The sequence below is a fragment of the Pseudomonas sp. NPDC087346 genome, assembly GCF_044744235.1.
Taxonomy (GTDB): Bacteria; Pseudomonadota; Gammaproteobacteria; order Pseudomonadales; family Pseudomonadaceae; genus Aquipseudomonas.
The window spans coordinates 57,672-173,014 of sequence record NZ_JBIUXX010000004.1 but is presented as its reverse complement, the minus strand read 5'-3'; the positions used below and the strand labels follow the sequence as shown (position 1 = coordinate 173,014).

The window sequence follows — 115,343 nt, the reverse complement described above, 5'->3', positions numbered from 1 at the left end:
CGCGGTCCACCAGCTTCGCACCCACGATGCCTACTTCCGGACGCAAGGCATGATTGAGCAACGATTCAATCCAGTTCGGGTTGACCACCTCACTGTCCGCAGCCATCAGCACCAGGCATTCGCCTTTCGCCTCTTGGCTGGCAGCATTGAACAGCGCCGCGTCAGTCAGCGGTTTATCGGCATGCAGGACACGGACCCTGGTGTTCTGCAATGTACCCAGCCAGTCGTTGACGTCAGCCGACTGATTGGGATTTGCCGCGATCAATACTTCATAGCGGGTATACCGGGTTCTGAGCAGGACGCCTTCCAGGCAACGTTGCAGTGCCGGGAGATCGTCGCCAGCAGGCAAGACGATCGAGACCAGAGGTTGCTCGGCATGACGGTAGTCGACTTGATAGGTGCCAGGTACCGCTGAAGTGACCTTGGCCTTGTAGCCGCGATTACCCAGATGGCGTAACAACGCCTGACGCTCATGAGCGTTTTCCTCCAGCACCGGCGCCTGGGAAATCAGCAACGGTTCGTCGAGGTGCGCCAGACCGCCGAGCCCGCCACGCTCAATGATGCGCAGGAGCAAATCGAATTCCAGGGCTTTGCTGAAGTCCGCCTGATAACCACCGACCTCAAGCAGAACATCCCGACGGATCAGCCAGTGACGAGCCATCAGGGACGGAACGCTTTGCAGCAGATCAAGGTTGAAGCCCGGACGGAACATATCAACCAGTGCCCCCTTGTCGGTGCGCTGGATTTCATCGGTAGCAACCGCGCGAATGCCTTCGGCAGACATCAGCTCAAGGCTCGCCCGCAACAATCCGCCCGCAGTGAACTCATCACCTGCCTGAGCCAGCAGCAGCCAGTCGCACGGTGACTGGCTGGCGCTCTGATTCAATTTGTCGACGAGATTACCCGGCGTGACGCGAACAAAGTGCAACGTGTTCTGCGCAGTGGTCGCCGCTGGCGCTTCACCCGTGGTGAAAACCACAATCCTGAACGCTTTGCAGTGCCCCTCGAGCAAGCTGTCCAGAGTCACCTGCAACTTATCGATATCGTTGTCCAGATCCAGCAGGAAAACACCAAAGTGCGGACCGCCACCGTTGGCGGCCAGATGCCGGGCAATCGATTCGATGTGTTCAACCGCAGGCTCGCGTGTTGCCAGCCACTTGAGCAGGCGACCGGACTGCATCCTGTCGAACACTGCGTGGTGATCATCGGCGGTCAGTGTCGCGAGGCGTGCGATCCACTCGTGCATCGCTTGCGCCTCGTCCTCATCACCCAGCGACTCCAGTTGAGCCGCCAGACGATTGATAACCGTACGGTTGAAAGCATTCAGATCATGCGCCTGCCACAAACGGTCCAGCACGCTTTCCGGCGTGTCGTTGTTGCGCGCTTGCAGCAAGTGCGCCTGGCGAGTCCATATGCCTTCAAGTCCTTCCAGCTGAATGCGTCCGGCCGGCATGGCGTGCAGCATGAATTCAAACTGCTCGAGACGATCAAAGAATGGCTGGTTGTAAAACGGCATTTCAACGTATTGCAGCGGCCCGAAACGACGATCCGGGATTTTCAGCGACTGATTCCAGGTGGACTGGAAAATCAGCTCTGCGGTCAAGGCTCGCCCGGATTGCAGACTGTCGACCATCGCCTCGAAACTTTGCAGGGCAAACGCTTTGCCCTGCTCCGCATCAAGCCCTTCAATGCCAGTGGGCAATGATGCGAGGAATTCGGCAAAGCCTTCCCGCTCGGCGACCGACTTGGCGTCGATATAAGTCAGCGAGTGATACACCTCAGTGCTGTGCTCGGAGTCACCGTAGTTGATCTCGCGCACAACATAAGGCATCGGCAGGATGCGTGCCTTGGCGCTCGCCAGCAGGAAGTAGACGTGACCGATTTCCTGCCATTGAAAACTGGTCCCGGGCGGCAGCGACGAGTGCCACTTCTTGATCAGATCGGTACGGCATACCGCGTAGAACGGAGGAATGTACTGACTCATGTAATCGACAACTCGATCCTGAGCCCGCTCGGACGAATAATCCTCCTGAACCTTCTTGTCCCGGCGGTAGTAACTCACGCTGCCGGCAAGTGCCAGGTACATCAGGCAATAACCGTGACACATGCCGTAGTCCGGGTTCGCCTGCAGGAAGCCCACTGACTCGAACAGCGAGTCGTGCAGGATGAAGTCGTCGTCGGCAGCCAGCACCATATACGGCGTTGTCACCAGTTCCACACCATAGGCCAGCTTGGCCTGCATTCCCCAGTAAGCAAACTGCGGAACGTGATGGTAATCGACTGAAGAAAAATCGCCTTCAGCCCGCTCGGTAGTAGAGTCCAGCACCATGATCTTGCAGGGCAAACTGCTGTAATACTTTACCGCCCGGCGTAAAAACGCAGGCCGGTTATGAGTAAACAGCACCACGGTCAACAGCTCGTTGAGCGGCAGCGCTTGTTCAGAACTGTACTTGCCTTGCATAACTTCTCTCCACAACCGGCGACTGGCCGAGATAACGCTTTGATGATGTTGCGAATTAACGAACGCGACGCAGATAGCCGTCCGGCGCCACGGTGATCAGCAGCTTGTTCTGCAACTGCTGGTCGATCTCGAAATCCTGGTTCTCTTCGAGGTATTTCCACACCGCGGTTTTCGGGTTATCGCCCGGGCCCCATGGACGATCCGGGAAGAAATCCGCCGGCATGTCTTCGACCACGGTGTCCATCACCACGCAATAGCTGTCGACCGAAACCAGCGGCGCGTAAAGGCGCAGCTCTTCGAGGACGTGATCGTGGGTGTGGTTGGAGTCGAGTACCAGAATGACTTTCTTGCCTTTGGCCGCAGCCTGCACCTGCGCGGCGATGCCGGCGTCGATGCTCGAACCTTCGATCATCTTGATGCGTTTGGCCATCGGGTGGCTTTCGATCGCTTCACGGTTGTGCGGACGAATATCGAGGTCGATCCCCAGCACTTCGCCGTGGCCCTGCAGCTCCAGCAACGAGGCGTAATAGATGATCGAGCCGCCATGGGCGATGCCGCACTCGATGACCAGATCCGGCTTGACCTGCCAGATGATCTCCTGCATCGCCATCATGTCTTGTGGCAGCTGGATGATCGGACGGCCCATCCACGAGAAGTGGTAGCTGTATTTGTGCTTGGCCGATTCATTGAAGAAATCACGGGCCAGGCCGGTGAGTTTCTGGTCGTCACCTTGCTGGGCAATCTGTTCCCGGCACTCGGCTTCGAAAGCTTGGTTGATGCTGTTGTCGGTCATTTTCAAAATCTCAAGGGTCACTGGAACGAAGCGCTGTCGACGGCGTGATAGACATAACGTCCATCGGTCATCCGCTTGATCTCTTCGAGGTAATTGGAATTCATCACAAACAGGTTGGCGCCTTCGGGCAAGGCGTCCATCGCCTCTTGCGGCGAGGACACCCGCACGCCACTCAGCGGCAGATAACGCCCTTGCTTGGCCGGGTTGATGTCCACCACCCGATCCACCGCCACGCCTGCGCGTTGCAGGAACAGCGAATAGATCACGCCTTTGGACGAAGCGCCCCAGATCGCCGAACCCTGACCGGGTGCGGACTGAATGATCTGCACCGCCCGGTCGAGACTGGCAGTGAAATCGTCGGGCAGCGTCAGGCGTGGCACCGGCTGTTCCGGGGTCAGGCGCAATGTGGCCAGATCGGCAACGATGTACAGGTACTGGCCACCGAACAGGTGACCGGCCTCATGCACGGTGCCGAACATCCGGCGCAGGTCATCGAGGCGGAAATAATTGACGTGTTCGTAGAACAGGTCGAACCAGGCTTTGTGTTCGAGAATCCAGTCGAAGCACGGCACTTCGATGTAGATCTGCCCGCCCTGATTGGCTTCGGCGATTACCGCGAGGAAACTCACCGGGTCCTGAATATGTTCCAGCACATGGCGCAGGACGATGGCGTCCGCCGCCAGACCGAGGCCACGGGTGAACGGCGCCTTGATCACATCGGCGTTGTCACCTTCGTACGCCGGGTCGATGCCGGTGATCGAGTAGCCAAGGCCTTTGAGCAACTCAAGGAAGTAGCCCTTGCCGCAGCCGACTTCGATCAGCTCCTGGCCTTTGAAATGCCTGGCGATGATCCCTTCAACGTCGCTCAGATGCTTCTGGAACTGGCCGGAATGCGCCTGCTCGTTCTGATAGTCAGCGTCATAGCTGAGCTTGTCGGCGTCAAACGCGGCATTGAAGATAAGGCCGCTGCGCTCGTCCTGCACCAGCAGCATGTCGGCACTGGCCGAGGCCTGCGCCGATTGCGCGTCGGCAAAGGTCCGGTTCTGCAGCACCGGCAGGTCGGTGACCCGATACAACTCGTGCCTCATTGCGACTCTCCCAATAACTGTTGCAAGCGCTCGGTCACCGCCCAGAACGCCAGCGGTTCGTGGGTCGGATACGGGTAGTGGCCGAGGTTCAGATGCAGGCTCGCGCCGCGTTCGCGCAGACGCTGTTCGACCAGCGCACGCACCGACACCGGTTGGCCGCTGGCGCAGTTGATCACGCCAGCGAAATCACGCTGCTGAAGAATGCTGGCGAGATGACCGGCAGCGGTTTCAATCGCCAGAAAATCGCGCAACTGCTCACCGGCAGACATGTTGAACGACGGCTCGCCGGCATCGATTGCCCGGTCCAGCGCCGCCAGCAGGCTGCTGGGATTCTGCCCTTCGCCATGCAGGTAAAACAGCCGCGCCCATTGCAGGGTGAACGGCTGCTCTTGCGCAAGGTTCTGCAAAAACAGATGCAAGGTGTGCTTGGCCAGACCGTAAGGATTGCTCGGCCGTGGCTCAGTGCTTTCGCTGAGTGGGCCGCTCTGCATGCCATATTCGAAACAGGTGCCCGTGACCAGGACTTGCTTTACACCCGCCTCGACTGCGCTTTTGATAAAGCGGTAATCAGCCATCAGGTTGTGTTCGAAGTGGAACAGCGCCCGATAATTCGGCAACCCTGGCCAGGCCAGATGAGCCAACGCATCGCAACCGTCAGTCAACGCCGCCACGTCCAGATCGGCAGCGTGAATATCCGCCGAGATGAATTCGACGTCATTGATCCACGGCATGCTCGCCGCGGTTTCGACGTTGCGTGCCACCGCTCGCACCGCACAGCCGCGCGCCAGCAACGCCGCGACCAGATGCCGACCGACGAAGCCTGTGGCTCCGGTTACCAGAACCTTCACAGCACTTTCAACTCAGGCACGGCGATCACGAAGCGACCGTCCCACTGACGTACCTGCGCCAGTTGCTGACTGACTTCGTGCAGCAGGTTCCACGGCAACACCAGCACGTAATCCGGTTTTTCGATATCGATCTGCGCAGGCGCCACAATCGGAATGCGGCTGCCCGGCAGAAACTTGCCTTGCTTGTGCGGATTGGCATCGGCCACCCATGCCAGCAAGTCGGGTTTGACCCCGGCGTAGTTGAGCAAGGTGTTGCCCTTGGCCGCCGCGCCGTAACCGACCACACGTTTGCCGTCGGCCTTGGCCTGCAACAAAAAGCGCAGCAACTCATGTTTGATACGTTCGGCAGCAGGCGCGAGGCTCGCGTAATACTCGGGGGTTTTCACACCGGCATCGAGTTCAGCCTGCAACTGTTGCTGCACTGCCGGTTGAATGGCGCGGCGTTCACCGTCCTTGCGCTGCACGAACACCCGCAGCGAACCACCGTGGGTGCTCAACTGGCTGACGTCGAACACTTCCAGACCATTGCGCTCGCACAGGGTTTGCACAGCGGTCAGCGACAGATAGGAATAGTGCTCGTGATACAGCGTGTCGAACTGCGCGCCCGCGATCAGCGTCAGCAGTTGCGGGAATTCGAAGGTGGCTACGCCAGTCGGTTTGAGCAACGTCGCGAAACCGCCAAGGAAATCATTGATGTCCGGCACATGCGCGAGCACGTTATTGGCGGCCATCAAGTCCGCGCCCCAGCCTTCGCTTTTGAGCTGCGCGGCAGTCTCGCGACCGAAGAACAGCTCACGAATCTCCAGGCCTTTTTCCCGCGCCGCTTGTGCGGTGCTGCGGGTTGGCTCGACGCCCAGACAGGCAATGCCGCGCCCGGCGACGTACTGCAACAGGTAACCATCGTTGGCGGCGACTTCAACCACGCGGCTGTCGGCGGTCAGACCGAAGCGCTCGACCATCTCGGCGACGTAACGCTCGGCATGCGCCAGCCAGGTGCTGGAGAACGAACTGAAGTAGGCGTACTCCGCGTCGAACAGGCTGTCGGCACTGGTGTAATCCTCGGTCTGCACCAGCCAGCATTGCTGACACACGGCGACCTTCAGCGGCACCCATTGCTCGGCCTGCTCCAGACGATCGGCATGCACATAGGCGTTGGACGGCGGCGAAGTCCCGAGGTCAATCAGCGGCAGACTCAGCGGTGCGGCGCACCCACGGCAGTTCATAGACGCACTCCAGCAAAGTGTTGATCGAGCGCAGGATGGCTGGAATCACGCGCTGACAAATTATTGACAGGCAACGGCCAGGCAATCGCCAGCCGTGGATCGTTCACCGACAGGCCGGCTTCGTGCTCCGGCGCGTAATCGGCGCTGTGCAGATAGAGCAATTCGGCGTCTTCGGTCAGCGTCTGAAAACCGTGGGCGAACCCGGCCGGAATCAGCAGGCTGCGACCGTCGCCGGCCTTCAGGTGCTCGGCGTGCCAGTGCAGAAAGGTTGCAGAGTCCGGACGCAGATCCACCGCCACGTCCCACACCTCACCGCGCAGGCAGGTGATCAGTTTGGCTTCCGGTGCGTTGGCATTCTGATAATGCAGACCGCGCACGCTGCCCTTCTCGCGAGTGCAGGAGTGGTTGATCTGGCAAATATGAAACTCGCTGCCAAACGCACTCAGGCTGCCTTCGCAGAACAGCCGGGCGAAGTGCCCGCGCTGATCTTCGAAGCGCTTGTGCTGGACGCTGAACAGTCCGGCCAGCGGCAGCGCGTGCAAGGAAAACTCACTCACAGCGCGCCTCGATACAGGTTCAATTGGCCGAGGGTCACGGCGCGCATGTCATCGCCGTTCTGCCACGCCAGATGCCAGTCGAGGGTCTGGGTCAGACATTGTTCCAGCGACCAGCGCGCTTGCCAGCCGAGCAGTTGCCGGGCGCAGCTGCTGTCCAGACGCAGCAGGCCAGCCTCATGCAGTTCACTCGGTTCGATGCGCAAACCACGGGCCTGCGGCCAGCGATTGGCGAGCAGTTCGACCACTTCACCGACGCTGCACATGTCTGCCTCGCTCGGGCCGAAGTTCCACGCACCCGCATACTCCGGGCCTTGTTCGTAGAGACCGGCGGCCAGTTGCAGGTAACCGGCCAGCGGCTCCAGCGCGTGTTGCCACGGGCGCACGGCTTGCGGATAACGCAGCGTCACCGGTTCATCGGCGGACCAGGCTTTCAGCACATCGGGAATCAAGCGTTCCGGGGCGAAGTCACCGCCGCCCAGCACGTTGCCGGCGCGGGCGGTGGCCAGGGCCAGACCGTGTTCGGCGTACTTCTCCGCCGGGAAAAACGATGCCGCGTAAGACTGCGCCAATAGTTCGCAGCACGCCTTGCTGCTGCTGTAAGGATCGTGTCCGCCGAGGGCTTCGTCTTCGCGGTACGGCCACAGCCATTCCTTGTTGGCGTAAACCTTGTCAGTGGTGACCAATACGCAGGCGCGCACGCAGCCGACCTGACGAATCGCTTCAAGCAGATTCAGGGTGCCCATGACGTTGCTGGAGTAAGTGCCGAGCGGATCGCGATAGCCTTCCCGCACCAGCGGTTGAGCCGCCAGATGCAGGACGATCTCCGGCTCGGTGTCGGCGATGATCTCAAGCAAGGCGCCCAGATCACGCAAATCGCCGCGCTGATCGTTGATGCCTTCATGTACGCGCGCCAGTTCGAACAGGCTCGGCTCGGTCGAAGGATCGAGGGAAAAACCGCTGACTTGCGCGCCGAGGCTTTGCAGCCACAGGGTCAGCCAACTGCCTTTGAAACCGGTATGTCCGGTGACGAGGACGCGTTTGCCGCGCCAGAAATCCGCACTCAGGCCCATTGCTTCCATGGGGCCTCCCCGCTCAGCCACAGCGCTTCGAGATGATTCTTGTCGCGCAGGGTGTCCATCGGGTGCCAGAAGCCTTCGTGTTCGAAAGCTTTCAACTGTTCATCCTGGGCCAACTGCGCCAAGGGTTCAGCTTCCCAGGTGGTTTCATCGCCAGCGATGTACGGCAACACTTTCGGCGACAGCACAAAGAAGCCACCGTTGATCCAGCCGCCATCACCACGAGGCTTTTCGGTGAAACCGAGCACCTGATCGCCCTGACGTTCAAGGGCGCCATACCGACCCGGTGGCTGCACGGCGGTGACGGTCGCCAGACGGCCGTGAGCTTTGTGGTAATCCACCAGTTGCGCGATGTTGATATCGGAAACGCCGTCGCCGTAGGTGAAGCAGAACGCCTCTTCATCCTTGAGATAACGGCTGGCACGCAGCAGGCGGCCACCGGTCATGGTTTCCTCACCGGTGTCGATGAGGGTGACGCTCCACGGCTCGCTGTAGTTCTGGTGCACATCCATGCGGTTGTTGCGCATGTCGAACGTGACGTCGGAAGTGTGCAGGAAGTAGTTGGCGAAGAAGTCCTTGATCGCGTAGCCCTTGTAGCCCAGGCAGATCACGAAGTCGTGAATTCCGTGCGCGGAATACTGCTTCATGATGTGCCAGAGAATTGGCTTGCCGCCGATCTCGATCATCGGTTTGGGCTTGAGGTGCGACTCTTCACTGATGCGCGTGCCGAGGCCACCCGCCAAAATTACTGCCTTCATCGTCTCCCCTCTCGCTCGTCACAGGGCTGCGCAGGGCTTTCTTGAGCTGTGCGAGCCTTCTGGCTAAACCTTTTGCCGCTGCGGGCGCTGCTGAGCGCTCGTTTTATGGCGATTTGAGGGGTACTTGCAGGAAACGCGCCAGCTCGGCAAGCCCTGCGTCCGGGGCACAAAGGCACATGAAAAAAGGGATGAATCCCTCAGCGGATTCATCCCTTTCATTGAGCCATATCAATGGGTTGAACGATTACCCGAACATGGCGAACGCATCACCACTGGTTGGCAGATCATAGACCTGGCCGTCGGCGGTCTGGATATGCTCGATGGTGTTGAAGCCCGCGTACCAGTCCGCCAGTTTCACGCCGTTGTCCGGCACACCACTGCCGGTGTCATTGGCACTGTGCAGATAGGCGTCGTTACCGATGCGGGTCACGCTCAACTGACCGGCATTGGCGATGGTGTTGAGGATCAGAGTGTCGTTCATGTCCAGCCCTTCATCCTGAATCGTCACCAGCCCGGTGGTGTTCACCACGTAGGTATCATCGCCATATCCACCATAAGCACTGACGCCGGAAAGCGCCTGGCTGGAGAAATTGATGATCAACTGGTCATCGCCCTGCCCGCCAAAGGCAACCCCGCTTCCCAGCGTGATCGTGTCATTGCCGTCATCGCCACTGGCCCAAGTGAACAGGTCGTTGCTGGCAGCGACGATGACATCATTGCCCGCGCCGCCTGAAAGCGTATCCGACTGCCCTGCAGCATCCTGCCCGGACGCCAGACCGCCGTAGATATGGTCATTGCCATCGCCGCCCTGAATCTGGTCGTCGCCCGCACTGCCCTCCAGAATGTTGTCGTCCGAATTGCCTTCAAGGGAGTCATTGAACTGACTGCCGCGCAGGCCTTCGATATCAATGTAAACGTCATAAAGAGCAATGCCGCTCTGCGGGCCCCAGTTGAGCGAGGCGCTCAAACCTTCAGTGCTGTCGCCGTAGCTGACGATGTCGATACCGGCACCACCTTCGAAATGATCACCACCCGCACCACCGTACAACACATCATTGCCGGCGCCGGAGACGATGGTGTTGCTCTCGTCATTGCCGTAACCGGTGAAGTCGGCAGTCCCGGTATACGTCAGGTTTTCAATGAACGGATCAAGGTGCATCGCGGACAGACTGGTGTACAGATGATCGGTTCCGCCTCGGAAATCACCCTCCTCCTCAATAGTCACTCCGGCGCTATTGATGGTGTAGATATCGTCCCCGCCACCACCCGCGACAGTCACGCCAGCGACATTGACGGTGTAGTGGTCAGCGCCCGATGTACCGATGACTTTTTCCACGTTGCGCAGTGTGTCGCCCTCTGCGTTGACGCCATCACCGCCGATCAGCAGGTTGACGGAATCAAAGGCGGATCGATAATTGACGGTGTCGTAACCAGCGGCACCATCAACGATCATCGAACCTTGATGACGATAAATCACGTCATCGAAGTTCGAACCCTGAATCGCTTCAATGCCAGTGAAAGTGTCGCCATAAGCGATGGTCAGACCGTCGAAGTTGCTGAAGTCCTCGACCCGCACACCCTCAAGGCTGTCGCTGTAGCTGACCGTGTCGAAGCCATCGCCACCGACAAAGTGATCGGCACCCGCGCCGCCCCACAGCCAGTCATTACCGGCACCGCCAATGATTTCGTTGTCACTGGCATTGCCGTAACCGTTGAAATCGCCGGTACCGGTGAAAGTCAGCTTCTCGATGAACGGGTCCATCTTGATGGTATTGAGGCTGGTGCGCAGCTCATCGTAGCCAAGATGATCCTCCTCGATGATCGTCACGCCCTCGCCGTCGACGATGTAAACATCATCACCGGCGCCGCCCTCCAGCGTCACACCCGCCACCGAACTGGTGAACGTATCGTTATGAAAACTACCGAATACTTTCTCCACTCCAATCAGGGTATCGCTCTTGCCATCGGGGCCGGTGACCGTAGCCACACCGCCGCCAAACTCGACATTGATCCCCGAGGACATTGCGTAATAGTTCGCCGTGTCAAAACCTTCACCGCCATCCAGTACGTCTGATCCTGCGCTGCCCAGCAGTAAATCATCCGACTCCAGTCCATAGAGTTGGTCATTATCGTCGGTGCCCAACAGGACATCCGCTTCACTCGTTCCATTTACGACAGCCATTTGCGTCTTCCTTGTGTTGTTGTTGAAACCGGATCTTCCATGGGGGCGATGCAAACCGAGGCAGCACCGCCGCCCCGTCCATACACCCGCAGGCAAACAAACGAATAACGGGGTATCGACTGAAGAAATCCAAAGCTTGAGGCTGGCGGGAGAAATCTCTGCTGATCGATGTAAGTACGTATTTCAAAGTACAAAAAAAGGCGACCCGAAAAGGTCGCCTTTTTTGATTCGTCTGAAGCCGATCAGTCGGCCAGCCAGCCATATTCCCAGTAGCGCAGGTTATCGCCGCGCAGCACGTAATCGCGCAGCACCACCTCCCGCAAATCATCCCCCATGCGATAGCTGGCATCCGGGTCAGACAGGTGCATGCGAATTGCCTGCAACCATTCATCCGTGGTGTTGGTCTTGACGCGAGTGCACGGCAGGTAGCCGCGATACGCCTCAGTGTCGGTACAAACCACCGGAAAACCACAAGCACCGTACTCAAGCAGGCGCAGGTTGCTCTTGCAGTCGTTGAATATGTGGAACTCAAGCGGTGCCAGCGCCAGGTCAAGGTTGAGGCTTGCCAGTTTCGCCGGATACACGTCGAGCGGGATCACCCCGTGGAACTCGTGCATGTATGGCCGCAGATCATCCGGGCACATGCCAAAAAATACCCAGTCGACCTCATTGGCCAGTTCGCGGACGACATCAGCGATTACCGCCAGGTCACCGTGATGACTGGTGCCTCCACCCCAGCCAACTCGCGGCTTTTTCGAGGTACGACGCTGACTGCGCAAGTTGCTCCACAAATCCTTGGCCAACATGTTCGGCACGACACGAATGTCGTGATGCATGTCCGACAGGACGTTGGCCAGCGGCTGAGTGGAAACGACCACGCGATCACACAGCCCGATTGCGCGACGCACCATGCGCTCCATGTCCTGCTTGCTCGGCATGTTGCGGATGTGCGCATTGCGATGCGGGACGTCGATGACATAGTCATCGAGTTCGTAGATTCGCCGCGCGCTGAAGTATTTTTTCAGCGGTGGAATTTCATCGATGGCGAGTTCCGAATAACGGCCTTGCAGAACAATCACATCGGGGGACTGGCGCTCGATATCAATGATCGATGGCAAACCGTAGCAAATGCGCCCTTCAATTCTGTTTGCCGCCTCCAGCTCGATCATCGGCTGGCTCATGCGGTAATGACCAATGGCCGAGGCATTGATTGGCACGACCAGTACATTGGGCAGCCGCGCCTTGGAAAACGGACTCCAACCGGTACGCAGACCCGGCTCAATACTGAAGCAGGTTGCACCAACACCCTGTAATGCCAGGTTGACGTTATAGGCTGGATCACGCGCTATAAGTGGCAGCCAGCGCTGGTAAAACGTGTCCAGTTCCTCGACGTGCACTTGCTCATCTTCCTGCGTCGCCGCCGAGCTAGGCCGCGCGCCTACTGCAAGCGTGGCATAGGGATTCCATACCACCAGATAACCTTCCTGGCCGACTCGCAGACATAGATCCGCGATATTGAGCGATTGTTTGAGGTGCTGCTCGTCGAGTTTCCCGACAGCCTCGAAGACCGTCTTGCGGACCATCAGGCAGTCACCGCCCACTGCGCTCAGATCATGTACCGCCTGCAGGCGGAACATGTAGCCGTCAGACTGCATCGGCTGACCATAAAATGGCAGCCCCACCGGCCCTTGCAATCCAAGAATCAGACCGGCGTGCAGCACACATCCATCCGGGTTGAACAACCTCGCACCCACCACACCGACCTCAGGGCGCTGCGCATGATTGAGCAGTTCGTCCAGCCAGTCCGCCTGGGTGATCACCGCAAAAGAATTAAGCATCACCACATATTCGCCGCGTGCCTGGCCTACCGCAAAATTGTACAAGGCCGCCGCATTACCTTTTTGCGGGAAGCTCAAAACGCGAATCCGGTCGCCGCCCAACTGCGCCATGCCATCCAGCCACGCCAACGCTTCAGCGCTTTCACTGCCATTGTCGACCAACACCAATTCATATTCGGTGTAGGCCGTCTTCTCCAACAGGGTTTCGACACAGCGCTGCAAGGCGGCGGTCTGATCCCGGGCGGTAATAATGACCGAGACCAGCGGCCGCAGGGCATGATGATAGTCGACACGATTGAGCAGCTCAGTGCTACCGCGACGAATCTCGTGGGCAATGCCCAGACGCTGCAAATGCGCTTCGAGCACGCGTGGGTTTTGCGCCACCACACCGGGTTCGGCCAGCCACGCGGACAGATCGAATTTCGATTCCAGCAACACTTCGGCGATGTGACCGATGACCTGTATGCCCTCGCTCTCGACCATGCGCAACAACACATCATGGGGGGCCAGCTCGGCGAACGCAGGATCAAACCCGCCGAGCGCCAGAAACTGCTCGCGCTTGAACGCCAAGGCACGTCCGACATAAGGATAACTGCGCATCAGATCCAGATTGAAATCCGGCTTGAATGCAGGCTCTACCGATTCGCCGCCACGCAGGCTGCCTTCATCGCTGTACAGACACGTCAGCGATGAGAAACGGGCAATTCGCTCGGCCATGACCAACAATGCCGGCACTACCGGGCGATCGCCGGCCTGCAACAGGTAGAACCAGTCCGCGCCCTCCAACTGCGGCAACAGTGCGTTGATCTGCTCCAGGCCGTCATCCTGCAACGGCATGCGGAACACTCGCCCATCCAGTTGCGCCTCAGTACAGGAAGCGGACAACACCAGAATCAGCTCAGGCAAATAATCCTGGGCAGCCAGCGCTTCCAGCGTGCGTTCGAGACCATCCTGTCTGCCCAACCCATCAATGATGATCGGTACGATTCGGGGTTGGTGCGACCAACCGGCAAGGGTTTCCGGCAGCAACTTGCGCTGCCCTTCGGTGAGCACCCGACACTCCAGCCACTGCGCATAAAGTTCAGCAAAACTGAAGCTGTCGACACCGACCGCCCATTCCTGACGACTTTGCTTGGAACCCAGAGTGCGGCTCAGGGGAAGTTCTTCCCAAACCCTCGGTAATTCATCAGCCTTGGTCAAGGGAATGTAGCGAACCCATCCCTGTGCAGGCGCGGACTCACCGCTTCGAACCTTGAGCATTTGCGAGATCCACTCTCGCTCGACCTCAACCGCATCCTTCATCCGCTGTTGCGCGCTCAGTCGCTCTGGATAGAGTCGCTCGGCGCTCAGCACATTGTTGGACACCGCCAGATTGCCGCGCCGTAACAGACAGACATACAGGGCAAAATCCAGGGTCGCCACGAAGCAGCAACCCTCTTCAGTCAATGCCGGCAGCAGCTCGACGATATCGGCACGCCGGAACAAGGCGTTGCTGAATCCGCCGAGAACGTTGACCGGGAATTTTTCAAATATACCCAGCAGATCGTCACCCTTGAGCAAGCCGCTGTAAGGTGACAAAGAGGTGTTTTCCAGACGCCCGGGCAAGATGATGTCGTTGGCATCCCAGAGCAGTCGCTGGGCCGTCACCAGACTGACCTCCTCGCGCAACATTTCATGGGCCTGCTGCTCGATACAATTCGAATAGAGCAGGTCATCGTCACACAGAAACTTGATGAATTCGCCCTGCGCCTGACTCAGGCAGACCTTCAAATTGCCGACCATTCCCAGCGTCTGCGGGTTGCGCACATAGCGCACAACCACACCCGTCTGCTCGACTACCGCGGCAACGATTTCCTCGATTGTGCTGCCGCGACTGTCATCGCACACAATGATTTCAAGATTGCCATAGCCTTGCCCGACGGCACTGCGCAGGGCCTTCTCGAAATATCGTGGATTGAAGGCAGGAATGACCAGACTGACAAGGGGAAGTGAATTCACGGCAGACTCGCAAGCGGCGGGAGCCCGCCCGGAACAGCGAGCCCTCTGGATACCGCAAAAAAAGACATTAGATACTCAAGAGCCAAAACAAACGGGCGCTTGCGCGCCCGGTTACCGTCAGATCTTGTTGAACAGGCCCAACTGGCTGATCTTGCTGAATGCCAGTTGCGCCGCTTGCAGCATGGTTTGTTGCAGAGTCAGACGCGTCATGACTTCTGCCGGGTCCGAATCACGGATCGAGCCTTGAGTCGTGGTATTGGCGGTGCTCAGGCTCTGATTGGTGATGGTTTGCATATCCAGCGATTGGCCACGAGCACCGATTGAAGTGACAGCGGCGCCGACCTGATTGGAAGCGCTATCGATGTTACCAAGCCCCGCTTCCATGATGCCCTGGAATTTTTGCTTGGCGACGTCATTGCCATCGATCGGCGCATTCAGCGCGGTCACCATCTGACCCAGCGTATCGAGGATATTCTGCGTCTGATGGTTGTTCGACTGGATCGAAAACTGATCACCGGCTGCAGGAGTGTTGCCCAATGCAAAGGTCACGCCCGCAGCGGTTGCGTTACCGCCAGCGACAGTACCCGAGGACACTGGTTTGCTGTCGGCAGTGACAGGCGCCGCATACAAATCAAAAGCAGTGGCGCTGGTGAACTTGAGGACTGCACCGCCCTGCGGGAAGGCGTTGTTGTAAGCCACAGGATCAGTGATGTTCGAACCGGTGATAACGGCGGTCGACGGGTTGCCCGGGCTACGCGCGGTAGTGAACGAGTCAGGCGTGGCCGACAATTGGAAGCTGTGCCCGGCGATAACCGCGTCGGGGTTGGTGTCACCCGCCTTGAGGTTGATGTTCAACTTCATGTCGACACCACGGAAGCTGACCGTCTGGTTGGCACCGCTGCTGTTGCTGATCAAACCATTCTGGGTTGCTTCAGCCGTAACATCATTACCCAGCGCATCGGTGATTTTCAGCTGCGTACTGCTGAGGAAGCTGACGGTGTAAGGCTCGCCGCCGGCAAATTTGGCGTTGTAGGTGGCAGCCGTTCCGACCGTACCGTTGGACAGCACGACACGACCGTCGTCAACCGGTGGAGCGGTCATGGTGGTGTTGGTGCGAGCGGTGTTGATGGTCTGCTGGAACGCGTCCCAGCCGGTAGTGTTGGTACCAACCGACGTACCGTCGCCAATGCCCAGATTGATGGTGGTCTGGTCACCGTTGTAGCTGTAAGTGCCGTCGTTGTTTTGCGAGTACGGCGCGGTATCGGTTTTCGAACCGGAAAACAGGTAGTTGCCGTCGGCATCCTTGGAGTTCATCAGGCCCAGGACTTGTTGCTGGATCTGCGACAGTTGCGCAGCGTAAGCCTGGCGGTCCTTGTCGGTAAGGTTGCCGTTGTTGGCGGCCAGGGAGATTTCCTTGGCACTCTGCAACGCCGTGGTGATGGAATCCAGCGTGGTTTCCTGCACCGTCAGCGCACTCTTGGTGCTGCTGATGTTGGTGGTGTACTGATCGAGCATTGCCGCCTGCTGACCCAGCTGCAGCAAACGCCCGGCGCCGATAGGATCATCCGCTGCGGTATTGATGCGCGTCAGGCTGCTCGCCTCGCTCGCGGTGGCGACAGCCTTGTTGAAGTTACGCTGATAGTCCGAAGCTTGCGTTCCGTAATACTGGGCGGTGGAAATGCGCATGAATTACGACTCCTTAAAGGCTGTTGATCAGCGTGGCGAAAGTTTCCTGCGCAGCTTTGATGATCTGCGAAGACGCTGTGTAGTACTGCTGATACTTGACCAGGTTGCCGGTTTCTTCATCCAGGTTGACCCCGGACAACGAATCACGCGCGCCCTGTGCCTGTGCCAGGATTGCCGTGGTGGCGGCGCTGTCGGACTTGCCTTGAGCAGCCTTGGTACCGACGTTGGTCACCAGTTTGTTATAGGCGTCGGTCAGGCTGATGCCTTTGCTCGCCGAACCGGTATCCACGGTTTGTTTGGTTTGCAGGCCGACCAGCGCTTGGGCGTTGCGGTTGTCCGAAGACGCCGCACCGGTCAGGTTCATGGTGAAGGTTTCGCCGGTTTTTGGTGTGCCGCCGACCGTGGTCTGCACGGTGAAGGTCTTCTGCACATTCGGCGTAACAGTCGTGTCCATGACCGGGTTGCCGCTGGCATCGACCATACCGACTTTCAGATTCAGGGTGTTGGCCTGGCCCGGAACGATGACGCCGGAGCCAATGGTGAACCCCTTGGCATCAACCATGTTGTAGGTCTGACTGCCACCGCTCGCCGCACCGAACACCAGTTTGACCGGCGTCGAATTCTTCAGCGCCGCCTGCATCTCGGCCTGAGAAGCCGGGTCGTAGATATTGATCGTGTCGCTGAGCGTCGGCTGGGTGTAAGTGCCAGAGTTGCTGGCGCTGGCCACACCGGTCAGCGGACCTGCCGCAGCAATTTTCTTCGGGTCGGTGAGTACAGTCTGAATGCTCGCTGCCGCATTGCGGGTCGGGGTCACCTTGAAGCTGTCGCCCGCACTCAACGCGCCGCCATTGAGTGAGAGGCTGAAGCCGTCGATCACTGGAGGTGGCGTGGTCGTGGTGCTGAAGGAGCCCATGTCGGTGCCGTCGGAGCGCTTGACGCTGTAGTCGGTCGCGCTGGTGAACGTCACCTGATAGTCGCTGCTGGTCAGCTTGCCGGTGTCCTTGATGGTCACATCAAGATTGCCCGAACCGGTGCTGTTGCCTGACTGCGCGATGCTGCGCTGGCTGACCAGAGCGGCACTATTGATATTGTTGAAAATCGCTGCGCCAAAGTCACCGTTCTTGTCGATGCCCTGGGCTTGCTGGCTGTTGATCTGATCCGCAATGACCAGCGCGACACGACCCAATTCGTTAAGCGAAGGATCAAGCACATCGCTGCGATAAGTCAGCAGGCCACCGATTTCACCACCGCTCATCGCCGAAGTGATATCGATGGTGCTCGAACCGCGATCCATCTGGATGCCCACGCGCGACGGGTCGCCCTTGAGAGCCACGGTGCTCAGCGTGTTAGTGGTGTTGCCGATCACCAGCGGCTGGCCGCTGCCGATGTAGACGTCGAAACTGGTGCCGCGCTCGACGACTTGAGTGCCGGTCAGTTCGGACAACTGGCGCACGGCTTCGTTACGACTGTCGAGCAGGTCGTTCGGCTGGCCGCCGCTGGTGGAGATCTCACCGATTTTCTGGTTCAGCGTAGCAATCGAGGTGGCCAGCTTATTCACCTGGGCCGCCATGTCGCCAAGGCTGCCGTTGATCGTGGTGTTCTGGTCATTCAACTGCTTGGAAATGGTATTGAAGCGGTTGGTGAGCGCCTGCGCGCCCGTCAGCACCGATTGACGGGAAGTGTCGTCGGTCGCCGAGGTCGATACGCCCTGCATCGAGGTGAAGAACTTCTGCAACACGCCGGTCAGACCGGTGTTGGTGTCGGACAGCGTGGCATCCAGTGGCGTGGTCTGAGCCAGATACGCGGCCGATTCGCTGTCGAGCGAAGTCGCCGTATGCAACTGGGTTTCCAGGTAGGAGTTGTACACCCGACGCACGTCGGCCAGGGTGGTGCCCGTGCCGATGAAAACGGTGCCGAACTGCTGCGAGGACTTGGTGCCCTGCACGGTTTGCTGGCGTGAATAACCGGCGGTGTCGACGTTGGCAATGTTGTTGCCTGTCGTTGCCAGAGAGGACTGGCTAGCCGCCAGACCCGACATTCCGATATTGAGCAAACTCATGGTTCAGACCTTATACCTTGTGCCTTATAAAGGCGTGGTGGATACACCCGCCGCAGCGTAGTTTTGGAAACTGTTCATCTGCTTGGCTATCTGCGAAATCTTTGTCGCGTAGTTCGGGTCGGTCGCGTAACCGGCCTTTTGCAACTCGCGTACAAACTGTTCTGGGTTATCGGCCGACTTCACAACATCTTGATAGCGATTGTTGGTCTGCAGCAAAGTCACCAGATCGTGGAAACTGTCCTTGTACGAGGCGTAGGAACGGAACTCGGCCGTCTCCTTGACCATCTGCCCATCGCGGAATTCGCTGGTGATCGCCCGGGCCGAATCGCCCTTCCAGTTGCTGCTCGCCTTGATGCCGAACAGGTTGTGGCTGCTGCTGCCATCCTGAGCGCGCATGACCGATTTGCCCCAGCCGGTTTCCAGTGCGGCTTGCGCCACCAGGTAACGCGGATCGACACCGATACGCGCGGCGGCTTCTTTGGCCATCGGCAGCATGGTGTTGACGAACTGGTCGGCAGAACTGAACGCACGTTTCGCCGGCGCCAGCGGAATCTGCGCCATGGCACGACCGTAAATCTGCATCTGGCCGTCGGAGGATTTGTCCGCCTCGGCCCGCGCCAGCCAGTCGCCGTTGTACAGCGGGCCGGAACCGGTGACGGTGGTACCGCGCGTGGGCAATTGGGTGGAAGCTGCCGGCGTAGCCGAAGGCACCAGACCCGCAAGCAAGCGATCAGCCAGTTTCGGCGGCAACGCCAGGCGACGCTTATTGATCATTTCCATGTCGTTGCTGTGCGCAAGCTGGGTGTTCGGCGCATGCAGCGCGCGCGATGCCCACAACGGACGCTCGCCATTGAGGCGCGACAACGGCCCGGTGCCCACCGTGCCAGCGGCAATCGGCGTCGGTACCGCTGCGGCTTTCGCCGCTTCCTGCTTGGCGGCGGATGCGGCCGCAGCCTCGCCCGGCGCCAGCGGTTTGTTCTTCGACATCTGCTTGAGCAACACGTCGGCCAGACCGATACCACCGCCTTCGCGGGACATCGAGACCGCCAGTTGCTGGTCGTACATTTCCTGATACTGCTTGGCAGCCGGGGTGTTCATCGGGTTGTCTTTGCCCAATGCCTCGGTGGCCGAACGCATCGACTTGAGCATTTCACCAAGGAACAGCGATTCGAATTCCTGCGCAACCTTGCGCATGTTCGCATCGCTGTTCTTGTCGCCGACCTTGAGCTGGTTCAGACGATTAAGGTCGGAATAGGAACCCGAATCGCCGGTATCGACCAGACTGCCTTTGCGCATATCCATGTTCGCCGTCCTCAGATCACGATCAGGTCGGCTTGCAACGCGCCGGCCTGCTTCAGTGCTTCGAGAATGGCCATCAAGTCACCCGGTGCCGCGCCGACCTGGTTCACCGCACGCACGATCTCGTCGAGGGTAGTGCCCGGGCCGAACTTGAACATCGGTTTGGCTTCCTGCTGGGCATTCACTCGTGAACGCGGCACCACGGCAGTCTGACCATTGGACAGCGGGCCCGGCTGGCTGACGATAGGATCTTCGGTGATGGTCACGGTCAGGCTGCCGTGGGTCACGGCGGCTGGCGAGACTTTCACGTTCTGGCCGATAACGATGGTGCCGGTGCGCGAGTTGATGATGACTTTCGCCACCGCCTGACCCGGATCGACTTCAAGGTTTTCGAGGATCGACAGATAGTCGACACGCTGGCTCGGATCGAGCGGCGCGCTGACCCGGATCGAGCCGCCGTCGATGGCCTGAGCCACGCCAGGGCCGAGCATGTCGTTGATCTTGTCGACGATGCGCTTGGCCGTGGTGAAGTCGGAACGGTTGAGGTTCAGCGTCAGGCTGTTGCCCTGGTTGAAACCACTCGGCACCGAACGCTCCACCGACGCACCGCCAGGGATGCGACCGGCCGACGGAACGTTGACGGTGATCTTCGAACCGTCACGACCTTCAGCATCAAAACCGCCGACCACCAAATTGCCCTGAGCGATGGCGTAGACGTTGCCGTCGATACCCTTGAGCGGGGTCAGCAACAATGTGCCGCCACGCAGGCTCTTGGAGTTACCGATCGAGGACACGGTGATGTCGACTTGCTGACCCGGTTTGGCGAACGCCGGCAGATCGGCACTCACCGATACCGCTGCGACGTTTTTCAACTGCACGTTGCCCGAACCCGGCGGCACTTTGATGCCGAACTGCGAGAGCATGTTGTTGAAGGTCTGCAGGGTGAACGGGGTTTGCGTCGTCTGGTCACCGGTGCCGTTAAGCCCGACCACCAGGCCGTAACCGATCAACTGGTTGGAACGCACGCCGGAAATACTGGCGATGTCTTTCAACCGCTCGGCGTGGGCGCCAAAGGCTGCGGACATCAATGCCGCAGCCAGCATGAGGCTCTTGAACTTCAAAGTAGCCACCTAGAAAGGGAACAGCGGGCTGAGGAAGAAACGGTCGAACCAGCCTGGCTGACTCGCATCGGCAAACGAACCGGTACCCGAATAGGTAATGCGCGCATCGGCGACCCGGGTCGACGAAACGGTGTTGTCGGTGGCGATGTCATCGGCACGTACCAGACCGGCAATCCGCACCAGCTCGTCGCCAGTGTTGAGGGTCATCCACTTCTCGCCACGCACGGCGATGATGCCGTTGGGCAAGACGTCGGCGACGGTCACGGTGACCGAGCCGGTCAGGGTGTTGCCCTGCGCAGCCTTGCTGTCACCCTTGGTCGCACGGTCGCCGCTGTAGCCGACATCCAGACTCAGGTCATTACCGCCCAACGGATTGTTGGTGGTGCCACTGCCGCCGAACAGCGAAGTCAGGCCGATGCCGGTCTTGCTGTTCTTGGCCACTTGCGAGTTGGCGTTTTTGCTGGCCTGGGTTTTCTCGTTCAGGGTGATGGTGATGATGTCACCGACCCGGAATGCCTTGCGGTCGCTGTACAGGTTCTGCTCGAAACCGGCCTGATAGATCGAGCCGTTATTGGCGGCTGCCGGCAACGGCGTGCGCGGCAACACCGGAGCGTAGTAAGGGTCATTGGGCTTGGGCGTCGGTGCGACGCAGCCCGCGAGCGAGACGACCCCACCCAATGCCAGAACAGATACGAAGCGTTTCATGACCCTACCTCACGGTGTTGCAGGCAGCCTCATGGCCGCCTCATAGACTGATTACAGATTCTGCGTTACGAACGAGAGCATCTGGTCGGCGGTGGAGATCACCTTGGAGTTCATCTCGTAAGCGCGCTGAGTGGTGATCATGTTGACCATCTCTTCAACGGTGCTGACGTTGGAACCTTCCAGAGTGTTCTGCAACGTGGTGCCGAAACCGTTCAGGCCCGGGGTACCGATTTGCGGTGCGCCCGAAGCAGCAGTTTCCAGGAACAGGTTGTTGCCCACGGCTTGCAGACCGGCCGGGTTGATGAAGTCGGCGGTTTGCAGGTTGCCGATCACCTGAGCGGCCGGGTTACCTGGAACAGTGATGGACACTGTGCCGTCGGTACCGACGGTGAAGCTCTGGGCGTTGTTCGGGATGACGATGGCTGGTTCCAGAGCGAAACCACTGGCGTTGACGATCTGGCCATTGGAATCGAGGTGGAAAGTACCGTCACGGGTGTAGGACGTGGTGCCGTCCGGTTGCAGGATCTGGAAGAAACCGCGACCGTCGACGGCCAGGTCCAACGGCTGCTCGGTGGTTTGCAGGCTGCCGGCGGTGAAGTTTTTCTGCGTGCCGACAATGCGCACACCGGTACCCAGTTGCAGACCGGACGGCAGTTCGCTGTCCTGAGTCGACTGGGCGCCAGGCTGACGCTTGATTTGATACAGCAAGTCCTGGAACTCGGCGCGATCACGTTTGAAACCCGTGGTCGACACGTTCGCCAGGTTGTTGGAGATGGTGGTCAGGTTGGTGTCCTGGGCGGACAGACCTGTTTTGGCAACCCATAGAGCCGGAAGCATTCGATTCTCCTCGTGCGCCTGTTTTACGGCGCGACGTTCTGATAATTAGCTGATCTGCAAGACCCGAGCCATGGCCTGGTCGTCGTCTTTGGCGGTGTTCATCATCTTGATGTGCAATTCGAACTGCTTGGACAGAGCCAGTACCGATGTCATTTCTTCCACGGCATTGACGTTGCTCGACTCCAGGAAACCCGACACCAGTTTGACGTTGGCATCGGCCGGCGCAGGCTGGCCGTCCTTGGTGTAGATCGAGCCGTCGAGGCCCTTGTTCATGTTCTTGATGTCCGGGTTGACCAGTTTGATCCGGTCGACTTCCGCCATGACGCGCGGGCCTTCGCCCATCGCACGAATACTGATGGTGCCGTCTTCACCGACTTCGACCTGCTGCTCTGGCGGCACGGCAATCGGCCCGCCATTGCCCATCACGGCCATGCCGTTGCCGGCGCGCAATACGCCGAGGGCGTCGATGTTGAGGCTGCCGGTGCGCACGTAGCTTTCACCGCCGTTCGGGTTCTGCACGGCGATAAAACCGTTGCCGGTCACGGCGACGTCGAGGTCACGTCCGGTCTGCACCAGCGAGCCCGGCGAGAAGTCGGTGGCCGGGCGTTCGCTCATGGCAAACGCACGCGCCGGAAAGCTGTCACCAAACACCGGCATCGAACGCGCCTGCTCCAGGTCTTTCTGGAAACCGTTGGTGGAGATGTTCGCCAGGTTGTTCGCATGAGCCTTCTGCGCCAGTGCATTCTGGCTGGCGCCGGTCATTGCCACATAAAGGTACTTGTCCACACTCTTTCCTCTGCATGCCGGACGTTTGCCGCCCACCGCTGTACTGCTGAGCCATAAGCAATTTGCAGACCAACTTTTATTTGGCGGCCGAGAGCCCGGTAAACAAAGGACTTGAGGGAAAGCGAGGGGAAATCTGAAATGTATCGAAGTCGAAAAACCGGCGGTGGAATGCCGCTTGGCGGCAACAGATCAAAAGATCGCAGCGTGCCGCAGCTCCTACCTTGAAATACATTCCCCTGTAGGAGCTGCGGCACGCTGCGATCTTTTGATCTTAAGCTTCAGTGTCTTTACCCACCTCATACTCGCGCAGTTTATTGGCGATTGTTGTATGTGAAACCCCGAGTCGCTTGCCCAGTTGTCGACTGCTCGGATGCTCTGAGTACAAACGCTCCAGCACCGCTTTCTCGAAGCGCCCGACAATCTCGTCCAACCCGCCCTCCAGCGAAAAATCGCCAAGCGGCTGACGCACGCCATAATCCGGCAGGCGAATATGTTCAGCTTTGACCGTCCCGCCCTCACACAGCGAAACCGCCTGAAACAGCACGTTCTCCAATTGCCGCACGTTGCCCGGCCAGTGGTAATGACTGAGCCGGTCCATCGCTGCCGGCGCCAGTTTCGGCAGCGGGCAACCGATCTGTCGACTGGCCTGATCGAGGAAGTGCTCGACCAGTGGTGCCAAACCATCGAGGCATTCACGCAGCGGCGGAATATGCAGCGAAAGCACGTTCAAGCGATGGTACAAATCCTGACGAAATTCACCCCGGGAGCACAGTTCCGACAGATCAACCTGAGTCGCGCAGATCACCCGCACATCCAGATAGACCTCCTCGTCACTGCCCACACGCCGGAAGCAGCCATCCTGCAAAAAGCGCAGCAACTTCACCTGCAAGCGCGGGCTCATCTCACCGACGCCATCGAGAAACAAGGTGCCGCCCGCCGTCAACTCCAGCAGGCCGAGCTTGCCTTCGGCCCGCGCCCCTTCAAAAGCACCCGGCCCGTAACCGAACAACTCGGTCTCGGCCATCGACTCTGGCAGCCCCGCGCAGTTGAGCGCCATCAACGGCGACTGCCCACGCGGACTGGCGAGGTGGCAGGCACGCGCCAGCAGTTCTTTGCCGGTGCCGGTTTCACCTTCTATCAATAGCGGCGCATCCAGCGGCGCCATGCGTCGCGCTTCGCGCACCACTGCGGCCATGACTTTCGAACTCTGGAAGATGCTGTCGAAGCCGCGCAGCTCCTGTTTGCGCACGTTGTAGATGCGCTCACCGACCCGGTCCGCTCGATGCAGCGTCAGCACCGCACCGGCCATGGCTTCGCTGTCGTCGTGTTCCGATTGCAGCGGCGCGATGTCAGCCAGAAAGACGTCACCCTTGACCTTCACGCGCATGCCGTTGATTCGCGATTTATTGGCGCGCACCAGCTCCGGCAGATCGAAATCTTCGGCGTATCGAGACAGCGGAATCCCCGGCACCTCATCAACCCGCACCCCGAGCAACTGCGCCGCCGCACGGTTGGCCGCCACAATGGAGCCGCCCATGTCGATCGACAGCACCGGAAACTCCAGGGCGCCAAGCAACGCATTCAGCTCCATGTGTCGCCGCTCGCTCGGCATCAAGCCGACCCGTTTGACGCCAAACACCCCGGCAATCGCCTCGAACTTGGGACGCAGCGCCTGGAACTGGATGTTGATCAGGTTCGGGCAGTGCAGATAGATCGCATTGCCATGCTCGCCGCCGACCTCACCGCGCGCGACGTTGATCCCGTACTCGACCAACAGATTGAGGATGTCGCGCAGGATGCCGATGCGGTTCTGACAATGGACTTTGATGCGCATATATAAGACCCGAGAAACAAAGAGAGACCTGAAGACAGTGAATTACCTGTGGGAGCCAGCCTGCTGGCGATAGCAGTGTGTCAGGCAAATTGATGTGAACTGACACACTGCTATCGCGAGCAGGCTCACTCCTACAGGGGAACGTGCCGTACTTTTCTGCTGAGGCACGCAGATAACCGTCAAGATTATGTGACACCTACAGCCCTTTTCAAACCCGAAAATCACCGCAATCCCGAGTTAAGGGCAAATCCGTAACGATTACTTTACGAATATCAATGATTCTTCCTACATCCCCCTCGCAATCACCTGCTGCAACCGGCAACGTCCTGCGTTATTTCTAGGTCCATCGCTGGACATAACAAGAACGAATTCCCCTTAGCAGGAGAGCAGCATGAAGCAGACGCAATACGTGGCCCGCGAGCCCGATGCGCAAGGTTTTATCGATTACCCCGCCGAAGAACACGCGGTGTGGAACACGCTGATCACTCGCCAGTTGAAAGTGATCGAGGGTCGGGCGTGCCAGGAATACCTGGACGGTATCGAAAAACTCGGTCTGCCCCACGACCGCATCCCGCAACTTGGCGAAATCAACAAGGTGCTCGGCGAAACCACCGGTTGGCAGGTCGCTCGCGTCCCGGCGCTGATTCCGTTTCAAACCTTCTTTGAGTTGCTCGCCAGCAAACGCTTCCCGGTGGCCACGTTCATTCGTACCCGCGAAGAGCTGGACTATCTGCAAGAGCCGGACATTTTCCACGAGATTTTTGGCCACTGCCCGCTGCTGACCAACCCTTGGTTTGCCGAATTCACCCACACCTACGGCAAGCTCGGCCTGCAAGCCACCAAGGAAGAACGCGTGTATCTGGCGCGGCTGTACTGGATGACCATCGAGTTTGGTCTGGTCGACACCCCGCAAGGCAAGCGCATCTACGGTGGCGGCATTCTGTCTTCGCCGAAAGAATCCGTTTACTCGCTGTCGGACGAGCCCGAGCATCAGCTCTTCGATCCGCTGGAAGCCATGCGCACGCCGTACCGCATCGACATCCTCCAGCCGCTGTACTTTGTTCTGCCGAACCTCAAGCGCCTGTTCGATGTGGCCCATGAAGACATCATGGCCATGGTCAGACAAGGCATGCAGTTGGGTCTGCATGCGCCGAAATTTCCGCCCAAGCCGAAAGCGGCCTGAGCAGAACCCGCTCGCGACTTGCGCGCAAAGATAGTAATTTCCAACAAGAATCGAATTCAGGAATACACCATGTCCACATTGAACCAAGCCCACTGCGAAGCCTGCCGCGCCGATGCCCCGCAAGTCAGCGACGAAGAACTGCCGATCCTGATCAAGCAGATCCCTGACTGGAACATCGAAGTTCGCGACAGCATCATGCAGCTGGAAAAAGTCTTCCTGTTCAAGAATTTCAAGCACGCACTGGCGTTCACCAACGCCGTTGGCGAGATCTCCGAAGCCGAAGGTCACCACCCGGGTCTGCTGACCGAGTGGGGCAAAGTCACCGTGACCTGGTGGAGCCACTCGATCAAAGGCCTGCACCGCAACGACTTCATCATGGCCGCGCGCACTGACGAAGTGGCCAAGACCGCAGAAGGACGCAAGTAATGCACTTCGACGCCATCGGCCGGGTACCCGGCGACCCGATCCTCGGCTTGATGGAGGCTTATGCGCAGGACACTAACCCGCGCAAATTCGACCTGGGCGTTGGCGTCTACAAGGACGCACAGGGCCTGACGTCGATCCCCGAGGCGGTAAAAATCGCCGAGGCGCGACTGGTTGAAAGCCAGGACACCAAGACCTACATCGGTGGCCACGGCAATCCGCTGTTCGGCAAGGTCATCAACGAACTGGTGCTGGGCGCCGACTCGAAACTGATCGCCGAACAACGCGCCGGCGCTACCCAGACGCCGGGCGGCACTGGCGCCCTGCGTCTGGCGGCCGACTTCATTGCCCAATGCCTGCCGGGCAAAGGCGTGTGGCTGAGCAATCCGACCTGGCCGATCCACGAAACCATTTTCGCCACGGCCGGGATCAAGGTCAGTCACTACCCGTACGTGGGCAGCGACAATCGCCTCGACGTCGAAGCGATGCTCGCCGTGCTCAACCAAGCGCCGAAAGGTGATGTGGTGCTGCTGCACGCCTGCTGCCACAACCCGACCGGTTTTGATCTGAGCCACGACGACTGGCAGCGCGTGCTGGATGTTGTCCGCCAGCGTGATCTGCTGCCGCTGATCGACTTTGCCTACCAGGGTTTTGGCGACGGTCTGGAGCAGGATGCGTGGTCGACCCGACTGTTCGCGGCTGAACTGCCGGAACTGCTGATCACTAGCTCTTGCTCGAAAAACTTCGGCCTGTATCGCGACCGTACCGGTGCGCTGATTGTCTGCGCGAAAACCGCTGACAAGCTGATCGACATCCGCAGCCAACTGGCCAACATCGCCCGCAACCTGTGGTCAACGCCACCGGATCACGGCGCCGCTGTTGTCGCCACCATCCTCGCCGACCCGGAGCTGAAACGCCGCTGGGCCGACGAAGTGGAAGCCATGCGTCAGCGCATCGCTCAGTTGCGCAGTGGTCTGGTTGAAGCGCTGGAGCCGCACGGTTTGCGTGAACGTTTTGCGCACATTGGTGAGCAACGCGGGATGTTCTCCTACACCGGCCTGTCGCCGGAACAACTGAAAAACCTGCGCGATCATCACGGCGTGTACATGGTCAGCTCGGGCCGGGCAAACGTCGCCGGCATCGATGCAACGCGCCTGGCGCTGCTGGCCGAAGCCATCGCCAACGTCTGCAAGTAACACCACAAAACCCTGTAGGAGCTGCCGAAGGCTGCGATCTTTTGATCTTGTTTTTAAAACAGAATCAAAAGATCGCAGCCTCCGGCAGCTCCTACATTTGCTTTGCGGTGATCTTTAGCTTTTTGCGCTCCCTGCGGCCTTTTGTCGCAATAATTCGAATTAAAAGTCTGATTGTCATTTTTCCTGCTGTATCCTGCGCAAGCTTTGTAAAAGCGCGGATCTACCAGATCTATCAACAGACTTAGCGAGGAGCGCAACCATGCACGAGATTCCTAATCTCCCCTTCCCAAGCCTGCACGAACCTGAGCAGACGACCACGCAACAAGCCGGCGCCCAACAGCCCGAGCCGAAAGAAGCCGCTGACAGCCGCCAGGCCGACCGCGACGAGTAACCTGCAACACCCCGCCGTACAGACCGTGTGGAAAGCGCTAAGATGCGCTTTCCACACTGCCTGAAACCGAGCCCGCCATGACCGACGAATTCTCCGAAAGCCAAGCTGCCGTACTGATCGGCGCCACCGAGAAAATGATCGAGATCTGGAACCGCCTCTCCCCCGAGAAACAGGCCGCCCTGCTCGCCCGCTTCGGCAGCGAAGAAAACGCCCTCGCCGCATTGGTCACCACCCAACTGGTCGCGCCGGCCAAGCCCTGAATTCGCCATCCAGCAAATAGTTTTACTTTTAACCTCCCCTGATTCACCCGCGCCGGTATCATAAGCAGCCTATCTAATCCTGCTTTTCCGTGGACCGTTGCCCATGTCGCCCTCTATGCCAGAATCCCAGCGCCCCCTGGCGGTCACGCTGCAAGTCGTTTCCATCGTCCTTTTCACCTTTATCGGTTACCTGAACATCGGCATTCCGCTCGCGGTGCTGCCGGGCTATGTCCACAGTGACCTCGGTTTCGGTGCGGTGATCGCCGGGCTAGTGATCAGCGTGCAATACCTCGCCACCCTGCTCAGCCGTCCGTATGCCGGCAAGATCATCGACAACAAGGGCAGCAAACTGGCGGTGATGTATGGCCTGGCCGGTTGCGGTTTGAGTGGCGTGTTCATGCTGATTTCGGCGTTCACCCAGAGCCTGCCGATGCTCAGCCTGATCAGCCTGTTGGTTGGCCGACTGGTGCTGGGCAGCGCAGAAAGTCTGGTCGGTTCCGGCTCGATCGGCTGGGGCATCGGCCGGGTCGGCGCGGCGAACACCGCCAAAGTGATTTCCTGGAACGGTATCGCCAGCTACGGCGCACTGGCCGTTGGCGCGCCATTGGGTGTGTTGCTGGTCAACCATCTGGGCTGTGGAGCATGGGCGTCAGCATTGTTCTGCTGGCGGTGCTGGGCCTGCTGCTGGCGTGGCCGAAAACCGCCGCGCCGATTGTGGTCGGTGAGCGCCTGCCATTCATGCACGTCCTCGGACGGGTATTCCCGCACGGCTGCGGGCTGGCGCTGGGCTCGATTGGTTTCGGCACCATCGCGACCTTCATCACTCTGTATTACGCCACGCAGCACTGGGAAAACGCCGTGCTCTGTCTGAGCCTGTTCGGTGCCAGCTTCATTGGTGCGCGGCTGTTGTTCGGCAATCTGATCAACCGACTCGGCGGCTTCCGTGTGGCGATTGCCTGCCTGTCGGTGGAAACCCTTGGCCTGTTGCTGTTGTGGCTGGCGCCGGATGCGCATTGGGCATTGGCCGGTGCGGCGCTCAGCGGTTTCGGTTTCTCGCTGGTGTTCCCGGCGCTGGGTGTCGAGGCAGTCAATCTGGTGCCAGCCTCCAGCCGTGGCGCGGCGGTCGGCGCCTATTCGCTGTTCATCGACTTGTCGCTGGGGATCACCGGGCCATTGGCCGGGGCGATTGCTGCCGGATTCGGTTTTGCCTCGATCTTTTTGTTTGCCGCCCTCGCCTCGTTGAGCGGTCTGGCGTTGAGCGTGTACCTCTACAAGCACACGGCGAAATACCGCGAAGCCTAGAAATCGACCTTGCCGCGCCCGGCCTTGATGCTGCCGCGCTTGGTCTTCGATTCGAGCCGACGCTTCTTTGAACCGAGGGTCGGTTTGGTCGGGCGACGTTTCTTTTCGACTTTGGTGGCGCTGAGAATCAGCTCGGTGAGGCGCTCCAGCGCATCGGCGCGATTGGCTTCCTGCGTGCGGTATTGCTGGGCCTTGATGATCAACACGCCATCGCTGGTGATCCGACTGTCTCGCAGCGCCAGCAGTCGCTCCTTGTAGAACTCGGGCAAGGACGAATTAGGAATGTCGAAGCGCAAATGCATCGCGCTCGACACCTTGTTGACGTTCTGCCCACCGGCGCCTTGCGCACGAATGGCCGTCAACTCGATCTCGGCATCCGGCAGATGCACGTTGTTGGAAATCACCAGCATGGAAAAGCGTCCGTATTCAAGTGCGCTCAGGATACCGCGATTAGCTGGAAAACAATCGCCTACCCCTGTACGCAACTTCTGGCGCCCGGCATTTCGAGTTACCATTCGCACCGAAAATTACCAGTTCAATGCAGGAAGCATAACCATGACCAATAAAGCAGTTATCGTTTTTAGTGGCGGCCAGGACTCAACAACCTGCTTGATCCATGCACTGACCCACTATGATGAAATACACTGCATCACGTTTGACTATGGTCAGCGTCATCGTGCAGAAATCGAAATTGCGCAGCAGCTTTCAAAAAAGCTTGGGGTGACAATCCACAAGGTACTCGACGTATCCTTGTTGAATGAACTGGCCATCAGCAGCCTGACACGCGACAACATCCCCGTCCCCACCGTTAACAGTTCCGGCGAAAGTCTGCCCAGTACTTTTGTGCCGGGTAGAAACATTCTGTTTTTGACCCTGGCGTCTATTTACGCGTATCAGGTGCAAGCGAAAACCGTCATTACCGGCGTTTGTGAAACAGACTTCTCCGGCTATCCGGATTGCCGTGATGAGTTCGTCAAGGCATTGAACAAAGCCCTCGAATTGGGCATGGACTACACACTACAGCTTGATACCCCGCTGATGTGGCTTAACAAGGCCGAGACCTGGGCCTTGGCCGACTACCACCATCAACTGGATTTGATTCGTCATCACACGTTGACCTGCTACAACGGCGTAACGGGCAGCGGATGCTCAAATTGCGACGCTTGTAATCTTCGTGCGAAAGGTCTCAATGACTTCCTGGAAAACAAGGAAAAAGTGATGACCAGTTTGAAAACCAAGCTGAACCTAAAGTAAACACCCGACAAAAACGCGCTCACTTGAACAGCTCAAGTGAGCGCTGGCGTCACCCCATCAAGCCTGATGACCCGTCAGATACTTCTTGAACAATGATCTTGCACCGTAGGCAGGCATGATATTAAAGAAGGCGAAGCCAACCTTTATCGCTATCTGGACGTAAATCATGCTGAGTATCGCGCTATTCTCCATCGTCCCATAGAAGGCGATGTAGCAAAAAAGAAAGCTGTCGATGATAACCGCAAACAATGTACTCAGAAATACTCGCAAGAAGAGAAACCTTGAGTTTGTAAGCTCTTTGATCTTGCACAACAAGTACGAGTTTATATTTTCGGACACCAGAAACGAAACCGAAGACGCCACCAGAACCGAAGACAGTTGGCTGATGACATCATTGTAAGGCCCATCGAGTTTCCAGCCGGGCAGCCCCGGAAGGTGCGTGGTAATAGCCAGAAGAATGATGATGGCCGCATTGCTTATGAAAGCGAAGAGTATCGCTCTTCGTGCCAGCCTGAGGCCGAAGGTCTCGTTCAGCAAGTCAACGATTAAAAAGGTCAGCGGATAAAGAAAGGTCCCCGGCGTTACAACGATATCCAGGTATTCCAGGTAGATCGGTTTTGTGGCAGCAATACTGGTGAAGATATAAAGCGTAAACAGCATCAGGTTCAGAATGATATAAATCATCCAGGAATTTTCATGGCGGTCGTTTATTTCGTAGGCCGTGAGCGCGCCACCCTGGGAGTAAAACTTCTTGTACAGGCTTTTCACTTCTATTTTATTCAGATTATCCATAATCTCGCTACTCAACACTTCACTTAACTTTATTTTAATTATTTTACCGGTAGCTATGACCATGATGATAGCCAGGCTTTTACCGTTTTCAAAACCCAACAACTTGTACTTGCTGTTTTCCATTTCAACGCTGCAATCCATTGAATCGTTCCTCGATTATATCCCCGACCACACAAAAACGATCTGCATCGACACCACCTTCACGGCTTATCGATAACTGTTTTGTGACCTTGTCGTACAGCAATTTTTCCCTGTCGTTGCTCGACGAACCTTTCTGCACGATCAATAGATCGCCTGGCTCATTCATACCACTGATTTCGCGCTCCAGAAGTACGCCGATCAGGTTAAAGGATGTGCCGAAATAGTAAGTCAATGGATAAAGCGTGGCCAACTCGCCAATTCTCTTGTCGAGATTCTGCACAAGCAGGCTTTCCTTAATGACGGGAACTGCCGCCGGGTTCATATTGCCCTGCGGAGAAACACTGCTCTCTATTATTTCCTTCTCTTCAAAATCGATGGTTTCTATTTCTTCATACGACACCCCGAAGAAGTCAGATATCTTGCGGACCGTAGAGTGCTGTACGTTGACCACCTTCCCTTCGAGAATGTTATAGATGGTCGTTCGGGTCAAACCACTGGAATTGCACAAAGACAGCTGGGTTTCCCCACGGCTCTTTATCAAGTATTTGATATTATTTTTCAGATTCTCCGATCTTTCTTTTCTGTGCATAAAATACTTACCATCCATTTTTAACTGCAATCAATGCCACGCCCCGAATGATCATTCCGGGCATATACAAGTGAGGTAGGTAATTGCAGTTCTATCCATATCAGTGCCGCGCGAGATCATAGCATCCTCCCTCCCTGGGATCGGTACAAAAGTCAGGAAACAAACAACGTTGAGTCCAGACCTGCAGGATCGCCTCACCCGTCTGTACTGACTCGTTAGTTTCTATCGCTCGCCTCTGTTGCGCCTGGAAAGCCATGCTGAGCGCTGTGCAGTTTTACACCCTTACCCGCCAAAAAAAGAATCAATTTATTTGAATAATGTTCATTTTTTTGATTAATTCTGTAGCGTTCCTCAGTGAAAAATCTATGATGCGTCGAGTAACCCCCCACCGCATTCCGGTTAACGGAGTAGCAGAACAGGGGTTGCCTGCACAGGCGTTGGTTTTGCGCGTACGGCCGCCAGAACACGGATTCGCCTGTATGGATTTGACAGATATGGACGTATGCACCTTCGCAAAACCAAGGAAGGCGCGCTGTTGTTCGCAGCGCGCAACAAAACAGGGAAGGAACACAAGCAATGGCAGTCATTACCGAACAGCTCAAGAACCAGACTGACTTGATACGACGTGGCATGACGGATCTTCGTATGCAAGACGCGGAGCTTGCAGCGATCCTGGACGCGGAGCTGACGCGCCAACACCGAACCTTGTCGCTGGTTTCCTCCTCCTGCGCCGCCCAGCCCCGAACCCTGGCGGCATCCGCTTCGATACTGGTCAACGTGACGGCTGAGGGGATGCCCGGCAGGCGCAACGCCGCGGGGTGCGAGAACGTCGACCTGGTCGAGTCGCTGGCCATCCGCAGAGCCAGGGAATTGTTCGGCGCCCAATACGCAAACGTGCAATCCCACTCGGCGTCGAACGCCATTTACCAGGTACTCACTGCCTTGCTTGAGCCTGGCGATACCCTCCTTGGAATGGCGGTCGAACACGGCGGTCATCTCACACATGGCAGCGCCGCTGCGTTCTCGGGCGCCTACTACAAGGCGATCCAGTACGGTACGACATCAGACGGCCTCATCGATTACGACAACGTGCGCAGACTGGCGCTCGCTCATCGCCCGCGCATCATCCTCTGCGGTGCGACGGCCTATTCGCGCGTCGTGGATTTCGAGCGCTTTCGCGAGATTGCCGATGAGGCCGGGGCCATCCTGCTGGCCGACATTTCCCATATCGCCGGACTTGTTGCCACGGGGCGACATCCAAGTCCCATCGACGCCGCACACGTGACGACGACCTGCACGCACAAGCAACTCACCGGACCGCGCGGAGGTTTGATCCTCTCGGGCCGTGACGCAAAAACCAAGGTGCCCGGACTGAGGACGACCTTCAATCGCGTCCTTGATCAAGCCGCTTTTCCTCGAATGCAAGGCGCACCCGCCGCCAACATGATCGCAGCAAAGGCCGCAGCGCTGGGCTACGCAATGTCCGCAGAGTTCGACGCCTGTATGGAACGGACTCGCAATGCGGCCGATGAAATGGCCAGCGCCTTTCAGGCATATGACTATGAGGTCGTGGGCGGGCGCAGTGAAAACCATACGGTTCTGGTCCGGTTACGTGGGGGCATCACCGGTCCCATCGCCGAGTCGGCGCTTGAGCAGTGCGGGATCATCGTGAACAGACATCGCGTCCCCGGCGAGACCCGATCCTCACTCATTGCCCATGGGCTGCGGATCGGCACGACCTCCATCGCGCAACGCCATGTAGATGCTGCGGGATGTCGCCTGGTCGTGGATTTGATATGCCGGATTCTCGAAAAAGTGACGCCGCTTGGCGAGCAGGATTACACCCTAGAACCGGCACTAAAAGAGCGGTTCCGCTTACAGGTCGAAGCGTTGTGCACCACTTACCCCATGGTCGACTACGCGTAGCGCCCCGGACTACAGAGTTTTCGCACACAAAAAACCCGGCACTCAGGCCGGGTTTGTTGTTTCTGCAGTAGCGCTTACTTCGTAGGCGCTGCCTGCAACGCGTGCTGGGCACTGCGCTTGTTCTTGATCACGTAGCAGACCCACATGAACACGACCCACACCGGAATCGCGTAAACGGAAATCTTGATGCCCGGGATCAGCAGCATCACGCCGAGAATGAACGCGACGAACGCCAGGCAGATGTAGTTGCCGTACGGGTACCACAGCGCCTTGAACAGCGGCGTTTGGTTAGTCTTGTTCATGTGCTGGCGGAACTTGAAGTGCGAGAAGCTGATCATCGCCCAGTTGATCACCAGCGTGGCAACCACCAGCGACATCAGCAGTTCCAGCGCGCTGTGCGGGATCAGGTAGTTCAGCAGCACGGCAATCAGCGTCACCGCTGCCGAGGCCAGAATCGAACGCACCGGCACACCGCGCTTGTCGATCTTCGCCAGACCTTTCGGCGCATCGCCCTGTTCGGCCATACCCAGCAGCATACGGCTGTTGCAGTAGGTGCCGCTGTTGTACACCGAGAGTGCCGCGGTCAGGACCACGAAGTTCAGAATGTGCGCAGCGGTGTTGCTGCCGAGCATCGAGAACACTTGCACGAACGGGCTACCGCTGTACGAATCGCCGGAGGCGTTCAGGGTTTCCAGCAAGCTGTCCCATGGGGTCAGCGACAGCAGGATCACCAGAGCACCGATGTAGAAAATCAGAATCCGGTAGATCACCTGGTTGATCGCTTTCGGGATCACGGTTTTCGGTTTGTCGGCTTCAGCGGCGGTGAAACCGAGCATTTCCAGACCGCCGAAGGAAAACATGATGATCGCCATGGCCATCACCAGTCCGCTGACGCCATTCGGGAAGAACCCGCCGTGCGCCCAAAGGTTGCTGACCGAGGCCTGCGGGCCACCGTTGCCGCTGACCAGCAGATAACTGCCGAGCGCGATCATGCCGACAATCGCCACGACCTTGATGATCGCGAACCAGAATTCGGCTTCACCGAAGACTTTGACGTTGGCCAGGTTGATCGCGTTGATCAGCACAAAGAAAGCGGCGGCCGAGACCCAGGTCGGAATATCCGGCGCCCAGTAGTGAATGTACTTGCCGACCGCAGTCAGCTCCGACATACCTACCAGAATGTACAGAATCCAGCAGTTCCAGCCCGACAGGAAGCCGGCAAAGCCGCCCCAGTACTTGTGCGCGAAATGGCTGAAGGAACCGGCCACCGGCTCTTCGACGATCATCTCGCCGAGCTGGCGCATGATCATGAAGGCGATGAAGCCGCAGATGGCGTAGCCGAGGATCATCGACGGGCCGGCGGATTTCAGGACCCCGGCCGAGCCGAGGAACAAACCGGTACCGATCGCGCCACCGAGGGCGATCAGTTGAATATGGCGATTTTTCAGGCCGCGATTCAGCTCGCCTGATTGCGAGTTTTGTCCACTCATGAAAAAGGTCTCACGCAAGGTTTGATGATGTTCAGTAGACGTTGCTGCAAGGTTGCGATTTCAGGCAGCCCCGATCAAACCCCAGCGCAGGCACCAGGAGTTCAGCTCAATTACAACGGTCATGCGTCACCTGTTTGTTTTTATCTGTGACGAAATCGAACCCGGCACGCTTATGACGCGACGGAGTGAACAAGGCGGATAGCCTTGAGGTTTGCGCGATTACGCAGAGGGTCACAGTTAAAACGCGGCGCATTGTACACCGCTAACCCCCTGCTGCCAGACATCACTGGATCAGCGTTGTCGGTGGCCGGGATTGCGTGTGTCCGCCACGAGATGCTCGGGCGGCTGCAAAAATTGAGTCAGGCCTTTGCAGGCCATCGACGGGGACGATGGAAAAACCGCCCCACGGAGAGAGATGGAGATCAGTCACGGCGTTCATTGCGCCTCCTTCTTGTTATGCACCTGCACGACAGGCATGAGGCGCATCTCACCCTTCAAACGTGTCTGAAACAAGCGCGCCAGAGCCTTGCGCAGGGCCCGGCCGGCCTGGCCTCGGCAGCTTTTCCTTACACCGCCGAAACCGAGGGCAATTCACTAGGCTTTACCCGGCTTTTCGTAAACCTTTCTTTACGATGCGTAACGTAAATTTTCCACTTCAGAAAATTCCGTAGGACGTCTGCAAATTGACGGTAGCAAGCTTGCTATCGAAAACTCACCGGTAGTTTTTTGTTTTTAAATAAGAAAATTCAAACGCTAAAACAGAATAAAAAGTGCATTTAAAAATTAAATAAATAATTTTTTGCAATACAAAACTCTCTGAACTAGGTTCTTCACGTCTCGCCGGCCGCCTCGACCGGCAAGTCATAACCGTGAAAGTCATCTAGGAGATCGACCCATGCAAGCACTGGAAAAAGACTTGGATAGCGAACTGCAACTGGACGAATGGTTTGAAGCACCGACTCATGAGGCAGCAGTGGAAATGATGCAAGCCGACGCGGTCGTTCCGTTCGGCACGGCGATGTGGCCTCTGTAAGACATCCCCGGGCGGGCACGATCCGGCCGGTCGTGCCCGCCGCTTTTTTCTCGGTCAGTCAGGGAGGACTCATGGATAAGCCCCGCGCGATCTCGCATTTCCTTTACTACCTCGAACATCACCCAGCCCTGGCCGGTATCGAATCAGCCAAGGTTTTGCTCGGCCACACCGCCGACTATGAGGCACTGACCGGCGCCATCGCCGAGCAGGCCGGCGACCATCCGCGTTTTCAGTTCAGCAGCCGACGCCTGGATCTGGAAAGCACCGCAACGCTGACCTCGGCGATTACCGACAGCGACCTGTACATTTTCTTCTACGACTCTTCCACCCTGCCCAACCCGCGCCCCGACGGGCCGGAGTTCGTCCGTGCCTTGCAAGGCGTGATGGCGGAAAACTGGAAGAAGTCGCTACTGTTCAAGGATTACGGCGATTATTTCTACGACACCTTCAGCGTAACGCCGCAGCGGATTGCCGGGCTCAACGCGCATCTGATCCAGCGCATGTCCCAGGCCACCACGTTGAGCTTCACCGATGATCACGGCTCGCGGTTTGAAACGCCGATGAGCAGCATCAAGAAGTGGACTGACATCAACGGTGTCGGCAACTTCGACCTGGCGCCCGGCGAAATCGCCACCCACAGCGAAGCCATCAATGGTCATGTGAAATTCAAGGGCACGTTCCTCAGCACCATTCCGTTTGCGCGCAAGTACGGCGTGCTGGAGTCACCACTGGAACTGTGGATCGAGAACTCGACCATCAGTCGCATCGCCACCGATGTACCGGGGCTGGAGCACGACTTCAACAAGTACCTGGAGGCGAACCCGTCGAATCGGCGGATTGAAGAACTGGGGATTGGCACCAACGAAGGCGTGAAGGACCTGTATGCGCGCAATGCCGGGTTCGAAGAGCGCCATTGCGGCCTGCACCTGGGGCTCGGCGGTGGGGCCAAGGGCAGTCATCATCTGGATTTGATCTTCTCTGGCGGGGTGTTGGCGCTGGATGACAAGCCAGTGTTTGATGGGCGGTTTGTGCTCTGAGCCACTGGCCCCATCGCGAGCAGGCTCACTCCTACAATTTGAAATGCGATCCCTTGTAGGAGTGAGCCTGCTCGCGATAGCAGTCTCTCAGGCACCAAAAATTTTTTACCAGACGAAAAAAAACGCCAACCCTGAGGTTGGCGTTTTTCATTCAGACGCTAAAGCCGATCACTCAGGCTTGCGACGCCCGAAGCCCGGACGCTGGCCGGAGCCCGACGGTGCGCCACGGCGATTGCCCGATGGCTTGTCGCCGTCGACCAGTTTGATCCCCGGACGCTTCGGCGCAGGTTTCGCTGGACGCTTGCCGTTAGTGTCAGCAGGACGATCCGCAACCGGCGTACCGCGACCGGCTGGAGCACCACGGCCTTCGCCGCGCTCGGTGCGACCGTTGGCCGGACGTGGAGTGCGTGGACCGCGCTCGCCATCCGGACGTGCCGATGGCTTACGACCTGGACGCTCGCCTTCGATCTGCGGCTCACGGCTTGGACGCGGGCCGGCGGATGGACCACCCGCGGCTGGACGCAGGGTACGCACGCGCTCGGTCTTGGCCATTGGCCGCGACGATTTACGCTGCATGCGCTCAAGCTTGTCTTTGCTCTTGGCGTTCAGTTGCGGCATGGCCACTGGGGTCAGGCCAACTTCAGCACTGAGGATGTCGACTTCGTACTGGCTCATTTCGCGCCAGCGGCCCATCGGCAGGTCGGAGTTGAGGAACACCGGACCGAAACGCACGCGCTTCAGACGGCTGACCACCAGACCTTGCGATTCCCACAGACGACGAACCTCACGGTTACGACCTTCCATCACCACGCAGTGATACCAGTGGTTGAAGCCTTCGCCACCCGGAGCCTGCTTGATGTCGGTGAACTTGGCCGGGCCGTCTTCCAGCACCACGCCGGCCTTCAGACGTTCGATCATCTCGTCATCGACTTCACCGCGTACACGCACGGCGTACTCACGGTCCATCTCGTAGGACGGGTGCATCAGACGGTTGGCCAGTTCACCGTCGGTGGTGAACATCAGCAAACCGGTGGTGTTGATGTCGAGACGACCGATGTTGATCCAGCGGCCTTCTTTCGGACGCGGCAGCTTGTCGAACACGGTCGGACGGCCTTCAGGGTCGTCACGGGTGCAGATCTCGCCATCGGGCTTGTTGTACATGATCACGCGGCGAACCGACTCGGCAGCTTCTTCGCGCTTGATGACCTTGCCATCAATGGTGATTGCGTCGTGCATGTCGACACGCAGGCCGAGGGTGGCGTCTTTGCCATTGACCTTGATGCGGCCCTGGCTGATCCAGGATTCCACGTCACGGCGCGAGCCGACGCCGATGCGGGCGAGGACTTTCTGCAGCTTTTCGCCTGCTGGGCCGATTTCCTGGTCGTCTTTCTGAATGATGTCGCTCATCTGGGCACCTCCCGGTGTGGTCTGTTCAGGCGGCGCCTGAAGCTATAAAAACTGTGTTTTCGGGCGAAGGATCGCCGAAGGGTCGCGAATCATACGCTCATGTGCACGTTCGCGCATCAGAGACTAGCTGATGGGGGCAAGCTTATTTTTTCCGCCGACCAGTGGCGCCGAGCTTGATCAGGCGCATCGCTGCCTCCGCCAGCACGGTGCGCTTGTCGTCCTTGTCGAGTTTCTTCCAGGCGCGGATCTCGCGTTTGCTGCGGCCACAGCCGATGCAGATGTCATCGCTGAACTTGCAGAGGCTGATGCAGGGGTCTTTTGTGGAACTCATCTAATACTCCAGAAACCCAAATCGTCCTTGTGGGAGCTAGCCTGCTAGCGATGGCGGAGGTTCAGTCATCCTGATGCTGAATATCTGACCGCTATCGCCAGCAGGCTGGCTCCCACAGGGGGTCATCTGTGTTCATGAGACCGTACTCAGTCGTCGAACTCGCGGCGTTCGGCTTCGATGGCTTCGGCCAGTGCGCGGGCCTCGGCTTCTTCTTCGGTTTCTTCGGTTTCAGGTGCGGACTGTTCGAGGGCCGCGACGGCGGCCAGGAGTTTTTCCCGAGCTTCGGCGACACCGAGCACGTCATCTTCTAATTCAGGTTCGGGCTCAGGCTCAGGCGCAATTTCAGGCAGCGGCGCTTCGATTGCCGGCGACTCACCGTCCGCCACATCACGCAGCAGATCGTCGAAGTCGGTCTTGATCCCCTCCTCCATGCTGTCCAGTTCCAGCAACAGCGTATGGAAACTGGTCTCGTCCTTGGGCTCTTCCGGCTCGGCGCTGGCGTCGGCCAGTTCTTGCAGGCTGGCCGGCACCGGGGCGTCGTCGAAGTCGAGCACCGGGTCGGTTTCCATCTCGCGCAGTTCGGCGAGCGGCGGCAGGTCGTCGAGGTTTTTCAGGTTGAAGTGGTCGAGAAACGCCTTGGTGGTGGCGAACATCGCCGGTTTGCCCGGCACGTCGCGGTAACCGACGATGCGAATCCACTCACGCTCGATCAGGGTTTTGACGATGTTGCTGTTGACCGCCACGCCCCGCACGTCTTCGATCTCGCCACGAGTGATCGGCTGGCGATAGGCGATCAGCGCGATGGTTTCCAGCAATGCCCGGGAATAACGCTGCGGACGTTCTTCCCACAGTCGGCCAACCCACGGCGAAAACTTTTCGCGGATCTGCAAGCGATAGCCCGAGGCGACTTCCTTGAGCTCGAACGCCCGGCCGTCGCAGGACTTGGCCAGCAACGTCAAAGCCTTCTTGAAAACCGGCGGCTCCGGCCGTTCGCCTTCTTCGAACAGTTCAAACAGGCGCTCAAGGGATTGCGGTTTTCCCGAGGCCAACAGAAAGGCTTCAAGCAGGGGCGCCAGCTCGCGGGGTTCAGTCAGGTTCATGTTTCGACTCGTTATTCGGCTCGGGCTCGCACGTGGATCGCAGCGAACGGCTCATTCTGCACCAGCTCGACCAAGGATTCCTTGACCAGCTCAAGGATTGCCATAAAGGTCACCACCACGCCGAGCCTGCCTTCCTCGGCGGTGAACAGCTCGACGAACGGCACAAAACCGCCGCCCTTGAGCCGCTCCAGCACATCACTCATGCGCTCGCGGGTCGACAGTGCCTCGCGGCTGACCTGATGGCTTTCGAACATATCGCCACGGCGCAACACCTCGGCCATGGACATCAAAATCTCTTCCAGCGCGACATCGGGCAACAGCTTGCGCGCCCGCGCTTCCGGGGCATCTAGCTTGGGCACCACAACGTCGCGGCCAACCCGCGTCAGGCCATCGATGCCTTCGGCGGCAGCCTTGAAGCGCTCGTATTCCTGCAAGCGGCGGATCAGCTCGGCACGCGGGTCGTCTTCTTCGTCTTCGACGGTTTCGGCCCGAGGCAGGAGCATCCGCGACTTGATCTCGGCCAGCATCGCGGCCATCACCAGATACTCGGCGGCCAGCTCGAGGCGCACCGATTGCATCAACTCGACATACCCCATGTACTGGCGAGTGATTTCCGCCACCGGGATGTCGAGGATGTTGATGTTCTGTTTGCGGATCAGGTACAGCAGCAGGTCGAGCGGGCCTTCAAAGGCTTCAAGGAAGACCTCCAGCGCATCCGGCGGGATGTACAGGTCGAGCGGCATTTCCATGACTGCCTGGCCATAGACCATGGCAAACGGCAGTTCCTGCTGGGCGCCAGCCTGGGGATCGACAACGGTTTCCACTGCCGACATTCAGGCCTCGACCATGAACGGGGTCGGATCGCCGCAACCGACGCGGACTACTTCCGGGTCTTCGCCGGTCAGATCAATCACGGTGGAGGCTTTGATGCCGCCGAAACCGCCGTCGATGATCAAGTCCACTTGATGCTCAAGCAACTGCCGCATTTCGTACGGATCGCTGAGCGGGTCTTCATCGCCGGGCATGATCAGGGTCACGCTCATCAGCGGCTCGCCCAGTTCGGCCAGCAACGCCAGCGCAATCGGATGGCTGGGCACGCGCAGCCCGATGGTGCGCTTCTTCGGATGCAGCAACAGCCGTGGCACTTCACGGGTGGCGTTGAGAATGAAGGTGTAAGGCCCCGGCAGATGCGCCTTGAGAATACGGAACGTGCCGGTGTCGATCTTGGCGTAGTTACCCAGTTGCGACAGGTCGCTGCAGATCAACGCGAAGTTGTGCTTTTCATCGAGCTGACGCAGGCGCCGAACGCGCTCGATGGCGGTCTTGTCGCCGATCTGGCAACCAATCGCGTAGGAGGAGTCCGTGGGATAAATCACCACCCCGCCCTTGCGGATGATCTCGACCGCCTGTTTGATCAGGCGCGCTTGCGGGTTTTCCGGATGTATCTGGAAAAATTGACTCACATTTTCTACCTGTTCAGACGGCGGCAATATCTGTGTCATGTTTGAACCGACACCACAGGGGCGGCAGGTCCTCAGGGAGCGGCCGGTACTGGCCAATCTCCGACCAGCCTCCAGGGCCATGAAAATCACTGCCGGCGCTGACCAGCAGACCGAACTCACGGGCAAGGATTGCCAGGCTGCCCACCTGTTCCGCAGGCTGAAAGCCATTGACCACTTCGATCGCATGCCCGCCCGCTTGAATATAGTCGCCAATCAGCTTTCGGCGCTTGCTGCGGGTGAAATCGTAGTGCCATGGATGCGCCAGACTGACCCAGGCTCCAGCGGCGCGCAGTGTGCCGACGGTGTCTTCGAGGGTCGGCCAATGCTGCTTGACGTCACCCAGCTTGCCGGCGCCGAGCCATTTGCGGAAGGCCTCGGCGCGATCCTTTACAAAACCTTCACGCACCATCCAGTCGGCGAAGTGCGGACGGGCCGGCGCATTGCCGCTGTCGCCCAGCTCTTGCTGGATCTGCCGGGCACCTTCGAGGGCGCCGGGCATGCCTTTGAGCGCAAGCTTGCGGCTTATTTCTTCCGACCGCAGCCATCGGCCATCGTGCAATCTGGCGATGGCCTCGACCAACGGTGCGGCGTTGACGTCGAAACCGTAGCCCAGTACATGAATGGTCGCCCCGCCCCAGGTGCAGGACAATTCGACGCCGTTGACCAGTTGCATCCCCAGTTCGATGGCGGTTGCTCGCGCTTCGGCGAGGCCTTCGAGGGTGTCGTGGTCGGTCAGGGCCAAGACTCGCACGCCGTTCTCGAACGCACGCGCAACCAGTACCGCAGGCGCAAGAGCGCCATCGGAGGCCGTGCTATGGCAGTGCAAATCAACATTCACGGAGATATGTAACCTCAAATCAGCTGGCGCTATCGCGCGCCCGTATGTTTGTTATTATGCCGCCACATCCAGCTTCTGGCTCTCACTGTGAAACAATTCATCGATTTCATTCCGCTTCTGCTGTTTTTCATTGTTTACAAACTTGATCCACGGGTCGTCGACATTGCCGGCCATGAAGTGACTGTAGGCGGTATTTACAGCGCCACTGCCATGCTGATCATCAGCTCGCTGGTGGTGTACGGCGCACTGTTCATCAAGCAGCGCAGGCTGGAAAAGAGCCAATGGCTGACTTTGGTCGCCTGCCTTGTGTTCGGCAGCCTGACTCTGGCCTTCCACAGCGAGACCTTTCTGAAATGGAAAGCCCCGGTGGTCAACTGGCTGTTCGCACTGGCCTTCATCGGCAGCCACTTCATCGGTGATCGCCTGCTGATCAAACGCATCATGGGCCACGCACTGACTCTGCCGGACCCGGTCTGGACGCGTCTGAACATCGCCTGGATCGGCTTTTTCCTGTTCTGCGGTGCCGCCAACCTGTTCGTTGCCTTTACCTTCCAGAGCATCTGGGTGGACTTCAAGGTGTTCGGCAGCCTGGGCATGACCGTGCTGTTCCTAGTCGCACAGGGCATTTACCTGTCCCGTCACCTGCATGACACCGATACCACAACACCAAAAACCGAGGACTGACATGCTCTACGCAATCATTGCCACCGACGTCGCCAACTCTCTGGACGCCCGCCTGGCCGCCCGGCCTGCCCACCTTGAGCGCCTGCAAGCACTCAAGGGCGAAGGCCGCATCGTATTGGCCGGCCCACACCCGGCCGTCGACAGCAATGATCCGGGCGCTGCGGGTTTCACCGGCAGCCTGATCGTCGCCGAGTTCGACTCGCTGAGCGCAGCGCAAGCCTGGGCCGATGCCGATCCGTATATCGCCGCGGGTGTGTACGCCAATGTACTCGTGAAGCCGTTCAAGCAAGTCCTGCCGTAAGCCTGAAACTCGGGCCGTACGGGATTTCTGACAAAGAGCTTTTCTGTGGCAGGCAGATTATGTGGTGAGGGGATTTATCCCCGTTGGGTTGCGCAGCAGCCCCAGAATCATTGAACGCGGTGTGCATGACACACCGCGCTTGAAGATTTACGACTGCTGCGCAGCCGAACGGGGATAAATCCCCTCGCCACAAAGTCATCTACACCACAGAATCATCTGCGCCACAAACAAGTCTGCTCCCCTGCACTGAACCTTCCTGGTTCTTGCTGCTCTCAATCGCTCATTATTCTCGTTTGCCTGCCGACAACCTGCCCAATATCCATTTGGAAGCAGGTGTCGCGATGCGCAAGGGTCCGTTGTGTCTGATGTTGGTCACGTTGTCGATCATGGCGCCCGCCCATGGTGAAGAAAGCACCGAAGGCGGCAATTCCACGCCATTGTCCTTGAGTGCCGGCAGCCAGATCACCGAGTTGCAGCAACGCCTGAAGGCCAGCGAGCAGCAACGGGAAGAATTGAACAAACAACTGCAAAATGCCGACAACGAACGCGAAAGCGCTCAGCTCGCCCGGCTGCGCCAGGAGAACCAGCGTCTGAAGCTGCAACTCAAGGAAGCCCAGGCCAGCCCGCTCCCGCGTTTGCTGACCGATCAGCAGCAATGGTTCGTCACTGGCGCCGGAGTTGCGCTATTGGCCCTGCTCTGCGGTATCTTTGCCAGTGGAGCAAGTCGAAAACGTCGACAATGGCTAAATTGAGTGAGTCATGAGCGAGCTGTTACTGATTGATGATGATGTGGAGCTCTGCGAGCTCCTGAGCAGTTGGCTGAGCCAGGAAGGCTTCCAGGTGCGCGCTTGCCACGACGGCCAGAGCGCCCGCAAGGCATTGGCTGAAGCGGCGCCCGCGGCCGTGGTGCTCGATGTGATGCTGCCCGACGGCAGCGGTCTGGAACTGCTCAAGCAATTGCGCAACGACCACCCTGACCTGCCGGTGCTGATGCTCTCGGCCCGGGGCGAGCCGCTGGATCGCATCCTCGGTCTGGAACTCGGCGCTGACGATTATCTGGCCAAACCCTGCGACCCGCGTGAACTCACCGCCCGCCTGCGCGCGGTATTGCGCCGTAGTCATCCGGCAGCGGCATCGACGCAGCTTGAACTGGGCGATCTGATTTTCAGCCCGGTGCGCGGCGTAGTCAGCATCGACGAAAAAGAATTGACCCTCACCGTCTCCGAAAGCCGCCTGCTCGAAGCGTTGCTCAAGCAACCGGGCGAGCCGCTCGACAAACAGGAACTGGCGCAGATCGCCCTCGGGCGCAAGCTGACCCTGTACGACCGAAGCCTCGACATGCACGTCAGCAACCTGCGCAAGAAGATCGGCCCCCACCCCGACGGCCGCCCACGCATCGTCGCCCTGCGCAGCCGCGGCTACTACTACAGCCTCTGAAACGCCCACGTCCCCTGTAGGAGCTGCGGCACGCTGCGATCTTTTGATCTTGCTTTAATAAACAAAATCAAAAGATCGCAGCGTGCCGCAGCTTTTACACAGGGCGAGTGTCAGGTTGGGCGCAAAACGTCTTTACCCAAGCTTTACGTACCGCTGACCGCCGCTGACCTTGATCTCCGTAATCTGAACTCATCCGGAACGTACCGGGAACGAGACAAGGAGATTCACCATGCGCAAGACTCTTATCGCTCTGATGTTCGCTGCCGCTCTGCCAACCGTCGCAATGGCCATGCCGCAAGATGGCGGCCCTATGGGTGGCCCGATGGACGGAGCGCGCCACGGCGGTCAGATGCAGGGCATGCACGGCAAAGGCCCGTACAGCCAGCTCGACCTGTCCCGCGAACAGCGCGAGCAGATCCGCAAGATCATGGGCGAGCAGATGCATGAGCGTCGCCAACTGGTCGACAAGTACCTGGAAAAACTCTCGCCGGCTGACCAGAAAGCCATGAAGGACGAGATGACCGCCAAGCACCAGAAAGCCCAGGCAGATGTGCGCGCAGTGCTGAAACCGGATCAACAGAAGAAATTCGACGAGATCCAGAAAAAACAGGCTGAGCGTCGCGCCGAATGGGCAGAGTTCAAAGCCTGGAAAGCGCAACAGCCGCAAAAAGCGCAATAATGCAGTAACCCCGAACCCGACGGCTAAACAGCGTCGGGTTTGCCTTTGTGGCGAGGGGATTTATCCCCGTTGGGTCGCGCAGCGGCCCCAAAACCTGCGATTGCGGAACATCAGAAATATCGCGTGCAATGGTTTTGCGGCTGCTTCGCAGTCGAGCGGGGATAAATCCCCTCGCCACAGGAGCCCATTCCTACATGGGGCTTTTGTGTTTGATTGAGGATTTTCTGTGCGTTCATTGTTCTGGCGTATTCTCGCGAGCTTCTGGCTGGCTATCGCTCTGGTGGCGGGATTATCGATTCTGCTCGGGCACATGCTCAATCAGGACGCGTGGATACTCAGCCGCCATCCGGGCCTCAACACCCTGGCCGCTGAATGGACGCAAACCTACGAAAGCCAGGGCGAAGATGCCGCCCAGGACATCCTCCAGCAACGTAAACGCCAATATCACATCGACGTCCAAGTGCTCAACGAAAGCGGCGACCCGGTGGTACGCGGCACATTCCCGCGCCGCGCAGCAGCGTTCGAAGCCCGCCAGAACAACGATGACCGCCGCCTGCCATGGCGACGCCTGACCGATGAGTTCACCAGCGATAAAACCGGTGACACCTATCTGTTCATCTTCCGCATCCCGCACCCGGAGCTCGACGCCTGGCACCGCGACAGCCTGCTTTGGCCGTTGAGTGCACTGGGTATCGCGTTGGTGGTGCTGACCTTGTTCAGCCTGCTGGTGACATTCTCCATCACCCGCCCACTCAGCCGTTTACGTGGCGCGGTGCATGATCTCGGGCAAACCACCTATCAGCAGAATAGCCTGGCGAAACTCGCTAACCGCCGCGACGAATTCGGTGTACTGGCCACCGACTTCAACCGTATGGGTGCGCGCCTGCAAAGCCTGATCGGCAGCCAGCGCCAATTATTGCGCGACGTGTCGCATGAACTGCGCTCGCCGCTGGCCCGTCTGCGCATCGCCCTCGCATTGGCAGAGCGCGCCAACCCCGAAGAACGGGAAAAACTCTGGCCACGCCTGACCCGCGAATGTGATCGGCTAGAAGCGTTGATCAGTGAAATTCTGGTGTTGGCGCGGGTCGACGCCGACAATGCCAGCGCCGAAGACGTGGACTTGAATGCACTGCTCGGCACGCTGCAAAAGGATGCGCAGCTTGGCTCGCCGGAGCAGACCGTGCGTCTCGACGTCGAACAACATCTGAACCTGACCGGCTGGCCGACGATGATCGAGCGCGCCGTCGATAACCTGCTGCGCAATGCGCAACGCTTCAACCCGGTCGGACAAGCGATCGAAATGCAGGCGGCACGTCAAGGTGAGCGCGTGGTGGTGAGCGTGCGCGACCATGGGCCGGGGGTTCAGGCCGAGCATTTGAGTCAGTTGGGCGAGCCGTTCTATCGGGCGCCGGGGCAGACGGCTGCGGGGCATGGTCTGGGGCTGGCGATTGCCCGGCGGGCGGCGGAGCGGCATGGCGGGACGCTGGTGCTGGCGAATCATCCCGAGGGTGGGTTTATTGCCAGTCTGGAATTGCCGCTTGTACCCGGCGCCGTCGTCCAGCCCTGAACCCCCTGAAGGAGTGAGCCTGCTCGCGATAGCGTCAGCACATTCAACATCAATGTGGCTGCACGAACGCAATCGCGAGCAGGCTCGCTCCTACAGTTGATTGGTGAGATCAGGCCTTCGCGGGCCAGGCGCTGACGAACTCGGTCAGATCAACCTTCTCCGCCACACGCGGTTCTTTCTGCGGCGTGCCGAGGTACAGGAACGCAATCACTTCCTCGCCCTCTGCCAGCCCCAAGCCCTTGGCCACAGTCGGCGAATAAGCCAGATCACCGGTGCGCCACACCGCGCCAATCCCCTGCGCATACGCCGCCAGCAAAATCCCGTGCGCCGCACAGCCAGCCGCCAGCAGTTGCTCGGCCTTCGGATATTTGAGGTGTTCCTGAAGTTTGGCGATCACCACAACCACCAACGGTGCTCGCAACGGGCCGTTACGCGCCTTGTCGATCATCGCTTCGGTGACTTCGCCGTCCTGCAGCTTCGCCGCTTCAGCGAGCAACTCACCCATCTGCTCACGCGCCGCGCCTTCGACGGTCAGAAAGCGATACGGCTGCAAATGCCCGTGATCCGGTGCACGCGTGGCCGCTGCAAACAGGACTTCGCGCTGTTCGGCGCTAGGGGCCGGGTCGATCAGTCGCGGAACGGAAACACGGTTGAGCAAAGCGTCGAGAGCCTGCATCGGCCACCTCCTGAAAAATTTGTGCGGCTATTCTAGCTGTATCTGCCATCAGCCTGCCGGTTTACATGCCCGGCCTCACGGGTAGAATGGCGCCCTTCCACATCAGCCCGAGCGGACTTCATGGCGTTGCCGACCTTACGGATTATTGGTTTCATCATCGGCATCTTCCTGATCACCCTGGCTATCGCCATGGTCGTGCCCATGGCCACCCTGGTGATTTTCGACCGCACCGGCGACATGCCGTCGTTCCTCTGGGCGAGCATGATCACCTTCGTCGCCGGCCTCGCGCTGGTGATTCCCGGCAGACCCGAACACATTCACCTGCGCCCGCGCGACATGTATCTGCTGACGGTCAGCAGTTGGCTGGTGGTATGTATTTTCGCCGCGCTGCCGTTTCTGCTGACCCAGCACATCAGCTACACCGACTCGTTTTTCGAAAGCATGTCCGGCATCACCGCCACCGGCTCGACTGTATTGAGCGGGCTCGACACCATGTCGCCGGGCATCCTGATCTGGCGCTCGCTGCTTCACTGGCTCGGCGGCATCGGCTTCATCGGCATGGCGGTAGCGATTCTGCCGCTGCTGCGAATCGGTGGCATGCGCCTGTTCCAGACCGAATCCTCGGACCGCTCCGAGAAAGTCATGCCACGCTCGCACATGGTGGCGCGGCTGATTGTGGCAGCGTATGTCGGCATCACCATTCTCGGCAGTCTGGCGTTCTGGTGGGCGGGGATGAGCCCGTTCGATGCGATCAACCACGCGATGTCGGCGATCTCTACCGGCGGTTTCTCGACCTCTGACCAATCGCTGGCCAAGTGGACACAACCGGCGGTGCATTGGGTCGCGGTCGTTGTGATGATCCTCGGCAGCCTGCCGTTCACCCTGTACGTGGCGACGATGCGCGGCAATCGCAAAGCGCTGCTCAAGGATCAGCAGGTGCAAGGTTTGCTCGGCATGTTGCTGGTGACCTGGCTGGTACTCGGCACCTGGTATTGGTGGACGACCAATCTGCATTGGCTCGACGCCCTGCGCCATGTGGCGCTGAACGTGACCTCAGTGGTGACCACCACCGGTTTTGCCCTCGGCGACTACAGCCTGTGGGGCAACTTCTCGCTGATGCTGTTCTTTTATCTGGGTTTCGTCGGCGGCTGTTCCGGCTCGACGGCGGGCGGGATCAAGATCTTCCGTTTCCAGGTCGCCTACATCTTGCTCAAGGCCAACCTTAATCAGTTGATTCACCCGCGTGCGGTGATCAAGCAGAAGTACAACGGTCATCGTCTCGACGAAGAGATTGTCCGTTCGATTCTGACCTTTTCGTTCTTCTTCGCCATCACCATCTGCGTGATCGCCCTGCTGCTGTCGTTGCTGGGCGTGGACTGGATGACTGCGCTGACCGGCGCCGCCAGCACCGTGTCCGGTGTCGGTCCGGGACTGGGCGAGACCATTGGCCCGGCAGGCAATTTCGCCACCCTGCCGGATGCGGCGAAATGGATTCTGTCGTTCGGCATGCTGCTCGGCCGACTGGAGATCATTACCGTGTTTGTGCTGTGTATTCCGGCATTTTGGCGTCATTGACAGCAGCCGGCGCCTGCAACAGCCGCGCCCGGTAATCGCCGGGCGTGGTGTCAAACCAGCGACGGAACGCGCGGAAGAAGTTACTCGGGTCGGCGAACCCCAATAGATAGGCGATTTCCAGCAAGGTCATGCTCGGTTGCGCCAGATATTGCTCGGCCAGTTCACGGCGCGTGTCATCAAGCAGTTGCTGAAAACTGGTGCCCTCCTCCTGCAAACGCCGTTGCAAAGTGCGCTGCGACAAGTGCAGGGTCTGCGCCACGGTGTCGCGCTTCGGTTCGCCCTGCGGCAGCAAGCGACAGAGCACCTGCCGCGCCTTGTGGGTCACGCGACTCTCGGAAAACCGCGCCAGATACTCCCCGGCAAACCGGTCATGCAATAGCGCCATCGCCTCGTTGGCGGTCGGCAACGGCGCCTCCATGTCTTCGCGCTCGAAAATCAGCGCATCGTAAGGCGCGTTGAACACCAGCGGCGCATGAAAGGCTTGCTTGTAAGGTTCAAGATTCTCCGGTTCATCACCCTGCACCAGCACTTTGCGCGGGTGCAGCGTGCGCCCGGTCAGCCAGCCGCACAGGCCCAAGGCACACGCCAGCGACGCTTCAGCACTTTGCCGGGTCGGTGGCAGATGATCGCCGTGCACGGTCAGGATCAGCGCATAACCTTCGTCGAGCAGCCGAAAACTCAGGTCGGCGCTCTCGGCGATGATTCGCTGATAACGCACCAGCCGCTGAAAACCTTCGGCCAGCGTATTGCTCGACATCAGCGCATAGCCGGCGACATGGAACGAGGCCGGTCGCACCACTTTGCCCATGTTCAGGCCAATCGCCGGATTGCCGGACAGCTCGACCGCCCGCTGCCAGAGCCGGGTCATGGAATCTTGCGGGAAGCGCGCATCCGGATCGGTGAGGGCTGCGTAATCGAGCCCCAACTGTTTGAACAGAACCCGGCAATCCAGGCCGTCCATCTCCAGTGCTTTGACAATCCCCATCGCCCAGCTTGCAGAAGTCGTTCGTTCGCTCATGGCGTTTTTCTTTTACATGATGGGTCGCATGCCACGGCCCTGTTTGCGAAGGATACTAAAGTGGCGCCCATTGTCACTGGCTGATGCCAGTCTTCACTCTAGACTCAAATAAGCTACCCGCAGAACAACTTGTCACCAGAACAATAACCACAGAGAACGCGGTCGTGGAAAACATCAGACATTTCAACAGCTTCGCTGAGTTCTACCCGTATTACCTCAGCGAACACAGCAACAGTACTTGCCGACGATTGCACTTCATCGGCACCTCATTGGTGATTTTCATTCTGGTGATGACCATCGCCAACGGCGCCTGGTTGCTGTTGCTGGCCTTGCCGCTGGCCGGTTACAGCTTTGCATGGGTCGGGCACTTCTTCTTTGAAAAGAACCGCCCGGCGACTTTCCAGCATCCGTTGTACAGCCTGCTGGGTGACTTCGTCATGTACCGCGACATGATCCTCGGTCGTGTGGGGTTCTGAAAAACAAGAAACAACGAGGATGGCCGATGAATGCCAATGCCCGCTTCACGCATATGAAGGATGGCACGCAGGAAGACTGGGCGATCATCGCCGCGGACTTCAGCGCTTACGCCAAGCAACTGTCATCACGAATCGTCACGCATCTGAAATTGCTCGAAGGTGATTTTGGCGGTTTCCCGGTGGATCGGCTCACCCATTCCCTGCAAACCGCGAGCCGCGCCTTTCGTGATGGCCGTGATGAGGAATACGTAGTCTGCGCGCTGTTGCACGATATCGGTGACACCTTGGGTTCGTATAATCACCCGGACATCGCGGCGGCGATTCTCAAGCCATTCGTCAATGCTGAAAATTTGTGGATGGTCGAGAAACACGGGATTTTTCAGGGTTATTACTTCTTTCATCATCTGGGCATGGATCGTCACCTGCGCGAACAATTCAGTGACCATCCGCAGTATCAGGCGACCATCGAGTTCTGTGCCAAATACGATGCCGCAGCGTTTGATCCGTCCTACGACACCCTGCCGCTGAGCTTTTTCGAGCCGATGATGGAGCGCTTGTTCGCCCAGCCGAAGAACTCGATCTACAAGGCGGCGATGGAAGAACACGCCCCGGCTTGATGTTGTTTGAACTGGCCTCATCGCGGGCAAGCCCGCTCCCACAGTGATTGTGGTGTTCACAAAACCTGTGGGAGCGGGCTTGCCCGCGATGAGGCCCTCTCTAACACCCGAGAAATCAGGCGAGTTCGGCGACTTTCGCGGCCTTTAGCTCAGCCTCCCGCGCCTGCGCATCCGCCAGCCGATACAGCTCGATCGTGCCATCCCAGTGCTCGATCAACGCCGTGCACGACTCCACCCAGTCTCCGCAGTTGAGGTAATCCACCTCGCCGACCTTGCGGATCTCGGCATGGTGAATGTGCCCACAGACCACGCCATGCAGTTCGCGCTTGACGCATTCATGGGCGATGGCTTCTTCAAAATCGCTGATGAAACTCACCGCAGTCTTGACCTTGTGTTTCAGGTACGCCGACAGCGACCAGTAGCCATAACCGTAGCGAGCGCGCCAATGGTTGAGCCAGCGGTTGAGGGTCAAAGTGAACTCGTAAGCCGAGTCGCCGAGAAAGGCCAGCCAGCGGTGATAACGGGTAATCACATCAAACTGGTCGCCGTGAATCACCAGCAGATGCCGGCCATCGGCGGTGACATGCACCGCCTCGTCGACCAACTGGATGTTGCCCAGAATCAGTTTCGAATAGCGCCGCAAAAACTCGTCGTGGTTGCCGGTGACATAGATCACCTCGGTGCCGCGCTTGCTCATGGTCAGCAAGCGGCGGATCACGTTGGTGTGCGCCTGCGGCCAGTACATGCCGCCGCGCAGCTTCCAGCCGTCGATGATATCGCCGACCAGATAGATCTTGTCGGTGTGATAGCCCTTGAGAAACTGCGACAGATGTTCGGCCTGGCAATCCCGGGTGCCCAGATGCACATCGGAAATCCACAAGGTCCGTACCCGTTGTTTGCGGCTGGGTTTGGCGAGCTCGGCGCTGGTCATGGGCAACCCTCTGCGATGTTTTCGCCAGCATGCTCGCGGCCGGTTAATCGACCATGACAAGCGCAAGTCAGTCCTGTGACAGCGCATCCCGAGTGCGCCGGTGTAGACTGACGCTCTGCCCGGAGACCCGCCATGCGACCGATCCTCACCCTGCGCCAATACACTCGCGACCTGATCGCCCACAGCCACGACCACCCGCAACTGGTGTTCGGCTTGTCCGGCGCGCTGGATTTCGAGGTCGAAGGCGTGGGCAGTCAGGTTCGCCAACAGAGCTTCGTGGTGATTCCGGGCGGCGCGCATCACGCGTGTGGCAGTGCCGACGGCAGTCGTTGTCTGGTACTCGACGTACCGGATGAACAATGGATTTCCCGCTCGCTCGGTGAGCATGCCGATGCCAGCCTGCGATTGCTCGACACCCCATCGCGTCTGGCGCTGGATGCCGGGCAAAGCCAACTGGTCAGTTGGCTGGCGAACAGCCCGGTCAACGATCCGCTGATTGCCCAGCAAGGCGCGGTGTTGTTGCTCGCCAGCCTGAATCACGCCCGCCCTGCCGAACTCGGCGCCCGTCGCCTGCCCTATGCGGCGCTGGATGCGCACATCGAGCAACACGCCGCGTATCCGCTGCAAGTGGCCGATCTGGCGCGGATCGCCGGGCTGTCCACGGCGCGACTGCATGCACGGTTTGTCGCCGAATGCGGGCAGACACCGATGGACTATATCCGCAGCCGGCGCCTGCATCTGGCGCTGCAAATGCTGGGCGAAACCGCGTTGCCCATCGGTGAAGTGGCGGATCGGGTCGGCTACAGTTCGCAGAGTGCGTTTTCGGCTGCGGTGCTGCGCGAATTCGGTGTCTCGCCCGGGCAACTGCGCCGCGAGCTGCGCGACAAAACACGATAGCCTGCCGACAGATTTGTATGGCCTTGCACGATTAAATGCAGGAGTTGCCGAAGGCTGCGATCTTTGCTTTTAAAGATCAAAAGATCGCAGCCTTCGGCAGCTCCTACATTTGAGATTGTGTCTGGATTAAGGATTGTGATGACTCCGCGTACCGCCCTTGGCGCCTTGCATATTGGCGCGTTGATGTTCGGCCTGACCGGTGTGTTCGGCAAACTCGCTGCCGCGTCGCCGGCGGTGATTGTCTTTGGCCGAGCCGCTTTCGCGGTGCTGGCACTGGCGTTTTTCGCTCGTTTCGCCAGTCAGAGCGGCTGGCAGAAACTGCAAGCGGTCGATTGGCGGCGGCTGGCCCTCAGTGGCGTGCTGTTGGCCGGGCACTGGGTGAGTTTTTTCATTGCGGTGAAAGTCGCCGGGGTGGCCATCGCGACACTGGGCTTTGCCAGTTTCCCGGCGTTCACGGTGATTCTCGAAGGGCTGATCTTCCGCGAACGCATCCGCGCCAACGAAATTCTGCTGGTGGTGCTGGTCAGCGTCGGTCTGGTGCTGGTGACCCCGGCCTTCGATCTGGCCAGCGGCGCTACCACCGGTTTGCTCTGGGCGGTGCTGTCCGGCCTGCTGTTTGCGCTGCTGTCGCTGACCAACCGTGCCAGCTCCGGGCGCATCCCGGCGGTGCAAGCGGCGCTGTGCCAAAACGTGGTGGTCGCGTTGTGTCTGCTGCCGGTGGCGGCGCCGCAACTGAGTGAAGTGCGCGCACTGGACTGGCTGTGGATCGGCCTGCTCGGGGTGTTCTGCACTGGCGTCGCGCACAGCCTGTTCGTCGCCAGCCTGGCGGTGATCAAGGCGCGCACCGCCGCCGTGGTGTTTGCGATGGAACCGGTTTACGGCATTACCATGGCGTGGCTGCTGTTCGATGAAAACCCGACGTTGCGCATGCTGATCGGCGGCGCCTTGATCATCGTCGCCATCGTGGTATCGAGCCGGATGTCAGGCAACGCCAGCAAAAAAGCAGTCGCAGCCGAAGCCGCCTCTCACTGAGTGCGGTCGTTGTGGCCGAGGTCGCGAGCAGGATCGATCTGATCGCGCACCCGCTGCTTGAGCACTTTGGCCTCGGGAAAACCGCCGTCAGCCTTACGCTCCCAGATCGGCACCGCGTCGCAGGTGATGTGAAACACCCCGCCGGTGCCGGGCACCAGAGACACTTTTCCCAAGTCATCGCCAAAGGTGCTGAGCAACTCCTGCGCCAGCCACGCGGCGCGCAGCAACCACTGACATTGGGTGCAATAAGTGATGACGATTTCCGGTTTTGTTACGGTCATGATCGCTGAAACTCCTGAGGCAGAGGGGCGCCGCTATAATAGCCGGCTTTATCGCTTGCCCCGAGACTCACCATGCACCGTTTGTTGTTCTGCCTGCTGCTAGGTCTGCTGCCATTTTTTGCTCATGCCGAGGAAACCTCGCGACCGAAAGTCGGCCTCGTGCTGTCCGGCGGTGCCGCTCGTGGGCTGGCGCATATCGGCGTGCTCAAGGCACTCGAAGAGCAAGGCATCAAGATCGACGCGATTGCCGGCACCAGCATGGGTGCAGTGGTCGGCGGCCTGTATGCCTCGGGCTATAAGATCGATGAGCTGGAAAAACTCGCGCTGAGCATCGACTGGCAGCAGGCACTGTCGGATGCGCCGCCCCGCGAAGACGTGCCTTTTCGCCGAAAACAGGATGACCGTGATTTTCTGGTGAAACAGAAACTCAGCTTTCGCGACGACGGCAGCCTCGGCCTGCCCATCGGGGTGATTCAGGGCCAGAACCTCTCGCTGCTGCTGGAAAGCCTGCTGGCCCACACCAGCGACACCCGCGACTTCGACAAGCTGCCGATTCCCTTCCGCGCCGTGGCCACCGACATCGCCAGTGGCGAAAAAGTGGTGTTCCGCAAAGGTCACCTGCCGCAGGTGATCCGCGCCAGCATGTCGATCCCGGCAGTGTTTGCGCCGGTCGAACTCGATGGCCGGTTGCTGGTGGACGGCGGCATGACCGACAACATCCCGCTCGATGTGGCCCGGGAAATGGGGGTCGATATCGCCATCGTGGTCGACATCGGTACGCCGCTGCGCAATCGCAAGCAACTGACCACCGTGGTCGATGTGCTGAACCAGTCGATCACCCTGATGACCCGGCGCAACTCCGAAGAACAACTGGCAGCCCTGCACCCCGATGACGTGCTGATCCAGCCGGCGCTGGCGAGTTTCGGTGTCACCGATTTCGGTAAAGCGCAGGAGATGATCGATGCCGGTTACCGCGCCACGCGGATTCTCGATGCACGCCTCGCCCGGCTCAAACCTGCCGAGTTTCAGGACGCCGAACTCAACGCCGCCCGGGCACCGGGGCAACGCACGCCGATCATCACCGCAATCAAGGTCGAGAACGACTCGAAAGTGGGTGACGATGTCATCCGCTACTACATCCGCCAACACATCGGCGAGCCGCTGGACCTGGGCCGTTTGCACTCGGACATGGGCACCCTGTACGGTCTCGATTACTTCGAACAAGTGCAATACCGCGTGGTGCACAAGGGCCAGGATCACACCTTGGTGATCAGCGCTCGCGGCAAGCGCAGCGGCACAGATTATCTGCGAGTCGGGTTGAATCTGTCGGACGACATGCGCGGCGACAGCGCCTTCAACCTCGGTGCCAGTTATCGGGTCAATGGCATCAACCGCCTCGGCGCCGAATGGCTGACGCGGGCGCAGATCGGCGATAAACAGGAACTCTACACCGAGTTCTATCAGCCACTGGACGTCGGTTCGCGCTACTTCATCGCGCCGTATGCGGCGTTCGAAGCACAGAACGTCGAATCAATACTGGATAACGATCCGATCGCGCAGTACCGCGTCGAACGCTACGGTTTCGGCCTCAACGTCGGCCGGCAGATCGGCAACAGCGGCGAAGTGCGCTTCGGTGTCGGCGAAGCCTGGGGCAAGGCGGATGTACGGATCGGAGATCAGGATCTGCCGAGCGAAAACTTCAACGAAGGTTTCTACACGCTGAAGTATTCGTTCGATTCGCTGGACAACGTTTACTTCCCCCACGAAGGCAAGGACATCAGCCTGACGTTTCTGCAATTCGAGCCAAGCCTCGGGTCGGACACGCGTTATCGCCAATGGGAGTTCAAGGCAGACAAAGCCATGAGCAGTGGCCCGGACACGCTGATTCTTGGCGGGCGCTACGGGCGCACGCTGGACGACGCCAATGTGGTGACATCGAGCTTCCTGCTCGGCGGCGCACGGCAGTTGTCAGGCTTTCGCGAAGATGCGATCTCCGGACAAAACGTCAGCCTGATGCGCGCCGTGTATTACCGCCGACTGACACCGCGCGCCTACCTGCCGCTGGACTTCCCGCTGTACGCCGGCGCTTCGCTGGAGCGTGGCCGGGCGTGGAACAACGACAATGAGTTCGACAGCGGCTACATCAATGCGGCGAGCGTGTTTATCGGCTTCGACACGCCGCTGGGGCCGTTGAACTTCACCTACGGTTTGAATGATGCGAATGAGCAGGCGGTTTATCTGAATCTTGGGCAGACGTTCTGAATGGAGTGAAACGTCAAGGATGATGGTGGCTGAAAGTCAGTCTTCGCGGGCAAGCCCGCTCCCACAGGTTTTGTGTACACCGCAAACCACTGTGGGAGTGAGCCTGCTCGCGATGGCGGTTTTAGCTACGCCGCCAAGAAAGGACTTCAGCGAATCCCGGCCAGCAACGTCCGCGCCGTCTGCCGCAACGGTTCATCACCGTCCTTGAGCAGCTCATTGAGCAAGGCAATCGCGCTGTCGATGTCACCGTCGTCAATGCAGGTTTGCGCCTGTTCAAGCTTGCCGGCGTTCGCCTCATCTACTGGATCAGATGCCAGCGGCGCCAACTCCAGCGTCTGCCCGAGGTCACCGAACTCATTGAGAAAGTCATCATCCAGCAGTGGTGTCTCGGCGTCGGCGATCCACTCCAGCTCGGATTCTTGCGCCGATTCGGCAGTCGGGGTTTCAGGCAGTTCGAAATCCACCGGCAACACTTCCAGACTGGAGCCCAGAGCCGACACGTCAGCCGCCGACTCGGCGCTGGCAGGCTTGCTGTCCTCCAGATCCCAGCTGGAATCCATCGACAGCTGATCCAGATTCAACTCGAAATCCGTGTCCGCTGCAGGTTGCACCGCAGTGACGGCGGCAGCAGGTGCGATCGGCAGCACCGGCACGGCTGTGACGAGTTTCGGATGTCGGGCACGAATGTCCCGCAATTGCTGCTCATCAACACCCAGATTGCGCAGATGACTTTCCTGCTCGTCAAAAGCGCCACTGGCGCCTTGGCGCCCGAGAACCTCCAGCAGTTGCAGACCGAGATCAATGCGTTCGGGCTCTTTGTGCAACGCGTCGCGCAACAGGCCGAGTGCTTCGCCAAGTCGCCCATACGCCAGATAAATCCCTACCGCTTCGAGCACGTCGCCGTTTGTCGGTTCATCACGATGCATAGCGACTGCGCTTGAACTGGTGGCATCAGCCGTTTGGGGCTCATCAGTCGTCGACTCATTGGCCAGCGGCAGAACCGGCAGCGTTTCGTCCTGCGCTTGCTGGCGCTGGCGACGGAGCCAAAACCCCGTTGCAAGTAAGCCCATCAGCACCAGAAAACCGCCGAGCAGGGGCCAGTTCGGGCCTTCATCGGAGGCCTCGACCGGCGCCGCACCCGGGGTCGGCACTGGCGGGCTGATGGCTGGCGGCGCTTTTTGCAATTCCATCAAGCGCTCTTGCAGATCACTCGCCTGCTTTTTGCCGTCGGCGATCAGCGTTTGCTGCTCCCGCACTTTCGCATTCAGTTCATCGATGGTTTTCTGCATCTGCTGGTTTGCCAGCACACTCGCCGCCAATTGCTCGGCCAGAGCATCGTTGACGGACGTGGCGACAGGCGATGGTTTCGGCGCGGCAGGCGCAGAGTCGCGTTTGCCTTGAGCGGCCGTTACCGGCGCGGCGGGCTCGACAGACGGGAAGCCAGAGGATTGTGGGCGCGGATCAGGCTCGACCGTGGAGGGGACGATACCCGGAGAGCCCGGAGGATCGATCAGCACCGTGTATTCGCGCAGTAAGCGGCCATTGGGCTGATTGAGCTGCACCAGAAAATTCAGGAAAGGTTCGTTGACCGGTTTGCTGGAGGTCACGCGGATCAGTTGACTACTGCCACGCAGGATCGGGGTGAACTTGAGGTCGTTGAGAAAGAACACCCGCTCGACCCCGGCCCGCCCGAACTCGTCCGGCGTGGCCAGGCTGACCGACAGTTCGCTTTCGCTGAGGCCGCCGACATCCACCAGCGCGATATCGGCCTTGAGCGGCTGATTGAGCGCTGAATGAATGGTGATATCACCCAGCCCCAATGCCAGCGACCAGCTCGAATAACTGAGTACACCTGCGACCAGCAGCCATTTGGCGCAACCGCGCAGTACCACGTGCCGACTTGCGAGCATGAGCATCCCTTAAATAAGCAAAACCGGTTTCTATGCGTTCGCACATCCGGTACGAACACGATATTGCCCAGTAGTTCTTATAGTCTGCTCTGCGCGATCCCTCAAAAAACCGGCGTGTGGTTATGCCTCAAGATTTTTCGAGATTGGCCAGAATGTGCCCGTGAACCCGCATGCACACCTTCATATCCGCCTCGTCGACGCCTTCGAACAGCTCAAGGCGCAATTGCGCGGCAATGGTTTCAATTTGTTCGATCAACGGCAGGGCTGGCGCACAGAGGACGATTTTTTTCGCTCGACGGTCTTCCATCACGGACTGGCGTTGCACCAGACCCTGGCCTTCCAGACTATCGAGCAAGCGTGCGAGGGTCGGCCCTTCGACGCCGACGCTTTGCGCCAGCTCACGTTGGGTCGGGGCTTCTTCGAAGCGCGCCAGATGCAGCAGCACCAGCCAGCGCGCCTGGGACAACCCCAGCCCGGCGAGGCGGCGATCCAGTTCGGCACGCCAGCCACGAGACATCTGGGCCAACTGCATGCCAAAGCGGTGTTGATCGGTTAACGGCATAAAACACTCATGATTAGGCTAAAAATAGAGAAATCTAATTATTAGTCAGCTAAGCATGGCCCACAGCTATAGGCAAGAGTTGCTCTGTACTGAATCGTTACATCCGTACAACGATTCAGCGAACACCATTCACATTTCAAATTCCGATTGCAGCGCAGCCCGTACGCAATACAGCACGCCTTCCGGAACCCGGCCGGCAAACAGCGCGGCAATTTCCGCGACCGGCGGTAGTTCACCCTCGCCGTCGAGGAATGCGTCCTGCACTTCGCCCATCAGTTCTTCCGGCAGATCCAGTGCCTGTTCCAGCGACAACTGCTGCTTGCCGATGGCCTCGGCGAGCATCGTGTAAACGTTCTTTTCCGAGCACAGCAATTGACCGGCGATCTGTAGCGGGGTCATGCCGGCGCGGGCCAGCGTGATCAGTTCATGGCGCACGTCAGCCACGACTTTCGGCACTTCAGCCTGCCCGCCGAGCACTTCGAGGAAGGCGTCGCCATAGCGCTCCAGCTTGCGTGCACCGACGCCGCTGACTGTGGCCATTTCCGCCAGCGAACTCGGTTGGCTGCGGAGCATTTCCAGCAACGTCGAGTCGGGGAAAATGACGTATGGCGGCACGCCGTGTTCTTCGGCGAGTTTGCGTCGCAGCGCACGCAGGGCTTCCCACTGTTCGCGCTCTTCGCCACGCACCAGCTGACTGGCCGGGCTCTTGCTGCCGCTCTTGGCGGTGATTTGCGGTTTCAGATCGCGGCGCAGTTCCAGGCTCACTTCGCCCTTGAGCAAAGGCCGGCAAGTGTCGCTCAGGCGTAAGCCGCCGTAGCCTTCATGGTCGACATCGGCCAGACCCCGCGCCACCAACTGACGGAACAGCGAGCGCCATTCGCTTTCGCCCAGTGCCTTGCCTACGCCCCACACCGACAAATGCTGGTGACCGAAGCTGCGAATTTTTTCGTTGTCCTTGCCCAGCAGCACATCCACCAGATGGCCGACGCCATAACGCTGGCCCGTACGGAAGATCGCCGACAGCGCCTGACGCGCAGGCTCGGTGGCGTCCCAGGTCTGCACGCCGTCGGTGCAGTTGTCGCAGTGGCCGCAAGGCTCGGGCATATCTTCGTCGAAGTAGGCCAGCAGCGTCTGGCGACGGCAGCGGGTTTCTTCGCACAGCGAGAGCATGGCGTCGAGCTTGTGCTGCTCCAGACGCTTGTGCCGCTCGTCGCCTTCGGAGTTTTGCAGCATCTGCTTGAGCATCACCACGTCTTGCAGACCGTAGGCCATCCACGCGTCCGCCGGCAGACCGTCACGGCCGCCACGTCCGGTTTCCTGGTAATAGGCCTCAAGGGATTTCGGCAGATCGAGGTGGGCAACAAAGCGCACGTTGGGCTTGTCGATGCCCATGCCGAACGCCACGGTAGCGACCATGATCAGGCCTTCCTCGTTGAGGAAGCGCTTCTGGTGATAGGCACGCAGATCGTTGGGTAGCCCGGCGTGATACGGCAGCGCCGGGAAACCTTGCTCGGACAGAAACGTCGCGACTTCTTCGACTTTCTTGCGTGACAGGCAATAGACGATGCCGGCATCGCTGCGCCGCTCGGCAAGGAACGCCAGCAACTGCTTGCGTGGCTGCTCCTTGGGGACGATACGATAGAAGATGTTCGGACGGTCGAAACTCGACAGAAAACGCTCGGCATTCTGCAAATGCAGACGTTCGACGATTTCTTCGCGGGTACGTTTGTCGGCGGTGGCGGTCAGGGCGATGCGCGGGACGTTGGGGAAGAGTTCCGCCAACTGGCCGAGTTGCAGGTATTCGCGGCGGAAATCGTGACCCCATTGCGATACGCAGTGCGCTTCGTCGATGGCGAACAGCGAAATCTCAAGACTCTGCAGGAACGCCAGCATACGCGGCTGTACCAGACGCTCCGGCGCCAGATAGAGCATTTTGACTTCGCCGCGCTTGATCCGCGTTGCCAGATCACGCTGCTGTTCGGCGCTCAGTGTGGAGTTCAATGCGGCAGCGGCCACGCCAAGCTCTTCAAGGGTGGCGACCTGATCGTCCATCAGTGCGATCAGCGGCGACACCACCACTGCCAGGCCTTCACGCAACAGCGCAGGCACCTGGAAGCACAGGGACTTGCCGCCACCGGTAGGCATCAGCACCAGCGCATCACCGCCGCTGGCCACGCGCTCAATGATTGCACCCTGACGGCCACGGAAACTGTCGTAGCCGAAGATGTCCTTGAGGACGCGTTGAGCCTGTTCGAGCATAAAAACTCCAAAAATCTACTGATACATCCCTGCCAGGCTGGTTCAGAACAGCCGTGGCTGCTTAAACAAAACGTAAGAGCGCATTGCATGACAGCCGCAATACGGGCAGGGATCGCAAAACGCGGCAGTATACCCGAGCCCTCCCCTGCACAGGGTGCCGCTGATAAGACTCTGATGAACCTGATGCACACTAAACCATGTGGGAGCGAGCCTGCTCGCGAATACGGTGGATCAGTCAATACTTAAAGTGCCTGAGAGACCGCCTTCGCGAGCAGGCTCGCTCCCACAGGGTCAAGATGCAGTCCTGCAATTGTGGCAAATCTGCCGTGCGGCTGGCTTGAGCGCGCAAGAAGGCCTAGAATTCCCGCATTGTTTATTCCCCCAAGGTAGCCCCGTAATGTCCTTCGCTGAGCAACTCACCCGCCTGCAAGTCTTCCTCGACGCCGACGAACTGCATGACGAGGCGCTGGATTACGTGGCCGCCCACGGCTACCTCACCGCGCTGTCGATCTGCGCCGAAGACGTCCCGGAGCGTGAATGGATCGACGCCCTGTTCGCCGAAGAGCCGCACTACACCGATGACGCGCAGCGCGCAGAGATCGAAGCCACACTGATCGGCCTCAAGGCGCACATCGCCCGTCAACTGGCGTCCGACGAAGAATTCGAGCTGCCGTGCGAACTGGATCTGGGCGAAGAGCCGGACGATTCCGAACTGCGCGGCTGGTGCATCGGCTTCATGGAAGGCGTGTTCCTGCGTGAAGCCGCCTGGTTCGAAACCGCCGAAGAAGAAGTCAGCGAAATGCTGCTGCCGATCATGGTGGGCTCGGGCCTGTTCGACGAACAACCAGAGTTCGAAGACATCGCCAAAGACGCCAACCTGATGGACGACATGATCGTGCAGATCCCGGAAGCCCTGACCGCGCTGTACCTGCTGTGCCAGGCACCGGACGAAAAACCGGCGATCCTCAAGCCACGTCACCACTAAGATCCGGCCTATGGACAACCCCATAGGCAACCGGTCCCTGATGTTGCGCTACTTGCTGCTGGCCATTGGCTGGCTGAGCGTGGCATTGGGGGTAATCGGGATTTTCCTGCCTGTTCTCCCCACCACCCCTTTCCTCCTGCTGGCGGCCGCCTGTTTCGCCCGCAGCTCTCCGCGTTTCTATCAATGGCTGGTCGAGCATCCAAGGCTCGGGCCGTGGATTCGTGATTACCTCGATGGCAACGGCATTCCGCTCAAGGGCAAGGTCTACGCGATCAGCCTGATGTGGGCGAGCATTCTGTTCTCGTGTTACCTGGTGCCACTGCCGTGGGCGCGGGGTTTCATGCTGACGAGTGCGGTGCTGGTGACGGTTTATATCCTCAGACAGAAAACCTTGCGCAATCCCTGATTTCACCCTGCTCTCGCCCCCGTCAATACGACCAACCGTTCATCGGATATACCCGGCCACCTGTTATTTCTGACAGTAGCCAACCCCTCCCCTTCAGGCCTTAAATTACTCCTGCCCCTGATCCGCAGCTCGAAATTCCAGAGCCAGAAACCCTTGAGTTCACGGTCGCACCTACTGGATGGAGTTGATCATGTTCACTTTCCGTCGGTCCCTGTTCCCCAGTCGCAATGAACTGCCCGCCCCGGCATCGGGATTGTTCCCTGCCTACTTCGCCGACATGGTTATCCCTGTGCCGGGCGCCGACGGAGGGATCAACAAAAACGCATACGAAGCGTTCGTTGAAGGGTTGTTTGCCCTTATCGACCCTTATCAGAAAATGGCGATCGATGATCTGCTGGAAGTTTTCCTGAATGACCAAAAGGTCGGCGAACTCAAGGTCAGGGGTGAACACCTCAATCAGCGATGGTTCTTCTTCATACCCAAGGACGGGCTTGTACCGGGTCTCTTCACCTGCCACTACCTATTGACCCGGGCAGGCGAAACCATACCTGACGATCCATCGGCCAAATTGACGCTGTTGCTGGAAATCGACGACCCGGCCGGTGACGACAAGCGCCCCTTCGAGCCTTGGCATTCGGAGCTGAAGAAGATCGGATTACCGCAGGATGTCATCGATAACGGTGTGACCAGGCGGTGGCTCGACACGGGCGTGCCTATGACCATCACCCGTTATCCGAATATCGCGGTGGGCGACATCATTCTCGCAATGTGGGGTAGCGTTTTTCTTCTGCCACATGTGCTGACACAGGCAGAAGTGGATGGCACCGTCGAAATTGTCGTCATGGCCCGACCCGAAGATATCCTCACTGCCGGTGACAGTGATGAAATGAAGATCCACTACGACGTTTGCGATCTGGTTTACAACTGGAGCGTGAAGTGGTCAGAAGCCGCCTTCGTACAAGTTGATGCCGGGGTATCACGCCTCGATGAGCTCATCATCAAGCAAGCGGATGACGGGAAAATCATTCTTGCAGACCTGGATGCCAACCCTGTCACCCTGCAGATCCTGATCGAAACCGACGACATCTTCACTGCCGGTGACACTCTCCTGATCACCGTGATCGGCACGCCGGTTCCCGGCAGACCACCTCAGACATTCAGCGTTGAAGCCATCGTCCGCACCCCGCCGTATATTCATGAAATCCCGGTTGCCTATGAGTTCGTGAAACTCTTCGCCCAAGGCACTCTCGATGCCTCCTATGCGTTGCGCAAGCAGGATGGCAGCCCGACGCTTTATTCCAGGCGCACTTTTGCCACAGTGATCGGCAATCCGTCGTTACTGCCGGCTCCGACAATCAGTGAGGTGGTCGGGAACATTTTGCCCCTCACGGTAATGGCGGCATCCGTGGTGATCAGATATTCAGGTATCCGCGATGGAGATCACATCACGTTGATCTGGCTGGGCAAAAAATCTAACGATGATGCCTACCTGCACGAAGAAGAATACACCGTCTCAGGTGAGGAGCAGAAAGCTGGCGAGGTGACGATTTACGTCAGCAGCGAGCACGTTATAGCTCTGGCGAACGGCAGCCTCAAACTGCAATACCGGGTATTCAACGATGCTACCGGCCAGTATGGGACCAGTGAGTCCGAGTTTCTGCGGGTCACCGTGGGAACATGGCAGGCAACGCTTCCAGCGCCCAAGGTTGAAGAAGCACCGGATGACATCCTGGATCCGTCTCAAACAGACAAACTGGTTCATGTGCTGGTCAAACCGGTGAACTGGGTCAAGGGCGATACGCTGACTTACCACTGGATCGGGATCACCCTGTACGGCAGCACAACCGCAAGCGTGCCGATCACACTGGCAACGGTCGGCCAACCAGTAAGGTTCCGCGTAGACAAACAATATGTCTCGGCCAATATCGGCTATTACGTGACCGTTATCTACACGTTGCTGCACGCGGCCACCGGGAATTACAGCTATTCCGCCCCTCTGGAGGTGCTGGTCGGCATTCCTCTGGGCAAATTACCGCCACCTACGGTTGTCCAGGCACCCAGCGGTATGCTGAACCCAATGGACGCACGTAATGGCGTGGACATTGATTGCAGCTACGCGACCATGGACGCCTTGCTCGACACACTCGGGTTGAAATGGCGGGGGACGCCAGGCGCCGGGAGTTCGGAAGACCTGGAGAAACCTGCCGAGGTTGTGGGCACCGTGAGGTTCCACCTTCCGCCCTCATTTGTCGGAGCCAATATCGCCCGTGAGGTAGCGGTCAATTACGACGTTCAGCGCTATGGCTTGTGGACCCTTTCGGAAGTGCTTTCGCTAAAGGTTCTCAGCTTTCAGAACCCTGAAACGGAACTGCCAAGACCCGAAGTTCCACAATCGACCGCAGGTGAATTGCTGGTAATGGAGCTCACCGGGAACGCGAACGTTCTGGTCAAGGCTTGGCCGTTTATTGCACTAAAACAATTGGTCTGGCTGTACATCGAGGGCCTGGGCAGCACGGGCGCCTATCGAATCGACCTGCTCACCGCGCATGAAGTGAACGCGACGCAACTCACTCAAGGCCTGAATGAAACCCTGCTCAAAACGGAATTGCTGAAATTGCTTCACGGCTCCAACGCCACCGTGGTTTGCAAAGTCATTTTCGATAACGGCACGAATGAAGATGCCGCCGCCATCGTTTTCCCGAGATTGCCGCTGGTTATTCGCCAGCACTACGAGTACGTCACACCCGTCATCACCGCTGTGATGTCGGCACAAGGGACGGTCATTCCCGAAGCGGGCCAGACCTACGACAAGCGTTTGACGATCGAGGGTACAGCGACACGAGCGGAAAAAGTCGATGTGCAAATCGACGGGGTCTCAAAGGGTATGCCTACCGTCGATGCCAATAGCCAATTCACTGTCACCGTGGACTTGATCGCAGGCCTGCATCGCGCCATTGCGATCGCCCAATATGAAGCCGACGACAGGATCAGTGATCCGAGATCGTTCACCATCACAGAAGCTACGTTACCCAGTATCACCGGCGTCAGGGACAGCAAGGGAGTCGTCGGCAACAACGGCACAACTTACGACTACCAGGTGACGGCGAGTGTAAATGCCGATCCCGACCAAAAAATCCAGCTGTACGACGGCGCATTGCCAATCGGACAGCCGATTAATCTGGACGGCGACGGCGATGGCAGCAACGTATTATCAGGTCTTCACCAGAAGCTTTACTTGCTCAAGGCCAAAGCACTTTATGGAAGTCAGCTTGAGTCACCCGTCCACTCATTTACAGTCAGGGCCCACCACACCACCACGCTGACTTCGGTCCGTCATTCAGGCGGAGAACTGGGCAACGGCGGGACAACCACAGACACCTCGGTGGTGGTGACTGGAGCGGCAACGCCGCTGTACAGCGTGCAGGTTTTTCTCAACAACGTGGGAGGGCAAATCGTGTCTGCCAACGGGAGCGGTGTCTGGTCGCTCAGCCTCGGCATTCATCTGGGCTCGAACACGGTGTACGCGAGGTCGGTAGCCAACGATCAACAGACCGTGTCGCGCAGCTTCACCAGGGAGATTCCGTTAGCACCGTTGATCTTCAATACCAGCCCGGTCACGTTGGGTGGCAAGACTTACATCATTCCCGGCAACCCCGACGTTCGTCCTGCTTCCAACGCAGGTAACTCGGTGCGACATCAAGCCTCCGGTGGCCGGCCAGGTTATACCTATGGATCCAGCAACACGGGAGTTGCGGTAGTCGATGGAACCGGGTTGGTAACCGTACGCGGCAGGGGGGAAACGACCATCACCGCCCGAGATGCCGCCAACCAGTCCAAGAGCTACAACGTGAGAGTGACGAATGTGATCCACTGTATCGGCTACGGGAATGGTAATTGGTCGGAAGCCAGCTCAAGGGTCACCTCGGGAGGTGCCCGGATTCCCAGCATGGCGGAGCTAAACGAAATATATGCGGCTTATGGGAGTCGGTGGCCAATGGGAAATCATCATTACTGGTCAACCGATGCCAGTAACTATTGGTGGATATTTCCGGCAAAAAAAACCAAGTATCTGGTTTCGGGAGGTGAAGGATCATCCAAACTATTTGGTCACTATTCGAATGTTGTAGGCATTCGCTGATGAAGAGGCAAGTCCATTCGCTGGCCGTTGTCTTTACGGGCAAGAAAAACCGAAGAGTGAATTTAAGGGGGCGACCGCTGGTCGAAAAACCGCCTTGACCTGTCAGATCTGACAGTAGCCAAATCACTCGTTTGATCGCTCAATCACTCCATCGCCCACACCATTCGGCAGGAGTGCCCGTCATGCTCGTCCAACCCCAAAAAGCCATCGGCACACTCGCCTTGCTCGACCCCGAAATCCCCGGCGCCAAGCTGCTACCGAGCGGCGAGTGGGCCATCAACCGCGCTGCCGCACTGCTCAATTTCCCCACTCAAGGCCTGAAGGTGCAGATCCCTGTCTGGTCGAACAAAAGTCTGGCCGACAAGCTCGAGTTGCTGCTCAACAACTTCGTGGTCGACCATCAAACCGTTACCCAGACCGCCGAACTGACCCAGCGCGCGACCTTGTTCGTCGCGCCGGGCCGTTTTCAGACCGGCTCCTCGGAACTGGCCTATCGGGTTACACGATTCGCTCAACAGCCGGAGCTTTTTGCTCCACCGCTCAAACTTACGGTCAAACTGGAAATTCCCGCCGGCCAGGACACCGATCCCGGGCAGGGTCACTCAAACCTGCACATGGAGTTCAGGCCGGCGGAAATTGTCCAGGACGGTGTCGACAAAGACACCGCCGAAAACGGCGTGGACATTTGGGTGACGGCCAAACCCGGCAGTGGCTCCAACCTGCCTTACCCGGGCATCACCGTGGGCGACGTGATCATCGCCAGTTGGGGCGGCAAGCTGGTGGAGTCGGATCCGGTCATCCAGGTGCAAATCGACGACCCGCTGAATAACCCTATCGTCATTCATATCAGCAAAACCATCATCCTTGCGGCGGGTGACTCCGGCAACGAAGGGCTGGCGGTATCATTCTTTGTCAGGGACTTTGCAGACAACGACTCCGAAGACTGGTGCAAGGAAACGCGCATCGTCGTCGACACCGGCAACTCGCGGCTGGATGCGCCGATTCTTCAACAGGCTGACGGCAACGAACTCGACCTCGACCAGTTGAATAACGAGCAATTGTTGCTCCAGGTCTTTGCAGCATCGCCTGTCGATTTCAAACTTGGCGATATCGTCATCATGCACTTGCAGGGCACTACCCTCGACGGCGAAACCGTGCAGGTCGATGCTCGCCAGAGCATCAACAAAAATCCACCTCTTGTCGTCGAGGTGCCGATGGACAACGACGGTGCCCGGGCACTGGCAAAAACCCAGGGGGTGTTTTTCTTCGACCTCGAACGTGGCGGCAGCATCATTCAACGTTCCAGAGGCCGCTTCATCAACATCATCGGCGAGCCCCAACGCATGGCAGCTCCCATTGTCGAAAGTGCCGTGAGCGGTGCGCTGGATCCAGACTTGTCGAACGTGATCGTACGCATCCCACACGATCCGAAGATCACCCCGGACACCGCTATCGAAATCATCTGGAGCATTACCCTCGCGGACGGCACCATTTTCGAACCCGAACTGGACTGGATCTTTCCAACCCCGCAGGAGGCCGATGACCCCGACGGCTTCATCGTCAGCATTTCGGGCCCCGAGTATCTGAAGCCCGGCGAAGGCGGCACGCTGCAGGTATCGTATAACCTGCTCAGCGAAGACGAGAACGGCGAGATCGTTCGCAGGCCTTCCCTGCCAGCCTCGCCGTTGAACATCGGCGAGCCCAGGCTTGAGCTGGTTCCGCCAATCCTGCTCGGTGAACAGGACGGCAGGTTTGAACCCAAGGATCTGCCCAATGGCATCAGCGAAGTCACCTGCCCCAACCCCGTGAACAATCCGACCCTGCCCAGGGATGTGGTGCACTGGCAACTGCATGATGCCCAGGGTGCGCTGCTTTTTACGGACAACAAGCCCCTCAACTCACTGAGCGCCGGCAAACCCGTAAAGTTTCCGCTGAACGCCGCGTTTGTTCAGCAGTACTTTGAAGCCCATCGCGGTGAACAGTTGATTGTGCGCTACCACATCGTTCGGGATGCGACAGGGAATACCAGTTATTCGAATCCGTTGGTGTCCACTGTTGGTGAGCCTCAATCATCGAAGTTACCGTTCGCCACTATCAAGGAAGCAAAAGGCGACCAGTTGAATCCGGGCGACGTTACAGACGGTGCAACGGTTGAAATCGGCGCTTCGGCTCAATTCAAAACAGATGACGAAGTGATGGTAACCGTGGAAGTGGAAGGCGCCGATCCCACTCCTCTTCCCGCTTATCTGGTGAAGTCTGAGGAGGAAGATAACGAACTGTCGTCGATCAAGGTACCTCACAGTCTGATCGATGGCGCAGAAGGCAAGAGCATCGCGTTGACTTACACCGTCAAGCGAAAAGCCGGAGGTATCGATGGGCCGGCGGAGATTACCGTTTACAACGTGCTTAATAAGTTGTTTCCACCGTCCGTGGTGAGCCCGGCGGCAGATCCGATTGACTCGTTGCAATACCCAGACGTGACGATACGAATTCAAGACCTCAACGCGCTGGATGGCGACCGGGCGCGGCTGGTTGAAGTCGACGCGCCGGTCGGGGCACCGCAATTTCCTTTGGTGGCGTTCAACAGCAACAAGCGGGTGAACACGTTGTTGAGTGCGGCGTTTTGGGCGGCTCGGCATGGGCAAGTGGTTAGGTTTCTCTGGAATCTGAATCGCGGTGGTGGTCAGGTTGGGAAATCGCCAGTGCTGACGGTGAATGTATTGAAAATTGAGGATGGGGATTCTCGACTACCGGTGCCAGCAGTCGACGGCAGGACTGAAAGTGAACTCGACGTAAAATTACTACAAGCGGCCGCACTATTAACCGTTACGCCATGGACGCATGTAGACGGTGAAAGGCTTTGGCTTCGATTTGAAGGTACTGACACCAAAGGAAACAGCGTCTTCTACGACGACTTGAAAGGCGAGGTGCTCAGTACGGCACAGGGACTAAGCAGACCTGTGCCCATTGCATGGTTGAGAGACTTGAAGAACGGAACGGATTTACGTATTACGGTTAAAGTTAACTTTGCTGGAGTAATGGATGAGGCGGCGGCGGCAAAGTTTCCAGCGCGCATTTATCTTGTTAAATCTGCCCCTCCTCTACTGTCTGAAAATTTTGACAACCAAGTAACGCAATATGCACGCCAAGGAGAAAGCATGGATTTACCGTCTATGCTTATCACGTACGTTTCCGGTGAGGGACGTATCGGTATCTTCGGTGAAATAAATGGGCACCCAACAATACCTGGGCGACGATCAGGGAAGTTCCTCAACACAGGGGAAGATCGCGGATTCACAACCGACCAACACATTCGAATTGACTTAAAGTCCACTTACAGCCGAATAAGCTTCTGGCATTCGTATATAAATACTACATACATAACACTAAAATTTCATGGAAAAGACGACACCCCTATCGGTTCGCAAATCATACTTGGACAAAGTACCTCTACGACCCCTTTTTTCTTCCAATACGAGGCGAGTGGAATCACTCGAATTGACTTTATTCATCCATGGGATTGGTACGCATTGGACTTCTTCGAGTTTCGAGTATGAATTCATTCAAAGAATACGGTGACGGATTTATTTTATCCGCCAAACTCTGTTGGTGATTGCCAGAATTGATCATGCTCGGGGAGCTGGTGGTAAATCAGATACTGGATAATCTTGAATTGCCCGCGTAGTGCTCGGATGGAAATCAGCTTTTGTGGCGAGGGAGCTTGCTCCCGCTCGGCTGCGCAGCAGTCGTAAACCTGTGCACGCGGTGAAACTGATACACCGCGTGCACAGATTTTGGGGTTGCTTCGCAACCCAACGGGGATAAATCCCCTCACCACAGTCGAGTTACTTCCGTTGATTGAGTGTGGGCAGTTTTTTGGGGCTGCTGCGCAACCCAGCGGGAGCAAGCTCCCTCGCCACAGATCGCAATGAGGCCGTAACTGTTGCGCCTATTCCTTTGGCACGACGTTATCCAGCGCCTGATTCACCGCCAACTCCCCCAACATCACAACCTGGGCAATGCCTAACGCCGTATTGCGACCCGGCCCGTCCAGTGTTCCGGCGAAATCACCTAGCATCACCGTGGCCGAGGCCAGGGATTCGCAGGCGTTGGCCAGCAGGGATTCGGTGTCGGTTTGCGGGTTGACCATGAACATGCTGCTGGGGGTGTAGGGGGTTGCCATGATTTGTGCGGGAGCGAGGTAGTGGTCGAGGGCGCGTTCGGCGGCTTCGTGGAGTTTTCTTGAGTTGAGTGATTCGTACGGCGATACCGAATCAGTGATCGGCGGGTTGGGTGTAGTTTCGGGCATCAGTTGGAACTCCGATCGAGGCACTTTGAAAGAATGAGTCTGTGTAGGAGCTGCCGAAGGCTGCGATCTTTTGATCTTGTTTTTAAAAACAAGATCAAAAGATCGCAGCCTTCGGCAGCTCCTACACAGACTCATTCTTTCAAAGTGCCTCGATCGGAGTTCCAACTGATGCCCGAAACTACACCCAACCCGCCGATCACTGATTCGGTATCGCCGTACGAATCACTCAACTCAAGAAAACTCCACGAAGCCGCCGAACGCGCCCTCGACCACTACCTCGCTCCCGCACAAATCATGGCAACCCCCTACACCCCCAGCAGCATGTTCATGGTCAACCCGCAAACCGACACCGAATCCCTGCTGGCCAACGCCTGCGAATCCCTGGCCTCGGCCACGGTGATGCTAGGTGATTTCGCCGGAACACTGGACGGGCCGGGTCGCAATACGGCGTTAGGCATTGCCCAGGTTGTGATGTTGGGGGAGTTGGCGGTGAATCAGGCGCTGGATAACGTCGTGCCAAAGGAATAGGCGCAACAGTTACGGCCTCATTGCGATCTGTGGCGAGGGAGCTTGCTCCCGCTGGGTTGCGCAGCAGCCCCAAAAAACTGCCCACACTCAATCAACGGAAGTAACTCGACTGTGGTGAGGGGATTTATCCCCGTTGGGTTGCGAAGCAACCCCAAAATCTGTGCACGCGGTGTATCAGTTTCACCGCGTGCACAGGTTTACGACTGCTGCGCAGCCGAGCGGGAGCAAGCTCCCTCGCCACAAAAGCTGATTTCCATCCGAGCACTACGCGGGCAATTCAAGATTATCCAGTATCTGATTTACCACCAGCTCCCCGAGCATGATCAATTCTGGCAATCACCAACAGAGTTTGGCGGATAAAATAAATCCGTCACCGTATTCTTTGAATGAATTCATACTCGAAACTCGAAGAAGTCCAATGCGTACCAATCCCATGGATGAATAAAGTCAATTCGAGTGATTCCACTCGCCTCGTATTGGAAGAAAAAAGGGGTCGTAGAGGTACTTTGTCCAAGTATGATTTGCGAACCGATAGGGGTGTCGTCTTTTCCATGAAATTTTAGTGTTATGTATGTAGTATTTATATACGAATGCCAGAAGCTTATTCGGCTGTAAGTGGACTTTAAGTCAATTCGAATGTGTTGGTCGGTTGTGAATCCGCGATCTTCCCCTGTGTTGAGGAACTTCCCTGATCGTCGCCCAGGTATTGTTGGGTGCCCATTTATTTCACCGAAGATACCGATACGTCCCTCACCGGAAACGTACGTGATAAGCATAGACGGTAAATCCATGCTTTCTCCTTGGCGTGCATATTGCGTTACTTGGTTGTCAAAATTTTCAGACAGTAGAGGAGGGGCAGATTTAACAAGATAAATGCGCGCTGGAAACTTTGCCGCCGCCGCCTCATCCATTACTCCAGCAAAGTTAACTTTAACCGTAATACGTAAATCCGTTCCGTTCTTCAAGTCTCTCAACCATGCAATGGGCACAGGTCTGCTTAGTCCCTGTGCCGTACTGAGCACCTCGCCTTTCAAGTCGTCGTAGAAGACGCTGTTTCCTTTGGTGTCAGTACCTTCAAATCGAAGCCAAAGCCTTTCACCGTCTACATGCGTCCATGGCGTAACGGTTAATAGTGCGGCCGCTTGTAGTAATTTTACGTCGAGTTCACTTTCAGTCCTGCCGTCGACTGCTGGCACCGGTAGTCGAGAATCCCCATCCTCAATTTTCAATACATTCACCGTCAGCACTGGCGATTTCCCAACCTGACCACCACCGCGATTCAGATTCCAGAGAAACCTAACCACTTGCCCATGCCGAGCCGCCCAAAACGCCGCACTCAACAACGTGTTCACCCGCTTGTTGCTGTTGAACGCCACCAAAGGAAATTGCGGTGCCCCGACCGGCGCGTCGACTTCAACCAGCCGCGCCCGGTCGCCATCCAGCGCGTTGAGGTCTTGAATTCGTATCGTCACGTCTGGGTATTGCAACGAGTCAATCGGATCTGCCGCCGGGCTCACCACGGACGGTGGAAACAACTTATTAAGCACGTTGTAAACGGTAATCTCCGCCGGCCCATCGATACCTCCGGCTTTTCGCTTGACGGTGTAAGTCAACGCGATGCTCTTGCCTTCTGCGCCATCGATCAGACTGTGAGGTACCTTGATCGACGACAGTTCGTTATCTTCCTCCTCAGACTTCACCAGATAAGCGGGAAGAGGAGTGGGATCGGCGCCTTCCACTTCCACGGTTACCATCACTTCGTCATCTGTTTTGAATTGAGCCGAAGCGCCGATTTCAACCGTTGCACCGTCTGTAACGTCGCCCGGATTCAACTGGTCGCCTTTTGCTTCCTTGATAGTGGCGAACGGTAACTTCGATGATTGAGGCTCACCAACAGTGGACACCAACGGATTCGAATAACTGGTATTCCCTGTCGCATCCCGAACGATGTGGTAGCGCACAATCAACTGTTCACCGCGATGGGCTTCAAAGTACTGCTGAACAAACGCGGCGTTCAGCGGAAACTTTACGGGTTTGCCGGCGCTCAGTGAGTTGAGGGGCTTGTTGTCCGTAAAAAGCAGCGCACCCTGGGCATCATGCAGTTGCCAGTGCACCACATCCCTGGGCAGGGTCGGATTGTTCACGGGGTTGGGGCAGGTGACTTCGCTGATGCCATTGGGCAGATCCTTGGGTTCAAACCTGCCGTCCTGTTCACCGAGCAGGATTGGCGGAACCAGCTCAAGCCTGGGCTCGCCGATGTTCAACGGCGAGGCTGGCAGGGAAGGCCTGCGAACGATCTCGCCGTTCTCGTCTTCGCTGAGCAGGTTATACGATACCTGCAGCGTGCCGCCTTCGCCGGGCTTCAGATACTCGGGGCCCGAAATGCTGACGATGAAGCCGTCGGGGTCATCGGCCTCCTGCGGGGTTGGAAAGATCCAGTCCAGTTCGGGTTCGAAAATGGTGCCGTCCGCGAGGGTAATGCTCCAGATGATTTCGATAGCGGTGTCCGGGGTGATCTTCGGATCGTGTGGGATGCGTACGATCACGTTCGACAAGTCTGGATCCAGCGCACCGCTCACGGCACTTTCGACAATGGGAGCTGCCATGCGTTGGGGCTCGCCGATGATGTTGATGAAGCGGCCTCTGGAACGTTGAATGATGCTGCCGCCACGTTCGAGGTCGAAGAAAAACACCCCCTGGGTTTTTGCCAGTGCCCGGGCACCGTCGTTGTCCATCGGCACCTCGACGACAAGAGGTGGATTTTTGTTGATGCTCTGGCGAGCATCGACCTGCACGGTTTCGCCGTCGAGGGTAGTGCCCTGCAAGTGCATGATGACGATATCGCCAAGTTTGAAATCGACAGGCGATGCTGCAAAGACCTGGAGCAACAATTGCTCGTTATTCAACTGGTCGAGGTCGAGTTCGTTGCCGTCAGCCTGTTGAAGAATCGGCGCATCCAGCCGCGAGTTGCCGGTGTCGACGACGATGCGCGTTTCCTTGCACCAGTCTTCGGAGTCGTTGTCTGCAAAGTCCCTGACAAAGAATGATACCGCCAGCCCTTCGTTGCCGGAGTCACCCGCCGCAAGGATGATGGTTTTGCTGATATGAATGACGATAGGGTTATTCAGCGGGTCGTCGATTTGCACCTGGATGACCGGATCCGACTCCACCAGCTTGCCGCCCCAACTGGCGATGATCACGTCGCCCACGGTGATGCCCGGGTAAGGCAGGTTGGAGCCACTGCCGGGTTTGGCCGTCACCCAAATGTCCACGCCGTTTTCGGCGGTGTCTTTGTCGACACCGTCCTGGACAATTTCCGCCGGCCTGAACTCCATGTGCAGGTTTGAGTGACCCTGCCCGGGATCGGTGTCCTGGCCGGCGGGAATTTCCAGTTTGACCGTAAGTTTGAGCGGTGGAGCAAAAAGCTCCGGCTGTTGAGCGAATCGTGTAACCCGATAGGCCAGTTCCGAGGAGCCGGTCTGAAAACGGCCCGGCGCGACGAACAAGGTCGCGCGCTGGGTCAGTTCGGCGGTCTGGGTAACGGTTTGATGGTCGACCACGAAGTTGTTGAGCAGCAACTCGAGCTTGTCGGCCAGACTTTTGTTCGACCAGACAGGGATCTGCACCTTCAGGCCTTGAGTGGGGAAATTGAGCAGTGCGGCAGCGCGGTTGATGGCCCACTCGCCGCTCGGTAGCAGCTTGGCGCCGGGGATTTCGGGGTCGAGCAAGGCGAGTGTGCCGATGGCTTTTTGGGGTTGGACGAGCATGACGGGCACTCCTGCCGAATGGTGTGGGCGATGGAGTGATTGAGCGATCAAACGAGTGATTTGGCTACTGTCAGATCTGACAGGTCAAGGCGGTTTTTCGACCAGCGGTCGCCCCCTTAAATTCACTCTTCGGTTTTTCTTGCCCGTAAAGACAACGGCCAGCGAATGGACTTGCCTCTTCATCAGCGAATGCCTACAACATTCGAATAGTGACCAAATAGTTTGGATGATCCTTCACCTCCCGAAACCAGATACTTGGTTTTTTTTGCCGGAAATATCCACCAATAGTTACTGGCATCGGTTGACCAGTAATGATGATTTCCCATTGGCCACCGACTCCCATAAGCCGCATATATTTCGTTTAGCTCCGCCATGCTGGGAATCCGGGCACCTCCCGAGGTGACCCTTGAGCTGGCTTCCGACCAATTACCATTCCCGTAGCCGATACAGTGGATCACATTCGTCACTCTCACGTTGTAGCTCTTGGACTGGTTGGCGGCATCTCGGGCGGTGATGGTCGTTTCCCCCCTGCCGCGTACGGTTACCAACCCGGTTCCATCGACTACCGCAACTCCCGTGTTGCTGGATCCATAGGTATAACCTGGCCGGCCACCGGAGGCTTGATGTCGCACCGAGTTACCTGCGTTGGAAGCAGGACGAACGTCGGGGTTGCCGGGAATGATGTAAGTCTTGCCACCCAACGTGACCGGGCTGGTATTGAAGATCAACGGTGCTAACGGAATCTCCCTGGTGAAGCTGCGCGACACGGTCTGTTGATCGTTGGCTACCGACCTCGCGTACACCGTGTTCGAGCCCAGATGAATGCCGAGGCTGAGCGACCAGACACCGCTCCCGTTGGCAGACACGATTTGCCCTCCCACGTTGTTGAGAAAAACCTGCACGCTGTACAGCGGCGTTGCCGCTCCAGTCACCACCACCGAGGTGTCTGTGGTTGTCCCGCCGTTGCCCAGTTCTCCGCCTGAATGACGGACCGAAGTCAGCGTGGTGGTGTGGTGGGCCCTGACTGTAAATGAGTGGACGGGTGACTCAAGCTGACTTCCATAAAGTGCTTTGGCCTTGAGCAAGTAAAGCTTCTGGTGAAGACCTGATAATACGTTGCTGCCATCGCCGTCGCCGTCCAGATTAATCGGCTGTCCGATTGGCAATGCGCCGTCGTACAGCTGGATTTTTTGGTCGGGATCGGCATTTACACTCGCCGTCACCTGGTAGTCGTAAGTTGTGCCGTTGTTGCCGACGACTCCCTTGCTGTCCCTGACGCCGGTGATACTGGGTAACGTAGCTTCTGTGATGGTGAACGATCTCGGATCACTGATCCTGTCGTCGGCTTCATATTGGGCGATCGCAATGGCGCGATGCAGGCCTGCGATCAAGTCCACGGTGACAGTGAATTGGCTATTGGCATCGACGGTAGGCATACCCTTTGAGACCCCGTCGATTTGCACATCGACTTTTTCCGCTCGTGTCGCTGTACCCTCGATCGTCAAACGCTTGTCGTAGGTCTGGCCCGCTTCGGGAATGACCGTCCCTTGTGCCGACATCACAGCGGTGATGACGGGTGTGACGTACTCGTAGTGCTGGCGAATAACCAGCGGCAATCTCGGGAAAACGATGGCGGCGGCATCTTCATTCGTGCCGTTATCGAAAATGACTTTGCAAACCACGGTGGCGTTGGAGCCGTGAAGCAATTTCAGCAATTCCGTTTTGAGCAGGGTTTCATTCAGGCCTTGAGTGAGTTGCGTCGCGTTCACTTCATGCGCGGTGAGCAGGTCGATTCGATAGGCGCCCGTGCTGCCCAGGCCCTCGATGTACAGCCAGACCAATTGTTTTAGTGCAATAAACGGCCAAGCCTTGACCAGAACGTTCGCGTTCCCGGTGAGCTCCATTACCAGCAATTCACCTGCGGTCGATTGTGGAACTTCGGGTCTTGGCAGTTCCGTTTCAGGGTTCTGAAAGCTGAGAACCTTTAGCGAAAGCACTTCCGAAAGGGTCCACAAGCCATAGCGCTGAACGTCGTAATTGACCGCTACCTCACGGGCGATATTGGCTCCGACAAATGAGGGCGGAAGGTGGAACCTCACGGTGCCCACAACCTCGGCAGGTTTCTCCAGGTCTTCCGAACTCCCGGCGCCTGGCGTCCCCCGCCATTTCAACCCGAGTGTGTCGAGCAAGGCGTCCATGGTCGCGTAGCTGCAATCAATGTCCACGCCATTACGTGCGTCCATTGGGTTCAGCATACCGCTGGGTGCCTGGACAACCGTAGGTGGCGGTAATTTGCCCAGAGGAATGCCGACCAGCACCTCCAGAGGGGCGGAATAGCTGTAATTCCCGGTGGCCGCGTGCAGCAACGTGTAGATAACGGTCACGTAATAGCCGATATTGGCCGAGACATATTGTTTGTCTACGCGGAACCTTACTGGTTGGCCGACCGTTGCCAGTGTGATCGGCACGCTTGCGGTTGTGCTGCCGTACAGGGTGATCCCGATCCAGTGGTAAGTCAGCGTATCGCCCTTGACCCAGTTCACCGGTTTGACCAGCACATGAACCAGTTTGTCTGTTTGAGACGGATCCAGGATGTCATCCGGTGCTTCTTCAACCTTGGGCGCTGGAAGCGTTGCCTGCCATGTTCCCACGGTGACCCGCAGAAACTCGGACTCACTGGTCCCATACTGGCCGGTAGCATCGTTGAATACCCGGTATTGCAGTTTGAGGCTGCCGTTCGCCAGAGCTATAACGTGCTCGCTGCTGACGTAAATCGTCACCTCGCCAGCTTTCTGCTCCTCACCTGAGACGGTGTATTCTTCTTCGTGCAGGTAGGCATCATCGTTAGATTTTTTGCCCAGCCAGATCAACGTGATGTGATCTCCATCGCGGATACCTGAATATCTGATCACCACGGATGCCGCCATTACCGTGAGGGGCAAAATGTTCCCGACCACCTCACTGATTGTCGGAGCCGGCAGTAACGACGGATTGCCGATCACTGTGGCAAAAGTGCGCCTGGAATAAAGCGTCGGGCTGCCATCCTGCTTGCGCAACGCATAGGAGGCATCGAGAGTGCCTTGGGCGAAGAGTTTCACGAACTCATAGGCAACCGGGATTTCATGAATATACGGCGGGGTGCGGACGATGGCTTCAACGCTGAATGTCTGAGGTGGTCTGCCGGGAACCGGCGTGCCGATCACGGTGATCAGGAGAGTGTCACCGGCAGTGAAGATGTCGTCGGTTTCGATCAGGATCTGCAGGGTGACAGGGTTGGCATCCAGGTCTGCAAGAATGATTTTCCCGTCATCCGCTTGCTTGATGATGAGCTCATCGAGGCGTGATACCCCGGCATCAACTTGTACGAAGGCGGCTTCTGACCACTTCACGCTCCAGTTGTAAACCAGATCGCAAACGTCGTAGTGGATCTTCATTTCATCACTGTCACCGGCAGTGAGGATATCTTCGGGTCGGGCCATGACGACAATTTCGACGGTGCCATCCACTTCTGCCTGTGTCAGCACATGTGGCAGAAGAAAAACGCTACCCCACATTGCGAGAATGATGTCGCCCACCGCGATATTCGGATAACGGGTGATGGTCATAGGCACGCCCGTGTCGAGCCACCGCCTGGTCACACCGTTATCGATGACATCCTGCGGTAATCCGATCTTCTTCAGCTCCGAATGCCAAGGCTCGAAGGGGCGCTTGTCGTCACCGGCCGGGTCGTCGATTTCCAGCAACAGCGTCAATTTGGCCGATGGATCGTCAGGTATGGTTTCGCCTGCCCGGGTCAATAGGTAGTGGCAGGTGAAGAGACCCGGTACAAGCCCGTCCTTGGGTATGAAGAAGAACCATCGCTGATTGAGGTGTTCACCCCTGACCTTGAGTTCGCCGACCTTTTGGTCATTCAGGAAAACTTCCAGCAGATCATCGATCGCCATTTTCTGATAAGGGTCGATAAGGGCAAACAACCCTTCAACGAACGCTTCGTATGCGTTTTTGTTGATCCCTCCGTCGGCGCCCGGCACAGGGATAACCATGTCGGCGAAGTAGGCAGGGAACAATCCCGATGCCGGGGCGGGCAGTTCATTGCGACTGGGGAACAGGGACCGACGGAAAGTGAACATGATCAACTCCATCCAGTAGGTGCGACCGTGAACTCAAGGGTTTCTGGCTCTGGAATTTCGAGCTGCGGATCAGGGGCAGGAGTAATTTAAGGCCTGAAGGGGAGGGGTTGGCTACTGTCAGAAATAACAGGTGGCCGGGTATATCCGATGAACGGTTGGTCGTATTGACGGGGGCGAGAGCAGGGTGAAATCAGGGATTGCGCAAGGTTTTCTGTCTGAGGATATAAACCGTCACCAGCACCGCACTCGTCAGCATGAAACCCCGCGCCCACGGCAGTGGCACCAGGTAACACGAGAACAGAATGCTCGCCCACATCAGGCTGATCGCGTAGACCTTGCCCTTGAGCGGAATGCCGTTGCCATCGAGGTAATCACGAATCCACGGCCCGAGCCTTGGATGCTCGACCAGCCATTGATAGAAACGCGGAGAGCTGCGGGCGAAACAGGCGGCCGCCAGCAGGAGGAAAGGGGTGGTGGGGAGAACAGGCAGGAAAATCCCGATTACCCCCAATGCCACGCTCAGCCAGCCAATGGCCAGCAGCAAGTAGCGCAACATCAGGGACCGGTTGCCTATGGGGTTGTCCATAGGCCGGATCTTAGTGGTGACGTGGCTTGAGGATCGCCGGTTTTTCGTCCGGTGCCTGGCACAGCAGGTACAGCGCGGTCAGGGCTTCCGGGATCTGCACGATCATGTCGTCCATCAGGTTGGCGTCTTTGGCGATGTCTTCGAACTCTGGTTGTTCGTCGAACAGGCCCGAGCCCACCATGATCGGCAGCAGCATTTCGCTGACTTCTTCTTCGGCGGTTTCGAACCAGGCGGCTTCACGCAGGAACACGCCTTCCATGAAGCCGATGCACCAGCCGCGCAGTTCGGAATCGTCCGGCTCTTCGCCCAGATCCAGTTCGCACGGCAGCTCGAATTCTTCGTCGGACGCCAGTTGACGGGCGATGTGCGCCTTGAGGCCGATCAGTGTGGCTTCGATCTCTGCGCGCTGCGCGTCATCGGTGTAGTGCGGCTCTTCGGCGAACAGGGCGTCGATCCATTCACGCTCCGGGACGTCTTCGGCGCAGATCGACAGCGCGGTGAGGTAGCCGTGGGCGGCCACGTAATCCAGCGCCTCGTCATGCAGTTCGTCGGCGTCGAGGAAGACTTGCAGGCGGGTGAGTTGCTCAGCGAAGGACATTACGGGGCTACCTTGGGGGAATAAACAATGCGGGAATTCTAGGCCTTCTTGCGCGCTCAAGCCAGCCGCACGGCAGATTTGCCACAATTGCAGGACTGCATCTTGACCCTGTGGGAGCGAGCCTGCTCGCGAAGGCGGTCTCTCAGGCACTTTAAGTATTGACTGATCCACCGTATTCGCGAGCAGGCTCGCTCCCACATGGTTTAGTGTGCATCAGGTTCATCAGAGTCTTATCAGCGGCACCCTGTGCAGGGGAGGGCTCGGGTATACTGCCGCGTTTTGCGATCCCTGCCCGTATTGCGGCTGTCATGCAATGCGCTCTTACGTTTTGTTTAAGCAGCCACGGCTGTTCTGAACCAGCCTGGCAGGGATGTATCAGTAGATTTTTGGAGTTTTTATGCTCGAACAGGCTCAACGCGTCCTCAAGGACATCTTCGGCTACGACAGTTTCCGTGGCCGTCAGGGTGCAATCATTGAGCGCGTGGCCAGCGGCGGTGATGCGCTGGTGCTGATGCCTACCGGTGGCGGCAAGTCCCTGTGCTTCCAGGTGCCTGCGCTGTTGCGTGAAGGCCTGGCAGTGGTGGTGTCGCCGCTGATCGCACTGATGGACGATCAGGTCGCCACCCTTGAAGAGCTTGGCGTGGCCGCTGCCGCATTGAACTCCACACTGAGCGCCGAACAGCAGCGTGATCTGGCAACGCGGATCAAGCGCGGCGAAGTCAAAATGCTCTATCTGGCGCCGGAGCGTCTGGTACAGCCGCGTATGCTGGCGTTCCTGCAGAGTCTTGAGATTTCGCTGTTCGCCATCGACGAAGCGCACTGCGTATCGCAATGGGGTCACGATTTCCGCCGCGAATACCTGCAACTCGGCCAGTTGGCGGAACTCTTCCCCAACGTCCCGCGCATCGCCCTGACCGCCACCGCCGACAAACGTACCCGCGAAGAAATCGTCGAACGTCTGCATTTGCAGAATGCCGAGCGTTTTCTGTCGAGTTTCGACCGTCCGAACATCTTCTATCGTATCGTCCCCAAGGAGCAGCCACGCAAGCAGTTGCTGGCGTTCCTTGCCGAGCGGCGCAGCGATGCCGGCATCGTCTATTGCCTGTCACGCAAGAAAGTCGAAGAAGTCGCGACGTTTCTGTCCGAGCAAGGTTTCCCGGCGCTGCCGTATCACGCCGGGCTACCCAACGATCTGCGTGCCTATCACCAGAAGCGCTTCCTCAACGAGGAAGGCCTGATCATGGTCGCTACCGTGGCGTTCGGCATGGGCATCGACAAGCCCAACGTGCGCTTTGTTGCCCACCTCGATCTGCCGAAATCCCTTGAGGCCTATTACCAGGAAACCGGACGTGGCGGCCGTGACGGTCTGCCGGCGGACGCGTGGATGGCCTACGGTCTGCAAGACGTGGTGATGCTCAAGCAGATGCTGCAAAACTCCGAAGGCGACGAGCGGCACAAGCGTCTGGAGCAGCACAAGCTCGACGCCATGCTCTCGCTGTGCGAAGAAACCCGCTGCCGTCGCCAGACGCTGCTGGCCTACTTCGACGAAGATATGCCCGAGCCTTGCGGCCACTGCGACAACTGCACCGACGGCGTGCAGACCTGGGACGCCACCGAGCCTGCGCGTCAGGCGCTGTCGGCGATCTTCCGTACGGGCCAGCGTTATGGCGTCGGCCATCTGGTGGATGTGCTGCTGGGCAAGGACAACGAAAAAATTCGCAGCTTCGGTCACCAGCATTTGTCGGTGTGGGGCGTAGGCAAGGCACTGGGCGAAAGCGAATGGCGCTCGCTGTTCCGTCAGTTGGTGGCGCGGGGTCTGGCCGATGTCGACCATGAAGGCTACGGCGGCTTACGCCTGAGCGACACTTGCCGGCCTTTGCTCAAGGGCGAAGTGAGCCTGGAACTGCGCCGCGATCTGAAACCGCAAATCACCGCCAAGAGCGGCAGCAAGAGCCCGGCCAGTCAGCTGGTGCGTGGCGAAGAGCGCGAACAGTGGGAAGCCCTGCGTGCGCTGCGACGCAAACTCGCCGAAGAACACGGCGTGCCGCCATACGTCATTTTCCCCGACTCGACGTTGCTGGAAATGCTCCGCAGCCAACCGAGTTCGCTGGCGGAAATGGCCACAGTCAGCGGCGTCGGTGCACGCAAGCTGGAGCGCTATGGCGACGCCTTCCTCGAAGTGCTCGGCGGGCAGGCTGAAGTGCCGAAAGTCGTGGCTGACGTGCGCCATGAACTGATCACGCTGGCCCGCGCCGGCATGACCCCGCTACAGATCGCCGGTCAATTGCTGTGCTCGGAAAAGAACGTTTACACGATGCTCGCCGAGGCCATCGGCAAGCAGCAGTTGTCGCTGGAACAGGCACTGGATCTGCCGGAAGAACTGATGGGCGAAGTGCAGGACGCATTCCTCGACGGCGAGGGTGAACTACCGCCGGTCGCGGAAATTGCCGCGCTGTTTGCCGGCCGGGTTCCGGAAGGCGTGCTGTATTGCGTACGGGCTGCGCTGCAATCGGAATTTGAAATGTGAATGGTGTTCGCTGAATCGTTGTACGGATGTAACGATTCAGTACAGAGCAACTCTTGCCTATAGCTGTGGGCCATGCTTAGCTGACTAATAATTAGATTTCTCTATTTTTAGCCTAATCATGAGTGTTTTATGCCGTTAACCGATCAACACCGCTTTGGCATGCAGTTGGCCCAGATGTCTCGTGGCTGGCGTGCCGAACTGGATCGCCGCCTCGCCGGGCTGGGGTTGTCCCAGGCGCGCTGGCTGGTGCTGCTGCATCTGGCGCGCTTCGAAGAAGCCCCGACCCAACGTGAGCTGGCGCAAAGCGTCGGCGTCGAAGGGCCGACCCTCGCACGCTTGCTCGATAGTCTGGAAGGCCAGGGTCTGGTGCAACGCCAGTCCGTGATGGAAGACCGTCGAGCGAAAAAAATCGTCCTCTGTGCGCCAGCCCTGCCGTTGATCGAACAAATTGAAACCATTGCCGCGCAATTGCGCCTTGAGCTGTTCGAAGGCGTCGACGAGGCGGATATGAAGGTGTGCATGCGGGTTCACGGGCACATTCTGGCCAATCTCGAAAAATCTTGAGGCATAACCACACGCCGGTTTTTTGAGGGATCGCGCAGAGCAGACTATAAGAACTACTGGGCAATATCGTGTTCGTACCGGATGTGCGAACGCATAGAAACCGGTTTTGCTTATTTAAGGGATGCTCATGCTCGCAAGTCGGCACGTGGTACTGCGCGGTTGCGCCAAATGGCTGCTGGTCGCAGGTGTACTCAGTTATTCGAGCTGGTCGCTGGCATTGGGGCTGGGTGATATCACCATTCATTCAGCGCTCAATCAGCCGCTCAAGGCCGATATCGCGCTGGTGGATGTCGGCGGCCTCAGCGAAAGCGAACTGTCGGTCAGCCTGGCCACGCCGGACGAGTTCGGGCGGGCCGGGGTCGAGCGGGTGTTCTTTCTCAACGACCTCAAGTTCACCCCGATCCTGCGTGGCAGTAGTCAACTGATCCGCGTGACCTCCAGCAAACCGGTCAACGAACCTTTCCTGAATTTTCTGGTGCAGCTCAATCAGCCCAATGGCCGCTTACTGCGCGAATACACGGTGCTGATCGATCCTCCGGGCTCTCCGGGTATCGTCCCCTCCACGGTCGAGCCTGATCCGCGCCCACAATCCTCTGGCTTCCCGTCTGTCGAGCCCGCCGCGCCGGTAACGGCCGCTCAAGGCAAACGCGACTCTGCGCCTGCCGCGCCGAAACCATCGCCTGTCGCCACGTCCGTCAACGATGCTCTGGCCGAGCAATTGGCGGCGAGTGTGCTGGCAAACCAGCAGATGCAGAAAACCATCGATGAACTGAATGCGAAAGTGCGGGAGCAGCAAACGCTGATCGCCGACGGCAAAAAGCAGGCGAGTGATCTGCAAGAGCGCTTGATGGAATTGCAAAAAGCGCCGCCAGCCATCAGCCCGCCAGTGCCGACCCCGGGTGCGGCGCCGGTCGAGGCCTCCGATGAAGGCCCGAACTGGCCCCTGCTCGGCGGTTTTCTGGTGCTGATGGGCTTACTTGCAACGGGGTTTTGGCTCCGTCGCCAGCGCCAGCAAGCGCAGGACGAAACGCTGCCGGTTCTGCCGCTGGCCAATGAGTCGACGACTGATGAGCCCCAAACGGCTGATGCCACCAGTTCAAGCGCAGTCGCTATGCATCGTGATGAACCGACAAACGGCGACGTGCTCGAAGCGGTAGGGATTTATCTGGCGTATGGGCGACTTGGCGAAGCACTCGGCCTGTTGCGCGACGCGTTGCACAAAGAGCCCGAACGCATTGATCTCGGTCTGCAACTGCTGGAGGTTCTCGGGCGCCAAGGCGCCAGTGGCGCTTTTGACGAGCAGGAAAGTCATCTGCGCAATCTGGGTGTTGATGAGCAGCAATTGCGGGACATTCGTGCCCGACATCCGAAACTCGTCACAGCCGTGCCGGTGCTGCCGATCGCACCTGCTGCCGCCGTCACTGCGGTGCAACCTGCAGCGGACACGGATTTCGAGTTGAATCTGGATCAGCTGTCGATGGATTCCAGCTGGGATCTGGAGGACAGCAAGCCTGCCAGCGCCGAGTCGGCGGCTGACGTGTCGGCTCTGGGCTCCAGTCTGGAAGTGTTGCCGGTGGATTTCGAACTGCCTGAAACCCCGACTGCCGAATCGGCGCAAGAATCCGAGCTGGAGTGGATCGCCGACGCCGAGACACCACTGCTGGATGATGACTTTCTCAATGAGTTCGGTGACCTCGGGCAGACGCTGGAGTTGGCGCCGCTGGCATCTGATCCAGTAGATGAGGCGAACGCCGGCAAGCTTGAACAGGCGCAAACCTGCATTGACGACGGTGACATCGACAGCGCGATTGCCTTGCTCAATGAGCTGCTCAAGGACGGTGATGAACCGTTGCGGCAGACGGCGCGGACGTTGCTGGCCGGGATTCGCTGAAGTCCTTTCTTGGCGGCGTAGCTAAAACCGCCATCGCGAGCAGGCTCACTCCCACAGTGGTTTGCGGTGTACACAAAACCTGTGGGAGCGGGCTTGCCCGCGAAGACTGACTTTCAGCCACCATCATCCTTGACGTTTCACTCCATTCAGAACGTCTGCCCAAGATTCAGATAAACCGCCTGCTCATTCGCATCATTCAAACCGTAGGTGAAGTTCAACGGCCCCAGCGGCGTGTCGAAGCCGATAAACACGCTCGCCGCATTGATGTAGCCGCTGTCGAACTCATTGTCGTTGTTCCACGCCCGGCCACGCTCCAGCGAAGCGCCGGCGTACAGCGGGAAGTCCAGCGGCAGGTAGGCGCGCGGTGTCAGTCGGCGGTAATACACGGCGCGCATCAGGCTGACGTTTTGTCCGGAGATCGCATCTTCGCGAAAGCCTGACAACTGCCGTGCGCCGCCGAGCAGGAAGCTCGATGTCACCACATTGGCGTCGTCCAGCGTGCGCCCGTAGCGCCCGCCAAGAATCAGCGTGTCCGGGCCACTGCTCATGGCTTTGTCTGCCTTGAACTCCCATTGGCGATAACGCGTGTCCGACCCGAGGCTTGGCTCGAATTGCAGAAACGTCAGGCTGATGTCCTTGCCTTCGTGGGGGAAGTAAACGTTGTCCAGCGAATCGAACGAATACTTCAGCGTGTAGAAACCTTCGTTGAAGTTTTCGCTCGGCAGATCCTGATCTCCGATCCGTACATCCGCCTTGCCCCAGGCTTCGCCGACACCGAAGCGCACTTCGCCGCTGTTGCCGATCTGCCGGCCGACGTTGAGGCCGAAACCGTAGCGTTCGACGCGGTACTGCGCGATCGGATCGTTATCCAGTATTGATTCGACGTTCTGTGCTTCGAACGCCGCATACGGCGCGATGAAGTAGCGCGAACCGACGTCCAGTGGCTGATAGAACTCGGTGTAGAGTTCCTGTTTATCGCCGATCTGCGCCCGCGTCAGCCATTCGGCGCCGAGGCGGTTGATGCCATTGACCCGATAACTGGCACCGAGGTTGAAGGCGCTGTCGCCGCGCATGTCGTCCGACAGATTCAACCCGACTCGCAGATAATCTGTGCCGCTGCGCTTGCCGCGAGCGCTGATCACCAAGGTGTGATCCTGGCCCTTGTGCACCACGCGGTATTGCACTTGTTCGAAGTAATCGAGACCGTACAGGGTGCCCATGTCCGAGTGCAAACGGCCCAGGTCCAGCGGCTCGCCGATGTGTTGGCGGATGTAGTAGCGGATGACATCGTCACCCACTTTCGAGTCGTTCTCGACCTTGATTGCGGTGATGATCGGCGTGCGTTGCCCCGGTGCCCGGGCGGCGTTGAGTTCGGCGTCCTGAAACTCGGCAGGTTTGAGCCGGGCGAGGCGTGCATCGAGAATCCGCGTGGCGCGGTAACCGGCATCGATCATCTCCTGCGCTTTACCGAAATCGGTGACACCGAAACTCGCCAGCGCCGGCTGGATCAGCACGTCATCGGGGTGCAGGGCTGCCAGTTGTTCTTCGGAGTTGCGCCGGGTCATCAGGGTGATCGACTGGTTCAGCACATCGACCACGGTGGTCAGTTGCTTGCGATTGCGCAGCGGCGTACCGATGTCGACCACGATGGCGATATCGACCCCCATTTCCCGGGCCACATCGAGCGGGATGTTGTCGGTCATGCCGCCGTCCACCAGCAACCGGCCATCGAGTTCGACCGGCGCAAACACTGCCGGGATCGACATGCTGGCGCGGATCACCTGCGGCAGGTGACCTTTGCGGAACACCACTTTTTCGCCACTGGCGATGTCGGTGGCCACGGCGCGGAAGGGAATCGGCAGCTTGTCGAAGTCGCGGGTGTCGCTGGTGTGGGCCAGCAGGCTTTCCAGCAGCAGCGAGAGGTTCTGGCCCTGAATCACCCCGATGGGCAGGCCGAGGCTGCCGTCGTCGCGAAAGCTGAGTTTCTGTTTCACCAGAAAATCACGGTCATCCTGTTTTCGGCGAAAAGGCACGTCTTCGCGGGGCGGCGCATCCGACAGTGCCTGCTGCCAGTCGATGCTCAGCGCGAGTTTTTCCAGCTCATCGATCTTATAGCCCGAGGCATACAGGCCGCCGACCACTGCACCCATGCTGGTGCCGGCAATCGCGTCGATCTTGATGCCTTGCTCTTCGAGTGCCTTGAGCACGCCGATATGCGCCAGCCCACGAGCGGCACCGCCGGACAGCACGAGGCCGACTTTCGGTCGCGAGGTTTCCTCGGCATGAGCAAAAAATGGCAGCAGACCTAGCAGCAGGCAGAACAACAAACGGTGCATGGTGAGTCTCGGGGCAAGCGATAAAGCCGGCTATTATAGCGGCGCCCCTCTGCCTCAGGAGTTTCAGCGATCATGACCGTAACAAAACCGGAAATCGTCATCACTTATTGCACCCAATGTCAGTGGTTGCTGCGCGCCGCGTGGCTGGCGCAGGAGTTGCTCAGCACCTTTGGCGATGACTTGGGAAAAGTGTCTCTGGTGCCCGGCACCGGCGGGGTGTTTCACATCACCTGCGACGCGGTGCCGATCTGGGAGCGTAAGGCTGACGGCGGTTTTCCCGAGGCCAAAGTGCTCAAGCAGCGGGTGCGCGATCAGATCGATCCTGCTCGCGACCTCGGCCACAACGACCGCACTCAGTGAGAGGCGGCTTCGGCTGCGACTGCTTTTTTGCTGGCGTTGCCTGACATCCGGCTCGATACCACGATGGCGACGATGATCAAGGCGCCGCCGATCAGCATGCGCAACGTCGGGTTTTCATCGAACAGCAGCCACGCCATGGTAATGCCGTAAACCGGTTCCATCGCAAACACCACGGCGGCGGTGCGCGCCTTGATCACCGCCAGGCTGGCGACGAACAGGCTGTGCGCGACGCCAGTGCAGAACACCCCGAGCAGGCCGATCCACAGCCAGTCCAGTGCGCGCACTTCACTCAGTTGCGGCGCCGCCACCGGCAGCAGACACAACGCGACCACCACGTTTTGGCACAGCGCCGCTTGCACCGCCGGGATGCGCCCGGAGCTGGCACGGTTGGTCAGCGACAGCAGCGCAAACAGCAGGCCGGACAGCACCGCCCAGAGCAAACCGGTGGTAGCGCCGCTGGCCAGATCGAAGGCCGGGGTCACCAGCACCAGACCGACGCTGACCAGCACCACCAGCAGAATTTCGTTGGCGCGGATGCGTTCGCGGAAGATCAGCCCTTCGAGAATCACCGTGAACGCCGGGAAACTGGCAAAGCCCAGTGTCGCGATGGCCACCCCGGCGACTTTCACCGCAATGAAAAAACTCACCCAGTGCCCGGCCAACAGCACGCCACTGAGGGCCAGCCGCCGCCAATCGACCGCTTGCAGTTTCTGCCAGCCGCTCTGACTGGCGAAACGAGCGAAAAACGCCAGTGCCAGCACCGCGAAAGCGGCTCGGCCAAAGACAATCACCGCCGGCGACGCGGCAGCGAGTTTGCCGAACACACCGGTCAGGCCGAACATCAACGCGCCAATATGCAAGGCGCCAAGGGCGGTACGCGGAGTCATCACAATCCTTAATCCAGACACAATCTCAAATGTAGGAGCTGCCGAAGGCTGCGATCTTTTGATCTTTAAAAGCAAAGATCGCAGCCTTCGGCAACTCCTGCATTTAATCGTGCAAGGCCATACAAATCTGTCGGCAGGCTATCGTGTTTTGTCGCGCAGCTCGCGGCGCAGTTGCCCGGGCGAGACACCGAATTCGCGCAGCACCGCAGCCGAAAACGCACTCTGCGAACTGTAGCCGACCCGATCCGCCACTTCACCGATGGGCAACGCGGTTTCGCCCAGCATTTGCAGCGCCAGATGCAGGCGCCGGCTGCGGATATAGTCCATCGGTGTCTGCCCGCATTCGGCGACAAACCGTGCATGCAGTCGCGCCGTGGACAGCCCGGCGATCCGCGCCAGATCGGCCACTTGCAGCGGATACGCGGCGTGTTGCTCGATGTGCGCATCCAGCGCCGCATAGGGCAGGCGACGGGCGCCGAGTTCGGCAGGGCGGGCGTGATTCAGGCTGGCGAGCAACAACACCGCGCCTTGCTGGGCAATCAGCGGATCGTTGACCGGGCTGTTCGCCAGCCAACTGACCAGTTGGCTTTGCCCGGCATCCAGCGCCAGACGCGATGGGGTGTCGAGCAATCGCAGGCTGGCATCGGCATGCTCACCGAGCGAGCGGGAAATCCATTGTTCATCCGGTACGTCGAGTACCAGACAACGACTGCCGTCGGCACTGCCACACGCGTGATGCGCGCCGCCCGGAATCACCACGAAGCTCTGTTGGCGAACCTGACTGCCCACGCCTTCGACCTCGAAATCCAGCGCGCCGGACAAGCCGAACACCAGTTGCGGGTGGTCGTGGCTGTGGGCGATCAGGTCGCGAGTGTATTGGCGCAGGGTGAGGATCGGTCGCATGGCGGGTCTCCGGGCAGAGCGTCAGTCTACACCGGCGCACTCGGGATGCGCTGTCACAGGACTGACTTGCGCTTGTCATGGTCGATTAACCGGCCGCGAGCATGCTGGCGAAAACATCGCAGAGGGTTGCCCATGACCAGCGCCGAGCTCGCCAAACCCAGCCGCAAACAACGGGTACGGACCTTGTGGATTTCCGATGTGCATCTGGGCACCCGGGATTGCCAGGCCGAACATCTGTCGCAGTTTCTCAAGGGCTATCACACCGACAAGATCTATCTGGTCGGCGATATCATCGACGGCTGGAAGCTGCGCGGCGGCATGTACTGGCCGCAGGCGCACACCAACGTGATCCGCCGCTTGCTGACCATGAGCAAGCGCGGCACCGAGGTGATCTATGTCACCGGCAACCACGACGAGTTTTTGCGGCGCTATTCGAAACTGATTCTGGGCAACATCCAGTTGGTCGACGAGGCGGTGCATGTCACCGCCGATGGCCGGCATCTGCTGGTGATTCACGGCGACCAGTTTGATGTGATTACCCGTTATCACCGCTGGCTGGCCTTTCTCGGCGACTCGGCTTACGAGTTCACTTTGACCCTCAACCGCTGGCTCAACCATTGGCGCGCTCGCTACGGTTATGGCTACTGGTCGCTGTCGGCGTACCTGAAACACAAGGTCAAGACTGCGGTGAGTTTCATCAGCGATTTTGAAGAAGCCATCGCCCATGAATGCGTCAAGCGCGAACTGCATGGCGTGGTCTGTGGGCACATTCACCATGCCGAGATCCGCAAGGTCGGCGAGGTGGATTACCTCAACTGCGGAGACTGGGTGGAGTCGTGCACGGCGTTGATCGAGCACTGGGATGGCACGATCGAGCTGTATCGGCTGGCGGATGCGCAGGCGCGGGAGGCTGAGCTAAAGGCCGCGAAAGTCGCCGAACTCGCCTGATTTCTCGGGTGTTAGAGAGGGCCTCATCGCGGGCAAGCCCGCTCCCACAGGTTTTGTGAACACCACAATCACTGTGGGAGCGGGCTTGCCCGCGATGAGGCCAGTTCAAACAACATCAAGCCGGGGCGTGTTCTTCCATCGCCGCCTTGTAGATCGAGTTCTTCGGCTGGGCGAACAAGCGCTCCATCATCGGCTCGAAAAAGCTCAGCGGCAGGGTGTCGTAGGACGGATCAAACGCTGCGGCATCGTATTTGGCACAGAACTCGATGGTCGCCTGATACTGCGGATGGTCACTGAATTGTTCGCGCAGGTGACGATCCATGCCCAGATGATGAAAGAAGTAATAACCCTGAAAAATCCCGTGTTTCTCGACCATCCACAAATTTTCAGCATTGACGAATGGCTTGAGAATCGCCGCCGCGATGTCCGGGTGATTATACGAACCCAAGGTGTCACCGATATCGTGCAACAGCGCGCAGACTACGTATTCCTCATCACGGCCATCACGAAAGGCGCGGCTCGCGGTTTGCAGGGAATGGGTGAGCCGATCCACCGGGAAACCGCCAAAATCACCTTCGAGCAATTTCAGATGCGTGACGATTCGTGATGACAGTTGCTTGGCGTAAGCGCTGAAGTCCGCGGCGATGATCGCCCAGTCTTCCTGCGTGCCATCCTTCATATGCGTGAAGCGGGCATTGGCATTCATCGGCCATCCTCGTTGTTTCTTGTTTTTCAGAACCCCACACGACCGAGGATCATGTCGCGGTACATGACGAAGTCACCCAGCAGGCTGTACAACGGATGCTGGAAAGTCGCCGGGCGGTTCTTTTCAAAGAAGAAGTGCCCGACCCATGCAAAGCTGTAACCGGCCAGCGGCAAGGCCAGCAACAGCAACCAGGCGCCGTTGGCGATGGTCATCACCAGAATGAAAATCACCAATGAGGTGCCGATGAAGTGCAATCGTCGGCAAGTACTGTTGCTGTGTTCGCTGAGGTAATACGGGTAGAACTCAGCGAAGCTGTTGAAATGTCTGATGTTTTCCACGACCGCGTTCTCTGTGGTTATTGTTCTGGTGACAAGTTGTTCTGCGGGTAGCTTATTTGAGTCTAGAGTGAAGACTGGCATCAGCCAGTGACAATGGGCGCCACTTTAGTATCCTTCGCAAACAGGGCCGTGGCATGCGACCCATCATGTAAAAGAAAAACGCCATGAGCGAACGAACGACTTCTGCAAGCTGGGCGATGGGGATTGTCAAAGCACTGGAGATGGACGGCCTGGATTGCCGGGTTCTGTTCAAACAGTTGGGGCTCGATTACGCAGCCCTCACCGATCCGGATGCGCGCTTCCCGCAAGATTCCATGACCCGGCTCTGGCAGCGGGCGGTCGAGCTGTCCGGCAATCCGGCGATTGGCCTGAACATGGGCAAAGTGGTGCGACCGGCCTCGTTCCATGTCGCCGGCTATGCGCTGATGTCGAGCAATACGCTGGCCGAAGGTTTTCAGCGGCTGGTGCGTTATCAGCGAATCATCGCCGAGAGCGCCGACCTGAGTTTTCGGCTGCTCGACGAAGGTTATGCGCTGATCCTGACCGTGCACGGCGATCATCTGCCACCGACCCGGCAAAGTGCTGAAGCGTCGCTGGCGTGTGCCTTGGGCCTGTGCGGCTGGCTGACCGGGCGCACGCTGCACCCGCGCAAAGTGCTGGTGCAGGGTGATGAACCGGAGAATCTTGAACCTTACAAGCAAGCCTTTCATGCGCCGCTGGTGTTCAACGCGCCTTACGATGCGCTGATTTTCGAGCGCGAAGACATGGAGGCGCCGTTGCCGACCGCCAACGAGGCGATGGCGCTATTGCATGACCGGTTTGCCGGGGAGTATCTGGCGCGGTTTTCCGAGAGTCGCGTGACCCACAAGGCGCGGCAGGTGCTCTGTCGCTTGCTGCCGCAGGGCGAACCGAAGCGCGACACCGTGGCGCAGACCCTGCACTTGTCGCAGCGCACTTTGCAACGGCGTTTGCAGGAGGAGGGCACCAGTTTTCAGCAACTGCTTGATGACACGCGCCGTGAACTGGCCGAGCAATATCTGGCGCAACCGAGCATGACCTTGCTGGAAATCGCCTATCTATTGGGGTTCGCCGACCCGAGTAACTTCTTCCGCGCGTTCCGTCGCTGGTTTGACACCACGCCCGGCGATTACCGGGCGCGGCTGTTGCAGGCGCCGGCTGCTGTCAATGACGCCAAAATGCCGGAATACACAGCACAAACACGGTAATGATCTCCAGTCGGCCGAGCAGCATGCCGAACGACAGAATCCATTTCGCCGCATCCGGCAGGGTGGCGAAATTGCCTGCCGGGCCAATGGTCTCGCCCAGTCCCGGACCGACACCGGACACGGTGCTGGCGGCGCCGGTCAGCGCAGTCATCCAGTCCACGCCCAGCAACGACAGCAGCAGGGCGATCACGCAGATGGTGATGGCGAAGAAGAACGAAAAGGTCAGAATCGAACGGACAATCTCTTCGTCGAGACGATGACCGTTGTACTTCTGCTTGATCACCGCACGCGGGTGAATCAACTGATTAAGGTTGGCCTTGAGCAAGATGTAGGCGACCTGGAAACGGAAGATCTTGATCCCGCCCGCCGTCGAGCCGGAACAGCCGCCGACGAAACCCAGATAAAAGAACAGCATCAGCGAGAAGTTGCCCCACAGGCTGTAGTCGCCGAGGGCAAAACCGGTGGTGGTCACCACTGAGGTCACGTTCAGCGCCACATGGCGCAGGGCGTCGAGCCAATGCAGATTGGTCGTCCACCAATACCAGGTGCCGAGTACCAGCCAGGTCACCAGCAACATGCCGAGCAAACCTTGCACCTGCTGATCCTTGAGCAGCGCTTTGCGATTGCCGCGCATCGTCGCCACGTACAGGGTGAACGGCAGGCTGCCGAGGATCATCACAACGACCGCGACCCAATGCACCGCCGGTTGTGTCCACTTGGCCAGCGATTGGTCAGAGGTCGAGAAACCGCCGGTAGAGATCGCCGACATCGCGTGGTTGATCGCATCGAACGGGCTCATCCCCGCCCACCAGAACGCCAGACTGCCGAGAATGGTGATGCCGACATACGCTGCCACAATCAGCCGCGCCACCATGTGCGAGCGTGGCATGACTTTCTCGGAGCGGTCCGAGGATTCGGTCTGGAACAGGCGCATGCCACCGATTCGCAGCAGCGGCAGAATCGCTACCGCCATGCCGATGAAGCCGATGCCGCCGAGCCAGTGAAGCAGCGAGCGCCAGATCAGGATGCCCGGCGACATGGTGTCGAGCCCGCTCAATACAGTCGAGCCGGTGGCGGTGATGCCGGACATGCTTTCGAAAAACGAGTCGGTGTAGCTGATGTGCTGGGTCAGCAGAAACGGCAGCGCGGCGAAAATACATACCACCAGCCAACTGCTGACCGTCAGCAGATACATGTCGCGCGGGCGCAGGTGAATGTGTTCGGGTCTGCCGGGAATCACCAGCGCGAGGCCGGCGACGAAGGTGATCATGCTCGCCCAGAGGAACGACGGCATGTCGCCGGTGCGGTCGAAAATCACCAGGGTGGCCATGGGCACGACCATGGCGATAGCCAGGGTGATCAGGAAGATGCCGATGATGAAACCAATAATCCGTAAGGTCGGCAACGCCATGAAGTCCGCTCGGGCTGATGTGGAAGGGCGCCATTCTACCCGTGAGGCCGGGCATGTAAACCGGCAGGCTGATGGCAGATACAGCTAGAATAGCCGCACAAATTTTTCAGGAGGTGGCCGATGCAGGCTCTCGACGCTTTGCTCAACCGTGTTTCCGTTCCGCGACTGATCGACCCGGCCCCTAGCGCCGAACAGCGCGAAGTCCTGTTTGCAGCGGCCACGCGTGCACCGGATCACGGGCATTTGCAGCCGTATCGCTTTCTGACCGTCGAAGGCGCGGCGCGTGAGCAGATGGGTGAGTTGCTCGCTGAAGCGGCGAAGCTGCAGGACGGCGAAGTCACCGAAGCGATGATCGACAAGGCGCGTAACGGCCCGTTGCGAGCACCGTTGGTGGTTGTGGTGATCGCCAAACTTCAGGAACACCTCAAATATCCGAAGGCCGAGCAACTGCTGGCGGCTGGCTGTGCGGCGCACGGGATTTTGCTGGCGGCGTATGCGCAGGGGATTGGCGCGGTGTGGCGCACCGGTGATCTGGCTTATTCGCCGACTGTGGCCAAGGGCTTGGGGCTGGCAGAGGGCGAGGAAGTGATTGCGTTCCTGTACCTCGGCACGCCGCAGAAAGAACCGCGTGTGGCGGAGAAGGTTGATCTGACCGAGTTCGTCAGCGCCTGGCCCGCGAAGGCCTGATCTCACCAATCAACTGTAGGAGCGAGCCTGCTCGCGATTGCGTTCGTGCAGCCACATTGATGTTGAATGTGCTGACGCTATCGCGAGCAGGCTCACTCCTTCAGGGGGTTCAGGGCTGGACGACGGCGCCGGGTACAAGCGGCAATTCCAGACTGGCAATAAACCCACCCTCGGGATGATTCGCCAGCACCAGCGTCCCGCCATGCCGCTCCGCCGCCCGCCGGGCAATCGCCAGCCCCAGACCATGCCCCGCAGCCGTCTGCCCCGGCGCCCGATAGAACGGCTCGCCCAACTGACTCAAATGCTCGGCCTGAACCCCCGGCCCATGGTCGCGCACGCTCACCACCACGCGCTCACCTTGACGTGCCGCCTGCATTTCGATCGCTTGTCCGACCGGGTTGAAGCGTTGCGCATTGCGCAGCAGGTTATCGACGGCGCGCTCGATCATCGTCGGCCAGCCGGTCAGGTTCAGATGTTGTTCGACGTCGAGACGCACGGTCTGCTCCGGCGAGCCAAGCTGCGCATCCTTTTGCAGCGTGCCGAGCAGTGCATTCAAGTCCACGTCTTCGGCGCTGGCATTGTCGGCGTCGACCCGCGCCAACACCAGAATTTCACTGATCAACGCTTCTAGCCGATCACATTCGCGGGTCAGGCGTGGCCAGAGTTTTTCCCGTTCTTCGGGGTTGGCGCGCTCTGCCAATGCGAGGGCGATGCGCAGACGGGCCAGCGGCGAGCGCAGTTCATGCGACACGTCGCGCAATAATTGGCGCTGGCTGCCGATCAGGCTTTGCAGGCGCGCACCCATACGGTTGAAGTCGGTGGCCAGTACACCGAATTCGTCGCGGCGGTTAGCGAGTTTCGCCAGGCTATTCTGCTGATAGGTGGTTTGCCCGAGATCATGCACCGCGCCACGTAAACGGCTGAGTGGGCGGGTGATGGAGAATGTCACCAGCAGGCTGAACAAGGTCAGCACCACCAACGCGATACCCAGTGCACTCAACGGCCAAAGCAGGCTGTCGCGGTGCCAGGCGTCGAGCTCCGGGTGCGGGATGCGGAAGATGAACAGATAGGTGTCACCGGTTTTATCGCTGGTGAACTCATCGGTCAGGCGTCGCCATGGCAGGCGGCGGTCATCGTTGTTCTGGCGGGCTTCGAACGCTGCTGCGCGGCGCGGGAATGTGCCGCGTACCACCGGGTCGCCGCTTTCGTTGAGCACTTGGACGTCGATGTGATATTGGCGTTTACGTTGCTGGAGGATGTCCTGGGCGGCATCTTCGCCCTGGCTTTCGTAGGTTTGCGTCCATTCAGCGGCCAGGGTGTTGAGGCCCGGATGGCGGCTGAGTATCCACGCGTCCTGATTGAGCATGTGCCCGAGCAGAATCGATAATCCCGCCACCAGAGCGATAGCCAGCCAGAAGCTCGCGAGAATACGCCAGAACAATGAACGCACAGAAAATCCTCAATCAAACACAAAAGCCCCATGTAGGAATGGGCTCCTGTGGCGAGGGGATTTATCCCCGCTCGACTGCGAAGCAGCCGCAAAACCATTGCACGCGATATTTCTGATGTTCCGCAATCGCAGGTTTTGGGGCCGCTGCGCGACCCAACGGGGATAAATCCCCTCGCCACAAAGGCAAACCCGACGCTGTTTAGCCGTCGGGTTCGGGGTTACTGCATTATTGCGCTTTTTGCGGCTGTTGCGCTTTCCAGGCTTTGAACTCTGCCCATTCGGCGCGACGCTCAGCCTGTTTTTTCTGGATCTCGTCGAATTTCTTCTGTTGATCCGGTTTCAGCACTGCGCGCACATCTGCCTGGGCTTTCTGGTGCTTGGCGGTCATCTCGTCCTTCATGGCTTTCTGGTCAGCCGGCGAGAGTTTTTCCAGGTACTTGTCGACCAGTTGGCGACGCTCATGCATCTGCTCGCCCATGATCTTGCGGATCTGCTCGCGCTGTTCGCGGGACAGGTCGAGCTGGCTGTACGGGCCTTTGCCGTGCATGCCCTGCATCTGACCGCCGTGGCGCGCTCCGTCCATCGGGCCACCCATAGGGCCGCCATCTTGCGGCATGGCCATTGCGACGGTTGGCAGAGCGGCAGCGAACATCAGAGCGATAAGAGTCTTGCGCATGGTGAATCTCCTTGTCTCGTTCCCGGTACGTTCCGGATGAGTTCAGATTACGGAGATCAAGGTCAGCGGCGGTCAGCGGTACGTAAAGCTTGGGTAAAGACGTTTTGCGCCCAACCTGACACTCGCCCTGTGTAAAAGCTGCGGCACGCTGCGATCTTTTGATTTTGTTTATTAAAGCAAGATCAAAAGATCGCAGCGTGCCGCAGCTCCTACAGGGGACGTGGGCGTTTCAGAGGCTGTAGTAGTAGCCGCGGCTGCGCAGGGCGACGATGCGTGGGCGGCCGTCGGGGTGGGGGCCGATCTTCTTGCGCAGGTTGCTGACGTGCATGTCGAGGCTTCGGTCGTACAGGGTCAGCTTGCGCCCGAGGGCGATCTGCGCCAGTTCCTGTTTGTCGAGCGGCTCGCCCGGTTGCTTGAGCAACGCTTCGAGCAGGCGGCTTTCGGAGACGGTGAGGGTCAATTCTTTTTCGTCGATGCTGACTACGCCGCGCACCGGGCTGAAAATCAGATCGCCCAGTTCAAGCTGCGTCGATGCCGCTGCCGGATGACTACGGCGCAATACCGCGCGCAGGCGGGCGGTGAGTTCACGCGGGTCGCAGGGTTTGGCCAGATAATCGTCAGCGCCGAGTTCCAGACCGAGGATGCGATCCAGCGGCTCGCCCCGGGCCGAGAGCATCAGCACCGGCAGGTCAGGGTGGTCGTTGCGCAATTGCTTGAGCAGTTCCAGACCGCTGCCGTCGGGCAGCATCACATCGAGCACCACGGCCGCGGGCGCCGCTTCAGCCAATGCCTTGCGGGCGCTCTGGCCGTCGTGGCAAGCGCGCACCTGGAAGCCTTCCTGGCTCAGCCAACTGCTCAGGAGCTCGCAGAGCTCCACATCATCATCAATCAGTAACAGCTCGCTCATGACTCACTCAATTTAGCCATTGTCGACGTTTTCGACTTGCTCCACTGGCAAAGATACCGCAGAGCAGGGCCAATAGCGCAACTCCGGCGCCAGTGACGAACCATTGCTGCTGATCGGTCAGCAAACGCGGGAGCGGGCTGGCCTGGGCTTCCTTGAGTTGCAGCTTCAGACGCTGGTTCTCCTGGCGCAGCCGGGCGAGCTGAGCGCTTTCGCGTTCGTTGTCGGCATTTTGCAGTTGTTTGTTCAATTCTTCCCGTTGCTGCTCGCTGGCCTTCAGGCGTTGCTGCAACTCGGTGATCTGGCTGCCGGCACTCAAGGACAATGGCGTGGAATTGCCGCCTTCGGTGCTTTCTTCACCATGGGCGGGCGCCATGATCGACAACGTGACCAACATCAGACACAACGGACCCTTGCGCATCGCGACACCTGCTTCCAAATGGATATTGGGCAGGTTGTCGGCAGGCAAACGAGAATAATGAGCGATTGAGAGCAGCAAGAACCAGGAAGGTTCAGTGCAGGGGAGCAGACTTGTTTGTGGCGCAGATGATTCTGTGGTGTAGATGACTTTGTGGCGAGGGGATTTATCCCCGTTCGGCTGCGCAGCAGTCGTAAATCTTCAAGCGCGGTGTGTCATGCACACCGCGTTCAATGATTCTGGGGCTGCTGCGCAACCCAACGGGGATAAATCCCCTCACCACATAATCTGCCTGCCACAGAAAAGCTCTTTGTCAGAAATCCCGTACGGCCCGAGTTTCAGGCTTACGGCAGGACTTGCTTGAACGGCTTCACGAGTACATTGGCGTACACACCCGCGGCGATATACGGATCGGCATCGGCCCAGGCTTGCGCTGCGCTCAGCGAGTCGAACTCGGCGACGATCAGGCTGCCGGTGAAACCCGCAGCGCCCGGATCATTGCTGTCGACGGCCGGGTGTGGGCCGGCCAATACGATGCGGCCTTCGCCCTTGAGTGCTTGCAGGCGCTCAAGGTGGGCAGGCCGGGCGGCCAGGCGGGCGTCCAGAGAGTTGGCGACGTCGGTGGCAATGATTGCGTAGAGCATGTCAGTCCTCGGTTTTTGGTGTTGTGGTATCGGTGTCATGCAGGTGACGGGACAGGTAAATGCCCTGTGCGACTAGGAACAGCACGGTCATGCCCAGGCTGCCGAACACCTTGAAGTCCACCCAGATGCTCTGGAAGGTAAAGGCAACGAACAGGTTGGCGGCACCGCAGAACAGGAAAAAGCCGATCCAGGCGATGTTCAGACGCGTCCAGACCGGGTCCGGCAGAGTCAGTGCGTGGCCCATGATGCGTTTGATCAGCAGGCGATCACCGATGAAGTGGCTGCCGATGAAGGCCAGTGCGAACAGCCAGTTGACCACCGGGGCTTTCCATTTCAGAAAGGTCTCGCTGTGGAAGGCCAGAGTCAGGCTGCCGAACACAAGGCAGGCGACCAAAGTCAGCCATTGGCTCTTTTCCAGCCTGCGCTGCTTGATGAACAGTGCGCCGTACACCACCAGCGAGCTGATGATCAGCATGGCAGTGGCGCTGTAAATACCGCCTACAGTCACTTCATGGCCGGCAATGTCGACGACCCGTGGATCAAGTTTGTAAACAATGAAAAACAGCAGAAGCGGAATGAAATCGATGAATTGTTTCACAGTGAGAGCCAGAAGCTGGATGTGGCGGCATAATAACAAACATACGGGCGCGCGATAGCGCCAGCTGATTTGAGGTTACATATCTCCGTGAATGTTGATTTGCACTGCCATAGCACGGCCTCCGATGGCGCTCTTGCGCCTGCGGTACTGGTTGCGCGTGCGTTCGAGAACGGCGTGCGAGTCTTGGCCCTGACCGACCACGACACCCTCGAAGGCCTCGCCGAAGCGCGAGCAACCGCCATCGAACTGGGGATGCAACTGGTCAACGGCGTCGAATTGTCCTGCACCTGGGGCGGGGCGACCATTCATGTACTGGGCTACGGTTTCGACGTCAACGCCGCACCGTTGGTCGAGGCCATCGCCAGATTGCACGATGGCCGATGGCTGCGGTCGGAAGAAATAAGCCGCAAGCTTGCGCTCAAAGGCATGCCCGGCGCCCTCGAAGGTGCCCGGCAGATCCAGCAAGAGCTGGGCGACAGCGGCAATGCGCCGGCCCGTCCGCACTTCGCCGACTGGATGGTGCGTGAAGGTTTTGTAAAGGATCGCGCCGAGGCCTTCCGCAAATGGCTCGGCGCCGGCAAGCTGGGTGACGTCAAGCAGCATTGGCCGACCCTCGAAGACACCGTCGGCACACTGCGCGCCGCTGGAGCCTGGGTCAGTCTGGCGCATCCATGGCACTACGATTTCACCCGCAGCAAGCGCCGAAAGCTGATTGGCGACTATATTCAAGCGGGCGGGCATGCGATCGAAGTGGTCAATGGCTTTCAGCCTGCGGAACAGGTGGGCAGCCTGGCAATCCTTGCCCGTGAGTTCGGTCTGCTGGTCAGCGCCGGCAGTGATTTTCATGGCCCTGGAGGCTGGTCGGAGATTGGCCAGTACCGGCCGCTCCCTGAGGACCTGCCGCCCCTGTGGTGTCGGTTCAAACATGACACAGATATTGCCGCCGTCTGAACAGGTAGAAAATGTGAGTCAATTTTTCCAGATACATCCGGAAAACCCGCAAGCGCGCCTGATCAAACAGGCGGTCGAGATCATCCGCAAGGGCGGGGTGGTGATTTATCCCACGGACTCCTCCTACGCGATTGGTTGCCAGATCGGCGACAAGACCGCCATCGAGCGCGTTCGGCGCCTGCGTCAGCTCGATGAAAAGCACAACTTCGCGTTGATCTGCAGCGACCTGTCGCAACTGGGTAACTACGCCAAGATCGACACCGGCACGTTCCGTATTCTCAAGGCGCATCTGCCGGGGCCTTACACCTTCATTCTCAACGCCACCCGTGAAGTGCCACGGCTGTTGCTGCATCCGAAGAAGCGCACCATCGGGCTGCGCGTGCCCAGCCATCCGATTGCGCTGGCGTTGCTGGCCGAACTGGGCGAGCCGCTGATGAGCGTGACCCTGATCATGCCCGGCGATGAAGACCCGCTCAGCGATCCGTACGAAATGCGGCAGTTGCTTGAGCATCAAGTGGACTTGATCATCGACGGCGGTTTCGGCGGCATCAAAGCCTCCACCGTGATTGATCTGACCGGCGAAGACCCGGAAGTAGTCCGCGTCGGTTGCGGCGATCCGACCCCGTTCATGGTCGAGGCCTGAATGTCGGCAGTGGAAACCGTTGTCGATCCCCAGGCTGGCGCCCAGCAGGAACTGCCGTTTGCCATGGTCTATGGCCAGGCAGTCATGGAAATGCCGCTCGACCTGTACATCCCGCCGGATGCGCTGGAGGTCTTCCTTGAAGCCTTTGAAGGCCCGCTCGACCTGCTGCTGTACCTGATCCGCAAACAGAACATCAACATCCTCGACATCCCGGTGGCGGAAATCACTCGCCAGTACATGGGGTATGTCGAGTTGATGCAATCGGTGCGCCTCGAGCTGGCCGCCGAGTATCTGGTGATGGCCGCGATGCTGGCCGAGATCAAGTCGCGGATGCTCCTGCCTCGGGCCGAAACCGTCGAAGACGAAGAAGACGACCCGCGTGCCGAGCTGATCCGCCGCTTGCAGGAATACGAGCGCTTCAAGGCTGCCGCCGAAGGCATCGATGGCCTGACGCGGGTTGGCCGCGACGTTGTGGTGCCCAAGCTAGATGCCCCGGAAGCGCGGGCGCGCAAGCTGTTGCCCGATGTCGCGCTGGAAGAGATTTTGATGTCCATGGCCGAGGTGTTGCGCCGTGGCGATATGTTCGAAAGCCATCAGGTCAGCCGCGAGGCACTGTCGACCCGCGAGCGCATGAGTGATGTGCTGGAGCGGCTCAAGGGCGGCGGTTTTGTGCCGTTCGTCGAGCTGTTCACCGCCGAGGAAGGCAGGCTCGGCGTGGTGGTGACCTTTATGGCAATCCTTGAGCTGGTCAAGGAATCCTTGGTCGAGCTGGTGCAGAATGAGCCGTTCGCTGCGATCCACGTGCGAGCCCGAGCCGAATAACGAGTCGAAACATGAACCTGACTGAACCCCGCGAGCTGGCGCCCCTGCTTGAAGCCTTTCTGTTGGCCTCGGGAAAACCGCAATCCCTTGAGCGCCTGTTTGAACTGTTCGAAGAAGGCGAACGGCCGGAGCCGCCGGTTTTCAAGAAGGCTTTGACGTTGCTGGCCAAGTCCTGCGACGGCCGGGCGTTCGAGCTCAAGGAAGTCGCCTCGGGCTATCGCTTGCAGATCCGCGAAAAGTTTTCGCCGTGGGTTGGCCGACTGTGGGAAGAACGTCCGCAGCGTTATTCCCGGGCATTGCTGGAAACCATCGCGCTGATCGCCTATCGCCAGCCGATCACTCGTGGCGAGATCGAAGACGTGCGGGGCGTGGCGGTCAACAGCAACATCGTCAAAACCCTGATCGAGCGTGAGTGGATTCGCATCGTCGGTTACCGCGACGTGCCGGGCAAACCGGCGATGTTCGCCACCACCAAGGCGTTTCTCGACCACTTCAACCTGAAAAACCTCGACGACCTGCCGCCGCTCGCCGAACTGCGCGAGATGGAAACCGACCCGGTGCTCGACTTCGACGACGCCCCGGTGCCGGCCAGCCTGCAAGAACTGGCCGACGCCAGCGCCGAGCCGGAAGAGCCCAAGGACGAGACCAGTTTCCATACGCTGTTGCTGGAACTGGACAGCATGGAGGAGGGGATCAAGACCGACTTCGACGATCTGCTGCGTGATGTGGCGGACGGTGAGTCGCCGGCAATCGAAGCGCCGCTGCCTGAAATTGCGCCTGAGCCTGAGCCCGAACCTGAATTAGAAGATGACGTGCTCGGTGTCGCCGAAGCTCGGGAAAAACTCCTGGCCGCCGTCGCGGCCCTCGAACAGTCCGCACCTGAAACCGAAGAAACCGAAGAAGAAGCCGAGGCCCGCGCACTGGCCGAAGCCATCGAAGCCGAACGCCGCGAGTTCGACGACTGAGTACGGTCTCATGAACACAGATGACCCCCTGTGGGAGCCAGCCTGCTGGCGATAGCGGTCAGATATTCAGCATCAGGATGACTGAACCTCCGCCATCGCTAGCAGGCTAGCTCCCACAAGGACGATTTGGGTTTCTGGAGTATTAGATGAGTTCCACAAAAGACCCCTGCATCAGCCTCTGCAAGTTCAGCGATGACATCTGCATCGGCTGTGGCCGCAGCAAACGCGAGATCCGCGCCTGGAAGAAACTCGACAAGGACGACAAGCGCACCGTGCTGGCGGAGGCAGCGATGCGCCTGATCAAGCTCGGCGCCACTGGTCGGCGGAAAAAATAAGCTTGCCCCCATCAGCTAGTCTCTGATGCGCGAACGTGCACATGAGCGTATGATTCGCGACCCTTCGGCGATCCTTCGCCCGAAAACACAGTTTTTATAGCTTCAGGCGCCGCCTGAACAGACCACACCGGGAGGTGCCCAGATGAGCGACATCATTCAGAAAGACGACCAGGAAATCGGCCCAGCAGGCGAAAAGCTGCAGAAAGTCCTCGCCCGCATCGGCGTCGGCTCGCGCCGTGACGTGGAATCCTGGATCAGCCAGGGCCGCATCAAGGTCAATGGCAAAGACGCCACCCTCGGCCTGCGTGTCGACATGCACGACGCAATCACCATTGATGGCAAGGTCATCAAGCGCGAAGAAGCTGCCGAGTCGGTTCGCCGCGTGATCATGTACAACAAGCCCGATGGCGAGATCTGCACCCGTGACGACCCTGAAGGCCGTCCGACCGTGTTCGACAAGCTGCCGCGTCCGAAAGAAGGCCGCTGGATCAACATCGGTCGTCTCGACATCAACACCACCGGTTTGCTGATGTTCACCACCGACGGTGAACTGGCCAACCGTCTGATGCACCCGTCCTACGAGATGGACCGTGAGTACGCCGTGCGTGTACGCGGTGAAGTCGATGACGAGATGATCGAACGTCTGAAGGCCGGCGTGGTGCTGGAAGACGGCCCGGCCAAGTTCACCGACATCAAGCAGGCTCCGGGTGGCGAAGGCTTCAACCACTGGTATCACTGCGTGGTGATGGAAGGTCGTAACCGTGAGGTTCGTCGTCTGTGGGAATCGCAAGGTCTGGTGGTCAGCCGTCTGAAGCGCGTGCGTTTCGGTCCGGTGTTCCTCAACTCCGACCTGCCGATGGGCCGCTGGCGCGAAATGAGCCAGTACGAAGTCGACATCCTCAGTGCTGAAGTTGGCCTGACCCCAGTGGCCATGCCGCAACTGAACGCCAAGAGCAAAGACAAGCTTGAGCGCATGCAGCGTAAATCGTCGCGGCCAATGGCCAAGACCGAGCGCGTGCGTACCCTGCGTCCAGCCGCGGGTGGTCCATCCGCCGGCCCGCGTCCAAGCCGTGAGCCGCAGATCGAAGGCGAGCGTCCAGGTCGTAAGCCATCGGCACGTCCGGATGGCGAGCGCGGTCCACGCACTCCACGTCCGGCCAACGGTCGCACCGAGCGCGGCGAAGGCCGTGGTGCTCCAGCCGGTCGCGGTACGCCGGTTGCGGATCGTCCTGCTGACACTAACGGCAAGCGTCCAGCGAAACCTGCGCCGAAGCGTCCGGGGATCAAACTGGTCGACGGCGACAAGCCATCGGGCAATCGCCGTGGCGCACCGTCGGGCTCCGGCCAGCGTCCGGGCTTCGGGCGTCGCAAGCCTGAGTGATCGGCTTTAGCGTCTGAATGAAAAACGCCAACCTCAGGGTTGGCGTTTTTTTTCGTCTGGTAAAAAATTTTTGGTGCCTGAGAGACTGCTATCGCGAGCAGGCTCACTCCTACAAGGGATCGCATTTCAAATTGTAGGAGTGAGCCTGCTCGCGATGGGGCCAGTGGCTCAGAGCACAAACCGCCCATCAAACACTGGCTTGTCATCCAGCGCCAACACCCCGCCAGAGAAGATCAAATCCAGATGATGACTGCCCTTGGCCCCACCGCCGAGCCCCAGGTGCAGGCCGCAATGGCGCTCTTCGAACCCGGCATTGCGCGCATACAGGTCCTTCACGCCTTCGTTGGTGCCAATCCCCAGTTCTTCAATCCGCCGATTCGACGGGTTCGCCTCCAGGTACTTGTTGAAGTCGTGCTCCAGCCCCGGTACATCGGTGGCGATGCGACTGATGGTCGAGTTCTCGATCCACAGTTCCAGTGGTGACTCCAGCACGCCGTACTTGCGCGCAAACGGAATGGTGCTGAGGAACGTGCCCTTGAATTTCACATGACCATTGATGGCTTCGCTGTGGGTGGCGATTTCGCCGGGCGCCAGGTCGAAGTTGCCGACACCGTTGATGTCAGTCCACTTCTTGATGCTGCTCATCGGCGTTTCAAACCGCGAGCCGTGATCATCGGTGAAGCTCAACGTGGTGGCCTGGGACATGCGCTGGATCAGATGCGCGTTGAGCCCGGCAATCCGCTGCGGCGTTACGCTGAAGGTGTCGTAGAAATAATCGCCGTAATCCTTGAACAGTAGCGACTTCTTCCAGTTTTCCGCCATCACGCCTTGCAAGGCACGGACGAACTCCGGCCCGTCGGGGCGCGGGTTGGGCAGGGTGGAAGAGTCGTAGAAGAAAATGTACAGGTCGCTGTCGGTAATCGCCGAGGTCAGCGTTGCGGTGCTTTCCAGATCCAGGCGTCGGCTGCTGAACTGAAAACGCGGATGGTCGCCGGCCTGCTCGGCGATGGCGCCGGTCAGTGCCTCATAGTCGGCGGTGTGGCCGAGCAAAACCTTGGCTGATTCGATACCGGCCAGGGCTGGGTGATGTTCGAGGTAGTAAAGGAAATGCGAGATCGCGCGGGGCTTATCCATGAGTCCTCCCTGACTGACCGAGAAAAAAGCGGCGGGCACGACCGGCCGGATCGTGCCCGCCCGGGGATGTCTTACAGAGGCCACATCGCCGTGCCGAACGGAACGACCGCGTCGGCTTGCATCATTTCCACTGCTGCCTCATGAGTCGGTGCTTCAAACCATTCGTCCAGTTGCAGTTCGCTATCCAAGTCTTTTTCCAGTGCTTGCATGGGTCGATCTCCTAGATGACTTTCACGGTTATGACTTGCCGGTCGAGGCGGCCGGCGAGACGTGAAGAACCTAGTTCAGAGAGTTTTGTATTGCAAAAAATTATTTATTTAATTTTTAAATGCACTTTTTATTCTGTTTTAGCGTTTGAATTTTCTTATTTAAAAACAAAAAACTACCGGTGAGTTTTCGATAGCAAGCTTGCTACCGTCAATTTGCAGACGTCCTACGGAATTTTCTGAAGTGGAAAATTTACGTTACGCATCGTAAAGAAAGGTTTACGAAAAGCCGGGTAAAGCCTAGTGAATTGCCCTCGGTTTCGGCGGTGTAAGGAAAAGCTGCCGAGGCCAGGCCGGCCGGGCCCTGCGCAAGGCTCTGGCGCGCTTGTTTCAGACACGTTTGAAGGGTGAGATGCGCCTCATGCCTGTCGTGCAGGTGCATAACAAGAAGGAGGCGCAATGAACGCCGTGACTGATCTCCATCTCTCTCCGTGGGGCGGTTTTTCCATCGTCCCCGTCGATGGCCTGCAAAGGCCTGACTCAATTTTTGCAGCCGCCCGAGCATCTCGTGGCGGACACACGCAATCCCGGCCACCGACAACGCTGATCCAGTGATGTCTGGCAGCAGGGGGTTAGCGGTGTACAATGCGCCGCGTTTTAACTGTGACCCTCTGCGTAATCGCGCAAACCTCAAGGCTATCCGCCTTGTTCACTCCGTCGCGTCATAAGCGTGCCGGGTTCGATTTCGTCACAGATAAAAACAAACAGGTGACGCATGACCGTTGTAATTGAGCTGAACTCCTGGTGCCTGCGCTGGGGTTTGATCGGGGCTGCCTGAAATCGCAACCTTGCAGCAACGTCTACTGAACATCATCAAACCTTGCGTGAGACCTTTTTCATGAGTGGACAAAACTCGCAATCAGGCGAGCTGAATCGCGGCCTGAAAAATCGCCATATTCAACTGATCGCCCTCGGTGGCGCGATCGGTACCGGTTTGTTCCTCGGCTCGGCCGGGGTCCTGAAATCCGCCGGCCCGTCGATGATCCTCGGCTACGCCATCTGCGGCTTCATCGCCTTCATGATCATGCGCCAGCTCGGCGAGATGATCGTCGAAGAGCCGGTGGCCGGTTCCTTCAGCCATTTCGCGCACAAGTACTGGGGCGGCTTTGCCGGCTTCCTGTCGGGCTGGAACTGCTGGATTCTGTACATTCTGGTAGGTATGTCGGAGCTGACTGCGGTCGGCAAGTACATTCACTACTGGGCGCCGGATATTCCGACCTGGGTCTCGGCCGCCGCTTTCTTTGTGCTGATCAACGCGATCAACCTGGCCAACGTCAAAGTCTTCGGTGAAGCCGAATTCTGGTTCGCGATCATCAAGGTCGTGGCGATTGTCGGCATGATCGCGCTCGGCAGTTATCTGCTGGTCAGCGGCAACGGTGGCCCGCAGGCCTCGGTCAGCAACCTTTGGGCGCACGGCGGGTTCTTCCCGAATGGCGTCAGCGGACTGGTGATGGCCATGGCGATCATCATGTTTTCCTTCGGCGGTCTGGAAATGCTCGGTTTCACCGCCGCTGAAGCCGACAAACCGAAAACCGTGATCCCGAAAGCGATCAACCAGGTGATCTACCGGATTCTGATTTTCTACATCGGTGCTCTGGTGATCCTGCTGTCGCTGACCCCATGGGACAGCTTGCTGGAAACCCTGAACGCCTCCGGCGATTCGTACAGCGGTAGCCCGTTCGTGCAAGTGTTCTCGATGCTCGGCAGCAACACCGCTGCGCACATTCTGAACTTCGTGGTCCTGACCGCGGCACTCTCGGTGTACAACAGCGGCACCTACTGCAACAGCCGTATGCTGCTGGGTATGGCCGAACAGGGCGATGCGCCGAAAGGTCTGGCGAAGATCGACAAGCGCGGTGTGCCGGTGCGTTCGATTCTGGCCTCGGCAGCGGTGACGCTGATTGCCGTGCTGCTGAACTACCTGATCCCGCACAGCGCGCTGGAACTGCTGATGTCGCTGGTGGTTGCCACGCTGGTGATCAACTGGGCGATGATCAGCTTCTCGCACTTCAAGTTCCGCCAGCACATGAACAAGACTAACCAAACGCCGCTGTTCAAGGCGCTGTGGTACCCGTACGGCAACTACATCTGCCTGGCGTTCGTCGCGTTCATTCTCGGCGTGATGCTGCTGATCCCGGGCATCAAGATTTCCGTTTACGCGATTCCGGTGTGGGTCGTGTTCATGTGGGTCTGCTACGTGATCAAGAACAAGCGCAGTGCCCAGCACGCGTTGCAGGCAGCGCCTACGAAGTAAGCGCTACTGCAGAAACAACAAACCCGGCCTGAGTGCCGGGTTTTTTGTGTGCGAAAACTCTGTAGTCCGGGGCGCTACGCGTAGTCGACCATGGGGTAAGTGGTGCACAACGCTTCGACCTGTAAGCGGAACCGCTCTTTTAGTGCCGGTTCTAGGGTGTAATCCTGCTCGCCAAGCGGCGTCACTTTTTCGAGAATCCGGCATATCAAATCCACGACCAGGCGACATCCCGCAGCATCTACATGGCGTTGCGCGATGGAGGTCGTGCCGATCCGCAGCCCATGGGCAATGAGTGAGGATCGGGTCTCGCCGGGGACGCGATGTCTGTTCACGATGATCCCGCACTGCTCAAGCGCCGACTCGGCGATGGGACCGGTGATGCCCCCACGTAACCGGACCAGAACCGTATGGTTTTCACTGCGCCCGCCCACGACCTCATAGTCATATGCCTGAAAGGCGCTGGCCATTTCATCGGCCGCATTGCGAGTCCGTTCCATACAGGCGTCGAACTCTGCGGACATTGCGTAGCCCAGCGCTGCGGCCTTTGCTGCGATCATGTTGGCGGCGGGTGCGCCTTGCATTCGAGGAAAAGCGGCTTGATCAAGGACGCGATTGAAGGTCGTCCTCAGTCCGGGCACCTTGGTTTTTGCGTCACGGCCCGAGAGGATCAAACCTCCGCGCGGTCCGGTGAGTTGCTTGTGCGTGCAGGTCGTCGTCACGTGTGCGGCGTCGATGGGACTTGGATGTCGCCCCGTGGCAACAAGTCCGGCGATATGGGAAATGTCGGCCAGCAGGATGGCCCCGGCCTCATCGGCAATCTCGCGAAAGCGCTCGAAATCCACGACGCGCGAATAGGCCGTCGCACCGCAGAGGATGATGCGCGGGCGATGAGCGAGCGCCAGTCTGCGCACGTTGTCGTAATCGATGAGGCCGTCTGATGTCGTACCGTACTGGATCGCCTTGTAGTAGGCGCCCGAGAACGCAGCGGCGCTGCCATGTGTGAGATGACCGCCGTGTTCGACCGCCATTCCAAGGAGGGTATCGCCAGGCTCAAGCAAGGCAGTGAGTACCTGGTAAATGGCGTTCGACGCCGAGTGGGATTGCACGTTTGCGTATTGGGCGCCGAACAATTCCCTGGCTCTGCGGATGGCCAGCGACTCGACCAGGTCGACGTTCTCGCACCCCGCGGCGTTGCGCCTGCCGGGCATCCCCTCAGCCGTCACGTTGACCAGTATCGAAGCGGATGCCGCCAGGGTTCGGGGCTGGGCGGCGCAGGAGGAGGAAACCAGCGACAAGGTTCGGTGTTGGCGCGTCAGCTCCGCGTCCAGGATCGCTGCAAGCTCCGCGTCTTGCATACGAAGATCCGTCATGCCACGTCGTATCAAGTCAGTCTGGTTCTTGAGCTGTTCGGTAATGACTGCCATTGCTTGTGTTCCTTCCCTGTTTTGTTGCGCGCTGCGAACAACAGCGCGCCTTCCTTGGTTTTGCGAAGGTGCATACGTCCATATCTGTCAAATCCATACAGGCGAATCCGTGTTCTGGCGGCCGTACGCGCAAAACCAACGCCTGTGCAGGCAACCCCTGTTCTGCTACTCCGTTAACCGGAATGCGGTGGGGGGTTACTCGACGCATCATAGATTTTTCACTGAGGAACGCTACAGAATTAATCAAAAAAATGAACATTATTCAAATAAATTGATTCTTTTTTTGGCGGGTAAGGGTGTAAAACTGCACAGCGCTCAGCATGGCTTTCCAGGCGCAACAGAGGCGAGCGATAGAAACTAACGAGTCAGTACAGACGGGTGAGGCGATCCTGCAGGTCTGGACTCAACGTTGTTTGTTTCCTGACTTTTGTACCGATCCCAGGGAGGGAGGATGCTATGATCTCGCGCGGCACTGATATGGATAGAACTGCAATTACCTACCTCACTTGTATATGCCCGGAATGATCATTCGGGGCGTGGCATTGATTGCAGTTAAAAATGGATGGTAAGTATTTTATGCACAGAAAAGAAAGATCGGAGAATCTGAAAAATAATATCAAATACTTGATAAAGAGCCGTGGGGAAACCCAGCTGTCTTTGTGCAATTCCAGTGGTTTGACCCGAACGACCATCTATAACATTCTCGAAGGGAAGGTGGTCAACGTACAGCACTCTACGGTCCGCAAGATATCTGACTTCTTCGGGGTGTCGTATGAAGAAATAGAAACCATCGATTTTGAAGAGAAGGAAATAATAGAGAGCAGTGTTTCTCCGCAGGGCAATATGAACCCGGCGGCAGTTCCCGTCATTAAGGAAAGCCTGCTTGTGCAGAATCTCGACAAGAGAATTGGCGAGTTGGCCACGCTTTATCCATTGACTTACTATTTCGGCACATCCTTTAACCTGATCGGCGTACTTCTGGAGCGCGAAATCAGTGGTATGAATGAGCCAGGCGATCTATTGATCGTGCAGAAAGGTTCGTCGAGCAACGACAGGGAAAAATTGCTGTACGACAAGGTCACAAAACAGTTATCGATAAGCCGTGAAGGTGGTGTCGATGCAGATCGTTTTTGTGTGGTCGGGGATATAATCGAGGAACGATTCAATGGATTGCAGCGTTGAAATGGAAAACAGCAAGTACAAGTTGTTGGGTTTTGAAAACGGTAAAAGCCTGGCTATCATCATGGTCATAGCTACCGGTAAAATAATTAAAATAAAGTTAAGTGAAGTGTTGAGTAGCGAGATTATGGATAATCTGAATAAAATAGAAGTGAAAAGCCTGTACAAGAAGTTTTACTCCCAGGGTGGCGCGCTCACGGCCTACGAAATAAACGACCGCCATGAAAATTCCTGGATGATTTATATCATTCTGAACCTGATGCTGTTTACGCTTTATATCTTCACCAGTATTGCTGCCACAAAACCGATCTACCTGGAATACCTGGATATCGTTGTAACGCCGGGGACCTTTCTTTATCCGCTGACCTTTTTAATCGTTGACTTGCTGAACGAGACCTTCGGCCTCAGGCTGGCACGAAGAGCGATACTCTTCGCTTTCATAAGCAATGCGGCCATCATCATTCTTCTGGCTATTACCACGCACCTTCCGGGGCTGCCCGGCTGGAAACTCGATGGGCCTTACAATGATGTCATCAGCCAACTGTCTTCGGTTCTGGTGGCGTCTTCGGTTTCGTTTCTGGTGTCCGAAAATATAAACTCGTACTTGTTGTGCAAGATCAAAGAGCTTACAAACTCAAGGTTTCTCTTCTTGCGAGTATTTCTGAGTACATTGTTTGCGGTTATCATCGACAGCTTTCTTTTTTGCTACATCGCCTTCTATGGGACGATGGAGAATAGCGCGATACTCAGCATGATTTACGTCCAGATAGCGATAAAGGTTGGCTTCGCCTTCTTTAATATCATGCCTGCCTACGGTGCAAGATCATTGTTCAAGAAGTATCTGACGGGTCATCAGGCTTGATGGGGTGACGCCAGCGCTCACTTGAGCTGTTCAAGTGAGCGCGTTTTTGTCGGGTGTTTACTTTAGGTTCAGCTTGGTTTTCAAACTGGTCATCACTTTTTCCTTGTTTTCCAGGAAGTCATTGAGACCTTTCGCACGAAGATTACAAGCGTCGCAATTTGAGCATCCGCTGCCCGTTACGCCGTTGTAGCAGGTCAACGTGTGATGACGAATCAAATCCAGTTGATGGTGGTAGTCGGCCAAGGCCCAGGTCTCGGCCTTGTTAAGCCACATCAGCGGGGTATCAAGCTGTAGTGTGTAGTCCATGCCCAATTCGAGGGCTTTGTTCAATGCCTTGACGAACTCATCACGGCAATCCGGATAGCCGGAGAAGTCTGTTTCACAAACGCCGGTAATGACGGTTTTCGCTTGCACCTGATACGCGTAAATAGACGCCAGGGTCAAAAACAGAATGTTTCTACCCGGCACAAAAGTACTGGGCAGACTTTCGCCGGAACTGTTAACGGTGGGGACGGGGATGTTGTCGCGTGTCAGGCTGCTGATGGCCAGTTCATTCAACAAGGATACGTCGAGTACCTTGTGGATTGTCACCCCAAGCTTTTTTGAAAGCTGCTGCGCAATTTCGATTTCTGCACGATGACGCTGACCATAGTCAAACGTGATGCAGTGTATTTCATCATAGTGGGTCAGTGCATGGATCAAGCAGGTTGTTGAGTCCTGGCCGCCACTAAAAACGATAACTGCTTTATTGGTCATGGTTATGCTTCCTGCATTGAACTGGTAATTTTCGGTGCGAATGGTAACTCGAAATGCCGGGCGCCAGAAGTTGCGTACAGGGGTAGGCGATTGTTTTCCAGCTAATCGCGGTATCCTGAGCGCACTTGAATACGGACGCTTTTCCATGCTGGTGATTTCCAACAACGTGCATCTGCCGGATGCCGAGATCGAGTTGACGGCCATTCGTGCGCAAGGCGCCGGTGGGCAGAACGTCAACAAGGTGTCGAGCGCGATGCATTTGCGCTTCGACATTCCTAATTCGTCCTTGCCCGAGTTCTACAAGGAGCGACTGCTGGCGCTGCGAGACAGTCGGATCACCAGCGATGGCGTGTTGATCATCAAGGCCCAGCAATACCGCACGCAGGAAGCCAATCGCGCCGATGCGCTGGAGCGCCTCACCGAGCTGATTCTCAGCGCCACCAAAGTCGAAAAGAAACGTCGCCCGACCAAACCGACCCTCGGTTCAAAGAAGCGTCGGCTCGAATCGAAGACCAAGCGCGGCAGCATCAAGGCCGGGCGCGGCAAGGTCGATTTCTAGGCTTCGCGGTATTTCGCCGTGTGCTTGTAGAGGTACACGCTCAACGCCAGACCGCTCAACGAGGCGAGGGCGGCAAACAAAAAGATCGAGGCAAAACCGAATCCGGCAGCAATCGCCCCGGCCAATGGCCCGGTGATCCCCAGCGACAAGTCGATGAACAGCGAATAGGCGCCGACCGCCGCGCCACGGCTGGAGGCTGGCACCAGATTGACTGCCTCGACACCCAGCGCCGGGAACACCAGCGAGAAACCGAAACCGCTGAGCGCCGCACCGGCCAATGCCCAATGCGCATCCGGCGCCAGCCACAACAGCAACAGGCCAAGGGTTTCCACCGACAGGCAGGCAATCGCCACACGGAAGCCGCCGAGTCGGTTGATCAGATT

The 115,343-nt window shown here is 58.4% G+C and carries 99 protein-coding genes and 2 pseudogenes (2 of these 101 cut by a window edge); 44 read left to right on the top strand and 57 right to left on the bottom strand.

The window, feature by feature from the left end:
• The 18 genes from ACIOZM_RS04405 to ACIOZM_RS04320 form a co-directional block, all read right to left on the bottom strand.
• Positions 1-2,461 carry the 5' portion of a TIGR00180 family glycosyltransferase gene (locus tag ACIOZM_RS04405; RefSeq protein ID WP_401209773.1) on the bottom strand. The gene continues 455 nt to the left of window position 1, outside the view, so only the first 2,461 of its 2,916 coding nucleotides appear in the window; it begins with the start codon at positions 2,459-2,461; its stop codon lies beyond the left edge, outside the window.
• Between the two features lie 55 nt (positions 2,462-2,516).
• Positions 2,517-3,254, bottom strand: a complete 738-nt coding sequence (locus ACIOZM_RS04400; RefSeq protein WP_093439633.1) for a cephalosporin hydroxylase family protein — start codon at positions 3,252-3,254, stop codon at positions 2,517-2,519.
• A 17-nt stretch (positions 3,255-3,271) separates the two neighbouring features.
• Positions 3,272-4,342 (bottom strand): class I SAM-dependent methyltransferase, encoded by a 1,071-nt coding sequence (locus tag ACIOZM_RS04395; RefSeq protein WP_401209776.1) that lies wholly within the window; start codon positions 4,340-4,342, stop codon positions 3,272-3,274.
• A complete protein-coding gene (locus ACIOZM_RS04390) occupies positions 4,339-5,190 on the bottom strand; it encodes an NAD-dependent epimerase/dehydratase family protein (RefSeq protein ID WP_401209779.1) in 852 nt (283 codons plus the stop codon). Before ACIOZM_RS04390 ends, ACIOZM_RS04395 begins: the two co-directional genes overlap by 4 nt.
• Complete coding sequence (locus ACIOZM_RS04385) at positions 5,187-6,413, bottom strand: methyltransferase domain-containing protein (protein ID WP_401209781.1); 1,227 nt, start codon at positions 6,411-6,413, stop codon at positions 5,187-5,189. Before ACIOZM_RS04385 ends, ACIOZM_RS04390 begins: the two co-directional genes overlap by 4 nt.
• Complete coding sequence (gene rfbC, locus ACIOZM_RS04380; protein ID WP_401209784.1) at positions 6,410-6,970, bottom strand: dTDP-4-dehydrorhamnose 3,5-epimerase; 561 nt, start codon at positions 6,968-6,970, stop codon at positions 6,410-6,412. The genes ACIOZM_RS04385 and rfbC overlap by 4 nt, the downstream gene beginning before the upstream one ends.
• Entirely contained in the window at positions 6,967-8,049 is a 1,083-nt protein-coding gene (gene rfbG, locus ACIOZM_RS04375) for a CDP-glucose 4,6-dehydratase (protein WP_401209786.1), read from the bottom strand. Before rfbG ends, rfbC begins: the two co-directional genes overlap by 4 nt.
• Entirely contained in the window at positions 8,031-8,804 is a 774-nt protein-coding gene (gene rfbF, locus ACIOZM_RS04370) for a glucose-1-phosphate cytidylyltransferase (RefSeq protein ID WP_401209789.1), read from the bottom strand. Before rfbF ends, rfbG begins: the two co-directional genes overlap by 19 nt.
• A gap of 244 nt (positions 8,805-9,048) precedes the next feature.
• Complete coding sequence (locus tag ACIOZM_RS04365) at positions 9,049-10,986, bottom strand: calcium-binding protein (RefSeq protein ID WP_401209792.1); 1,938 nt, start codon at positions 10,984-10,986, stop codon at positions 9,049-9,051.
• A 242-nt stretch (positions 10,987-11,228) separates the two neighbouring features.
• Entirely contained in the window at positions 11,229-14,822 is a 3,594-nt protein-coding gene (locus tag ACIOZM_RS04360; RefSeq protein ID WP_401209794.1) for a glycosyltransferase, read from the bottom strand.
• Positions 14,823-14,939: 117 nt separating this feature from the next.
• Positions 14,940-16,508: a flagellar hook-associated protein 3 gene (locus ACIOZM_RS04355; RefSeq protein ID WP_401209796.1), complete on the bottom strand. Its 1,569-nt coding sequence runs from the start codon at positions 16,506-16,508 to the stop codon at positions 14,940-14,942.
• Between the two features lie 13 nt (positions 16,509-16,521).
• Positions 16,522-18,567 carry a flagellar hook-associated protein FlgK gene (flgK, locus tag ACIOZM_RS04350; protein ID WP_401209799.1) on the bottom strand — a complete coding sequence of 682 codons (2,046 nt, stop codon included), beginning with the start codon at positions 18,565-18,567 and terminating at the stop codon, positions 16,522-16,524.
• 24 nt (positions 18,568-18,591) lie between these two features.
• Positions 18,592-19,869, bottom strand: a complete 1,278-nt coding sequence (flgJ, locus tag ACIOZM_RS04345) for a flagellar assembly peptidoglycan hydrolase FlgJ (RefSeq protein ID WP_401209802.1) — start codon at positions 19,867-19,869, stop codon at positions 18,592-18,594.
• A gap of 11 nt (positions 19,870-19,880) precedes the next feature.
• Positions 19,881-20,969 carry a flagellar basal body P-ring protein FlgI gene (locus ACIOZM_RS04340; protein WP_401209920.1) on the bottom strand — a complete coding sequence of 363 codons (1,089 nt, stop codon included), beginning with the start codon at positions 20,967-20,969 and terminating at the stop codon, positions 19,881-19,883.
• Positions 20,970-20,996: 27 nt separating this feature from the next.
• Entirely contained in the window at positions 20,997-21,692 is a 696-nt protein-coding gene (flgH, locus tag ACIOZM_RS04335) for a flagellar basal body L-ring protein FlgH (protein ID WP_401209805.1), read from the bottom strand.
• A gap of 51 nt (positions 21,693-21,743) precedes the next feature.
• Positions 21,744-22,529, bottom strand: coding sequence for a flagellar basal-body rod protein FlgG (flgG, locus tag ACIOZM_RS04330; protein ID WP_129390828.1), 786 nt, complete (start codon positions 22,527-22,529; stop codon positions 21,744-21,746).
• A gap of 45 nt (positions 22,530-22,574) precedes the next feature.
• Positions 22,575-23,315 (bottom strand): flagellar basal body rod protein FlgF, encoded by a 741-nt coding sequence (locus ACIOZM_RS04325; protein ID WP_401209808.1) that lies wholly within the window; start codon positions 23,313-23,315, stop codon positions 22,575-22,577.
• A 271-nt stretch (positions 23,316-23,586) separates the two neighbouring features.
• Positions 23,587-25,149, bottom strand: a complete 1,563-nt coding sequence (locus ACIOZM_RS04320; protein ID WP_401209811.1) for a sigma-54-dependent transcriptional regulator — start codon at positions 25,147-25,149, stop codon at positions 23,587-23,589.
• Positions 25,150-25,540: 391 nt separating this feature from the next.
• Here ACIOZM_RS04320 and phhA point away from each other — a divergent pair, with 391 nt between their 5' ends.
• From phhA to ACIOZM_RS04290, 6 genes and pseudogenes are all read left to right on the top strand, one after another.
• Positions 25,541-26,332: a phenylalanine 4-monooxygenase gene (gene phhA / locus ACIOZM_RS04315; protein WP_401209813.1), complete on the top strand. Its 792-nt coding sequence runs from the start codon at positions 25,541-25,543 to the stop codon at positions 26,330-26,332.
• A 69-nt stretch (positions 26,333-26,401) separates the two neighbouring features.
• Positions 26,402-26,758 carry a 4a-hydroxytetrahydrobiopterin dehydratase gene (locus ACIOZM_RS04310; protein ID WP_003222798.1) on the top strand — a complete coding sequence of 119 codons (357 nt, stop codon included), beginning with the start codon at positions 26,402-26,404 and terminating at the stop codon, positions 26,756-26,758.
• On the top strand, positions 26,758-27,951 hold the full coding sequence (locus ACIOZM_RS04305) for an amino acid aminotransferase (protein ID WP_401209815.1): 1,194 nt from the start codon (positions 26,758-26,760) through the stop codon (positions 27,949-27,951). Before ACIOZM_RS04310 ends, ACIOZM_RS04305 begins: the two co-directional genes overlap by 1 nt.
• Positions 27,952-28,210: 259 nt before the next feature.
• Entirely contained in the window at positions 28,211-28,342 is a 132-nt protein-coding gene (locus ACIOZM_RS04300) for a hypothetical protein (RefSeq protein ID WP_401209818.1), read from the top strand.
• Positions 28,343-28,419: 77 nt separating this feature from the next.
• Positions 28,420-28,602, top strand: coding sequence for a hypothetical protein (locus tag ACIOZM_RS04295; protein ID WP_003222790.1), 183 nt, complete (start codon positions 28,420-28,422; stop codon positions 28,600-28,602).
• Positions 28,603-28,705: 103 nt separating this feature from the next.
• Positions 28,706-29,904: pseudogene (locus tag ACIOZM_RS04290) on the top strand (MFS transporter).
• Here the strand turns inward: ACIOZM_RS04290 and arfB (ACIOZM_RS04285) are convergent.
• Positions 29,901-30,314, bottom strand: coding sequence for an alternative ribosome rescue aminoacyl-tRNA hydrolase ArfB (gene arfB / locus ACIOZM_RS04285; RefSeq protein WP_401209821.1), 414 nt, complete (start codon positions 30,312-30,314; stop codon positions 29,901-29,903). The pseudogene ACIOZM_RS04290 and the gene arfB (ACIOZM_RS04285) sit on opposite strands and share 4 nt — an antisense overlap.
• Before the next feature lie 145 nt (positions 30,315-30,459).
• Between arfB (ACIOZM_RS04285) and queC (ACIOZM_RS04280) the strand changes: the two genes are divergently transcribed.
• Positions 30,460-31,158 (top strand): 7-cyano-7-deazaguanine synthase QueC, encoded by a 699-nt coding sequence (queC, locus tag ACIOZM_RS04280; protein ID WP_401209923.1) that lies wholly within the window; start codon positions 30,460-30,462, stop codon positions 31,156-31,158.
• Between the two features lie 57 nt (positions 31,159-31,215).
• Here the strand turns inward: queC (ACIOZM_RS04280) and ACIOZM_RS04275 are convergent, their stop codons facing one another.
• The gene (locus ACIOZM_RS04275) at positions 31,216-32,091 is read right to left on the bottom strand and encodes a queuosine precursor transporter (RefSeq protein WP_401209824.1); all 876 of its coding nucleotides are present in this window, start codon (positions 32,089-32,091) and stop codon (positions 31,216-31,218) included.
• A complete protein-coding gene (locus tag ACIOZM_RS04270) occupies positions 32,075-32,680 on the bottom strand; it encodes a helix-turn-helix transcriptional regulator (RefSeq protein ID WP_401209827.1) in 606 nt (201 codons plus the stop codon). Before ACIOZM_RS04270 ends, ACIOZM_RS04275 begins: the two co-directional genes overlap by 17 nt.
• Positions 32,681-33,256: 576 nt before the next feature.
• Here ACIOZM_RS04270 and glyA (ACIOZM_RS04265) point away from each other — a divergent pair.
• Positions 33,257-34,606 (top strand): serine hydroxymethyltransferase, encoded by a 1,350-nt coding sequence (gene glyA / locus ACIOZM_RS04265; RefSeq protein ID WP_401209830.1) that lies wholly within the window; start codon positions 33,257-33,259, stop codon positions 34,604-34,606.
• Between the two features lie 74 nt (positions 34,607-34,680).
• Here glyA (ACIOZM_RS04265) and ACIOZM_RS04260 read toward each other — a convergent pair whose 3' ends face one another.
• Complete coding sequence (locus ACIOZM_RS04260; RefSeq protein WP_401209833.1) at positions 34,681-36,096, bottom strand: amino acid permease; 1,416 nt, start codon at positions 36,094-36,096, stop codon at positions 34,681-34,683.
• Between the two features lie 895 nt (positions 36,097-36,991).
• On the opposite strand from ACIOZM_RS04260, the gene ACIOZM_RS04255 reads away from it, so the two are divergent.
• Complete coding sequence (locus ACIOZM_RS04255) at positions 36,992-37,129, top strand: hypothetical protein (protein ID WP_042558177.1); 138 nt, start codon at positions 36,992-36,994, stop codon at positions 37,127-37,129.
• 71 nt (positions 37,130-37,200) lie between these two features.
• The gene (locus tag ACIOZM_RS04250) at positions 37,201-38,166 is read left to right on the top strand and encodes a leucyl aminopeptidase (protein WP_401209835.1); all 966 of its coding nucleotides are present in this window, start codon (positions 37,201-37,203) and stop codon (positions 38,164-38,166) included.
• Positions 38,167-38,334: 168 nt separating this feature from the next.
• Here the strand turns inward: ACIOZM_RS04250 and rluB (ACIOZM_RS04245) are convergent, their stop codons facing one another.
• From rluB (ACIOZM_RS04245) to ACIOZM_RS04220, 6 genes are all read right to left on the bottom strand, one after another.
• Positions 38,335-39,573 (bottom strand): 23S rRNA pseudouridine(2605) synthase RluB, encoded by a 1,239-nt coding sequence (rluB, locus tag ACIOZM_RS04245; protein ID WP_401209837.1) that lies wholly within the window; start codon positions 39,571-39,573, stop codon positions 38,335-38,337.
• A gap of 142 nt (positions 39,574-39,715) precedes the next feature.
• The gene (locus tag ACIOZM_RS04240; RefSeq protein WP_401209840.1) at positions 39,716-39,904 is read right to left on the bottom strand and encodes a DUF1289 domain-containing protein; all 189 of its coding nucleotides are present in this window, start codon (positions 39,902-39,904) and stop codon (positions 39,716-39,718) included.
• 146 nt (positions 39,905-40,050) lie between these two features.
• Entirely contained in the window at positions 40,051-41,004 is a 954-nt protein-coding gene (gene scpB, locus ACIOZM_RS04235) for an SMC-Scp complex subunit ScpB (protein WP_401209842.1), read from the bottom strand.
• A gap of 11 nt (positions 41,005-41,015) precedes the next feature.
• Complete coding sequence (locus ACIOZM_RS04230; RefSeq protein ID WP_401209925.1) at positions 41,016-41,714, bottom strand: segregation and condensation protein A; 699 nt, start codon at positions 41,712-41,714, stop codon at positions 41,016-41,018.
• A 123-nt stretch (positions 41,715-41,837) separates the two neighbouring features.
• Positions 41,838-42,467, bottom strand: a complete 630-nt coding sequence (locus ACIOZM_RS04225) for an L-threonylcarbamoyladenylate synthase (RefSeq protein WP_401209844.1) — start codon at positions 42,465-42,467, stop codon at positions 41,838-41,840.
• A gap of 13 nt (positions 42,468-42,480) precedes the next feature.
• Positions 42,481-43,344, bottom strand: a complete 864-nt coding sequence (locus ACIOZM_RS04220) for a PHP domain-containing protein (protein WP_401209846.1) — start codon at positions 43,342-43,344, stop codon at positions 42,481-42,483.
• A gap of 87 nt (positions 43,345-43,431) precedes the next feature.
• Here ACIOZM_RS04220 and ACIOZM_RS04215 point away from each other — a divergent pair, with 87 nt between their 5' ends.
• The 6 genes from ACIOZM_RS04215 (at position 43,432) to ACIOZM_RS04190 (ending at position 48,012) form a co-directional block, all read left to right on the top strand.
• The gene (locus ACIOZM_RS04215; protein ID WP_401209848.1) at positions 43,432-44,028 is read left to right on the top strand and encodes a septation protein A; all 597 of its coding nucleotides are present in this window, start codon (positions 43,432-43,434) and stop codon (positions 44,026-44,028) included.
• A gap of 1 nt (position 44,029) precedes the next feature.
• The gene (locus ACIOZM_RS04210; protein WP_401209850.1) at positions 44,030-44,329 is read left to right on the top strand and encodes a YciI family protein; all 300 of its coding nucleotides are present in this window, start codon (positions 44,030-44,032) and stop codon (positions 44,327-44,329) included.
• A 341-nt stretch (positions 44,330-44,670) separates the two neighbouring features.
• Positions 44,671-45,081: a translation initiation factor 2 gene (locus ACIOZM_RS04205; RefSeq protein ID WP_401209853.1), complete on the top strand. Its 411-nt coding sequence runs from the start codon at positions 44,671-44,673 to the stop codon at positions 45,079-45,081.
• 7 nt (positions 45,082-45,088) lie between these two features.
• On the top strand, positions 45,089-45,766 hold the full coding sequence (locus tag ACIOZM_RS04200) for a response regulator transcription factor (RefSeq protein ID WP_401209855.1): 678 nt from the start codon (positions 45,089-45,091) through the stop codon (positions 45,764-45,766).
• Between the two features lie 229 nt (positions 45,767-45,995).
• On the top strand, positions 45,996-46,445 hold the full coding sequence (locus ACIOZM_RS04195) for an LTXXQ domain protein (RefSeq protein WP_401209858.1): 450 nt from the start codon (positions 45,996-45,998) through the stop codon (positions 46,443-46,445).
• Between the two features lie 226 nt (positions 46,446-46,671).
• On the top strand, positions 46,672-48,012 hold the full coding sequence (locus tag ACIOZM_RS04190; RefSeq protein ID WP_401209861.1) for a sensor histidine kinase: 1,341 nt from the start codon (positions 46,672-46,674) through the stop codon (positions 48,010-48,012).
• Positions 48,013-48,121: 109 nt separating this feature from the next.
• Here ACIOZM_RS04190 and ACIOZM_RS04185 read toward each other — a convergent pair whose 3' ends face one another.
• A complete protein-coding gene (locus ACIOZM_RS04185) occupies positions 48,122-48,688 on the bottom strand; it encodes a nitroreductase family protein (protein ID WP_401209864.1) in 567 nt (188 codons plus the stop codon).
• Positions 48,689-48,808: 120 nt separating this feature from the next.
• On the opposite strand from ACIOZM_RS04185, the gene ACIOZM_RS04180 reads away from it, so the two are divergent.
• A complete protein-coding gene (locus tag ACIOZM_RS04180; protein WP_401209866.1) occupies positions 48,809-50,263 on the top strand; it encodes a TrkH family potassium uptake protein in 1,455 nt (484 codons plus the stop codon).
• Here ACIOZM_RS04180 and ACIOZM_RS04175 read toward each other — a convergent pair.
• Positions 50,220-51,281, bottom strand: coding sequence for an AraC family transcriptional regulator (locus tag ACIOZM_RS04175; RefSeq protein ID WP_401209869.1), 1,062 nt, complete (start codon positions 51,279-51,281; stop codon positions 50,220-50,222). The two genes, ACIOZM_RS04180 and ACIOZM_RS04175, sit on opposite strands and share 44 nt — an antisense overlap.
• 164 nt (positions 51,282-51,445) lie before the next feature.
• Here ACIOZM_RS04175 and ACIOZM_RS04170 point away from each other — a divergent pair, with 164 nt between their 5' ends.
• Positions 51,446-51,757, top strand: coding sequence for an Mpo1-like protein (locus tag ACIOZM_RS04170; protein ID WP_401209872.1), 312 nt, complete (start codon positions 51,446-51,448; stop codon positions 51,755-51,757).
• Positions 51,758-51,783: 26 nt separating this feature from the next.
• Entirely contained in the window at positions 51,784-52,374 is a 591-nt protein-coding gene (locus tag ACIOZM_RS04165; RefSeq protein WP_401209875.1) for an HD domain-containing protein, read from the top strand.
• 115 nt (positions 52,375-52,489) lie between these two features.
• On the opposite strand, the gene ACIOZM_RS04160 is transcribed toward ACIOZM_RS04165, so the two are convergent.
• Positions 52,490-53,305 (bottom strand): UDP-2,3-diacylglucosamine diphosphatase, encoded by an 816-nt coding sequence (locus tag ACIOZM_RS04160; protein WP_401209878.1) that lies wholly within the window; start codon positions 53,303-53,305, stop codon positions 52,490-52,492.
• A 132-nt stretch (positions 53,306-53,437) separates the two neighbouring features.
• Here ACIOZM_RS04160 and ACIOZM_RS04155 point away from each other — a divergent pair, with 132 nt between their 5' ends.
• Positions 53,438-54,202, top strand: coding sequence for an AraC family transcriptional regulator (locus ACIOZM_RS04155; protein ID WP_401209879.1), 765 nt, complete (start codon positions 53,438-53,440; stop codon positions 54,200-54,202).
• A 138-nt stretch (positions 54,203-54,340) separates the two neighbouring features.
• Complete coding sequence (locus ACIOZM_RS04150; RefSeq protein ID WP_401209882.1) at positions 54,341-55,234, top strand: DMT family transporter; 894 nt, start codon at positions 54,341-54,343, stop codon at positions 55,232-55,234.
• Here ACIOZM_RS04150 and ACIOZM_RS04145 read toward each other — a convergent pair.
• On the bottom strand, positions 55,228-55,515 hold the full coding sequence (locus ACIOZM_RS04145) for a SelT/SelW/SelH family protein (RefSeq protein ID WP_401209884.1): 288 nt from the start codon (positions 55,513-55,515) through the stop codon (positions 55,228-55,230). The two genes, ACIOZM_RS04150 and ACIOZM_RS04145, sit on opposite strands and share 7 nt — an antisense overlap.
• 72 nt (positions 55,516-55,587) lie before the next feature.
• On the opposite strand from ACIOZM_RS04145, the gene ACIOZM_RS04140 reads away from it, so the two are divergent.
• Positions 55,588-57,777 carry a patatin-like phospholipase family protein gene (locus ACIOZM_RS04140; RefSeq protein ID WP_401209887.1) on the top strand — a complete coding sequence of 730 codons (2,190 nt, stop codon included), beginning with the start codon at positions 55,588-55,590 and terminating at the stop codon, positions 57,775-57,777.
• 146 nt (positions 57,778-57,923) lie between these two features.
• Here ACIOZM_RS04140 and ACIOZM_RS04135 read toward each other — a convergent pair whose 3' ends face one another.
• The 3 genes from ACIOZM_RS04135 to recQ (ACIOZM_RS04125) all read right to left on the bottom strand — a co-directional run bounded on the left by ACIOZM_RS04135 (position 57,924) and on the right by recQ (ACIOZM_RS04125) (position 62,508).
• Positions 57,924-59,687 (bottom strand): FimV/HubP family polar landmark protein, encoded by a 1,764-nt coding sequence (locus tag ACIOZM_RS04135; RefSeq protein WP_401209890.1) that lies wholly within the window; start codon positions 59,685-59,687, stop codon positions 57,924-57,926.
• Between the two features lie 127 nt (positions 59,688-59,814).
• A complete protein-coding gene (locus ACIOZM_RS04130) occupies positions 59,815-60,249 on the bottom strand; it encodes a MarR family transcriptional regulator (protein ID WP_401209893.1) in 435 nt (144 codons plus the stop codon).
• Positions 60,250-60,378: 129 nt separating this feature from the next.
• Positions 60,379-62,508 carry a DNA helicase RecQ gene (recQ, locus tag ACIOZM_RS04125; protein ID WP_401209896.1) on the bottom strand — a complete coding sequence of 710 codons (2,130 nt, stop codon included), beginning with the start codon at positions 62,506-62,508 and terminating at the stop codon, positions 60,379-60,381.
• A 397-nt stretch (positions 62,509-62,905) separates the two neighbouring features.
• On the opposite strand from recQ (ACIOZM_RS04125), the gene ACIOZM_RS04120 reads away from it, so the two are divergent.
• The 4 genes from ACIOZM_RS04120 to ACIOZM_RS04105 all read left to right on the top strand — a co-directional run bounded on the left by ACIOZM_RS04120 (position 62,906) and on the right by ACIOZM_RS04105 (position 71,594).
• Positions 62,906-63,493, top strand: coding sequence for a UPF0149 family protein (locus ACIOZM_RS04120; RefSeq protein ID WP_401209899.1), 588 nt, complete (start codon positions 62,906-62,908; stop codon positions 63,491-63,493).
• Between the two features lie 10 nt (positions 63,494-63,503).
• Positions 63,504-63,899: a YbaN family protein gene (locus ACIOZM_RS04115; RefSeq protein WP_401209902.1), complete on the top strand. Its 396-nt coding sequence runs from the start codon at positions 63,504-63,506 to the stop codon at positions 63,897-63,899.
• A 190-nt stretch (positions 63,900-64,089) separates the two neighbouring features.
• Complete coding sequence (locus tag ACIOZM_RS04110; protein WP_401209905.1) at positions 64,090-68,037, top strand: Ig-like domain repeat protein; 3,948 nt, start codon at positions 64,090-64,092, stop codon at positions 68,035-68,037.
• 182 nt (positions 68,038-68,219) lie between these two features.
• The gene (locus tag ACIOZM_RS04105; RefSeq protein ID WP_401209907.1) at positions 68,220-71,594 is read left to right on the top strand and encodes a hypothetical protein; all 3,375 of its coding nucleotides are present in this window, start codon (positions 68,220-68,222) and stop codon (positions 71,592-71,594) included.
• 392 nt (positions 71,595-71,986) lie between these two features.
• Here the strand turns inward: ACIOZM_RS04105 and ACIOZM_RS04100 are convergent, their stop codons facing one another.
• Positions 71,987-72,346 carry a DUF6124 family protein gene (locus ACIOZM_RS04100; RefSeq protein WP_401209910.1) on the bottom strand — a complete coding sequence of 120 codons (360 nt, stop codon included), beginning with the start codon at positions 72,344-72,346 and terminating at the stop codon, positions 71,987-71,989.
• 168 nt (positions 72,347-72,514) lie between these two features.
• Between ACIOZM_RS04100 and ACIOZM_RS04095 the strand changes: the two genes are divergently transcribed.
• The gene (locus ACIOZM_RS04095; protein ID WP_401209910.1) at positions 72,515-72,874 is read left to right on the top strand and encodes a DUF6124 family protein; all 360 of its coding nucleotides are present in this window, start codon (positions 72,515-72,517) and stop codon (positions 72,872-72,874) included.
• A 392-nt stretch (positions 72,875-73,266) separates the two neighbouring features.
• Here the strand turns inward: ACIOZM_RS04095 and ACIOZM_RS04090 are convergent, their stop codons facing one another.
• The 4 genes from ACIOZM_RS04090 to ACIOZM_RS04075 all read right to left on the bottom strand — a co-directional run bounded on the left by ACIOZM_RS04090 (position 73,267) and on the right by ACIOZM_RS04075 (position 81,955).
• Positions 73,267-76,641: a hypothetical protein gene (locus tag ACIOZM_RS04090; protein ID WP_401209907.1), complete on the bottom strand. Its 3,375-nt coding sequence runs from the start codon at positions 76,639-76,641 to the stop codon at positions 73,267-73,269.
• Positions 76,642-76,823: 182 nt separating this feature from the next.
• Positions 76,824-80,771: an Ig-like domain repeat protein gene (locus tag ACIOZM_RS04085; protein WP_401209905.1), complete on the bottom strand. Its 3,948-nt coding sequence runs from the start codon at positions 80,769-80,771 to the stop codon at positions 76,824-76,826.
• Between the two features lie 190 nt (positions 80,772-80,961).
• A complete protein-coding gene (locus tag ACIOZM_RS04080; RefSeq protein WP_401209902.1) occupies positions 80,962-81,357 on the bottom strand; it encodes a YbaN family protein in 396 nt (131 codons plus the stop codon).
• A gap of 10 nt (positions 81,358-81,367) precedes the next feature.
• The gene (locus ACIOZM_RS04075) at positions 81,368-81,955 is read right to left on the bottom strand and encodes a UPF0149 family protein (protein ID WP_401209899.1); all 588 of its coding nucleotides are present in this window, start codon (positions 81,953-81,955) and stop codon (positions 81,368-81,370) included.
• Between the two features lie 397 nt (positions 81,956-82,352).
• Between ACIOZM_RS04075 and recQ (ACIOZM_RS04070) the strand changes: the two genes are divergently transcribed.
• The 3 genes from recQ (ACIOZM_RS04070) (at position 82,353) to ACIOZM_RS04060 (ending at position 86,937) form a co-directional block, all read left to right on the top strand.
• Entirely contained in the window at positions 82,353-84,482 is a 2,130-nt protein-coding gene (gene recQ, locus ACIOZM_RS04070; RefSeq protein WP_401209896.1) for a DNA helicase RecQ, read from the top strand.
• A 129-nt stretch (positions 84,483-84,611) separates the two neighbouring features.
• Entirely contained in the window at positions 84,612-85,046 is a 435-nt protein-coding gene (locus ACIOZM_RS04065) for a MarR family transcriptional regulator (RefSeq protein WP_401209893.1), read from the top strand.
• Between the two features lie 127 nt (positions 85,047-85,173).
• Entirely contained in the window at positions 85,174-86,937 is a 1,764-nt protein-coding gene (locus tag ACIOZM_RS04060; RefSeq protein ID WP_401209890.1) for a FimV/HubP family polar landmark protein, read from the top strand.
• A 146-nt stretch (positions 86,938-87,083) separates the two neighbouring features.
• On the opposite strand, the gene ACIOZM_RS04055 is transcribed toward ACIOZM_RS04060, so the two are convergent.
• On the bottom strand, positions 87,084-89,273 hold the full coding sequence (locus ACIOZM_RS04055; RefSeq protein ID WP_401209887.1) for a patatin-like phospholipase family protein: 2,190 nt from the start codon (positions 89,271-89,273) through the stop codon (positions 87,084-87,086).
• Positions 89,274-89,345: 72 nt separating this feature from the next.
• On the opposite strand from ACIOZM_RS04055, the gene ACIOZM_RS04050 reads away from it, so the two are divergent.
• Positions 89,346-89,633, top strand: coding sequence for a SelT/SelW/SelH family protein (locus ACIOZM_RS04050; protein ID WP_401209884.1), 288 nt, complete (start codon positions 89,346-89,348; stop codon positions 89,631-89,633).
• Here ACIOZM_RS04050 and ACIOZM_RS04045 read toward each other — a convergent pair.
• Positions 89,627-90,520 (bottom strand): DMT family transporter, encoded by an 894-nt coding sequence (locus tag ACIOZM_RS04045; RefSeq protein ID WP_401209882.1) that lies wholly within the window; start codon positions 90,518-90,520, stop codon positions 89,627-89,629. The genes ACIOZM_RS04050 and ACIOZM_RS04045 overlap by 7 nt on opposite strands.
• A 138-nt stretch (positions 90,521-90,658) precedes the next feature.
• Positions 90,659-91,423 (bottom strand): AraC family transcriptional regulator, encoded by a 765-nt coding sequence (locus ACIOZM_RS04040; RefSeq protein ID WP_401209879.1) that lies wholly within the window; start codon positions 91,421-91,423, stop codon positions 90,659-90,661.
• Between the two features lie 132 nt (positions 91,424-91,555).
• Between ACIOZM_RS04040 and ACIOZM_RS04035 the strand changes: the two genes are divergently transcribed.
• Positions 91,556-92,371, top strand: a complete 816-nt coding sequence (locus ACIOZM_RS04035; protein ID WP_401209878.1) for a UDP-2,3-diacylglucosamine diphosphatase — start codon at positions 91,556-91,558, stop codon at positions 92,369-92,371.
• A gap of 115 nt (positions 92,372-92,486) precedes the next feature.
• On the opposite strand, the gene ACIOZM_RS04030 is transcribed toward ACIOZM_RS04035, so the two are convergent.
• Together ACIOZM_RS04030 and ACIOZM_RS04025 are read right to left on the bottom strand one after the other, a co-directional pair.
• Positions 92,487-93,077, bottom strand: a complete 591-nt coding sequence (locus ACIOZM_RS04030; RefSeq protein WP_401209875.1) for an HD domain-containing protein — start codon at positions 93,075-93,077, stop codon at positions 92,487-92,489.
• Positions 93,078-93,103: 26 nt separating this feature from the next.
• On the bottom strand, positions 93,104-93,415 hold the full coding sequence (locus tag ACIOZM_RS04025) for an Mpo1-like protein (RefSeq protein WP_401209872.1): 312 nt from the start codon (positions 93,413-93,415) through the stop codon (positions 93,104-93,106).
• 164 nt (positions 93,416-93,579) lie between these two features.
• Between ACIOZM_RS04025 and ACIOZM_RS04020 the strand changes: the two genes are divergently transcribed.
• The gene (locus tag ACIOZM_RS04020; RefSeq protein WP_401209869.1) at positions 93,580-94,641 is read left to right on the top strand and encodes an AraC family transcriptional regulator; all 1,062 of its coding nucleotides are present in this window, start codon (positions 93,580-93,582) and stop codon (positions 94,639-94,641) included.
• Here the strand turns inward: ACIOZM_RS04020 and ACIOZM_RS04015 are convergent.
• The gene (locus ACIOZM_RS04015; RefSeq protein WP_401209866.1) at positions 94,598-96,052 is read right to left on the bottom strand and encodes a TrkH family potassium uptake protein; all 1,455 of its coding nucleotides are present in this window, start codon (positions 96,050-96,052) and stop codon (positions 94,598-94,600) included. The two genes, ACIOZM_RS04020 and ACIOZM_RS04015, sit on opposite strands and share 44 nt — an antisense overlap.
• Before the next feature lie 120 nt (positions 96,053-96,172).
• Here ACIOZM_RS04015 and ACIOZM_RS04010 point away from each other — a divergent pair, with 120 nt between their 5' ends.
• Positions 96,173-96,739 carry a nitroreductase family protein gene (locus ACIOZM_RS04010; protein ID WP_401209864.1) on the top strand — a complete coding sequence of 189 codons (567 nt, stop codon included), beginning with the start codon at positions 96,173-96,175 and terminating at the stop codon, positions 96,737-96,739.
• 109 nt (positions 96,740-96,848) lie between these two features.
• Here ACIOZM_RS04010 and ACIOZM_RS04005 read toward each other — a convergent pair whose 3' ends face one another.
• The 6 genes from ACIOZM_RS04005 to ACIOZM_RS03980 all read right to left on the bottom strand — a co-directional run bounded on the left by ACIOZM_RS04005 (position 96,849) and on the right by ACIOZM_RS03980 (position 101,429).
• On the bottom strand, positions 96,849-98,189 hold the full coding sequence (locus tag ACIOZM_RS04005) for a sensor histidine kinase (protein WP_401209861.1): 1,341 nt from the start codon (positions 98,187-98,189) through the stop codon (positions 96,849-96,851).
• A gap of 226 nt (positions 98,190-98,415) precedes the next feature.
• On the bottom strand, positions 98,416-98,865 hold the full coding sequence (locus ACIOZM_RS04000) for an LTXXQ domain protein (RefSeq protein WP_401209858.1): 450 nt from the start codon (positions 98,863-98,865) through the stop codon (positions 98,416-98,418).
• A 229-nt stretch (positions 98,866-99,094) separates the two neighbouring features.
• A complete protein-coding gene (locus ACIOZM_RS03995; protein WP_401209855.1) occupies positions 99,095-99,772 on the bottom strand; it encodes a response regulator transcription factor in 678 nt (225 codons plus the stop codon).
• A 7-nt stretch (positions 99,773-99,779) separates the two neighbouring features.
• Positions 99,780-100,190: a translation initiation factor 2 gene (locus ACIOZM_RS03990; protein WP_401209853.1), complete on the bottom strand. Its 411-nt coding sequence runs from the start codon at positions 100,188-100,190 to the stop codon at positions 99,780-99,782.
• A gap of 341 nt (positions 100,191-100,531) precedes the next feature.
• A complete protein-coding gene (locus ACIOZM_RS03985; RefSeq protein ID WP_401209850.1) occupies positions 100,532-100,831 on the bottom strand; it encodes a YciI family protein in 300 nt (99 codons plus the stop codon).
• Position 100,832: 1 nt separating this feature from the next.
• Entirely contained in the window at positions 100,833-101,429 is a 597-nt protein-coding gene (locus ACIOZM_RS03980; protein WP_401209848.1) for a septation protein A, read from the bottom strand.
• 87 nt (positions 101,430-101,516) lie between these two features.
• On the opposite strand from ACIOZM_RS03980, the gene ACIOZM_RS03975 reads away from it, so the two are divergent.
• The 6 genes from ACIOZM_RS03975 to rluB (ACIOZM_RS03950) all read left to right on the top strand — a co-directional run bounded on the left by ACIOZM_RS03975 (position 101,517) and on the right by rluB (ACIOZM_RS03950) (position 106,526).
• Positions 101,517-102,380 (top strand): PHP domain-containing protein, encoded by an 864-nt coding sequence (locus tag ACIOZM_RS03975; protein WP_401209846.1) that lies wholly within the window; start codon positions 101,517-101,519, stop codon positions 102,378-102,380.
• Positions 102,381-102,393: 13 nt separating this feature from the next.
• Positions 102,394-103,023, top strand: a complete 630-nt coding sequence (locus ACIOZM_RS03970) for an L-threonylcarbamoyladenylate synthase (RefSeq protein ID WP_401209844.1) — start codon at positions 102,394-102,396, stop codon at positions 103,021-103,023.
• Positions 103,024-103,146: 123 nt separating this feature from the next.
• Entirely contained in the window at positions 103,147-103,845 is a 699-nt protein-coding gene (locus tag ACIOZM_RS03965) for a segregation and condensation protein A (protein WP_401209925.1), read from the top strand.
• An 11-nt stretch (positions 103,846-103,856) separates the two neighbouring features.
• Positions 103,857-104,810, top strand: a complete 954-nt coding sequence (gene scpB, locus ACIOZM_RS03960) for an SMC-Scp complex subunit ScpB (protein ID WP_401209842.1) — start codon at positions 103,857-103,859, stop codon at positions 104,808-104,810.
• A 146-nt stretch (positions 104,811-104,956) separates the two neighbouring features.
• A complete protein-coding gene (locus tag ACIOZM_RS03955; RefSeq protein WP_401209840.1) occupies positions 104,957-105,145 on the top strand; it encodes a DUF1289 domain-containing protein in 189 nt (62 codons plus the stop codon).
• Between the two features lie 142 nt (positions 105,146-105,287).
• Complete coding sequence (gene rluB / locus ACIOZM_RS03950; RefSeq protein ID WP_401209837.1) at positions 105,288-106,526, top strand: 23S rRNA pseudouridine(2605) synthase RluB; 1,239 nt, start codon at positions 105,288-105,290, stop codon at positions 106,524-106,526.
• A 168-nt stretch (positions 106,527-106,694) separates the two neighbouring features.
• Here the strand turns inward: rluB (ACIOZM_RS03950) and ACIOZM_RS03945 are convergent, their stop codons facing one another.
• Together ACIOZM_RS03945 and ACIOZM_RS03940 are read right to left on the bottom strand one after the other, a co-directional pair.
• Positions 106,695-107,660 carry a leucyl aminopeptidase gene (locus ACIOZM_RS03945; RefSeq protein WP_401209835.1) on the bottom strand — a complete coding sequence of 322 codons (966 nt, stop codon included), beginning with the start codon at positions 107,658-107,660 and terminating at the stop codon, positions 106,695-106,697.
• A 71-nt stretch (positions 107,661-107,731) separates the two neighbouring features.
• Positions 107,732-107,869, bottom strand: a complete 138-nt coding sequence (locus ACIOZM_RS03940) for a hypothetical protein (RefSeq protein ID WP_042558177.1) — start codon at positions 107,867-107,869, stop codon at positions 107,732-107,734.
• Positions 107,870-108,764: 895 nt separating this feature from the next.
• Between ACIOZM_RS03940 and ACIOZM_RS03935 the strand changes: the two genes are divergently transcribed.
• On the top strand, positions 108,765-110,180 hold the full coding sequence (locus ACIOZM_RS03935; protein WP_401209833.1) for an amino acid permease: 1,416 nt from the start codon (positions 108,765-108,767) through the stop codon (positions 110,178-110,180).
• 74 nt (positions 110,181-110,254) lie between these two features.
• Here the strand turns inward: ACIOZM_RS03935 and glyA (ACIOZM_RS03930) are convergent, their stop codons facing one another.
• Positions 110,255-111,604 (bottom strand): serine hydroxymethyltransferase, encoded by a 1,350-nt coding sequence (gene glyA, locus ACIOZM_RS03930; RefSeq protein ID WP_401209830.1) that lies wholly within the window; start codon positions 111,602-111,604, stop codon positions 110,255-110,257.
• Between the two features lie 576 nt (positions 111,605-112,180).
• Between glyA (ACIOZM_RS03930) and ACIOZM_RS03925 the strand changes: the two genes are divergently transcribed.
• Positions 112,181-112,786 carry a helix-turn-helix transcriptional regulator gene (locus ACIOZM_RS03925; protein WP_401209827.1) on the top strand — a complete coding sequence of 202 codons (606 nt, stop codon included), beginning with the start codon at positions 112,181-112,183 and terminating at the stop codon, positions 112,784-112,786.
• Positions 112,770-113,645, top strand: coding sequence for a queuosine precursor transporter (locus ACIOZM_RS03920; RefSeq protein ID WP_401209824.1), 876 nt, complete (start codon positions 112,770-112,772; stop codon positions 113,643-113,645). The genes ACIOZM_RS03925 and ACIOZM_RS03920 overlap by 17 nt, the downstream gene beginning before the upstream one ends.
• Before the next feature lie 57 nt (positions 113,646-113,702).
• Here the strand turns inward: ACIOZM_RS03920 and queC (ACIOZM_RS03915) are convergent, their stop codons facing one another.
• On the bottom strand, positions 113,703-114,401 hold the full coding sequence (queC, locus tag ACIOZM_RS03915) for a 7-cyano-7-deazaguanine synthase QueC (protein ID WP_401209923.1): 699 nt from the start codon (positions 114,399-114,401) through the stop codon (positions 113,703-113,705).
• A gap of 145 nt (positions 114,402-114,546) precedes the next feature.
• On the opposite strand from queC (ACIOZM_RS03915), the gene arfB (ACIOZM_RS03910) reads away from it, so the two are divergent.
• A complete protein-coding gene (gene arfB / locus ACIOZM_RS03910) occupies positions 114,547-114,960 on the top strand; it encodes an alternative ribosome rescue aminoacyl-tRNA hydrolase ArfB (RefSeq protein WP_401209821.1) in 414 nt (137 codons plus the stop codon).
• Here the strand turns inward: arfB (ACIOZM_RS03910) and ACIOZM_RS03905 are convergent.
• A pseudogene (locus ACIOZM_RS03905) lies at positions 114,957-115,343 on the bottom strand (MFS transporter); it runs 800 nt beyond the window's last position. The gene arfB (ACIOZM_RS03910) and the pseudogene ACIOZM_RS03905 sit on opposite strands and share 4 nt — an antisense overlap.

Bases quoted from the DNA above. Each gene is read 5' to 3' on its own strand.
- ACIOZM_RS04400 (WP_093439633.1), bottom strand. From the start codon at position 3,254: ATGACCGACAACAGCATCAACCAAGCTTTCGAAGCCGAGTGCCGGGAA.
- ACIOZM_RS04395 (WP_401209776.1), bottom strand. From the start codon at position 4,342: ATGAGGCACGAGTTGTATCGGGTCACCGACCTGCCGGTGCTGCAGAAC.
- ACIOZM_RS04385 (WP_401209781.1), bottom strand. From the start codon at position 6,413: ATGAACTGCCGTGGGTGCGCCGCACCGCTGAGTCTGCCGCTGATTGAC.
- rfbG (WP_401209786.1), bottom strand. From the start codon at position 8,049: ATGGAAGCAATGGGCCTGAGTGCGGATTTCTGGCGCGGCAAACGCGTC.
- rfbF (WP_401209789.1), bottom strand. From the start codon at position 8,804: ATGAAGGCAGTAATTTTGGCGGGTGGCCTCGGCACGCGCATCAGTGAA.
- ACIOZM_RS04365 (WP_401209792.1), bottom strand. From the start codon at position 10,986: ATGGCTGTCGTAAATGGAACGAGTGAAGCGGATGTCCTGTTGGGCACC.
- ACIOZM_RS04355 (WP_401209796.1), bottom strand. From the start codon at position 16,508: ATGCGCATTTCCACCGCCCAGTATTACGGAACGCAAGCTTCGGACTAT.
- flgK (WP_401209799.1), bottom strand. From the start codon at position 18,567: ATGAGTTTGCTCAATATCGGAATGTCGGGTCTGGCGGCTAGCCAGTCC.
- flgJ (WP_401209802.1), bottom strand. From the start codon at position 19,869: ATGGATATGCGCAAAGGCAGTCTGGTCGATACCGGCGATTCGGGTTCC.
- ACIOZM_RS04340 (WP_401209920.1), bottom strand. From the start codon at position 20,969: ATGCTGGCTGCGGCATTGATGTCCGCAGCCTTTGGCGCCCACGCCGAG.
- flgH (WP_401209805.1), bottom strand. From the start codon at position 21,692: ATGAAACGCTTCGTATCTGTTCTGGCATTGGGTGGGGTCGTCTCGCTC.
- flgG (WP_129390828.1), bottom strand. From the start codon at position 22,529: ATGCTTCCGGCTCTATGGGTTGCCAAAACAGGTCTGTCCGCCCAGGAC.
- ACIOZM_RS04320 (WP_401209811.1), bottom strand. From the start codon at position 25,149: ATGCGCATCAAAGTCCATTGTCAGAACCGCATCGGCATCCTGCGCGAC.
- phhA (WP_401209813.1), top strand. From the start codon at position 25,541: ATGAAGCAGACGCAATACGTGGCCCGCGAGCCCGATGCGCAAGGTTTT.
- ACIOZM_RS04310 (WP_003222798.1), top strand. From the start codon at position 26,402: ATGTCCACATTGAACCAAGCCCACTGCGAAGCCTGCCGCGCCGATGCC.
- ACIOZM_RS04305 (WP_401209815.1), top strand. From the start codon at position 26,758: ATGCACTTCGACGCCATCGGCCGGGTACCCGGCGACCCGATCCTCGGC.
- ACIOZM_RS04300 (WP_401209818.1), top strand. From the start codon at position 28,211: ATGCACGAGATTCCTAATCTCCCCTTCCCAAGCCTGCACGAACCTGAG.
- ACIOZM_RS04295 (WP_003222790.1), top strand. From the start codon at position 28,420: ATGACCGACGAATTCTCCGAAAGCCAAGCTGCCGTACTGATCGGCGCC.
- arfB (WP_401209821.1), bottom strand. From the start codon at position 30,314: ATGCTGGTGATTTCCAACAACGTGCATCTGCCGGATGCCGAGATCGAG.
- queC (WP_401209923.1), top strand. From the start codon at position 30,460: ATGACCAATAAAGCAGTTATCGTTTTTAGTGGCGGCCAGGACTCAACA.
- ACIOZM_RS04275 (WP_401209824.1), bottom strand. From the start codon at position 32,091: ATGGATTGCAGCGTTGAAATGGAAAACAGCAAGTACAAGTTGTTGGGT.
- ACIOZM_RS04270 (WP_401209827.1), bottom strand. From the start codon at position 32,680: ATGCACAGAAAAGAAAGATCGGAGAATCTGAAAAATAATATCAAATAC.
- glyA (WP_401209830.1), top strand. From the start codon at position 33,257: ATGGCAGTCATTACCGAACAGCTCAAGAACCAGACTGACTTGATACGA.
- ACIOZM_RS04260 (WP_401209833.1), bottom strand. From the start codon at position 36,096: ATGAGTGGACAAAACTCGCAATCAGGCGAGCTGAATCGCGGCCTGAAA.
- ACIOZM_RS04255 (WP_042558177.1), top strand. From the start codon at position 36,992: ATGCAAGCACTGGAAAAAGACTTGGATAGCGAACTGCAACTGGACGAA.
- ACIOZM_RS04250 (WP_401209835.1), top strand. From the start codon at position 37,201: ATGGATAAGCCCCGCGCGATCTCGCATTTCCTTTACTACCTCGAACAT.
- rluB (WP_401209837.1), bottom strand. From the start codon at position 39,573: ATGAGCGACATCATTCAGAAAGACGACCAGGAAATCGGCCCAGCAGGC.
- ACIOZM_RS04240 (WP_401209840.1), bottom strand. From the start codon at position 39,904: ATGAGTTCCACAAAAGACCCCTGCATCAGCCTCTGCAAGTTCAGCGAT.
- scpB (WP_401209842.1), bottom strand. From the start codon at position 41,004: ATGAACCTGACTGAACCCCGCGAGCTGGCGCCCCTGCTTGAAGCCTTT.
- ACIOZM_RS04210 (WP_401209850.1), top strand. From the start codon at position 44,030: ATGCTCTACGCAATCATTGCCACCGACGTCGCCAACTCTCTGGACGCC.
- ACIOZM_RS04205 (WP_401209853.1), top strand. From the start codon at position 44,671: ATGCGCAAGGGTCCGTTGTGTCTGATGTTGGTCACGTTGTCGATCATG.
- ACIOZM_RS04200 (WP_401209855.1), top strand. From the start codon at position 45,089: ATGAGCGAGCTGTTACTGATTGATGATGATGTGGAGCTCTGCGAGCTC.
- ACIOZM_RS04195 (WP_401209858.1), top strand. From the start codon at position 45,996: ATGCGCAAGACTCTTATCGCTCTGATGTTCGCTGCCGCTCTGCCAACC.
- ACIOZM_RS04185 (WP_401209864.1), bottom strand. From the start codon at position 48,688: ATGCAGGCTCTCGACGCTTTGCTCAACCGTGTTTCCGTTCCGCGACTG.
- ACIOZM_RS04180 (WP_401209866.1), top strand. From the start codon at position 48,809: ATGGCGTTGCCGACCTTACGGATTATTGGTTTCATCATCGGCATCTTC.
- ACIOZM_RS04175 (WP_401209869.1), bottom strand. From the start codon at position 51,281: ATGAGCGAACGAACGACTTCTGCAAGCTGGGCGATGGGGATTGTCAAA.
- ACIOZM_RS04165 (WP_401209875.1), top strand. From the start codon at position 51,784: ATGAATGCCAATGCCCGCTTCACGCATATGAAGGATGGCACGCAGGAA.
- ACIOZM_RS04160 (WP_401209878.1), bottom strand. From the start codon at position 53,305: ATGACCAGCGCCGAGCTCGCCAAACCCAGCCGCAAACAACGGGTACGG.
- ACIOZM_RS04155 (WP_401209879.1), top strand. From the start codon at position 53,438: ATGCGACCGATCCTCACCCTGCGCCAATACACTCGCGACCTGATCGCC.
- ACIOZM_RS04150 (WP_401209882.1), top strand. From the start codon at position 54,341: ATGACTCCGCGTACCGCCCTTGGCGCCTTGCATATTGGCGCGTTGATG.
- ACIOZM_RS04145 (WP_401209884.1), bottom strand. From the start codon at position 55,515: ATGACCGTAACAAAACCGGAAATCGTCATCACTTATTGCACCCAATGT.
- ACIOZM_RS04140 (WP_401209887.1), top strand. From the start codon at position 55,588: ATGCACCGTTTGTTGTTCTGCCTGCTGCTAGGTCTGCTGCCATTTTTT.
- ACIOZM_RS04135 (WP_401209890.1), bottom strand. From the start codon at position 59,687: ATGCTCGCAAGTCGGCACGTGGTACTGCGCGGTTGCGCCAAATGGCTG.
- ACIOZM_RS04130 (WP_401209893.1), bottom strand. From the start codon at position 60,249: ATGCCGTTAACCGATCAACACCGCTTTGGCATGCAGTTGGCCCAGATG.
- recQ (WP_401209896.1), bottom strand. From the start codon at position 62,508: ATGCTCGAACAGGCTCAACGCGTCCTCAAGGACATCTTCGGCTACGAC.
- ACIOZM_RS04120 (WP_401209899.1), top strand. From the start codon at position 62,906: ATGTCCTTCGCTGAGCAACTCACCCGCCTGCAAGTCTTCCTCGACGCC.
- ACIOZM_RS04115 (WP_401209902.1), top strand. From the start codon at position 63,504: ATGGACAACCCCATAGGCAACCGGTCCCTGATGTTGCGCTACTTGCTG.
- ACIOZM_RS04110 (WP_401209905.1), top strand. From the start codon at position 64,090: ATGTTCACTTTCCGTCGGTCCCTGTTCCCCAGTCGCAATGAACTGCCC.
- ACIOZM_RS04105 (WP_401209907.1), top strand. From the start codon at position 68,220: ATGCTCGTCCAACCCCAAAAAGCCATCGGCACACTCGCCTTGCTCGAC.
- ACIOZM_RS04100 (WP_401209910.1), bottom strand. From the start codon at position 72,346: ATGCCCGAAACTACACCCAACCCGCCGATCACTGATTCGGTATCGCCG.
- ACIOZM_RS04095 (WP_401209910.1), top strand. From the start codon at position 72,515: ATGCCCGAAACTACACCCAACCCGCCGATCACTGATTCGGTATCGCCG.
- ACIOZM_RS04090 (WP_401209907.1), bottom strand. From the start codon at position 76,641: ATGCTCGTCCAACCCCAAAAAGCCATCGGCACACTCGCCTTGCTCGAC.
- ACIOZM_RS04085 (WP_401209905.1), bottom strand. From the start codon at position 80,771: ATGTTCACTTTCCGTCGGTCCCTGTTCCCCAGTCGCAATGAACTGCCC.
- ACIOZM_RS04080 (WP_401209902.1), bottom strand. From the start codon at position 81,357: ATGGACAACCCCATAGGCAACCGGTCCCTGATGTTGCGCTACTTGCTG.
- ACIOZM_RS04075 (WP_401209899.1), bottom strand. From the start codon at position 81,955: ATGTCCTTCGCTGAGCAACTCACCCGCCTGCAAGTCTTCCTCGACGCC.
- recQ (WP_401209896.1), top strand. From the start codon at position 82,353: ATGCTCGAACAGGCTCAACGCGTCCTCAAGGACATCTTCGGCTACGAC.
- ACIOZM_RS04065 (WP_401209893.1), top strand. From the start codon at position 84,612: ATGCCGTTAACCGATCAACACCGCTTTGGCATGCAGTTGGCCCAGATG.
- ACIOZM_RS04060 (WP_401209890.1), top strand. From the start codon at position 85,174: ATGCTCGCAAGTCGGCACGTGGTACTGCGCGGTTGCGCCAAATGGCTG.
- ACIOZM_RS04055 (WP_401209887.1), bottom strand. From the start codon at position 89,273: ATGCACCGTTTGTTGTTCTGCCTGCTGCTAGGTCTGCTGCCATTTTTT.
- ACIOZM_RS04050 (WP_401209884.1), top strand. From the start codon at position 89,346: ATGACCGTAACAAAACCGGAAATCGTCATCACTTATTGCACCCAATGT.
- ACIOZM_RS04045 (WP_401209882.1), bottom strand. From the start codon at position 90,520: ATGACTCCGCGTACCGCCCTTGGCGCCTTGCATATTGGCGCGTTGATG.
- ACIOZM_RS04040 (WP_401209879.1), bottom strand. From the start codon at position 91,423: ATGCGACCGATCCTCACCCTGCGCCAATACACTCGCGACCTGATCGCC.
- ACIOZM_RS04035 (WP_401209878.1), top strand. From the start codon at position 91,556: ATGACCAGCGCCGAGCTCGCCAAACCCAGCCGCAAACAACGGGTACGG.
- ACIOZM_RS04030 (WP_401209875.1), bottom strand. From the start codon at position 93,077: ATGAATGCCAATGCCCGCTTCACGCATATGAAGGATGGCACGCAGGAA.
- ACIOZM_RS04020 (WP_401209869.1), top strand. From the start codon at position 93,580: ATGAGCGAACGAACGACTTCTGCAAGCTGGGCGATGGGGATTGTCAAA.
- ACIOZM_RS04015 (WP_401209866.1), bottom strand. From the start codon at position 96,052: ATGGCGTTGCCGACCTTACGGATTATTGGTTTCATCATCGGCATCTTC.
- ACIOZM_RS04010 (WP_401209864.1), top strand. From the start codon at position 96,173: ATGCAGGCTCTCGACGCTTTGCTCAACCGTGTTTCCGTTCCGCGACTG.
- ACIOZM_RS04000 (WP_401209858.1), bottom strand. From the start codon at position 98,865: ATGCGCAAGACTCTTATCGCTCTGATGTTCGCTGCCGCTCTGCCAACC.
- ACIOZM_RS03995 (WP_401209855.1), bottom strand. From the start codon at position 99,772: ATGAGCGAGCTGTTACTGATTGATGATGATGTGGAGCTCTGCGAGCTC.
- ACIOZM_RS03990 (WP_401209853.1), bottom strand. From the start codon at position 100,190: ATGCGCAAGGGTCCGTTGTGTCTGATGTTGGTCACGTTGTCGATCATG.
- ACIOZM_RS03985 (WP_401209850.1), bottom strand. From the start codon at position 100,831: ATGCTCTACGCAATCATTGCCACCGACGTCGCCAACTCTCTGGACGCC.
- scpB (WP_401209842.1), top strand. From the start codon at position 103,857: ATGAACCTGACTGAACCCCGCGAGCTGGCGCCCCTGCTTGAAGCCTTT.
- ACIOZM_RS03955 (WP_401209840.1), top strand. From the start codon at position 104,957: ATGAGTTCCACAAAAGACCCCTGCATCAGCCTCTGCAAGTTCAGCGAT.
- rluB (WP_401209837.1), top strand. From the start codon at position 105,288: ATGAGCGACATCATTCAGAAAGACGACCAGGAAATCGGCCCAGCAGGC.
- ACIOZM_RS03945 (WP_401209835.1), bottom strand. From the start codon at position 107,660: ATGGATAAGCCCCGCGCGATCTCGCATTTCCTTTACTACCTCGAACAT.
- ACIOZM_RS03940 (WP_042558177.1), bottom strand. From the start codon at position 107,869: ATGCAAGCACTGGAAAAAGACTTGGATAGCGAACTGCAACTGGACGAA.
- ACIOZM_RS03935 (WP_401209833.1), top strand. From the start codon at position 108,765: ATGAGTGGACAAAACTCGCAATCAGGCGAGCTGAATCGCGGCCTGAAA.
- glyA (WP_401209830.1), bottom strand. From the start codon at position 111,604: ATGGCAGTCATTACCGAACAGCTCAAGAACCAGACTGACTTGATACGA.
- ACIOZM_RS03925 (WP_401209827.1), top strand. From the start codon at position 112,181: ATGCACAGAAAAGAAAGATCGGAGAATCTGAAAAATAATATCAAATAC.
- ACIOZM_RS03920 (WP_401209824.1), top strand. From the start codon at position 112,770: ATGGATTGCAGCGTTGAAATGGAAAACAGCAAGTACAAGTTGTTGGGT.
- queC (WP_401209923.1), bottom strand. From the start codon at position 114,401: ATGACCAATAAAGCAGTTATCGTTTTTAGTGGCGGCCAGGACTCAACA.
- arfB (WP_401209821.1), top strand. From the start codon at position 114,547: ATGCTGGTGATTTCCAACAACGTGCATCTGCCGGATGCCGAGATCGAG.